General features: G+C 50.5%; 99 protein-coding genes, 1 tRNA gene, 1 other RNA gene, 2 pseudogenes, 1 CRISPR repeat array and 1 riboswitch (1 of these 105 running past the window's edge). Of the genes and pseudogenes, 77 read left to right on the top strand and 26 right to left on the bottom strand.

Going from position 1 to position 115343, the window contains the following annotated elements; translation table 11 throughout:
• The 5 genes and pseudogenes from DWZ56_RS18375 to DWZ56_RS23855 all read left to right on the top strand — a co-directional run.
• Positions 1–1242, top strand: partial view of a glycoside hydrolase family 43 protein gene (locus tag DWZ56_RS18375; RefSeq protein WP_118558064.1) — the 3' portion only. The gene continues 252 nt to the left of window position 1, outside the view; 1242 of the gene's 1494 nt are visible here — the last part of the coding sequence; its start codon lies off the left edge, out of view; its stop codon occupies positions 1240–1242.
• Positions 1243–1581: 339 nt separating this feature from the next.
• Positions 1582–2484 (top strand): 1-phosphofructokinase, encoded by a 903-nt coding sequence (pfkB, locus tag DWZ56_RS18370; RefSeq protein WP_118558063.1) that lies wholly within the window; start codon positions 1582–1584, stop codon positions 2482–2484.
• Between the two features lie 69 nt (positions 2485–2553).
• Positions 2554–4515 carry a PTS fructose transporter subunit IIABC gene (locus DWZ56_RS18365; protein WP_118558062.1) on the top strand — a complete coding sequence of 654 codons (1962 nt, stop codon included), beginning with the start codon at positions 2554–2556 and terminating at the stop codon, positions 4513–4515.
• A 221-nt stretch (positions 4516–4736) separates the two neighbouring features.
• A pseudogene (locus DWZ56_RS23520) lies at positions 4737–5084 on the top strand (glycosyltransferase family 32 protein); the annotation flags it as partial.
• Between the two features lie 75 nt (positions 5085–5159).
• A pseudogene (locus DWZ56_RS23855) lies at positions 5160–5484 on the top strand (ATP-binding cassette domain-containing protein); the annotation flags it as partial.
• Between the two features lie 177 nt (positions 5485–5661).
• Here the strand turns inward: DWZ56_RS23855 and DWZ56_RS18350 are convergent.
• Positions 5662–6843: an iron-containing alcohol dehydrogenase gene (locus DWZ56_RS18350; protein ID WP_118558061.1), complete on the bottom strand. Its 1182-nt coding sequence runs from the start codon at positions 6841–6843 to the stop codon at positions 5662–5664.
• A gap of 84 nt (positions 6844–6927) precedes the next feature.
• Between DWZ56_RS18350 and DWZ56_RS23850 the strand changes: the two genes are divergently transcribed.
• The 4 genes from DWZ56_RS23850 to DWZ56_RS18330 all read left to right on the top strand — a co-directional run bounded on the left by DWZ56_RS23850 (position 6928) and on the right by DWZ56_RS18330 (position 10386).
• Positions 6928–7323: an ATP-binding cassette domain-containing protein gene (locus DWZ56_RS23850; protein WP_118558060.1), complete on the top strand. Its 396-nt coding sequence runs from the start codon at positions 6928–6930 to the stop codon at positions 7321–7323.
• Positions 7324–7390: 67 nt separating this feature from the next.
• A riboswitch (ZMP/ZTP riboswitch) is annotated at positions 7391–7470 on the top strand.
• 47 nt (positions 7471–7517) lie between these two features.
• Entirely contained in the window at positions 7518–8231 is a 714-nt protein-coding gene (locus tag DWZ56_RS18340) for an IMP cyclohydrolase (RefSeq protein WP_118558059.1), read from the top strand.
• Positions 8232–8247: 16 nt separating this feature from the next.
• Positions 8248–9426, top strand: a complete 1179-nt coding sequence (locus tag DWZ56_RS18335; protein WP_118558058.1) for a phosphoribosylaminoimidazolecarboxamide formyltransferase — start codon at positions 8248–8250, stop codon at positions 9424–9426.
• A 45-nt stretch (positions 9427–9471) separates the two neighbouring features.
• Positions 9472–10386, top strand: coding sequence for a TIGR01212 family radical SAM protein (locus tag DWZ56_RS18330; RefSeq protein ID WP_118558057.1), 915 nt, complete (start codon positions 9472–9474; stop codon positions 10384–10386).
• On the opposite strand, the gene DWZ56_RS18325 is transcribed toward DWZ56_RS18330, so the two are convergent.
• From DWZ56_RS18325 to DWZ56_RS18295, 7 genes are all read right to left on the bottom strand, one after another.
• Positions 10365–12182 carry a DUF885 domain-containing protein gene (locus DWZ56_RS18325; RefSeq protein ID WP_118558056.1) on the bottom strand — a complete coding sequence of 606 codons (1818 nt, stop codon included), beginning with the start codon at positions 12180–12182 and terminating at the stop codon, positions 10365–10367. The genes DWZ56_RS18330 and DWZ56_RS18325 overlap by 22 nt on opposite strands.
• 35 nt (positions 12183–12217) lie before the next feature.
• A complete protein-coding gene (locus tag DWZ56_RS18320; RefSeq protein WP_118558055.1) occupies positions 12218–14620 on the bottom strand; it encodes a homocysteine S-methyltransferase family protein in 2403 nt (800 codons plus the stop codon).
• Positions 14617–15264 (bottom strand): vitamin B12 dependent-methionine synthase activation domain-containing protein, encoded by a 648-nt coding sequence (locus DWZ56_RS18315; protein ID WP_118558054.1) that lies wholly within the window; start codon positions 15262–15264, stop codon positions 14617–14619. The genes DWZ56_RS18320 and DWZ56_RS18315 overlap by 4 nt, the downstream gene beginning before the upstream one ends.
• Positions 15248–16123 carry a methylenetetrahydrofolate reductase [NAD(P)H] gene (metF, locus tag DWZ56_RS18310; RefSeq protein WP_118558053.1) on the bottom strand — a complete coding sequence of 292 codons (876 nt, stop codon included), beginning with the start codon at positions 16121–16123 and terminating at the stop codon, positions 15248–15250. The genes DWZ56_RS18315 and metF overlap by 17 nt, the downstream gene beginning before the upstream one ends.
• A 62-nt stretch (positions 16124–16185) precedes the next feature.
• Positions 16186–17100 (bottom strand): RluA family pseudouridine synthase, encoded by a 915-nt coding sequence (locus tag DWZ56_RS18305; RefSeq protein WP_118558052.1) that lies wholly within the window; start codon positions 17098–17100, stop codon positions 16186–16188.
• Between the two features lie 50 nt (positions 17101–17150).
• Positions 17151–18893 carry a rhamnogalacturonan acetylesterase gene (locus DWZ56_RS18300; protein WP_147369451.1) on the bottom strand — a complete coding sequence of 581 codons (1743 nt, stop codon included), beginning with the start codon at positions 18891–18893 and terminating at the stop codon, positions 17151–17153.
• A gap of 38 nt (positions 18894–18931) precedes the next feature.
• A complete protein-coding gene (locus tag DWZ56_RS18295; protein WP_118558050.1) occupies positions 18932–19867 on the bottom strand; it encodes a helix-turn-helix domain-containing protein in 936 nt (311 codons plus the stop codon).
• A 410-nt stretch (positions 19868–20277) separates the two neighbouring features.
• On the opposite strand from DWZ56_RS18295, the gene DWZ56_RS18290 reads away from it, so the two are divergent.
• The 7 genes from DWZ56_RS18290 (at position 20278) to DWZ56_RS18260 (ending at position 26913) form a co-directional block, all read left to right on the top strand.
• Complete coding sequence (locus tag DWZ56_RS18290) at positions 20278–21294, top strand: glycoside hydrolase family 88/105 protein (RefSeq protein ID WP_118558049.1); 1017 nt, start codon at positions 20278–20280, stop codon at positions 21292–21294.
• Positions 21295–21376: 82 nt separating this feature from the next.
• Positions 21377–23542 (top strand): 1,3-beta-galactosyl-N-acetylhexosamine phosphorylase, encoded by a 2166-nt coding sequence (gnpA, locus tag DWZ56_RS18285; protein ID WP_118558048.1) that lies wholly within the window; start codon positions 21377–21379, stop codon positions 23540–23542.
• A 594-nt stretch (positions 23543–24136) separates the two neighbouring features.
• Positions 24137–25120, top strand: coding sequence for a hypothetical protein (locus DWZ56_RS18280; protein WP_147369450.1), 984 nt, complete (start codon positions 24137–24139; stop codon positions 25118–25120).
• Positions 25121–25183: 63 nt separating this feature from the next.
• The gene (locus DWZ56_RS18275; RefSeq protein ID WP_118558046.1) at positions 25184–25876 is read left to right on the top strand and encodes a hypothetical protein; all 693 of its coding nucleotides are present in this window, start codon (positions 25184–25186) and stop codon (positions 25874–25876) included.
• Complete coding sequence (locus DWZ56_RS18270) at positions 25869–26162, top strand: hypothetical protein (RefSeq protein ID WP_118558045.1); 294 nt, start codon at positions 25869–25871, stop codon at positions 26160–26162. Before DWZ56_RS18275 ends, DWZ56_RS18270 begins: the two co-directional genes overlap by 8 nt.
• 28 nt (positions 26163–26190) lie before the next feature.
• The gene (locus DWZ56_RS18265; protein ID WP_118558044.1) at positions 26191–26520 is read left to right on the top strand and encodes a WXG100 family type VII secretion target; all 330 of its coding nucleotides are present in this window, start codon (positions 26191–26193) and stop codon (positions 26518–26520) included.
• A gap of 84 nt (positions 26521–26604) precedes the next feature.
• Positions 26605–26913: a hypothetical protein gene (locus tag DWZ56_RS18260; RefSeq protein ID WP_147369449.1), complete on the top strand. Its 309-nt coding sequence runs from the start codon at positions 26605–26607 to the stop codon at positions 26911–26913.
• Between the two features lie 162 nt (positions 26914–27075).
• Here the strand turns inward: DWZ56_RS18260 and DWZ56_RS18255 are convergent, their stop codons facing one another.
• Both DWZ56_RS18255 and DWZ56_RS18250 read right to left on the bottom strand, forming a co-directional pair.
• Complete coding sequence (locus DWZ56_RS18255) at positions 27076–29364, bottom strand: hydratase (RefSeq protein ID WP_118558042.1); 2289 nt, start codon at positions 29362–29364, stop codon at positions 27076–27078.
• Positions 29365–29426: 62 nt separating this feature from the next.
• Positions 29427–30422, bottom strand: coding sequence for a 2-hydroxyacid dehydrogenase (locus tag DWZ56_RS18250; RefSeq protein WP_118558041.1), 996 nt, complete (start codon positions 30420–30422; stop codon positions 29427–29429).
• A 229-nt stretch (positions 30423–30651) separates the two neighbouring features.
• Here DWZ56_RS18250 and DWZ56_RS18245 point away from each other — a divergent pair, with 229 nt between their 5' ends.
• Complete coding sequence (locus DWZ56_RS18245) at positions 30652–31662, top strand: sugar kinase (RefSeq protein WP_243095359.1); 1011 nt, start codon at positions 30652–30654, stop codon at positions 31660–31662.
• Positions 31663–31773: 111 nt separating this feature from the next.
• On the opposite strand, the gene DWZ56_RS18240 is transcribed toward DWZ56_RS18245, so the two are convergent.
• The gene (locus DWZ56_RS18240) at positions 31774–32520 is read right to left on the bottom strand and encodes a phosphotransferase family protein (protein ID WP_118558091.1); all 747 of its coding nucleotides are present in this window, start codon (positions 32518–32520) and stop codon (positions 31774–31776) included.
• Positions 32521–32949: 429 nt separating this feature from the next.
• Between DWZ56_RS18240 and DWZ56_RS18235 the strand changes: the two genes are divergently transcribed.
• Positions 32950–33957, top strand: a complete 1008-nt coding sequence (locus tag DWZ56_RS18235; protein WP_118558039.1) for an FAD:protein FMN transferase — start codon at positions 32950–32952, stop codon at positions 33955–33957.
• 11 nt (positions 33958–33968) lie between these two features.
• Complete coding sequence (locus tag DWZ56_RS18230) at positions 33969–35012, top strand: M42 family metallopeptidase (RefSeq protein ID WP_118558038.1); 1044 nt, start codon at positions 33969–33971, stop codon at positions 35010–35012.
• Positions 35013–35255: 243 nt separating this feature from the next.
• On the opposite strand, the gene DWZ56_RS18225 is transcribed toward DWZ56_RS18230, so the two are convergent.
• The gene (locus DWZ56_RS18225; protein WP_118558037.1) at positions 35256–36230 is read right to left on the bottom strand and encodes a zinc dependent phospholipase C family protein; all 975 of its coding nucleotides are present in this window, start codon (positions 36228–36230) and stop codon (positions 35256–35258) included.
• 128 nt (positions 36231–36358) lie between these two features.
• A complete protein-coding gene (locus DWZ56_RS18220) occupies positions 36359–36859 on the bottom strand; it encodes a hypothetical protein (protein WP_243095356.1) in 501 nt (166 codons plus the stop codon).
• Positions 36860–37052: 193 nt separating this feature from the next.
• Here DWZ56_RS18220 and DWZ56_RS18215 point away from each other — a divergent pair, with 193 nt between their 5' ends.
• Positions 37053–37778, top strand: a complete 726-nt coding sequence (locus DWZ56_RS18215) for a glycerophosphodiester phosphodiesterase (RefSeq protein WP_118558036.1) — start codon at positions 37053–37055, stop codon at positions 37776–37778.
• Positions 37779–37921: 143 nt separating this feature from the next.
• Here the strand turns inward: DWZ56_RS18215 and DWZ56_RS18210 are convergent.
• Positions 37922–37994, bottom strand: a tRNA-Lys gene (locus DWZ56_RS18210).
• A gap of 144 nt (positions 37995–38138) precedes the next feature.
• Between DWZ56_RS18210 and DWZ56_RS18205 the strand changes: the two genes are divergently transcribed.
• Positions 38139–39371 carry an AI-2E family transporter gene (locus DWZ56_RS18205; protein WP_118558035.1) on the top strand — a complete coding sequence of 411 codons (1233 nt, stop codon included), beginning with the start codon at positions 38139–38141 and terminating at the stop codon, positions 39369–39371.
• Between the two features lie 176 nt (positions 39372–39547).
• On the opposite strand, the gene trxA is transcribed toward DWZ56_RS18205, so the two are convergent.
• The 3 genes from trxA to trmB all read right to left on the bottom strand — a co-directional run bounded on the left by trxA (position 39548) and on the right by trmB (position 40765).
• The gene (trxA, locus tag DWZ56_RS18200) at positions 39548–39865 is read right to left on the bottom strand and encodes a thioredoxin (RefSeq protein ID WP_118558034.1); all 318 of its coding nucleotides are present in this window, start codon (positions 39863–39865) and stop codon (positions 39548–39550) included.
• Positions 39866–39877: 12 nt separating this feature from the next.
• Complete coding sequence (locus DWZ56_RS22790) at positions 39878–40021, bottom strand: hypothetical protein (protein ID WP_158584655.1); 144 nt, start codon at positions 40019–40021, stop codon at positions 39878–39880.
• Positions 40022–40120: 99 nt separating this feature from the next.
• Positions 40121–40765, bottom strand: a complete 645-nt coding sequence (gene trmB / locus DWZ56_RS18195; protein ID WP_118558033.1) for a tRNA (guanosine(46)-N7)-methyltransferase TrmB — start codon at positions 40763–40765, stop codon at positions 40121–40123.
• Between the two features lie 209 nt (positions 40766–40974).
• On the opposite strand from trmB, the gene DWZ56_RS18185 reads away from it, so the two are divergent.
• The 11 genes from DWZ56_RS18185 (at position 40975) to DWZ56_RS18135 (ending at position 52205) form a co-directional block, all read left to right on the top strand.
• Entirely contained in the window at positions 40975–41286 is a 312-nt protein-coding gene (locus DWZ56_RS18185; RefSeq protein WP_118558031.1) for a hypothetical protein, read from the top strand.
• 4 nt (positions 41287–41290) lie between these two features.
• A complete protein-coding gene (locus tag DWZ56_RS18180; RefSeq protein ID WP_118558030.1) occupies positions 41291–42358 on the top strand; it encodes a V0D/AC39 family V-type ATPase subunit in 1068 nt (355 codons plus the stop codon).
• Positions 42355–44277: a V-type ATP synthase subunit I gene (locus DWZ56_RS18175; RefSeq protein ID WP_118558029.1), complete on the top strand. Its 1923-nt coding sequence runs from the start codon at positions 42355–42357 to the stop codon at positions 44275–44277. The genes DWZ56_RS18180 and DWZ56_RS18175 overlap by 4 nt, the downstream gene beginning before the upstream one ends.
• 32 nt (positions 44278–44309) lie before the next feature.
• Positions 44310–44741: an ATP synthase subunit C gene (locus DWZ56_RS18170; protein WP_118558028.1), complete on the top strand. Its 432-nt coding sequence runs from the start codon at positions 44310–44312 to the stop codon at positions 44739–44741.
• Complete coding sequence (locus DWZ56_RS18165) at positions 44741–45046, top strand: V-type ATP synthase subunit F (protein WP_118558027.1); 306 nt, start codon at positions 44741–44743, stop codon at positions 45044–45046. Before DWZ56_RS18170 ends, DWZ56_RS18165 begins: the two co-directional genes overlap by 1 nt.
• 36 nt (positions 45047–45082) lie before the next feature.
• Positions 45083–45670 carry a V-type ATP synthase subunit E gene (locus tag DWZ56_RS18160; protein WP_118558026.1) on the top strand — a complete coding sequence of 196 codons (588 nt, stop codon included), beginning with the start codon at positions 45083–45085 and terminating at the stop codon, positions 45668–45670.
• Positions 45663–47429, top strand: a complete 1767-nt coding sequence (locus tag DWZ56_RS18155; protein ID WP_118558025.1) for a V-type ATP synthase subunit A — start codon at positions 45663–45665, stop codon at positions 47427–47429. The genes DWZ56_RS18160 and DWZ56_RS18155 overlap by 8 nt, the downstream gene beginning before the upstream one ends.
• A 12-nt stretch (positions 47430–47441) precedes the next feature.
• Positions 47442–48818, top strand: a complete 1377-nt coding sequence (locus tag DWZ56_RS18150; RefSeq protein WP_118558024.1) for a V-type ATP synthase subunit B — start codon at positions 47442–47444, stop codon at positions 48816–48818.
• A gap of 16 nt (positions 48819–48834) precedes the next feature.
• Positions 48835–49461: a V-type ATP synthase subunit D gene (locus DWZ56_RS18145; RefSeq protein ID WP_118558023.1), complete on the top strand. Its 627-nt coding sequence runs from the start codon at positions 48835–48837 to the stop codon at positions 49459–49461.
• Between the two features lie 526 nt (positions 49462–49987).
• The gene (locus DWZ56_RS18140) at positions 49988–50713 is read left to right on the top strand and encodes a TIGR01906 family membrane protein (RefSeq protein WP_118558022.1); all 726 of its coding nucleotides are present in this window, start codon (positions 49988–49990) and stop codon (positions 50711–50713) included.
• Positions 50703–52205 carry a D-alanyl-D-alanine carboxypeptidase family protein gene (locus DWZ56_RS18135; protein WP_118558021.1) on the top strand — a complete coding sequence of 501 codons (1503 nt, stop codon included), beginning with the start codon at positions 50703–50705 and terminating at the stop codon, positions 52203–52205. Before DWZ56_RS18140 ends, DWZ56_RS18135 begins: the two co-directional genes overlap by 11 nt.
• A 3-nt stretch (positions 52206–52208) precedes the next feature.
• Here DWZ56_RS18135 and DWZ56_RS18130 read toward each other — a convergent pair whose 3' ends face one another.
• Complete coding sequence (locus tag DWZ56_RS18130) at positions 52209–53162, bottom strand: 3'-5' exonuclease (RefSeq protein WP_176928184.1); 954 nt, start codon at positions 53160–53162, stop codon at positions 52209–52211.
• 538 nt (positions 53163–53700) lie between these two features.
• On the opposite strand from DWZ56_RS18130, the gene DWZ56_RS18120 reads away from it, so the two are divergent.
• The 3 genes from DWZ56_RS18120 to DWZ56_RS18110 all read left to right on the top strand — a co-directional run bounded on the left by DWZ56_RS18120 (position 53701) and on the right by DWZ56_RS18110 (position 56360).
• A complete protein-coding gene (locus DWZ56_RS18120) occupies positions 53701–54336 on the top strand; it encodes an HAD family hydrolase (RefSeq protein ID WP_118558018.1) in 636 nt (211 codons plus the stop codon).
• A gap of 17 nt (positions 54337–54353) precedes the next feature.
• Positions 54354–55481, top strand: coding sequence for a Gfo/Idh/MocA family protein (locus DWZ56_RS18115; RefSeq protein WP_158584654.1), 1128 nt, complete (start codon positions 54354–54356; stop codon positions 55479–55481).
• A gap of 81 nt (positions 55482–55562) precedes the next feature.
• Positions 55563–56360 (top strand): polysaccharide deacetylase family protein, encoded by a 798-nt coding sequence (locus DWZ56_RS18110; RefSeq protein ID WP_118558016.1) that lies wholly within the window; start codon positions 55563–55565, stop codon positions 56358–56360.
• Between the two features lie 197 nt (positions 56361–56557).
• Here the strand turns inward: DWZ56_RS18110 and DWZ56_RS18105 are convergent, their stop codons facing one another.
• A complete protein-coding gene (locus DWZ56_RS18105) occupies positions 56558–58702 on the bottom strand; it encodes a helix-turn-helix transcriptional regulator (RefSeq protein ID WP_118558015.1) in 2145 nt (714 codons plus the stop codon).
• A gap of 285 nt (positions 58703–58987) precedes the next feature.
• On the opposite strand from DWZ56_RS18105, the gene DWZ56_RS18100 reads away from it, so the two are divergent.
• The 19 genes from DWZ56_RS18100 to DWZ56_RS18010 all read left to right on the top strand — a co-directional run bounded on the left by DWZ56_RS18100 (position 58988) and on the right by DWZ56_RS18010 (position 85196).
• Positions 58988–61957 (top strand): extracellular solute-binding protein, encoded by a 2970-nt coding sequence (locus tag DWZ56_RS18100; RefSeq protein ID WP_118558014.1) that lies wholly within the window; start codon positions 58988–58990, stop codon positions 61955–61957.
• Complete coding sequence (locus DWZ56_RS18095; RefSeq protein WP_118558013.1) at positions 61941–62861, top strand: carbohydrate ABC transporter permease; 921 nt, start codon at positions 61941–61943, stop codon at positions 62859–62861. The genes DWZ56_RS18100 and DWZ56_RS18095 overlap by 17 nt, the downstream gene beginning before the upstream one ends.
• Before the next feature lie 34 nt (positions 62862–62895).
• Complete coding sequence (locus tag DWZ56_RS18090; RefSeq protein WP_118558012.1) at positions 62896–63777, top strand: carbohydrate ABC transporter permease; 882 nt, start codon at positions 62896–62898, stop codon at positions 63775–63777.
• An 11-nt stretch (positions 63778–63788) separates the two neighbouring features.
• Entirely contained in the window at positions 63789–65948 is a 2160-nt protein-coding gene (locus tag DWZ56_RS18085; RefSeq protein ID WP_118558011.1) for a hypothetical protein, read from the top strand.
• A gap of 35 nt (positions 65949–65983) precedes the next feature.
• On the top strand, positions 65984–66172 hold the full coding sequence (gene nqrM / locus DWZ56_RS23845; RefSeq protein WP_118558010.1) for a (Na+)-NQR maturation NqrM: 189 nt from the start codon (positions 65984–65986) through the stop codon (positions 66170–66172).
• The gene (locus DWZ56_RS23225; protein ID WP_442911450.1) at positions 66090–68318 is read left to right on the top strand and encodes a DUF5696 domain-containing protein; all 2229 of its coding nucleotides are present in this window, start codon (positions 66090–66092) and stop codon (positions 68316–68318) included. The genes nqrM and DWZ56_RS23225 overlap by 83 nt, the downstream gene beginning before the upstream one ends.
• Positions 68318–69277, top strand: coding sequence for a carbohydrate ABC transporter permease (locus DWZ56_RS18070; protein ID WP_118558008.1), 960 nt, complete (start codon positions 68318–68320; stop codon positions 69275–69277). Before DWZ56_RS23225 ends, DWZ56_RS18070 begins: the two co-directional genes overlap by 1 nt.
• Positions 69219–70250, top strand: coding sequence for a carbohydrate ABC transporter permease (locus DWZ56_RS18065; RefSeq protein ID WP_118558007.1), 1032 nt, complete (start codon positions 69219–69221; stop codon positions 70248–70250). The genes DWZ56_RS18070 and DWZ56_RS18065 overlap by 59 nt, the downstream gene beginning before the upstream one ends.
• A 134-nt stretch (positions 70251–70384) precedes the next feature.
• Complete coding sequence (locus DWZ56_RS18060) at positions 70385–72004, top strand: extracellular solute-binding protein (RefSeq protein WP_158584653.1); 1620 nt, start codon at positions 70385–70387, stop codon at positions 72002–72004.
• A gap of 388 nt (positions 72005–72392) precedes the next feature.
• The gene (locus DWZ56_RS18055; RefSeq protein ID WP_118558005.1) at positions 72393–73244 is read left to right on the top strand and encodes a DegV family protein; all 852 of its coding nucleotides are present in this window, start codon (positions 72393–72395) and stop codon (positions 73242–73244) included.
• A gap of 321 nt (positions 73245–73565) precedes the next feature.
• Positions 73566–75515 carry a methionine--tRNA ligase gene (metG, locus tag DWZ56_RS18050; protein WP_118558004.1) on the top strand — a complete coding sequence of 650 codons (1950 nt, stop codon included), beginning with the start codon at positions 73566–73568 and terminating at the stop codon, positions 75513–75515.
• A 163-nt stretch (positions 75516–75678) separates the two neighbouring features.
• The gene (locus tag DWZ56_RS18045; protein ID WP_118558003.1) at positions 75679–76443 is read left to right on the top strand and encodes a TatD family hydrolase; all 765 of its coding nucleotides are present in this window, start codon (positions 75679–75681) and stop codon (positions 76441–76443) included.
• An 85-nt stretch (positions 76444–76528) separates the two neighbouring features.
• Positions 76529–77416 (top strand): 16S rRNA (adenine(1518)-N(6)/adenine(1519)-N(6))-dimethyltransferase RsmA, encoded by an 888-nt coding sequence (gene rsmA, locus DWZ56_RS18040; RefSeq protein WP_118558002.1) that lies wholly within the window; start codon positions 76529–76531, stop codon positions 77414–77416.
• Positions 77416–78792 (top strand): MATE family efflux transporter, encoded by a 1377-nt coding sequence (locus DWZ56_RS18035; RefSeq protein WP_118558001.1) that lies wholly within the window; start codon positions 77416–77418, stop codon positions 78790–78792. The genes rsmA and DWZ56_RS18035 overlap by 1 nt, the downstream gene beginning before the upstream one ends.
• A 94-nt stretch (positions 78793–78886) precedes the next feature.
• Complete coding sequence (locus tag DWZ56_RS18030) at positions 78887–79615, top strand: MBL fold metallo-hydrolase (RefSeq protein WP_118558000.1); 729 nt, start codon at positions 78887–78889, stop codon at positions 79613–79615.
• Positions 79605–79976 carry a VOC family protein gene (locus DWZ56_RS18025; RefSeq protein WP_118557999.1) on the top strand — a complete coding sequence of 124 codons (372 nt, stop codon included), beginning with the start codon at positions 79605–79607 and terminating at the stop codon, positions 79974–79976. Before DWZ56_RS18030 ends, DWZ56_RS18025 begins: the two co-directional genes overlap by 11 nt.
• A 134-nt stretch (positions 79977–80110) precedes the next feature.
• Entirely contained in the window at positions 80111–82393 is a 2283-nt protein-coding gene (recQ, locus tag DWZ56_RS18020; protein WP_118557998.1) for a DNA helicase RecQ, read from the top strand.
• A gap of 1 nt (position 82394) precedes the next feature.
• Positions 82395–83276 carry a CRISPR system precrRNA processing endoribonuclease RAMP protein Cas6 gene (gene cas6 / locus DWZ56_RS18015; RefSeq protein ID WP_118557997.1) on the top strand — a complete coding sequence of 294 codons (882 nt, stop codon included), beginning with the start codon at positions 82395–82397 and terminating at the stop codon, positions 83274–83276.
• A 336-nt stretch (positions 83277–83612) separates the two neighbouring features.
• Positions 83613–84429: direct repeats of the CRISPR family, unit length 31 nt; unit sequence GTCGCTACCTCGCGGTAGCGTGGATTGAAAT.
• 314 nt (positions 84430–84743) lie between these two features.
• Positions 84744–85196: a MarR family winged helix-turn-helix transcriptional regulator gene (locus DWZ56_RS18010; RefSeq protein WP_118557996.1), complete on the top strand. Its 453-nt coding sequence runs from the start codon at positions 84744–84746 to the stop codon at positions 85194–85196.
• Positions 85197–85290: 94 nt separating this feature from the next.
• Here DWZ56_RS18010 and glgB read toward each other — a convergent pair whose 3' ends face one another.
• The 3 genes from glgB to DWZ56_RS17995 form a co-directional block, all read right to left on the bottom strand.
• The gene (glgB, locus tag DWZ56_RS18005) at positions 85291–87189 is read right to left on the bottom strand and encodes a 1,4-alpha-glucan branching protein GlgB (RefSeq protein WP_118557995.1); all 1899 of its coding nucleotides are present in this window, start codon (positions 87187–87189) and stop codon (positions 85291–85293) included.
• Between the two features lie 14 nt (positions 87190–87203).
• On the bottom strand, positions 87204–88535 hold the full coding sequence (locus tag DWZ56_RS18000; protein WP_118557994.1) for an alpha-amylase family glycosyl hydrolase: 1332 nt from the start codon (positions 88533–88535) through the stop codon (positions 87204–87206).
• Between the two features lie 96 nt (positions 88536–88631).
• Positions 88632–88856, bottom strand: coding sequence for a YaaL family protein (locus DWZ56_RS17995; RefSeq protein ID WP_118557993.1), 225 nt, complete (start codon positions 88854–88856; stop codon positions 88632–88634).
• Positions 88857–89386: 530 nt separating this feature from the next.
• Between DWZ56_RS17995 and DWZ56_RS17990 the strand changes: the two genes are divergently transcribed.
• The 11 genes from DWZ56_RS17990 to DWZ56_RS17940 all read left to right on the top strand — a co-directional run bounded on the left by DWZ56_RS17990 (position 89387) and on the right by DWZ56_RS17940 (position 99238).
• The gene (locus tag DWZ56_RS17990; RefSeq protein ID WP_118557992.1) at positions 89387–90400 is read left to right on the top strand and encodes a hypothetical protein; all 1014 of its coding nucleotides are present in this window, start codon (positions 89387–89389) and stop codon (positions 90398–90400) included.
• On the top strand, positions 90400–91659 hold the full coding sequence (locus DWZ56_RS17985) for a CpaF family protein (RefSeq protein WP_118557991.1): 1260 nt from the start codon (positions 90400–90402) through the stop codon (positions 91657–91659). The genes DWZ56_RS17990 and DWZ56_RS17985 overlap by 1 nt, the downstream gene beginning before the upstream one ends.
• Positions 91649–92359, top strand: coding sequence for a type II secretion system F family protein (locus DWZ56_RS17980; protein WP_118557990.1), 711 nt, complete (start codon positions 91649–91651; stop codon positions 92357–92359). Before DWZ56_RS17985 ends, DWZ56_RS17980 begins: the two co-directional genes overlap by 11 nt.
• Positions 92356–93822, top strand: coding sequence for a hypothetical protein (locus tag DWZ56_RS17975; protein WP_147369448.1), 1467 nt, complete (start codon positions 92356–92358; stop codon positions 93820–93822). The genes DWZ56_RS17980 and DWZ56_RS17975 overlap by 4 nt, the downstream gene beginning before the upstream one ends.
• A gap of 20 nt (positions 93823–93842) precedes the next feature.
• A complete protein-coding gene (locus tag DWZ56_RS17970; protein WP_118557988.1) occupies positions 93843–94013 on the top strand; it encodes a Flp1 family type IVb pilin in 171 nt (56 codons plus the stop codon).
• Positions 94013–95914, top strand: coding sequence for a DUF5702 domain-containing protein (locus DWZ56_RS17965; RefSeq protein WP_118557987.1), 1902 nt, complete (start codon positions 94013–94015; stop codon positions 95912–95914). Before DWZ56_RS17970 ends, DWZ56_RS17965 begins: the two co-directional genes overlap by 1 nt.
• Positions 95915–96076: 162 nt before the next feature.
• The gene (locus DWZ56_RS17960; RefSeq protein ID WP_158584652.1) at positions 96077–96901 is read left to right on the top strand and encodes a TadE/TadG family type IV pilus assembly protein; all 825 of its coding nucleotides are present in this window, start codon (positions 96077–96079) and stop codon (positions 96899–96901) included.
• On the top strand, positions 96898–97338 hold the full coding sequence (locus DWZ56_RS17955) for a prepilin peptidase (RefSeq protein ID WP_118557985.1): 441 nt from the start codon (positions 96898–96900) through the stop codon (positions 97336–97338). Before DWZ56_RS17960 ends, DWZ56_RS17955 begins: the two co-directional genes overlap by 4 nt.
• 15 nt (positions 97339–97353) lie before the next feature.
• Positions 97354–97629: a hypothetical protein gene (locus DWZ56_RS17950; RefSeq protein WP_118557984.1), complete on the top strand. Its 276-nt coding sequence runs from the start codon at positions 97354–97356 to the stop codon at positions 97627–97629.
• Positions 97630–97675: 46 nt separating this feature from the next.
• Positions 97676–98704 carry a DUF6382 domain-containing protein gene (locus DWZ56_RS17945; protein ID WP_158584651.1) on the top strand — a complete coding sequence of 343 codons (1029 nt, stop codon included), beginning with the start codon at positions 97676–97678 and terminating at the stop codon, positions 98702–98704.
• Positions 98705–98812: 108 nt separating this feature from the next.
• Positions 98813–99238 carry an HIT family protein gene (locus DWZ56_RS17940; protein WP_118557982.1) on the top strand — a complete coding sequence of 142 codons (426 nt, stop codon included), beginning with the start codon at positions 98813–98815 and terminating at the stop codon, positions 99236–99238.
• Between the two features lie 62 nt (positions 99239–99300).
• Here the strand turns inward: DWZ56_RS17940 and DWZ56_RS17935 are convergent, their stop codons facing one another.
• Positions 99301–100371, bottom strand: a complete 1071-nt coding sequence (locus DWZ56_RS17935) for an undecaprenyldiphospho-muramoylpentapeptide beta-N-acetylglucosaminyltransferase (RefSeq protein WP_118557981.1) — start codon at positions 100369–100371, stop codon at positions 99301–99303.
• A gap of 13 nt (positions 100372–100384) precedes the next feature.
• Complete coding sequence (locus DWZ56_RS17930; protein ID WP_118558089.1) at positions 100385–100630, bottom strand: TIGR03905 family TSCPD domain-containing protein; 246 nt, start codon at positions 100628–100630, stop codon at positions 100385–100387.
• A 245-nt stretch (positions 100631–100875) separates the two neighbouring features.
• Here DWZ56_RS17930 and DWZ56_RS17925 point away from each other — a divergent pair, with 245 nt between their 5' ends.
• From DWZ56_RS17925 to DWZ56_RS17915, 3 genes are all read left to right on the top strand, one after another.
• A complete protein-coding gene (locus DWZ56_RS17925; protein ID WP_118557980.1) occupies positions 100876–101577 on the top strand; it encodes a 5'-methylthioadenosine/adenosylhomocysteine nucleosidase in 702 nt (233 codons plus the stop codon).
• Positions 101578–101748: 171 nt separating this feature from the next.
• Positions 101749–102477, top strand: a complete 729-nt coding sequence (locus tag DWZ56_RS17920) for a hypothetical protein (RefSeq protein ID WP_118557979.1) — start codon at positions 101749–101751, stop codon at positions 102475–102477.
• A gap of 203 nt (positions 102478–102680) precedes the next feature.
• The gene (locus DWZ56_RS17915) at positions 102681–104030 is read left to right on the top strand and encodes a glucose-6-phosphate isomerase (protein WP_118557978.1); all 1350 of its coding nucleotides are present in this window, start codon (positions 102681–102683) and stop codon (positions 104028–104030) included.
• Positions 104031–104252: 222 nt separating this feature from the next.
• Here DWZ56_RS17915 and DWZ56_RS17910 read toward each other — a convergent pair whose 3' ends face one another.
• A complete protein-coding gene (locus DWZ56_RS17910; protein WP_118557977.1) occupies positions 104253–104522 on the bottom strand; it encodes a hypothetical protein in 270 nt (89 codons plus the stop codon).
• A gap of 216 nt (positions 104523–104738) precedes the next feature.
• On the opposite strand from DWZ56_RS17910, the gene DWZ56_RS17905 reads away from it, so the two are divergent.
• Entirely contained in the window at positions 104739–105425 is a 687-nt protein-coding gene (locus tag DWZ56_RS17905; protein WP_118557976.1) for an anaerobic ribonucleoside-triphosphate reductase activating protein, read from the top strand.
• A gap of 2 nt (positions 105426–105427) precedes the next feature.
• Here DWZ56_RS17905 and DWZ56_RS17900 read toward each other — a convergent pair whose 3' ends face one another.
• Complete coding sequence (locus DWZ56_RS17900; protein ID WP_118557975.1) at positions 105428–106519, bottom strand: hypothetical protein; 1092 nt, start codon at positions 106517–106519, stop codon at positions 105428–105430.
• 193 nt (positions 106520–106712) lie between these two features.
• Here DWZ56_RS17900 and tadA point away from each other — a divergent pair, with 193 nt between their 5' ends.
• The 8 genes from tadA (at position 106713) to DWZ56_RS17860 (ending at position 114858) form a co-directional block, all read left to right on the top strand.
• A complete protein-coding gene (gene tadA, locus DWZ56_RS17895) occupies positions 106713–107231 on the top strand; it encodes a tRNA adenosine(34) deaminase TadA (protein ID WP_118557974.1) in 519 nt (172 codons plus the stop codon).
• A 17-nt stretch (positions 107232–107248) separates the two neighbouring features.
• Positions 107249–107509, top strand: an RNA gene (ffs, locus tag DWZ56_RS17890) — signal recognition particle sRNA large type.
• Positions 107510–107768: 259 nt separating this feature from the next.
• Positions 107769–108845, top strand: a complete 1077-nt coding sequence (locus tag DWZ56_RS17885) for a 6-phosphofructokinase (RefSeq protein WP_118558088.1) — start codon at positions 107769–107771, stop codon at positions 108843–108845.
• Positions 108846–108856: 11 nt separating this feature from the next.
• A complete protein-coding gene (dnaX, locus tag DWZ56_RS17880) occupies positions 108857–110446 on the top strand; it encodes a DNA polymerase III subunit gamma/tau (protein WP_118557973.1) in 1590 nt (529 codons plus the stop codon).
• 27 nt (positions 110447–110473) lie between these two features.
• On the top strand, positions 110474–110839 hold the full coding sequence (locus DWZ56_RS17875; RefSeq protein WP_118557972.1) for a YbaB/EbfC family nucleoid-associated protein: 366 nt from the start codon (positions 110474–110476) through the stop codon (positions 110837–110839).
• Positions 110839–111435, top strand: a complete 597-nt coding sequence (gene recR / locus DWZ56_RS17870; RefSeq protein ID WP_118557971.1) for a recombination mediator RecR — start codon at positions 110839–110841, stop codon at positions 111433–111435. The genes DWZ56_RS17875 and recR overlap by 1 nt, the downstream gene beginning before the upstream one ends.
• Before the next feature lie 769 nt (positions 111436–112204).
• Positions 112205–114046, top strand: coding sequence for a tetratricopeptide repeat protein (locus DWZ56_RS17865; RefSeq protein ID WP_118557970.1), 1842 nt, complete (start codon positions 112205–112207; stop codon positions 114044–114046).
• Between the two features lie 95 nt (positions 114047–114141).
• Positions 114142–114858, top strand: a complete 717-nt coding sequence (locus DWZ56_RS17860) for a CvpA family protein (protein ID WP_118557969.1) — start codon at positions 114142–114144, stop codon at positions 114856–114858.
• Positions 114859–115343: the final 485 nt, after the last annotated feature.

Below are 115343 nucleotides of genomic sequence, written 5' to 3'. Positions count from 1 at the left end.
TATGTGACGGCGTTTATCCTGGGAAAAGGGAATTTTATTATTTCCACAGAAGATATAAACGGAAGCTGGTCCGATCCGGTATGGATCGCCATGGACGGCATCGATCCGTCCATATACTTTGAGGACGGACGGGCGTATTATTGTACCAATGCCAGGGAGCATCCGGACAGAGAGGAAATCTCCATGGCGGAGATCGATATTCGCACCGGCAGACTGAAAAGCGGTATAAAGGCGCTGTGGACCGGAACCGGAGGAGGCTATATGGAGGCTCCTCATGTGTACCGCATAGGAGAGTGGTATTATCTGCTCACGGCCGAAGGGGGCACCGATGTCAACCATACGGCCACTGTTGCGAGAAGCCGTACACTGTGGGGACCTTATGAGGGATGCCCGGATAATCCGATTCTGACCAACCGGAATGACACTTCCAGAAATGTGCAGTGCGCGGGGCACGGCGATCTGTTCCAGGATCAGCGGGGGAACTGGTGGATGGTCCATCTGGGCACCCGCCTGTCCAGAAGAACCATGTCGTATCTGGGCCGAGAAACATTTCTGGCTCCGGTGCGCTGGGAGGACGGCTGGCCCGTTGTATACGAACACGGCCGCGCCCTCATCAGCTGTGACGCTCCGCTTTGGGCAGCGCAGCAGGAGCGTAAGGGCCTGGCCTTTGACTTTGCGGACAAAGAGTGGGAGCCACAGTGGCTGTTTTTAAGGCAGCCTGATCCGTCCATGTACGAAAGGGGCGGGGGAAGGCTGCGGCTGCACCCGGCACCGGTATCCTTTGAGAGCCTTACAAGTCCGGCCATGGCTGTGGTTATACCCCTTGATTTTGAATGCCGCACGGAGACGCGATGCCGGTTTGAGCCAGAAAAAGCCGGGGATGAAGCCGGCATGATTCTGTATCTGCAGTCTGATTTTCACTACCGGATCTGTAAAAGGAGAACGGACAGGGGAGACTTTGTGACGGTGGAAAAGAAAGCGGAGGATTTCATCCAGACCGCGTATGAGGCGGCTGTGGAGAAGGGAGATATCCGGTTCAGAATCGATGCTGATAAAGAGTCGTTTCATTTTTATTATGCGGTGGGTGATGGGCCGTTTCAGTTTGCCTGCAGGGTGTCCACCAGATTTTTGTCCTGTGAAGTTGCCGGCAGGTGCTTTACCGGACTGCTGACGGGAATTTATGCTTTATGTGAAGAGAAAACCGGCGCGGCGGCGGATTTTTACGAATTTTTCATGAATTAAACTAGTACTAGTGTGCTGACACGTTTACGTACACTAGAATCTGACGGCGGTACTGAAATAAAAAATTTCAGGGCCGCCGTCTCCTACTTAACAGGTATATGAGAAAATGGACTGTCAATACAGCTTTGGTTGGACGCATAAATCCGAAGACTGCGTGCATATCTGACGGAAAATGACGCAACCTATATAACAGATGTATTGGCAGGCCGACAGCCATAGAGTGAAAGCACATGACAGGTGTGCAGATCATCAGCCCCGGCTGGTGGCATGAAAAAAGAAAGCATACAAAAGTATGCGTAGGTCATCCAACCGTAGGTTGATGACATGGGAGGCGGCAGAATGATTTATACAGTTACATGTAATCCGGCGCTGGATTATGTAGTGAAATTGGATGCGCTGAAGCTGGGAGAGGTAAACCGAACAAGAGAAGAGGCGCTGTATTATGGCGGGAAGGGAATTAATGTATCCGCTATGCTCGGGAATCTGGGCGTGGACAGCGTGGCTCTGGGATTTGTGGCGGGCTTTACCGGAGAGGCAATCGAAAAAGGCGTAAACAGTCTGGGAATCCGTACTGATTTCGTACATGTGAAACAGGGATTTTCCAGAATTAATGTGAAGCTGAAGGCCGATGAGGAGAGCGAGGTCAACGGCAGAGGGCCGTCCATCGATGAGGCAGAGCGAAGGGAGTTATTTGATAAGCTGGACACACTGCGGGATGGAGACGTGCTGGTGCTGGCCGGCAGCATACCCGGCACTCTTCCGGGCGATTTGTATGAGCAGATAATGGACATGCTGTCCGACCGCAGGGTGGAGGTCATCGTGGATGCCACCCGGGAATTGTTGCAAAACGTGCTGAAACACCGCCCGTTTCTGATTAAGCCCAATCACCATGAGCTGGGTGAGATCTATGGGGTGACTGTGAAAGATGCAGAGGAAGCGGTTGTGTATGCGCACAGGCTGCAGGAAGAGGGCGCGAGAAATGTGCTTGTGTCCATGGCAGGGGACGGAGCGGTGCTTCTGACACAGGAGGGCGCTGTGTATAGGGCTAAAGCGCCGTCAGGAACCGTCCGAAACTCCGTGGGAGCCGGAGATTCCATGGTGGCGGGATTTATCGCGGGATATCTGAAGGAACATGATTTTGAAACTGCGTTAAGGCTGGGAACGGCGGCGGGGAGCGCCAGCGCGTTTTCAGAGGGGCTTGCGGACAGTGAGGAAGTCTATAAGCTGTTAGAACGGATGTAAAAAGCAAAAGCGCACGCAAAGTGCGGAGAGGTCATCAATGGCCGGTGACAGTAAAGGGGTAATATAACGATGAGAATCACGGATCTGTTGAATCAAAACGGAATTGAACTTGGCGTTAAGGCGGATTTCAAGGAAGCGGCCATTGACAGGCTGGTAAATCTGATGGAGAAAGCCGGCAACATCAGCGATAAAGCCGCATATAAAGAGGATATTCTGGCGAGAGAAGAGATGGGGACTACAGGTATCAGCGACGGCATTGCCATCCCCCATGCCAAAAGTGCGGCTGTGATCCGTCCTGGCTTGTCGGCGATGACGGTGCCCGCGGGAGTGGACTATGATTCTATGGACGGACAGCCATCCAGACTTTTTTTTATGATCGCCGCGCCGGAAGCAGGAGGAGATATACATCTGGAAGTGCTGTCCAGACTGTCCACCCTGCTGATGGATGAGACGTTCCGGGAACAGCTAATTGCGGCTTTGAGCAAAAAAGCCTTTTTGGATATCATTGATAAAAAAGAAGCGGAGCGTTTTTGGGAGGAGAACGGAGAACGTGAAGGCGGCACTGTATCGGAAGATGCGGGAAGCGTAGGGAAAAACAGCCGGACAGATGCAGTAAACGCGAAATACCGACTCCTGGCGGTTACCGCCTGTCCCACAGGCATCGCCCATACCTTTATGGCCGCCGAATCATTGGAGAACAAAGGAAAAGAAAAGGGATACCCGCTGAAAGCTGAGACCAACGGTTCGGGCGGCGCAAAAAATGTGCTGACGGCAGAGGAAATCGCTGAGGCCGACTGTATCATCATAGCGGCGGATAAAAATGTGGAGATGGCCCGCTTTGACGGAAAACCGGTGATCATGACCGGGGTCTCAGACGGCATATACAAAGCAGAGGAGCTGATCGATAAAGCGGTCAGCGGCACCGTCCCCATATACCGTCACAGCGGCGGCTCAGCCCCTTTAGATTCGGGCGCAAAGGGCGGTATCGGGCACACGGCGTACAAGCATCTGATGAACGGCGTATCCCATATGCTCCCCTTTGTGATCGGCGGCGGTATACTGATCGCCTTGGCATTTCTCCTTGACAACTATGAACTGGATCCGTCGAATTTCGGTAAGAACACCCCTCTGGCGGCATTCTTAAAGACCCTTGGAGATCAGGCGTTCGGATTCATGATGCCGGTGCTGGCCGGATATATTGCCATGAGCATCGCTGACCGTCCCGGCCTGGCAGTAGGCTTTGTGGGAGGCGCCATCGCCAACATGGGAATGACCTTTGCCAATCCCGCGGGCGGCGTTTTTTCCGCCGGCTTTTTGGGCGCGCTGCTGGCAGGTTTCATTGGCGGATATCTGGTGCTGGGCCTGCGCAGGCTTTGCGACTTGCTGCCGCAGAGCCTGGAAGGAATTAAGCCGGTGCTGATCTATCCGCTGGTGGGAATCCTGCTGATTGGTGTAATCATGTCGGCAGTAAATCCCGCGGTGGGCGCGATCAATGACGGGCTGATCAATGCCTTAAATTCCATGGGAAGCACCAGCAAGATCCTGCTTGGCATTGTGGCCGGAGGCATGATGTCCGTGGATATGGGAGGGCCTGTGAATAAGGCTGCCTATGTGTTCGGCACCGCGCAGCTGGCCGCAGGTAACTTTGATATCATGGCTGCTGTCATGGCAGGTGGCATGGTGCCCCCGCTAGCAATCGCATTATGCAGCACATTTTTTAAAAACCGGTTTACAGTCAGAGAACGGCAGTCCGGGCTTGTGAACTATATCATGGGGCTGTGCTTTATATCGGAGGGAGCAATCCCGTTTGCGGCTGCGGATCCCTTGCGTGTGCTGCCGTCCTGCATCATCGGTTCGGCCGTAGCGGGCGGACTGTCCATGGCGCTGGGATGCCAGCTTAGGGCACCACACGGCGGCCTGTTTGTCGTGCCGGTGATTCAGAACCCTTTTGGATTTATCCTCGCACTGATAGCCGGATCCGTTGTCGGGATGCTGCTGCTGGCGCTGCTGAAAAAACCGGTGAAGGAATAAAAAATAATAGGACGCGTGAAATTGGGAGGCAGGATTCTGCCTCCTTTTATTATTTACGCCCAAATGTGCGCAAAGCGCATTATTGTTCTGAAAAGACATGAGACATTATAAATGAATAGTAAAGACGGCTGTTTTTTGAACGGTATTTTTGCAATAATATCATTTTATTAGCAGTAATATCAATATTGTATATATTGAAAGCGCCGATAAATCATGTTAGCATGATGTTAAATATGTACAAAATATATAAAAAAGTGGCTGGCAACATTGGACAGTTGTTCAATTTTATGATAAAAGGAATGATGATACCCAAAATTATTCATTACTGTTGGTATGGAGGAAAAAGCCTTACAAGACAGGCGCTGAAGTGTATCAGGAGCTGGGAAACAATCTGTCCGGATTATACGGTTATGCGATGGGATGAACATAATACCGATTTCACAGTGAATCAGGTCATGAACAGGGCGTATAAAGAGCGTAGGTGGGCTTTAGTTTCAGATATCATAAGACTGCTGGCAGTCTATCAATATGGCGGCATTTATTTAGATCTGGACGTGGAACTTTTAAAACCTTTAGATTATTTTTTAAGGTGTGCTGCTAATAGGGAGGATTACTTAAACAGACGCAACGCGCTGTCATCATGTGTAGAAATATCAGGGGGAGAGGCACAGAAAATTTGCCTTGGCACGTGCATTGTATAAAAAGGCTCCATTCATAATACTTGATGAGCCTACGGCTGCGCTTGACCCTATCTCTGAAGAAGAAATCTATATGAAATTTAATGAAATTATAAATGATAAAACGGCAGTTTATATCAGCCATAGGCTTTCCTCGTGTCGATTTTGTGATGAAATAGCAGTTTTTCACGAGGGTAAACTTATTCTGCGCGGGAACCACCAAGAACTTATTTCTATGAAGCAGGGTAAATATTATGAGATGTGGGCTGCTCAAGCACAATATTATACTTAAACTTATAAAGGCGGGCTGTACAATGTGTCTTTTGCTAACAAGTACGAGCTGAAAAAAATAATTAATAAGGAGATAATATGAATTTGATAAAAGGCGCGATAAAGGATACCGTCTACCCTTGGTATCCCTTATCATTCCTAAAGCGGGGAAAGTCGCCCATTAACTGCAAATCAGCATTCAGTGATTCGCCATTTTATAGATCGCATACGTATCTTCTGTCTTAAGAGGCCGAAAGCTTCCGACGGTGCGGGCCCCCCCAAAGACACAGCGGTCAGCCAGTTCCCGCAGCACGCATTCCTCCGGTGTGCCGATACCAAGTTCGGAGAAACAGGTGGGCATTCCTAATCCGCGGAAGTAATCCTCTGTGGCCTGAATGCCGGCCAAAGCCGCATCTTCCGGATGCTCTCGCCGGATATCCCACACCTTATCCGCATAGCGGACAAACCGGTCCACGCCGTACTGATAGCTGTATCTGGCCCAGGATCCCCAGATCGCGGACAGGCTGGCCCCATGGGCCACGTCAAACATGGCGCTTAACTCATGCCCCAGCTGATGCGGGGCGAAATCGGTCTGCGCGCCCAACCCAGTAAGGCCGTTATGGGATATGCTGCCGCTCCACATCAGCTCGCTCATGGCCTCATAGTCCGTAGGATGATCAGGCGCGATCCGCCCGAAGTGAATCGTATTGCGCAGCAGGCCTTCGGCAAACTCGTCGGTCAGGTTATTGCCCGTTGTATGGGTAAAATATCGGTCCAGCGTGTGCATCATGATGTCCACTACGCCGCAAGTGATCTGAAACCGCGGCAGCGTATAGGTGAGCTCAGGATTCATACAGGCAAATTTCGGCCGGTTAAACTCAGTGGAAAGCCCTCTCTTGCAGCCGCTTTCCTCATCGGTGATCACGGAAGAATCGCTGGTTTCGCTGCCCGCGGCTGAGATTGTCAGCACAGCGCCCACCGGCAGGCTCTTTTCCACCGGCAGCCTGCGCAGCCAGAAATCCCAGATGTCCGTCCCAGGATTGGCAGCGCCATGGGCGATGGCCTTTGCCGTATCAATTACGCTTCCTCCACCCACTGCCAGCACAAAATCTGCCTGAAACTCCAGCGCCTGTTTCACTCCTTCCCTGGCAAGGGATAGCCTGGGATTTGACTTTACACCGCCCAGAGCAGTATAGGGCATGCCGGCGTTTGACAGGGCATCCTGGATTTTAGGCAGCAGGCCGCTGCGGATTACACTGCCCCCTCCATAGACAATTATGACGCGGTTCCCGCCGAACCCGCGTATTTCTGGAACGGCCTGATCTTCCGCATGCCTGCCGAAGATGACTTTTGTAGGTGAATAAAAAGTGAATTCCTGCATAATACCCTCCTTTTTCAATGAATAACCTTACTGTGATGATTTCAGTATAACCGTTTGGCAAAATCTTTTCAATTAGCACTTCATATGGAAACTGACGGAATAGAATTATCAGGAGGACAACGGCAAAAGCTGGCAGTTTCCCGCGCCGCCATCTGTGATGCGGATATGATTATTCTGGATGAACCTACAGCTTCCATGGATCCAATGTCTGAAAGTGAGATCTTGGATGCGTTTAGCAGGATGTATAGAAACAAAACGCTTCTGATTGTTTCACACAGACTTTCTGCCGCGGTTAAAATGGATCGAGTCATATTCATTGAGCGGGGCCGGGTATCAGGTATAGGTACCCATAAGATCTTATACTTTATAAACTGCGATGTATTATTGTTTTTTCAAGCCGGAGAAAATACATTCGCGGAACGATTTGCCCGTGAACAGTATGTTCACTCACGGCTGCACTTATTTCCCCGCGAAATATAACTAACCTCTTGTCAACTCTTTTCATATAGTCTATACTGTCTTTATAGGGCAAACGCCCGACAATTAAGCGAATGCATACAACTGGCGGATAAGTGGAGTACCACAGGGAGTATGTAGGAGAGAAAGCCGACCGCCTGGGTACCCATCTGTGAGTAACCAGGCGGCTTTTTGATTTCGGCGGAATGGAGGAGACGATGAAAGTATTATCATTGGAAGAAGAACTGAAGAACAATGCCTATCCGGGCAGAGGAATCGTGCTGGGCAGGACGCCCGACGGGAAAAAGGCGGTTGCCGCTTACTTCATTATGGGAAGAAGCGCAAACAGCCGCAACCGCGTGTTTGTGGAGGACGGAGAGGGAATCCGTACCCAGGCCTTTGACGAGTCCAAACTGGAGGATCCGAGCCTGATCATCTATGCGCCGGTGCGGGTGCTGGGCAACAAGACGATTGTCACAAACGGGGATCAGACCAATACGATCTACGAGGGAATGGACAGGCAGATGACCTTTGAGCAGTCCCTTAGATGCCGCGAGTTTGAGCCGGACGGCCCCAACTATACTCCGCGCATTTCCGGCATCATGCACATTGAAAACGGCGGCTATAACTTCGCCATGTCCATATTAAAGAGCGATGACGGATGTCCGGATTCCTGCAGCCGCTTCACCTTTGCTTATGAGAATCCGGCGGCCGGCAAGGGGCGCTTTATCCACACCTATATGCACGACGGTAATCCGCTGCCCAGCTTTGAGGGGGAACCCAAGCCCGTTGTGATTGAGGGGGATATTGACCAATTCACGGCTATGGTCTGGGACAGCCTGAATGAGGACAATAAGGTTTCTCTGTTCGTCAGATACATCAATATCGAAGACGGAAGCTATGAAACAAGGATCATAAATAAAAACAAATAAAGGAGAATGTATCATCATGAATGAGATTCAGCTGAAATACGGATGTAACCCCAATCAGAAGCCTTCACGCATCTATATGGAAAATGGCAGCGAGCTGCCGGTAACCGTGTTAAACGGCAAGCCGGGATATATCAATTTTCTGGATGCGCTGAACGGATGGCAGCTGGTAAAGGAGCTGAAGGAAGCTACCGGCCTGCCTGCCGCCACCTCTTTCAAGCATGTATCCCCCGCTGGCGCGGCTGTAGGGCTGCCCCTTGACGATACGCTGGCAAAGATCTATTGGGTGGATGATCTGGGCAGCCTCTCCCCGCTGGCATGCGCTTATGCCAGAGCCAGAGGCGCCGACAGAATGTCCTCTTTCGGGGATTTCATATCTCTGTCCGATGTCTGCGATGCCGATACGGCCAGACTGATTAAGAGAGAGGTGTCCGACGGCGTGATTGCTCCAGGATATACCCCGGAAGCGCTGGAACTTTTGAAGCAGAAGAAAAAAGGAAATTATAATGTGATTCAGATCGATCCTTCCTATCAGCCCGATCCTCTGGAGAGAAAGCAGGTGTACGGCATCACTTTTGAACAGGGAAGAAATGAGCTCAATATCAATGAGGAGCTGCTTTCCAATATCGTTACGGATCATAAGGATATCCCGGAGCAGGCCCTGATCGATATGAAGATCGCGCTGATCACCCTTAAGTACACACAGTCCAATTCCGTATGCTATGTAAAGGACGGACAGGCTATCGGCATCGGCGCAGGACAGCAGTCCAGGATTCACTGCACCCGCCTGGCCGGAAGCAAGGCGGACAACTGGTTCCTGCGCCAGTCACCCCAGGTGCTGGGGCTGCAGTTTGTGGATAAGCTGGGCCGCGCGGACCGTGACAATGCCATTGACGTGTATATGAGCGATGATTATATGGATGTGCTGGCGGACGGAATCTGGGAGAAGACCTTTAAGGTGAAACCTCCGGTATTTACAAGAGAAGAGCGCAGGGCATGGCTGGATCGGATGGAAAATGTGACGCTTGGCAGCGACGCGTTCTTCCCCTTCTCAGATAACATTGACCGCGCAAAAAAGAGCGGCGTTAAGTATATCGTTCAGCCCGGCGGCTCCGTGCGTGATGATGCTGTAATCGAGGCATGCAACCGCTACGGCATGACGATGGTATTTACAGGAATCCGGTTGTTCCATCACTGACAGTGAATTTTGTCAGTATAGCAGGTGGGGTGAAGCATTCAGAGTATGGGATATTACAGTTTAAATCGGTATTTGAAAGAGACCTTTGGAACCAAAGTCTATAAACTGGCATTAAACGGGGGCATGACCTGTCCCAGCCGGGACGGTACGCTGGGCAGCCGGGGCTGTATTTTCTGCAGCGCCGGCGGATCCGGCGATTTTGCGGCACCGGCCAGAAACAGCATTACCGAACAGATCGAACAGGCCAAGGCGAAAGTGGCGGATAAGATAAAGGATGGCAGGTATATCGCTTATTTTCAGGCCTATACCAACACATATGCACCGGTGGAATATCTGGAGAAGATATTTACGGAAGCTGTGTACCATAAGGAGATTGTTGCGCTTTCTGTGGCGACGCGGCCTGACTGTCTGCCGGAGGACGTTCTGGAGCTTTTAGGCCGCTTGAATCAGGTAAAGCCGGTCTGGGTGGAGCTCGGGCTTCAGACCGTGAAAGCGGAGAGCGCAGCGTATATCCGCAGGGGATATGATTTGGAATGTTTTGAACGGGCGGTCGCGGCCCTGAAGGAGAGAGGCATCAGCGTGATCGTCCACATCATATTGGGGCTGCCGGGGGAAACAAAGGACGACATGCTAAAAACCGTGGAATATGTGGGCCGCCTGCATGTGCAGGGAGTCAAGCTCCAGCTGCTGCATGTGCTTAAAGGCACGGATCTGGCGGAGGATTATAACCTCAGACTGTTCCGGACGCTGACCATGGAAGAGTATATAGAGCTGCTGATAGACTGCATAGAGCACCTCCCCCGGGATGTGGTCATTCACCGCCTGACCGGTGACGGTCCTAAGCGGCTGCTGATCGCTCCGATGTGGAGCGCCGATAAAAAGAAGGTGCTCAATGCCATTAAACAAAGGATGGAAGAACGCGGGTGCGTCCAGGGACGCTACTGCTCTCCGATCCACTGATCCAGATAATCGTTCAGCACCGTAAACGGCGCATCTCCGATATCTAACAGGAATGTATGGAAATCCAGCAGGGAGAATTTATCTCCAAGAGCTTTTTCTGCCTTTTGGCGCAGCTGCAGGATTTCCAGATATCCGACATAATAATTCAGATAGTTGGCCGGCTGCGAGATCATGGCGTTATACACCGTCTGAATCACTTCCTGATCCTCAATCTCATAGAACTGATTGAGAAACTCGCCGGTTTTTGCCAGGTCCCAGCCGTTATAGTTGATGTTCATATCCATCAGCGCATACAGAGCAAGGGACGCGGATGCATTGTGTGACATCAGGCTGGCCAGTTCGGGCTTCTGCCCGCTGTCCAGGGAATAGGAATAAAACTCCACATAGGTGGCCCATCCTTCCGAAAATCCTGTATAGCTTAGGGCTCTCCTTAAGTTGCAGGAGGAAGCGGCGCTGGAGTATACGGTCTGATACAGATGTCCCGGATATCCCTCGTGAGCCAGTGTGGAATAGAGGGAATTTTCATTCTGCGGGCTGCCGTTGTTGATATAGATCACATTATCCTGCAGCCGGTCGATGGGGGGAGTCAAATAAAAGGCCGGGCTTAAGGAATCCTCCATGGATTTATGTACATACTTAACGGTATAGTTTGTATCCTGCAGGGCAGGGAAATCCTTTCCGATTTTGGATTTTAAGTCTTCCAGTATCTCGGTAGGATCGGACAGACTGAACGTAAAGGACGAAACTTCAGCCATCAGATTCTCGTCATTTGTGAGCAGCTGATTCATGGCCAGGGAATCCACGCCCAGCTGGTTGGTGGTCAGGGCCAGCAGCTCTTCCACGGAATGGGGTGAGCCTATATTGGAGGCGATCAGATACTCATAGTACTCCTTGCCCTCGGGAAAATTGCAGAGTCCGCCGCTGTTGGTGCCGCGCCCCAGCAGGGCGGTGAGCCCGTCGATCAGGATCTGATAGGCGTTAATCACATCGCTTAGTACCGTATCCCGGTTTGTCTGTTTATAGGAGGCCCGCGCTTCGTCGGACAGGCCTTCAAAAGCATCCACCTTCTCATCAAATACTTCGATCAGGAAGTTTTCCTCAGGATTTTCAATAAAACTTCTGCAGCCGTCTATGACCTCATTCGCGATTTCATCGCTCATGAACAGGCCTGCATCGGCCTTGTCGTTTTCAAATTTCACCAGATCGGTAAAATAATCGTCCAGCTGTGACAGCAGCACCAGATACTCCTGGATGTCTTTTTCACTGTAAAATGTATATTCGGCCAGAAGCACAGGCAGCTGTGACTGTATCCCTATGGTGGGCATCACCGGATTGTCATACAGGTAATATTTGGCACCGTTAATTGCCGTGGTCAGATAGGTATTGAATATATCATAGGTCAGCTGCTGCTCCTCATTAAGCTTCTCATATGGAAAGGCGAGAAGCTCCTTCTGGTAATTCTTGAGTGTTTCTAAGGATTCGTTCTGCTCTGCGGTGTCATAGGAACCTAAAGTGACTTCATAATCCGTAATGCCATAGGCGGACGGATCGGCCAGCGTGTAGTGCAGATCAATGGTATTGGCTGAAATGCTCTCCCTGAAAATCTTTTCAGTAAATGCATCAAACTCTGCCTGACTTTTGAGTTCTGTCTGCTGGTACTGTTCGTAGCTTGTGGTGGATTCCGCAGCAGTCTGGGCGGTAGTCTCCACAGGGGCCGGCTCTTTCGTACAGGCCGATGAGAACAGCATGACAGCTGCCAGCACCAGGGCCAGCAGACTGCGGTATTTTTTCTGCATAAGAAAAACCTCCTGCTTAATAGTTTGTGAATGCGTTAGTTATTCCCGGAGAACACGGTTTCGGCATAATGCACCGATGCCATGGCATCCTTCGCGTAATAATCGGCGCCGATCATATCCGCGTATTCCTGGGTGAGCACTGCCCCTCCGACCATGACCCTGCACCAGGGAGCGCGCTGCCTGAGCAGACGGATCGTAGCTTCCATGCTGGGGACGGTGGTAGTCATCAGAGCGCTTAAACCGGCAAGCGGCGCGTGAGTGCTGCAGACTGTATCTGCGATCAGCTCAGGCTCCACATCCCTGCCCAGATCGATCACCTGATAGCTGTAATTTTCCAGCAGAATTTTCACAATATTTTTGCCGATATCATGTATATCCCCTTTCACGGTGGCGATTACAACCGTGCCCTTCTTTTCCTCGGAAATACCGGAAGCGGCCAGAGTGGTTTTGATCACCTCAAAGGCGGCCTTGGCAGCCTCCGCGCTCATGAGGAGCTGAGGAAGGAACATAGTTTTTGTTTCAAAGCCTTTGCCGACCACATCCAGTGCGGGAATCAGATGGCTGTTTATGATCTCCAACGGAGGCAGATCCTTAATCATCGTTTCGGTGGCGTGTTTGGATGCCTCTTTAAGCCCGCGGATAATGGCCTCTTTTAATGAAAGATCAGCTGCGCCGGGGCCGGTTTGTGCGGACGCGGCAGGAGATGGCTGGCCGCCGTACTGTTCAATAAAGGCCGCGCACTGCAAATCTCTGCCGGTTAATGCGCGGAAACTGTGATAAGCCTTCATCATATCCTCGGAGCCGGGATTGACGATGGCTGCGTTAAGTCCGTTCTGCAAGGCCATTGCAAAGAAAAAGCTGTTGATGACCGGTCTGGCGGGAAGACCGAAGGATATATTGGAAACGCCAAGTATGGTATGGCCGTGCAGGTCATCCCGTACCCGTCGCAGAGTTTCCAGCGTGGTGAGAGCGGAAGACTGATCGGAGCTGATGGTCATGGCCAGACAGTCCACCAGGATATCCTTTTTGGCGATGCCGTAGGAGGCGGCTGCCGCGTATATTTTTTCAGCGATGGCGATGCGCCCCTCCCAGGTTTCAGGTATACCGCTTTCATCCAGAGTCAGAGCCACCACCACCCCGCCGTATTTTTTGACCAGGGGAAATATCTGCTCCATGCTTTCGGCTTTGCCGTTTACGGAATTGATCAACGCCTTTCCGTTGTAAAGGCGCAGCGCTGCCTCCATGGCTGCGGGGCTGGAGGTGTCGATCTGCAGGGGCAGATCCACAACGCTCTGCAGTTCGGAGATTACCCTGCACATCATTCCTGTTTCATCGATATCCGGGAGCCCCACATTTACATCCAGGACATGAGCCCCTCCGGAAACCTGAGCAAGGCCCTCCTTTAATATATATTCCAGATCCCCGCTTTTTAGAGCTTCTTTCAGCTTTTTCTTGCCGGTAGGATTGATCCGTTCGCCGATAATTACAGGATCCGGACCGATTTCCACGGCTTTGGTGTATGAGGATACCACGGTTATATTTTTCTCTTTTACGGGTACAGGGGAGACCGTACGGCATTTATCGATCATGAGACGGATATGCTCCGGAGTTGTGCCGCAGCATCCGCCCAGCATCCTGGCGCCGTCTTCGGCAATTTCCTTCATGACGGAAGAAAATTCCTCGGGCCCCACGTCAAATACGGTTTTACCGGCTTCTGCTCTGGGAAGCCCGGCGTTGGGATTTACAATGACGGGGATGGAAGCGTACTTGAGAAACTCTCCGGTCAAAGGCTTCATCTGGACGGGGCCCAGCCCGCAGTTTAAGCCCAGGGCGTCCACGCCCAGCCCTTCCAGCAGGGCTACGACTGCGGGGATGCTGCCGCCGGTCAGCAGCGTGCCCTGTTCGTCAAAAGCAGCGGTGACAAACACCGGCAGATCCGATGCCTCCTTCGCCGCAAGGACGGCGGCCTTTATCTCATAAGTATCCCCCATGGTTTCGATCAGGATCAGATCGGCGCCTGCGGCCGCGCCCGCCAGAACCGTCTGCCTGTAGAGGCTCACCGCATCCTCAAAATCCAGGTCCCCCAGGGGCTTTAAGAGCTTTCCGGTGGGGCCCATGTCCAACGCGACATACTTGGACGGGCAGCCGCACTGCGTCACTGCGTTCTTGGCGTTGGCGATAGCCGCGGATACGACCTCTTCAACCGTCGGGGTGTTGTCCCCGGTAAATTTCAGGGCGTTGGCGCCGAAGGTATTGGCGGTGATGATATCGCATCCCGCATTCAGGTAATCCAGGTGCAGATGTGTGACTGTTTCAGGATGGGACAGGTTCCAGAGTTCGGGCAGTTCTCCGGGAGCCAGTCCTGCCTCCTGCAGCAGCGTGCCCATGCCGCCGTCAAAAAACAGCAGCCGTTTCTTCATTTCTTCCAGTATATTCATGAAAACCTCCTGAATTCACAATCTGTTTTACCGCATGCCTCACAGCCGGACAGATGGCAGCGGGTATCGTATTCGCTTAGTCCGATGACGGCTGTGACGGATTTTGCCGGGGCCATGATCAGGCTGTCGGTCAGGGTTAATCCGATTTTCTTAGGAGTATCCAGCACGGTGATCAGCTGTCTCTGATGGGCCAGGTCGAAATCACCGTATCCGGGGCTGAACCGGGGCCTTAAATAAAGCCCTTTTTCCGCCATGACGCTTTTAAGCTTTGTATTGATCCCGTTGCAGTAATCCTCGATGGCGGCCGCGGCGGCAGCCTGCAGGACGACCGCCCTGCTCATCTGAAGGCGGGTGTATTTCCCGATCAGCAGATCCACCCTTGGGCCCAGCGTGGCCGCAAACAGGAGAATGAAGCCGCATCCGGCCAGGTTTTTATTCAGGCTTTTGCTGGTGACCTCCATGCCTGCAAAGCACAGCCGGTTCTCCTCTTTGTGCTGCAGCCTGTAGACGTCCCAGGTACATTTCGGGCTTAACGAGGCGTCCAGTTCCAGCCAGCAGCCCTCGATGAGCGCGCGTATGGCGGCGTCCGGCTCCTGCTTTCCGTATCCGAGATAACGTATGGTTTCTTTATAATTGAGATTCATAGATAGCTCCCAGATTTTCCATGATTTTAGCGGCAACCTCAGGTTTGTTCATAGAATATACATGGATGTTGTTCACACCGTTGGCAATCAGATCGATGATCTGATCGGTCGCATAGGCGATGCCGGCCTGCTTCATGGCCGCGGGATTATCTCCGAACCGGTCCACGACCGCTTTAAAGCGCGCCGGCAGATAGGTGCCGGACAGCTGACAGATCCTGGCGATCTGCCTGCCGTTTGTTACGGGCATGATGCCTGCGCATACCGGCACGGTAATGCCGATCTCACGGATGCGGTACAGAAAATTATACAGTATGTTGTTGTCAAAGAACATCTGCGTGGTCAGAAAATCGCAGCCCTGATCCACCTTTTCCTTCAGATGCAGCAGGTCTTCCTTTTTGTTGGCGGATTCCACATGTCCTTCCGGATAACAGGCGGCGCCGATGCAGAAATCCCCATAAGACCGGATATCCTGTATCAGTTCGGACGCATAGTGATAATGATGGGGCATGGGAAAATCGGAATCTTTCGGGATGTCCCCGCGCAGTGCCAGAATGTTATCAATGCCGTTTGCCTTTAAAGTATCCAGCATCTGGCGGATATTTTCCCGTGTGGAAGACACGCAGGTGAGATGGGCCAGCGTGGGCACACCGCAGTCTCTGTGGATTGCAGAGGCGATATCGACGGTATGGCGGCTGGTGCCTCCACCCGCGCCGTAGGTAACGCTCATAAAATCCGGGGACAGCCGGGCGATCTCGGTGACGGCTTTTTCCACGGAGGCGTATTTATCTGCGGTCTTGGGAGGAAACACCTCAAAGGATAAGGTGATCTCTTTCTGTTTCATTAAATCTCGTATTTTCAAATGTATTCCTCTTTTCTGTGAGAATGTTTCAATAAAGTTATGTTTCCTATTATAGCGGGATTTTATGAAATTGAAAAGCGCAATATGTCAGGAGACAGTATCCGGAGCATGTCTTCAGGCAGCGGGGCGGTAAAGACCATATTGGCGCCGGTAACGGGATGGGTGAAGGTGAGCCGGTACGAGTGCAGAGCCTGGCGGGAGATGTATTCCATATCGGGATTGTAGAGGTAGTCGCCGGACAGGGGGAATCCGAGATGTTTCATATGGATGCGTATCTGATGAGTGCGGCCTGTTTCCAATGTGACCAGGATCAGGCTGTGCCCGTTCTTTTCAGAGAGGACCCGGTAATGGGTGACGGCCGATTCACCATGCTCAAAATCTACAATGCGCAGGATGCCGGGGCCCGGTCTGCGCGACAGCGGCGCGCAGATGGTACCCTCCCGGGGGCTTATATGCCCCCGGGAAATGGCGAGGTAATCCCTTCGAATTTCGCGTCGGGCCGCCATGGAAGAAAGGATTCCGGAGCTGACAAAGTGTTTGGCGACGAGGATTAAGCCGGATGTATCGCGGTCCAGCCGGCCTGCACAGCGAAAACAGAAGGGCTTCCCCTGCGCCTTGTAATACCATGCCAGAGCGTTGGCCAGCGTGTTGTCGGTGTTGGTTTTCGACGGATGGACCGGCATGCCCGCCGGTTTATGAATCACAAGGATATCTTCGTCTTCATAGACAATATCCAAAGGCAGCTGTACGGCCGCAACATGACCGGAAACAGCGGGGTCTATGACGCGGACGGTAAGAACGTCCCCCTCTTTGAGCCGCCGGTTCATCCGGAAGGGCGTTTGATTGACCAGAATACATTCCGGCTCCTTTTTCAGCTGCTTTACGCTTTCCGCCGAATAGCGGAGACGGCGCAGGTACTGCTCCGTCCTAAGGCCGTTTTCGGCTTGTGTTATACAGTAGTAGATTGTTCTGTCCATCCTCGCTCTTTTTGGCGCGGCACATCACATTGCCGCGCGATCCCTTCGTTTTATATATGAAGCGCTTTATACAGCGACAGCAGGACCGGCTGTGCCTCGCCGCAGGTCAGCTCCTGGCTGGGCATGAGGCCATTTACGGTAAGACCAATGCGTGACGCTGCTTCGTAATAAGGGCGCGCCCATGCCGAGAGCCGTCCATCCTCCGGCACGCTGTTTCCGGCTTTGGCATCCGGCAGTGTTTTACGGTTTTTATAGGCATTGACACAGTAGGAGAGAAGCTCCTCAAAGGTAACCTGCCTGCCGGGATAGAAGCAGGTATCCACCAGCGCCGGATCAACGATACCGTTGGACCAGCAGCACTCCACCACGCCGGCATACCACTCGTGTCCTACCACATCCGTAAACCGGTCATTGTAGACATTGGCCGGGAAGTAACCGGAAGCTTTCATCACCAGATTGAGCATATCCGCGCGCAGAGCAGGAGCCTTGGGATCAGCCGCGTGCGTAAACTCTTCCGGTACGGCAGGGCCCGGATCGCCGGCGAGCGGGTCCGCATCGGCGGGCGGCGCGATGGGCGGCACATCCCCTTCCGGTTCCCATGCAGGAGCCGAAAGCGACAAAAAGGCGGAAAGCTCCTGTACAGCCGCGCATTCTTCCGCGACACAGCGCGCCATGAACCATGCGCCGTAATCGTTGGTATGCGTATAATCTCCGGGATAAAAATAACGTTTGGCAGATTCCAGGCCCAGCCCTGTGATCAGATCCATGCTCCGCTTATGCAGGTCTAGGACAGGGACGCCGTATTCCTGCCCCACCTTTCTGCATTCGGCGGCGTACTCCGCCAGCAGATCGTTGTAGGCGCCTTCGCTGCCCTTCCAGGTATTGCGGCATAGGGGGGTAACAATTACCGGAACGGCGCCTTTTTCGCGTACTTCATCGATATAGCGGATCAGGTTGCTGCGGTATCCTCCTGCGGCCGTCAGATGGGCCAGCTTCTGGTCGTTGTGGGCGAACTGCATGAAGTAATAATCGCCGGGCTTTAAAGCCTCCTGCACGATGGCATAATGCCCTTCCTTTCGGAAACTCTCGGTCGTCAGGCCCGAATGCGCATGGTTGGATACGGCCGCTTTACAGTTAATATAGGCAGGAAAGCACTGCCCCCAGCCGCTGTAGCAGTGAAACGGATTGTAGGGATAGCTTCCCGTCTGGTCGGTTACGGTGGAATCCCCCGCGATATAGATCGTGGGCACGTCCGCTTCTTCTATGGTCAGGCCGGTCAGCCGGGAGATATCCGCCAGGACTGCGATATCAACAGACCTGCAGCCGACTCTTTCCAGCATGCCCCTGGGAATGATATCCGTTACGTTGACATTGCAGGAAAAAGTGAAATCCTCTCCGGGAGCGATCTGCGCCTCCTTTTTTGTCAGACGCCTGCGCTGCGTAAAAACGGTGAGGTCATGTATCCCTTCTGCGCCTCCGTTAATATGTAGGGTCACCCTGTAGTTGCCGCAGGCAGGGACATCCGCTTTAAAGATCAGCGGAACCGCTTTCCCGGCGCTGTCTATACGGCAGCCGTACTCATCTGCCGTAAGCTGTGACAGCTGCCGTCCCTTATACCAGCTCCAGATATCAAATCCGCTGTTGATCTCGGGGATTTGCAGATCCCTGTTCTCATCCCTGTTCTTTTCCGTGACAAATCCGTACCCCGCTTCCTTCGTATAAAGACTGTCTGCGGTTACAAAGATGCCTTCGGCATCCGAATTCCTGTTGAAATAATAAGTCTGCTGATACATGACAGATCCTTTCTGATTTTGTGTTTTTTCCTTTTGAATCACTTCCAGCCGCTGTACTCCAGTATGGCCTGCCGTGTGGTGCCGTCTGCGGAGGCGGGCCCGCTGTTGCGGTATGCCCGGGGGGATACCCCCATCACCTTGATGAAGTAGCGGTTAAAGCTGGATATGGAATGATAGCCCACCTGCTCCGATATGGATAGGATGGATTTTTCAGTGCTCTTTAACAGCGTACAGGCTTTTTCGATCCGGGTGCTGTTGATGAAGTCCAGAGGCGATGTGCCCATAATGTCGTGGAACATGCGCCGGAAATGGGTGACGCTGATATGGCACAGGTCGGCAAGCTCCTCAATGGAGAACTGCTGCATATAATTCTGGTGTATGTAGTCCAGGGCGGGGGAGATCATCAGCCGTCCGGAGGGGGTCAGGGCCAGATCGGCCGCGTCCTGCTCCTGCTTCTGGATCCTCCTAAGTTCGATGCACAGCGCCATCAAAAGTCCCTTCACGCAGGTCTGGTAGTTGGCCTTGCGGCACTTCATTTCACGCTCTACGGAAGTGGCCAGAAAATAAATCTGCGGATAATCCGCCTGGCTCATGATATGACAGAAGTTATGCGGGGAGGAAAACGGAATATCCAGCTCCGAGGCCGAATCCTGGAACATATCCTGAAACAGCTCGCAGGGATCGATGAACAGATAGGACCAGAGGCTTCCCATACCTGGGGAACTGTAAGTGGTATGGGTCACATGCCTTGGGACACAGGTAACGTCTCCGGCGCCAAACGGCATGGAGACTCCCTCAAATATCATCGTCCCGCTGTCCGCATGGCAGATCCCTATCTCCAGGCAGTTGTGAAAGTGCAGATGCTCGCTCACTTTATCGGAGATGCGCCAGCGGCTGCCGGTGAGCAGCAGGACCGGAAAATCCGGCGACAAATCGTACTGCCGGTATTCGATCACGGTTTTTTTCTTTGACATAAGCTACATCCTTCATAGACGGCCGTAACTGAACAGTATCTTCACAGCTTCCGGCTTTGAACTACAGGCGGCGAAAAGCGGCCGCGCCCAGGCGCCGCTATGTTGAATTATACTGGATGTTAAGACGAATTTCAACCGAAATATGCGGGCAAAGAAAGACAAAATTGTATAAAATGTATGGAATGCACCGCACATTATTGACATAAACAGCAAAAACCCCGGGTGACAGACATGAAATAAATAAAAACGGTAAATATAAGTGGTCGAAACTGCGCAGTTTTGAAGCAATATTGATTAGATTTTGCTCTATGTATTATATAAAATGATATCAATGAGAGCTTAATAAAACGCCGCTTAAAGTGTGCGCAGGTCATCAGCCTGTGGCCGGTGACAGTGAAAGGAGATCTGAAATGATAAAAGTGGAATATGATAAGGAAACTGTTTTAAATGCGATTGACAGTGTTGTTAAGAAAACCATGGCGATGGACCTCACTTGGGACTGGCCGTGCGGAGTCGCTTACTATGGCATCTGCGAGGCCTACGAAAAGACAAAAAAAGAAGAGTATATAAAGCTTCTGCAGGAACGTGTGGATGAGTACATGGAGCTGGGGCTGCCGGCCTGGACTGTCAATACATGCGCCATGGGCCACTGCCTGATCACTTTGTACGAAGCCACAGGCGACGAGAAATACTGGAATGTTGCTTTGAGCAAAGTGGATTACATAAGAAACAGCGCGCTTAGATTCGGAGATCATGTGCTTCAGCATACGGTATCCGTAAAGAATGATTTTCCGGAGCAGGCCTGGGCCGATACCCTGTTCATGGCCGCTTTTTTCCTGCTTAGAGTCGGTGTGAAGCTGCAGGATAAGGAGATCATCGATGACGCTTTAAATCAGTACTACTGGCATATCAAGTATCTGCAGGACCCTGCGACCAGCCTGTGGTATCACGGCTACAACAACATCAATAAGGACCATATGTCCGGCTTTTACTGGGGAAGGGCCAACGCCTGGGCCGCCTATACCATGTCACAGGTGAAGAGACGCCTGCCCCAGGCATATCTCTACCCGCAGTTTATGGATATTGACTGCGCGCTTCGGGATCAGCTGTCTGCGCTCAAGCAGCTGCAGACTGAGGACGGGCTGTGGCGTACACTGCTGGATGATGAGGAATCCTATGAGGAGGTTTCCGCAAGCTGCGGCATCGCCGCTGCCATGCTGGTAAACGGCAACCCACTGCATACAAAATATGCACAGAAGTCATTAAAGGGTATTCTCGATAATATTTCTCCCGACGGCCGCGTGCTGAATGTCTCCGGGGGAACGGCCGTGATGAAGGACCGCGACGGATACCGCGATATTTCCAGAGACTGGACACAGGGATGGGGACAGGGGCTGGCGCTGGCTTTCCTTAGCGAACTCCTTTGACCTGTGCGGCAGCTAGTTTATGCGGCATAGAGCATGTTTGAATAACAGGAATTTTAAGATATAGCAGGAATGGAGAGAGAATATGAGCGAGACAACGAACAAGACAAAAGGCAGCTTTACCCTTCCCGGAGAATCCGGATATGAGAAGCTGACATTGGAACTGGCGGATAAATGGGGCGCGGATGTGATCCGTGACAGTGACGGCACCGCGCTGTCCGACGAGATACTCAATGCGGGCTACGGCATCTATTCTACGATCTGCATTATCCGTGACCACAACGAATGGGCGAAGCAGAACCCGGACAAACTGCAGCAGACCTTTCTGATCACGCAGCCCAAGGTTGCCGTGGAGGGAGAGGTTTCCTTCCGTCTGCTCGACGATTTCTTTGAAGAGCAGTTCCGGATAAACGATACGGCAGAGGCCATGAAATACTGGCAGGTCTATGACCGGACCACCGGAGAAGAGGCGGACCGCGCGTCCTGGAGCTACTGTGCCGACAGCCAGACCGTGACAGTGACAAACGCTGTGAAATGGCATAAGTACACGGTGAGCTTTCTGGCATACCGCATATGGGAAGAGATTTCCATGTACAACCATACCACCAACAACTGGCAGAAAGAACATCTGATGCAGATCGACCCGGTTTATGAGGAGACACAGCAGTTCATGCTGGAGTGGATGGAAAACTGGTGCAAGGAGCATCCGATGACCACGGTAGTCCGCTTTACCTCCATGTTCTATAATTTCGTATGGATCTGGGGACACAGCGAGAAAAACCGCAGCCTGTTTACGGACTGGGGTTCCTATGATTTCACCGTCAGCACCAGAGCGCTGGACAACTTTGCCGATAAGTACGGATATTCCTTAACGGCGGAAGATTTTGTAAACAAGGGCAAGTACCACGTAACCCACATGCCGGCGGACGGCCACAAGAGGGACTGGATGGAGTTCGTGAATGAATTTGTGGTGGGCTTTGGCAGCAAGCTGGTGGATATCGTGCACAGATACGGCAAACAGGCTTATGTGTTCTACGATGACAGCTGGGTCGGCGTGGAGCCCTATCATGAAAGATTTGCAGAATTTGGATTTGACGGACTGATCAAATGCGTGTTCTCAGGATATGAGGCCAGGCTGTGCGCGGGAGTGAAGGTAAAGACCCATGAGCTGCGCCTGCATCCGTATCTGTTCCCGGTAGGCCTGGGCGGTAGTCCCACCTTCATGGAAGGCGGCGACCCTACGCTGGAGGCGAAAAAATACTGGAACAGCGTGCGCCGCGCATTATTGAGGGCGCCCATCGACAGGATCGGTCTGGGCGGCTACCTGCATCTGGTGGAGGGCTTTCCGGATTTCTGCGATTATATTGAGAAGGTGTCCGATGAGTTCCGCAGGATAAAAGAGCTGCATAAGCAGGGAAATCCCGTGAGTGTTAAGCCCAGGGTTGCAGTGCTCCACTATTGGGGCGGTCTGCGCCCGTGGACGCTTTCCGGCCATTTCCATGAGACTTATATGCATGATTTGATCCATATCAACGAGAGCCTTTCCGGACTGCCGGTGAATGTTTCCTTTATCAACTTTGAGGATGTGAAGAACGGACGCCTGGCGGAGTTTGACGTGGTGATCAATGCCGGCAGGATGGGCAGTGCCTGGAGCGGCGGCGATGTATGGAAGGATACGGGGCTGGTAGACCTGCTGACCGAATGGGTATATAACGGCGGCCTGTTCCTGGGCGTTGGCGAACCGTCTGCGGTGGAAGGCTGCGATACCACATTCCGCATGGCGCATGTGCTGGGCGTGGATGAGGATCTGGGAGACCGTGTGAACCATGGCAGATGGGCGTTTGATGTGGAAACCGTAGACGGTCTGCTGCCGGATGGCGCAGGGGTAGAGGGCAAGGATCATATCTACCTTACGGATGGCAATGCGCAGGTTTTGATGGAATCGGAAGGCCTGCCGGTGATCACAGCCAACCGTTTCGGAAAGGGCGCCGGCATCTATCTGGCTTCCTATCAGAATACGCTGGAAAATACGAGGATGCTGATGAATCTGATCCTGTACGGAGCCGGAGAGGATCTTAAGCAGGAATGCCTGACGGACAATGCGTATACGGAATGCGCTTACTATCCTGCAGGAAAGACGCTGGTTATGATGAACAACAGCGATAAACAGCAGAAGACGGCGGTGACCGTGGAAGGCCAGCGGGTGGAAAAAACCATAGAGCCATATGATACGCTGATTTTGAAACTGTAAAATAGAAAAGTTAAAAGCCGTTCGGCTGCCGGAGTGAAGCAAGAACTTCTATACCGGTGGGCCGGGCGGCTTTTTTTGAATGTCATGTGCAGAGTAACTTACTGCTCACGGCTGCCGATAACGCAGCGCATAGCGGGGCAGGGTCCGGTCCTCATAGGGATACCTCGAAGCCCGCCAGTTCTTTCGCTGCGTAGTTTGCAGCGTTAGAACCGCTGCGCGCTTCACGGAGCGAGAGCGCGTCCCTATGAGGACCGGACCCTGCCCCGCTATGCGCGGGATGTTTACGGCAACTGTGAAAGTTACTGTAGTAACAAACTGTGACATAATGTCCGCTTTTTGCCGTTTTCATATGGCATCTCATGTGCTATAATTCATTGAAACAAACATCAAATGAGCAGTATCTGGTTTGGCCGATCGGCCTTATTTCCCCTTTTTATGTATATGAAGAAAACATTTCAACAGGTCCGCACGATTTATTGCGCCGGCCGTACAAAAGCAGAGCAAAATCTTACGCTGCAGGAGGAGCAGGCCGAATTTTACAGGTGCTGTGCCATATTGCGGCCGATACTGATAATAGGACAGGTGGGATGTACTATGCTGCTTAAAATGGATGCGGCCGTTCTCTGCTCCTGTGAGGAAGAGCTGTGCCGTCTGGAGCGAAGGCTGGCTGCCGCAGCACAGGAGATGCAGCGGATCGGTGAGGAGCTTAGGCGGGAAGGCTCTGCCGGCGCCGGTGCCGGCAGCAGGGTTGTATCGGCCGCAGCGGGACTTCACGGAGTCTGCATGAAGCTTCAGCGGATGACTGCGGTTTTAAATGGAGCGAGGGAGGAGTATGGGCGCGCGGAACAGAGGAATCTTTCGGCCCTGCAGGATTTCGGACCCGGTCTCATAGCGGCTGGCAAAGCCTGCGGGGAGGCGGTGCCCGGACGGATTGCGGCTCCTATGTCGGAAGACTATCTGCAGGTCCTTGATACTCGTTATGAAAACGCTGTGCCCGAGGCTCGCGCACTCTATGACAAGTATAGAGATGAAATCGACATAGCGGATTGCTCTTTAAAAGACACCGCCTATTACAACGGCGTATGCAACCATGTAAAGTACAGCTGGGAAAATGACCTGGTGAGCGCCGACGGACCGGGATCGGTGTACTACCATGAGGTGGGTCATCTGATTGACGACCGGTCCAGGCTGTTTGGTTATTCCTCGAGCCGGGGGGAATTCGGCAGGCTGTTACGGTCGGACTTTGACGCCTATGTCAGCCGGGTGACGGAGGAATATGGATTTTCAGGGCGTGATGAGGCGTATGCCTATATCAGCGGCGCGCTTATGGTGGACCGGGACCGCAAAGCCGCTGTCTCTGATCTGATCGGAGGGTTGACGGGCAATGAATGTATCGGCGCATGGGGGCATTGGGATGACCGGTACTGGAACAATTACAAAGCGCTGGAGAAGGAAGCCTTTGCGGAATTTTTTGAAGCTTCGATGGGAGCGGATGCCATGAAGGTGCAGTATATCCGAGAGGTATTTCCGCGGGCATATGAAGAATTTTTGAAGACAGCCGGGGAGCTTTCACAATGAGCTGCGGTGCAGCAGGGACGGCAGCAGATCGGCCGACGAAACGAGAATGAGGAGGAATCAGGAATGATCATGGAACAGAGGATGTTATGGATGAAAGCGGTTAGAAAGAGGCTGCTGGCCTTTGGCGGCGCAGCGCTGCTTGCTGCAGCACTGGGAGGCTGCGGCTGGAACCGGGACAGGACCGTGCTGGAATTGATTCACGAAGATGCGGAAGGTGACGGAAGAAGCGTCATGTGGGACGGGGAGAAGGCGTGGCTGGGGCCGGATGAGCTGGATGCGCCCGGGCTGCTGGACGGCCGGGCAGGCATGCGCAGCGCCGTATTCTATGATGCGGAAGTGGGAGTGCAGCTGACGCTGGCCGGGGAGGATAATCTGCTCGCGTCTTTGGATACTGTCATATCGGACAGTGCCGAAGCGTTTATCGCAGAAAGCCCCACTCGGTTTCTGTCCGTATGCAGGCAGCAGGAGGGAGCGGCGGCTGAAAAGACGGATGCAGATGAGAGAAGTATGCGGGAGGAGGCGGTAAACGTTCCTGGAATGGAAAAATTGCAGAAACTGGAAACCGGACTTTATCTTACGGAAGGAGAGAGGGTGATGATCGGATTTTCAACTTGCTGCCGGAACAGTAACGGTGAGCTTTGCCGGGTCGTCTATGCGGGAATTGGCAATTATTCGGATATCCGTATGGAAGCCGGGACACTCATGAAACGCCTGAACTCCATCGGGCTGATGAAAAAAGGAGGAGGACATGACTGATATTCTGGAGTGTGAGACAGATGAACTATATGATGGCTGCGAAACAGTTTATGAGGCGTTCTACCGAATAAAAAGGGAGTCAGAGACGCTTCTTGTGCAGATGGAACAGCTGGCCAAGCTTTGGGAAGGCCCGGCTAACCGGCTCTTTCAGAGCTTTTATATGACGGACTGTGACCGCCTTATCCAGCTGTGCGGTTATGTTGAGGATCTGGGGGAATATCTGCAGAGGTGCGGTGAGAGTTATCGGTACTGCGATCAGGTTATTCTCGCCGGAGTGCAGATGTAAGGCGGAGGCGGCATGAAAAGAGGGCTTTATGTACGGCGGTGAACGTATCCGTGTCAACCTGTCTGAACTGAATGACGCTGCGTGGAAGATGGAACGCGCAGCCGTGCAGATCCGCATGGAACTGCTTAAGCTGGGAAGCTGTGTAAAAAGATCGGAAAACTACTGGACCGGTGCGGCTGGCGAAGGCTATCGAAAGAAATACTTGAAAGATGAATGCGCGCTGCGTGCCCAGGCATATAAATTTCAGGAATATGCGCGCCTGCTTCGCAACATGGCACAGATGTATGAGCAGAGGGAGAAAGAACTGGCAGAGCTGGCATCAGCGCTTGGCGCCGTTAAGATACGAACTGCGGATTGAGAAAATAAATAAGGAAACAAAGAAATCAACAAAAAAACAAATAATAAGCGGGATCAGAGAAATAAGCCGAAAGGATGGGCGGAGATGGCAGTTCCAATGACGGGAGAAGAGATTGACAGAGAGTACCAAAGAGCGGCCATGAGAGCGGAAGAACTGGAATCCCTTGCTGCCGGACTGCGCAGGCTGTCCGGAGAGGAGTATGAGAGTGCGTTGTCCGACATTCGCTGCGCCTGGCGCGGGGAAAGCGCACAGCAATACCTAAGGCGCGCAAATGAATTATCACAAGAGATCATGCACTGCAGCGCAGAACTGCTGATGTCCGCGCAGTCCCTGCGGGCGGAGGCAGCTGCCGTCCGGGACGCGAAAAAAAGGGCAGCTGTCCGGGCCAATTGAAATACTGTAAAACGGAAAGATCGGGCAATAGAGCTGGGCCGCAAAGCTGTGATGGAATATGAAATCCTGTATTTATCATCAGACGGAGTGATCACAGCTAAAAATTGCCGCAGCGCAGGCGAGTCCGGTCACCTGCGCTGCGGCATCTGTTATCTGCTGAATTTATCCGCGGTAGAAGTTGATCAGACAGCCTGACAGGATGATTTTCCTCTCATCATCGGTCAGTTCACCCAGTCTAAGATCAAACTCAACCAGCGTATCCTTCACCGCGTAAGCTTTTATTACGGTCTGCTTAGTCTCAACTGCGGTGCGGATTCCGGGAATAAATATAAAATCAAGATTGTCAAACGGAAGCTCTTCTCTGTCATAGAGGAAGGGAAGCATGCCCCAGTTAATCAGATTGGAGCGGTAGCGTTTGGTGGCGTATTCCCTTGCGATGTTCGCCCAGCCGCCCAGCACCTTCTGACAGGAGGCAGCCTGCTCTCTTGCAGAGCCGTCACCCGGCTTTACAGCATAGATGGTGCTGCCGATGCCTGTGGCTCTTGCCTTCAGATCCGGATAGTACTCTTTCACCTTGCGGAATGCGTTTCCGATGGCTTCGCTCTCTTTCATCGGACATGCATCGGTGCGTCGGATTTCTTCAGCTGCGCGGACTTCCTTCGCGCGTCCTACATATTCCGGGTCCTTTCTGGAAAGCGTGAACTCTGCCAGACCGAGCGGATTGGAACGGTAGGAAGAAGTCTCTCCGGAAGGAATCAGTTCGTCCGTAGTGGTTACCGGATCATGGATTACAGATACCACACGCAGCAGCAGGTCTTCTGTCAGGGGAACCATGCCTGGCCAGTCCGTAATGTTCGGGCCAAACTTGATCGGCACGCTGGGGTCTGCCTTGCCGATACCGTTGTATACACGGTTCTCATAGATGGTTTTGTCAAAGAAATAGCGCGGTTTGCCGTAATTGGCATCGATATCGGTAGCGGCGGTCAGATATCCTTTATTTCTGGCGGTAGCTGCGATGGAACGGGCATCCATCAGCGCTACGGAAGCAATCTGGCCGTTGGTAACCTTGGAGCCTTCTCTGTTCGGGAAGTTTCTGGTGGAATGACGGATGCTGAAGCCGTTGTTTGCGGGCACATCGCCTGCGCCGAAGCAGGGGCCGCAGAAGGCTGTCCTTACGGTGGCGCCCGTCTCCATCAGTTTAGCGATTGTGCCGTTTTTCACCAGTTCCATAAAGATCGGCTGGCTGGCCGGATAAACGCTTAGTGAAAATTCGTCGGATCCGATGCTGTAACCGTTTAAGATATCTGCGGCATCGCATATATTTTCAAAACCGCCGCCTGCGCAGCCTGCTATGACTCCCTGATCCACATAGAGCCTTCCGTCCTTTATCTTATCCTGAAGATGAAAGTTCACCTTGCTTCCGAGGCTTACACGGGCTCTTTGCTCCACATCTGCCAGCACATCCTTCAGATTGCGGTTAACATCCTCAATGGTGTATGTATTGCTGGGATGGAACGGCATCGCAATCATGGGTTTTACCTCGCTTAGGTCCACAACGATCATGCCGTCATAGTAAGCTGTGGCTTTCGGATTAAGTTCTGCGTATTCTTCCGCCCGGCCGTGCAGTTCAAGATAATCCTTTACCTGGCTGTCGGTACGCCAGATAGAGGAGAGGCAGGTGGTCTCGGTCGTCATCACATCGATGCCGATGCGGTAATCCATTGTGAGATTGGAAATTCCCGGGCCCACAAATTCCATCACCTTATTGTTGACGTATCCGTTTTCAAAAACGGCCCCGATAATAGCCAGCGCGATATCCTGGGGCCCAACGCCGGGCTGCGGTTTCCCGGTCATATATACGCCCACAACCTTCGGCATGTTGATGTCATAGGTCTTTTCCAGCAGCTGCTTTACCAGCTCCGGGCCGCCCTCGCCGATCGCCATGGTGCCCAGGGCGCCGTAGCGGGTGTGGCTGTCGGAGCCCAGGACCATTTTGCCGCATCCCGCCAGCATTTCGCGGGCATACTGATGGATAACGGCCTGGTGGGGCGGAACGTAGACTCCGCCGTACTTTTTAGCACAGGATAAACCGAACATATGGTCATCCTCGTTTATCGTTCCGCCCACCGCGCAGAGGCTGTTGTGGCAGTTGGTAAGCACATAAGGAACCGGAAACTTCTCCAGTCCGCTGGCCCTTGCGGTCTGAATAATTCCTACAAAGGTGATATCATGGGAAGTCAGACAGTCAAATTTGATGCGAAGCTTTTCCATACTGCCGGTCGTGTTGTGATTTTTCAGAATCGAATAGGCCATGGTAGCTTTGGCAGCTTCACTCTTATCGGGAACATTGCCGCCGAGCCTGGATTTTAAGACGGCGCCGGCTTCAGCGTTATCTTCAATCAATTCGGTCCCATTTAACAGATAGGCACCGTTATCAAAAAGTTGAATCATTGCTTTTCCCTCCTGTATATTAATAGAATACCATATATTATCAACGATAACAGGGGGAAAAGTCAAGCATCAAATCCGTACACCACTTCGTTTGCCAGGATTTCACCCTTTTCCAGGGCGGAAGCGTTATCGAGAGTCACACGTGCGATGGCTTCCATGGCCTCTTTTGTAAAAAATCCCTGATGTGAGGTGATCAGCACATTGGGGAATGAAATCAGCCTGGCGAGGATGTCATCGGTCACGATCTCGTTGGAATTATCCTCATAAAAGATGCCGTCCTCCTCTTCGTAGACGTCCAGGCCGACTCCGGCAAAACGGTCGCCGTCCCGCAGAGCGTCCAGCAGCGCCGCCGAATCTATCAGAGCGCCTCTGGAAGTATTGATCAGATATACGCCTTTTTTCATCAGCGCGATGGTATCCGGGTTGACGATATAATGTGTATCCTTTGTTAGAGGGCAGTGCAGGGATATGATATCGCTTTTCTGCATCAGTTCTTCCAGAGAGACATAATCCACATCCAGCGTATGATCCGGATACGGATCGTACGCCAGTATGCTGACTCCGAATCCGGAAAGAATCCGGATCATGGCCCTGCCGATCTTTCCGGTGCCGATCACGCCGGCTGTCTTTCCGTAAATGTCGCTTCCCATCAGGCCCTGTATTGTCATATTAAAGTCCCTGGTTCTCGCATAAGCGCGATGCGTTTTGCGGTTGACAGTCAGAAGCAGCGCCATGGCAAACTCCGCTACGGCCTCCGGCGAGTAACTCGGCACTCTGAGGATGTGTATCCTCCCCCGGGCGGCCTTTATGTCCACATGGTTATAGCCCGCCGATCTTAGAAGGATTGCTTTTATCCCCATTTGGCATAAAGTGTCGATGAGCGGTTTGTCCACCTTGTCATTGACAAACACGCATACCGCATCATATCCGTTGGCCAGCGTAATCGTATCCTCGTTAAGAAGCCCTTCAATAAACTTTATCCTGTGCCCGTATTCACGGCTCAATGGTTCAAACCAGAGCCTGTCATAAGGTTTTGTTCCGTAAAATGCAATTTTCATGTTATTGTACCTGCCTTTCCGTTTCTGTTAGCCTGTTATGCAGCGGCAGAAGCAGCTGCCCATACATTACTTTCAGGATATGCTGTTCATAGCTGCCATGCGCTGCTTTATTGGCAGCCGTAAATGGTAACTCTGGTTTAGTATGTGCGGCAGCGCCGGAAGATATCCGATTGCATTTTAGAATGAAATAGTTTATGCTGAAGATAATAAAGCGGGAATGGAGGAGACTATGAAATTCATAACGATAGGTGAACTTCTGATGCGGTTATCTCCGCCGAATTACGAAAAGATACGTACGACCAATTCTTTTGTACTAAATTACGGCGGTGCTGAGGCAAATGTTGCGGTATCCCTGGCGAATCTGGGCGTGGACAGCACCGTATTCTCTGTGGTGCCGGACAATGATATCGGTAAATCCTGTATCCGTTATTTAAAGGCCAATGACGTGCATACCTCGCCGATCCTTTTTTCGGGAGAGCGTCTGGGGCTGTATTTTCTTGAGGAAGGCATCTCCGTGCGCGCCTCCCAGGTGATTTATGACCGGAGGTATTCGGCCTTTGCGGAATACGACTATGCGGATACGGATATGGAAGCGGTGCTTAGAGGGTATGACTGGCTGCATCTTAGCGGGATAACTCCCGCGCTGTCCTTAAACTGCAGGGTTCTGATGGAGAAAGCATTAAAGGCGGCGAAAAAGCTGGGAATGACCGTCAGCTTTGATCTGAATTTCCGTTCCAAGCTTTGGAAGTTTGACGAAGCGAGGGATGTTCTTAGCACCTATATGCCGTATGTGGATGTACTAATCGGAATTGAACCCCTGCATCTGTATAATAAGGAGGGCGGGGATGTCAAGGACGGCCTGTCCATGCAGCCGGGATATGAGGATATGGACCGGGTATTCAAGGCTCTGGACGAACGGTTCCATTTCAAGGCCATCGGCCGCCATGTGAGGTTCGTGCATTCCAGCAATGAGAATTCTCTCATGGCTTATCTTTATAAAGATGGAAAAACATATGAGAGCAATCTCATGCGCTTTAATATCCTGGACCGTGTGGGAGGCGGCGACGCCTTTTCCAGCGGCATGATATTTGCACTCATGGAGGATATGGAAGGAGCGGAAGCCGTAAATTTCGCCGTGGCGTCTTCTGTTATGAAGCATTCCATACACGGAGATACCAACATTACGGACAAGGAAAGCATCATGAGACTGATGAACAATACCTTTGAAATACAGAGATAGAAAGATGAGACAGACAGAGCAGCAGAGTGAAAGCTCACAGGGGGCCAATAGGAAATTCCTCCGTAATTTCCTATTGGCCCCCTGTGAGCTTATTTGCGGACGGGATTCTCTTTATTCGTAGTCGCAGACATTGATCCATGTCTGCAGTAATTCTCTTTCCTCAGGACGGTTCTTGGTCATCTGAGCCGCGGCAACCAGCGGGAGCCATCCCTGTACATATCCCTTGGGGGTATTGGTCTTTTCACAGAACAGATTCAGATATTTGTATGCCATATCCAGGTCTTCCAGGGCCAGCAGCAGGTAAGTTCTCGCCACATCGGCGCTGGCGTTGCCCTGAGTTGCGTGTACCCAGTCGATGATATACCAGTCATCCCCGTCCACTATGATATTGTGGGGGCTGAAGTCTCCATGGCACAGCTTGTTATGCTTCGGCATGCCGTCCAGACGGGTCAGCAGATCATATCTGGTGATTTCGTTGATGGAATCCAGGCTCTGGATCTGGCGCACCATTTTTTCTTTTAATTTGTTGAGCAGAGGGCATCTCTTGGAATGCACTTCCAGATGAAGGTCCACCATTTTATCCAGATACTCATCAATTTTATCCGGATTTTCCTGCATCAGCTGGTGCAGCGTTTTGCCGTTTACAAACTCCTTGGTGATGGCCCAGCGCCCGTCTTCCACTACCGAAACTGCCAGGATTCTGGGAATATGAAGTCCCAGGTCCTCCACTCTGGCTGTGTTGAGCGCTTCGTTTAAAACTTCGGCTTTTGGGAAATCTTTCGCGAATACCTTGACTGCGGTGTCGTCAACTTTGTATACTTCGTGCTGTCCTGCTGATATTAATTTTCTTTCTCCCATGATATTCTCCATTTCTGTGCCTGCACATGGCGGCATCCGTTTCATCCTGTGAACTGCGGTTTCGTGCGCTCTCACAGGTTTTATATGTTTTCGATTACTATGACTGAATTATACCACCAAAATGCACAATAATCATTGGGCATTTTAACGAAAGAAAAACAGGTTTGCCAACAATATTGCCGATGAGATTGACTTTTAATTCACAATAATAAAAAATAATACACAAATTGCATTGTATATTATGTATAAAATGACGAAAGGAGGGAATATGATGAGTTCAGCGCGAAATACTAAGACCATCGGTGCGGAAATTTCCAGACTTCCTGTTACCCAATGTATTGACAGGCAGAAACGATTTTTCTACAATAGAGAGGATCGAACGGAAAGAGGGACAAACATGAAAGGATTCAATACGAAACGGAGACATTGATGAAAAAACTTTTACTCGTATCAGTTCTCATGCTGTTATCACTGACCTCGGCCGGCTGCGGTAAAAGCGGCGAACCTATACGGAAAACAGCGTTGAAACTCAACACGGTAGTTCAGGTCACCATATATGATTCACAGGATGAATCGCTTCTGGACGGCTGCATGGAGGTATGTGACCGTTACGAGCAGCTGCTTAGCAGGACCGTTGATACGAGCGAGATCTCCCGCCTCAACAGCGGTGAAACGGATTTGGTATCGGAGGAAACTGCAGGGCTGATACGCCGGGGGCTTTATTACGGCGATTTATCGGAGGGAGCATTTGACATCGCTATTGAACCGGTGTCCAGGCTATGGGATTTCACTGCGGAAACACCGAGCCTCCCGGACAGGGAGGATCTGGAGAAAGCCCTACCCCTGGTGGATTACCGGGGTGTTCATGTGGACGGATGCCGCGTGACATTTGATCAGGCGGGGATGGGAATTGAGCTGGGTGCGATCGCCAAAGGCTATATTGCGGACCGGCTCAAAGAGTATCTGCTGGCAAACGGGGTGAAGAGCGCGGTGATCAATCTGGGGGGCAATGTGCTCTGCGTGGGCAGCAGGCCTGACGGCAAGCCATTTCAGATTGGGATACAGAAGCCGTACGCGGGGTATCAAGAGATCACTGCGGTAGCCGAAATTACAGATCTGTCCGTCGTATCCTCGGGCATATATGAGAGATATATCACTGTGGATAATAAACAGTATCATCATATATTGGATCCTAAAACCGGCATGCCCTTTGATAACGGGCTGGTAGCTGTTACGGTATTCACAAAGGATTCTACGGACGGGGACGCGCTGTCCACCGCCTGCTTTGCCCTGGGAATGGAAAAGGGCATGGAACTGCTTGAAAATCTGGACGGTGTGTACGGGGGTATATTCATTACAAAGGACTATGAGCTGCATTATACGGAGGGACTTAAAGGCCGGATAAAAATAACAGAAACGCCTAACAGCGGGAAATGAGGGGAAAAGAAATGGCAGAAGAACTGACAGAAGAACTGAAATATGTGGTGGATGTGCTGGAGAAGCTGGTGAACACACCCAGCCCGTCCGGCTATACCGCAGAGGTGCTGGGATTTGTGGAGTCGGAAGCTCGCAGAATGGGATTTGAGACGGCGCGCAACCGCAAGGGCGGGGTGATTGTCTCGGTGCAGGGAAAAACGGAAGAGGTGCTGGGGCTGTCCGCCCATGTGGACACCCTCGGAGCAATGGTGCGTTCGATAAACAGCGACGGCAGCCTTAGGATGGAGCCCATCGGAGGTTATATGATGGAAACCGTGGAGGGAAGCTACTGCAAGATACATACCCGCTGCGGCAGAGTTTATACCGGCACCATACTGACCGTTCAGCCTTCCGTCCACACCTATGACGATGCCAGGAAACTGGAGCGCAAAGCTTCCAATATGGCGGTGCGCATAGATGAAGAGGTAAAGAGCAAGGAAGAAACAGAAGCGCTGGGCATTGCTCCGGGAGATTTTATCAGCCTGGACCCCTGCTTCGTACATACGCAAAGCGGCTTCATAAAGTCCAGGCATCTGGATGACAAGGCATCCGTGGCCGTGCTCATGGGACTTCTTAAAGCAGTCGCGGATTCAGGAAATCGGCCGGAACAGTGTCTGCGCATCCTTATAAGCAATTATGAGGAAATCGGACATGGGGCAAGCTATATCCCCCAGGAGATCACCGAATTCCTTGCGGTGGATATGGGGGCGCTGGGAGAGGACCTTTCAGGCGATGAATACAGGGTATCCATCTGCGCGATGGATTCATCCGGCCCTTATGACTATGAGATGACCGGACGTCTGATTGAAATTGCGAAGGAAAAGGAAATCGGTTATGCGGTGGATATATTCCCGCATTATGGTTCTGATGTATCGGCCGCGTTAAGCGCAGGCAACAATATAAGAGGGGCGCTGATCGGACAGGGTGTACACGCTTCGCACAGCATGGAGCGGACGCATGAGAAAGGGCTGCTGCAGACACTTAGACTTTTGAAGGGATATATAGGCATTGAATGAACCGTGGGGCTGTGAAATAATGGAGCTGCTTTGACTCCGTTTTTACATAGGAAAGTTCCCTGAACTCTCCTATGTAATAAAAAAGCCCTCCGGGCAGGAACGCACTGCGGCGGAATGGAATGATGTCGCTGAAGCGACCCGCCGCAGGCGGAGAATCCCGCGAGCGGGATTCTTATTTATAGCCTCATGGTCGGTAGATGAAAATGGTCAGTATATGAAAGAATGTCAGTATATCAAAAAATATTACACAGAAAGCCCGCTGTGATAGGAGAGATTTCCGACCAGATCTAAAAACTGCTCCTTTTCTTTCTCCGTCAGCGTCCGGTTAAGGATATGTGCATAAGGAATGGCCGTAAAAAGCTTATGCACAAACAGCATGGCCTTTCTGTACTCATCGGTAAACGAAGCGCAGGAAACCTGGCCGGTATCCCAAGGATTGCTCCAGGCTGTGTGAGACAGATTGAGCGGGTCCCTGATAGGAATTTCCACATCTGTGATAAATTTGGAAGAAAGCAGCGGATAGGGAAGCACAAAGCGTTCCACGCCTCTTACAAGCCGCTTGCGTTTGGCCTTGGGATCCGTCAGCAGGGCTATGATCAGGCGCGATTCGGTCAGGATATAGCGGATGAATGCGGGCGTGACGAAATACCGGCTTTTGCCAAAAAGGTCTTTGAGCGTATCGTATAGGCTGCGGCTTAAAAAAGTGGTTACGGTCAGAAGCTCCCGCGGAGCGAACTGAAACGTTTTTTTAACGTTGAAGCGGGACAGCGGTATATGCTTATAATGATCCAGGATTTTGGCATCGATCACCATTTCCAGATCGGCATGTCCGGCAATGCTGGCGTTCTCCCCGCTTCCTGCACGGTAGCCTGCGCGCGCATATACATAGGGATGACAGCGGGAGTCCAGCGCGTAATGGCACAGGAAACCGCATAGATAGGCCAGCGCGGTTTCACGTTCTTCCAGCGTATGGTAGCTGCCTATCTGCCCGATGGCGCTTGAAAAAAACTCGCGGGTTCTGTGCCCATGCAGGTAAGAACCAATATTTTTATGGTTATGGTGCCTGAGCAGAGGCAGATGATAAAAGAAGATGTCGGGGCCCTGCAGGCCCAGAAGATAAGCGGTGCGGTTGCTTCTTATGGCGTGCTTCAGCTCCTCTGACGGTATATGACGGTAACAGCTTAAGCCGAAAAAGTAGTGTGTAACGAATCCTGGCATAAATCGCAAGCCTCCTTTGTCTTTTGCCGGCGCTGCGGCAGATCAGCCGCAGCGGGAAGATATTATGCCTCCGGGGCGGCCCGCCGCAGGCGGAGAATCCCGCTTACGGGATTCTCTTTATTCCGCTGTCAGCACAGTACAATGATTTGATCCGGAGTTGTCTGTGCCGGGATGCTTCTGGTAGCAGCGCCGTACAGTACGATCAGCGTGTGGTCGCTGACGCCGCATAGAAAATCCTGTCCGGTTTTGGTTATGATATCTGTGCTGTCCGAAATATTCAGCCGTAAGGTCCTGTCGGAACTGACCAGATTTCTGTCGAAAAAGTCCACTTTGATGTTCTGCCAGGAAGTCGCCTCGCCGATCACAAGGGCATTGTACTGCGGCGGATAGATCAGGGGCATCGGCGCATTGCCGTCATAAAAGCCGATGATCTGCATACCGGGAATGATTCTTGCCTGACGGACAAAGTAGGTATCCGGCCCGGCGATCAGATTGGCGATGCCGGCTTCAGGGGTGCTGATTTCGATCACCTGATAGCAGCAGTTTTCGGTATGGGGATAAACCGCCAGCACAACACCGGTTATGGAGAGATATTCCACAGGGTTAATATTGTTATTCCAGTTCATCATATTATTCAGAAATCCTTTCGCGGAGGGTTCTGATGTATCATATGCCCCAACAATATAGTTTGCTTCTATATTATCATATTATTCTGTACAGTAAAGGAGAAAAAATGATATACTGTCTGGTAAGAGGAAGCACACTAAAGGTGTGCACATGCCATCAACCTCCGGCTGATGGCATAGAAAGAAGGGATGCGCTATGACACTGAATATTGCTCACAGAGGTTTCTCCGGCAGGTATCCGGAAAACACGATGCTGGCGTTTGAAAAAGCTCTGGAAGCGGGAGCCGACGGCATTGAACTGGATGTACAGCTGACGGGAGACGGACAGCTGGTGATTCTTCATGACGAACGGCTGGACCGCACCACCGACGGCAGCGGGTTTGTAAAGGATTTCACATATGAGGAGCTTATAAAACTGGACGCCTGCGGCGAATTTAAAGGAAAATTTGAAAAGCAGAGGCTGCCGCTTCTGCGGGAATACTTTGAGTGGGTAAAGGATACCGGGCTCATAACCAACATCGAGCTGAAAAACGGGCTTTACTATTATTCCGGTATGGAAAAGATGGTCTGCGGAATGGCAGAAGAATACGGCCTGGAGGACCGCATTATCATATCCTCCTTCAACCCCGCTTCCATTGTGCTCTGCAAGCAGTTTGCCCCTCATATAAAGATGGGCTTTTTATGCGAGAGGCCGATTGGCAATGCTGAGGCTTTTATCCGCGACTGCGGCGTGGATTATATGCATTCTGAGGTGCACTATACGCCCGACTCCCTGATCTTAAGCTGTAAGGCGTCAGGAATCGGCGCGAACCTGTGGACCGTGAATGAAGAGGATCAGATGGACCGGCTGCTGGCGCTGGATATCAACGGAATTATTACCAATTACCCGGATGTGCTGGCTGAGAAAAAAGCGCAGCTGTAAGAACAGATGCCGGGAGCTGCTTTTGGATATCGATCCTATTGAACAAATAAATAAGGGATCGCGTTTGCGATCCCTTATTTGTGTCCGGCCAGAAAAAAACACCGACCCCGCAGCTCATATGTCTGCAAAATCAGTGCTTTAAGTGCGCCTTCAGGGGCTCGAACCCTGGACACCCTGATTAAGAGTCAGGTGCTCTACCAACTGAGCTAAAAGCGCATCTCTTATCTTCTGTAATAGCTTGTCCGTAAGACGAAGACTATTATAGCGCATTGATTTTATAATTGCAAGTGTTTTTTTAGAAAAATTTTATTGCTTCCTGCTCTTTCAGCGACTATAATCAAATGAGGAGGGCTGTGAGACATGAATTCTATGCAAAATAACAAATTTGAATCGAATAAAAAGTATTTTACAATCAGCGTTTATGCCATTGGAGTGGTTTTGGTATCCGCACTTATTGTGCGGGCCATTTTTATGTGGGAGCAGACTTCCGCTACCTTACGCGGGATTATTTCCGTGCTGTCTCCTTTTATGGCGGGGGCATTTATTGCATTTGTGCTGAATCCCCTGGTGAAAACTCTGAATAAGAATTTTTTTGAGAAAGTGTGTAAGGTCAAATCAGCCCGGGTCAGAAACGGACTGTCCATCCTGATATCGTATATTCTGGGAGTCGGTCTGGTGGTGGTGGCGTTTCTCTTTATCCTGCCGCAGGTGTTTAAAAGCCTGGGGGATCTTGCGGTGATGATACCGGGATGGTATGAGAAGCTTCTGCAGCTGATCATGGATCTGGAGGAACGGTTTCCGGAGCTGGATTTCGCGCAGATTAATAAGGAAGTGGATAATCTGGGGCAGACTATTTTTTCTTATGACAGCGTAAAAGCCGCCCTGACCAATATTATGCCGGTAGTGTTTAACACGTCGATCTCGTTGGTGAAGATGATCGTAAACGCGCTGATCGCGCTCATGGTTTCCTGCTATCTTCTGATTGATAAGAAAATCATTTCGGCGAACTTCAAAAAGCTGATCTATGCACTGTTCCAGAGGGACAGCGCCGCGCTGATATGCAAGAGCACCAGGGAGTGCGGGGATATCCTAAGCAGCTTTATTTCCGGAAAGTCACTGGATTCGCTGATCATCGGCATCCTCTGCTTTGTAGTGATGAATATCTTAAAGCTGCCCTATGCGCTGATCATCAGCGTAATTGTGGGCATCACCAACATGATCCCGTATTTCGGACCGTATATCGGAGCCGTGCCCGGAGCGATCATACTGGTCATGATTTCACCGGTGAAGATGGTGATCTATCTGCTGATGATACTGGTTATCCAGCAGTTTGACGGGCTGTACCTGGGGCCTAAGATCCTTGGAGATTCTACGGGACTGCGCCCCGTATGGATCATCTTTGCGGTGTCGGTAGGCGGTGCCGCCGCAGGCGTGGTGGGCATGTTTCTGGGAGTTCCGGTGGTGGCGGCCGTGGCACATCTTACAAACCAATGGCTGGATTACCGCATCCGCAAAAGACAGGAGGCACAGCTGCAGGACGGGGATGAAAGGGATAAAGAGGCGGAAAGCGCCGGGGATAACGCGGATAAATGAGAAAGCAGTGCATAAAAATACGTCCTATTGAATATAAACGCTTCGCTTAGGATCGCACTGCGGCGGGAAAGTATTCTGCCGCTAATGCGGCCCGCCGCAGGCGGAGAATCCCGCAAGCGGGATTCTTATTTTATTTTAGACATCCTGTCCGGCCGGACAGGATGTCTCCGTATCTGTCAGAGCACAGAATCCAAAATCTGTGTCAGAGCCGCCTTGGACTGGAGTCCTACAACGGTCTTAACAGCTTCTCCGCCCTTAAACAGGATCAGGGTCGGTATGGACTGCACACCGTATTTTGCGGCAGTTTCCATGTTTTGATCCACATTCAGCTTGCCGATCTTTATCCTGTCTGCGTATTCCGCCGCAAGATCCTCTACGATCGGCGCCAGCATTTTGCAGGGGCCGCACCAGTCCGCGTAGAAATCCACCAGCACCGGCTGGCCGGATTCCAGCACTTCCTGTTTGAAACTGCTGTCTTGAAATTGTAAAGCCATGTCTCTTTCCTCCTATTTGTTTTTCTTTCCTGTGGAATCCAGGACTTTATTCACCTCGTCAATAGAGCGCTTCAGGTTCAGCGCGGTTTTATTTAAGGACTGCTTATCATAAGTTGCCTTTGAGATCTTTTGCTGCAGGGTCATTTTCCTTGGCAAGAGATGTCACCGCCGCTTTTTTAATTTGCCTTAGTATATGCAGCCGGGCACTTTAATATGCCGATATTACATCATGTCAGCATGTCTGCCGACATTATATCATAACAGCACCGGCCTTGCAATCAGCTTGCAGATGGGGTTTCCCATGGCGGAAAAGCGTTCCTCGTACTCGGTCATTATGTTTCCGGCATTCATCCCGCTGTGGTGCAGATCGAAGGTATACTCCGCCAGCTCCCAGCCGGCCTCTGTTACGGAGCGGAGGGAGAATTCGAACAGCTCCCTGTTGTCCGTTTTAAATTCTACCTGTCCTTCCGGCATCAGTATGTGCCTGTACCGTTCAAAGAACTGCGGCGAGGTCAGCCTGCGTTTGGCATGCCGGTCCTTGGGCCAGGGATCGGAAAAATTCAGGTATATGCGGGATACTTCGTTTTCGGAAAAGACATCTGTAATATCTTCCGCATCCAGCCGCAAAAAGTACAGGTTCGGGGTATCGTTTTCGTCTTTCTTTTCCAAAGCGCGTATGAGGACGCTGGAATATTTTTCAATACCGATGTAGTGGATGTCCCTGTGCGCGAGCGCCAGTTCAGTTAAAAATTTACCCTTGCCCATGCCGATTTCAATATGCAGAGGGGCGGTATTTTTGTAAAATTCATTCCATTTTCCGCGCCATTCCTGTGGGCTTGTGACAGTGTACGGGCTTTCCTTAATGGCCTCGCGGGCGCCGGGAATATTTCGCAGTCTCATTGTATTTTCTCCATTTTTTCATATTGAATTTTGCGCAGTACATTTTATTTTATACTAAAACAGATAAAAATGGAATGATATCAGGCGAAAAAAGTAATAAATTAGCTATGGCTTTTTTTAAAAAAAGGTGTATGATATTTATCATGATAAGAGTGAAAATGGATGACCCCCTGCATGCCTGCGGGGAATAAATTGAAGGGAGGATTTTCATGAACCAGATCATCGAAAAGATATCGGAGATTGAATCTGCCGCGTCTGCCCTGATGGATGATGCAAATGAGAAGAAAAAGGCATACGCGGAAGAGATGAAGGAAAAGACGAAGGCGTTTGATGACAATCTAGACCGGACTACCAAGGCAAAGCTTGAAGAGATCCGCAGTGAGATGCATGAAAAGATAGAGAAAGAGATAGCACTGATGAAACAGGATACGGAGAAGCAGATCGCAGATCTCCAGAGCGCCTATGATGCACAGCATGAAAAGCTGGCTGCGCAAGTGCTGAAATCTCTGCTGGAGGAGTGATCGTATGGGAAGCTTGCTCACGTACAGTGGAGTTACCACTAAAGTGAAAGCGATGAGAAGCCGGCTGCTTACGGATGAGGATTACAGGGAACTGGCCTCGTTTAAAAGCGTTCCGGAATGTGCGGCGTTTTTAAGACGGCATGAAGGTTATGCCGATCTGCTGGACGCGGCGGGAGATATGCCTCTTCACAGAAATGATCTGGAGAATCTTCTGACCTATTCTTTATATCGTGACTACTATAAAATCTACAAGTTCTGTGACATGAAACTTAGAAAATTCCTGGGTATATACTTTATACGTTACGAAGTGGCACTGCTTAAGACCTGTCTTAGAGCCATATTCGGACATAAGGATCTGTTTTTCGATCCGTCGCTTTTGATGGAATTTTTCAGCAGGCATTCCTTCCTGGATATGGAAGCCCTGTCTAAAGTTTCAACCATACAGGAATTAAAGGACTGCCTTAAGGATACTCCTTACAGCGCAGTTTTTGCACGCCTGGACCCCTCACAGGCCAAACTGCTGGACTATGAGAATCAGCTGGATCTGTACTGCTATAAGCAGCTTTGGATGGGGCTGCAGAAATATACGCGCAAGGGTGAACAGAAGCTGATTTCGGCCAGCTTTGGCAGCAGTATGGATCTTATGAATATCCAGTGGATCTACCGCTCCAAGAAGTATTACAGACTGGCCGGCCCGGTTATATATTCGATTCTGATACCGGTGAAATACAAGCTTAAGCCGGAACAGATCAAGAAACTTGTGGACGCGGAGTCGATGGAAGAGTTTTCGGCCGTGCTCAAGACAACGCCGTATGCGATTGTGGAAGGCGAGTTTAAGGAGCGGGGGATGACGCTGGAGGATTCCAGCCGTGCCATTGAGGATAAACTCCATCTTGCTGCTGGAAGGAAGGACCCGTATTCCATCGCTACCATCATATCCTATCTTTATTTTAAGGGTGAGGAAATAAGGAAACTGGTGACCGCCATAGAGGGCGTGCGCTATGGCCTGGATTCCAACACCATTTATCGATATATCATGAATTTAAAGGGAACCGGAGGTACTGTTTCGTGATTGAAAAAATGAAATTTTTAAGCATCACAGGTCCGAAGGCCGATATTGATCGCATGATGGATAAATATTTGTCCAAATATGAAATCCATCTGGAAAACGCGCTCTCAGAGCTGAAGACAGTCCGTGAGCTGACGCCGTATATTGAGCAAGATCCCTACAAACAGGCGCTGGATAAGGCGGCCGGATTTTGCCGCCAGCTGGGAAAGAAAGCTGGCATAACCGGCAGAAAGATCAGTATCGACGAGGCGAGATCCGTCGTCAATGACATTGACGGCAAGCTTTCCTCTCTTCTGGCCAAACGCGAGGAACTTGCAAAACGTCAAAAAGAAGATAAGGATGAGCTGGAAAAAGTGGCGCCGTTTAAGGGGCTGGATTTTGATCTGGATAAAATCCTGAAATTTAAGTTTATCAAGTTCCGGTTCGGCAAACTGACGAAGGAGGACTACCAGACCTTTGAGAAGTATGTATCGGCGGATATGGAAACGATTTTCTATCCGTGTAATTCGGATAAGGATCATGTGTGGGGCATTTTTTTTGTGCCCGCGTCGGAGTTTGACAAGACCGATACGATCTACTCGTCCCTTCATTTTGAGAGCACATTTCTGCCGGGTGATCTGACCGGAAGCCCTCTGGAGGTCTGTACGGCTTTGGGAAGGACGATTGCTGCCAGGGAGCAGGAGATCGCGGACTGTGATAAACAGATGCAGAAGATTCTCACAGACAATGCGGAGAATGTGATGGCTGCCTATGAAACCCTTCAGGCGGCTGAGGATAATTTCAATGTGCGCAAGCTGGCCGCCTGCACCAGGGAAGGGCATAACATGTTCTATATCCTGTGCGGATGGATGAGTAAAAAAGACGCCGCCCGCTTCCAGAAGGATATCGACAATGACGATACTATTTTCTGTATTGTGGAAGAAGATCACAGCAAGATCTTCAGCACACCGCCTACTAAGCTGAAAAACCCTAAGATTTTCCGGCCTTTTGAGATGTTCGTCAGAATGTACGGACTGCCGGCATATAATGAATTTGATCCGACGATCTTCGTCGCGCTGACCTATACCTTTATCTTCGGCTGTATGTTCGGCGATGCCGGACAGGGAATCTGCCTGCTGGTCGGAGGTGCGCTGCTGTATAAGCTTAAGAAGATGGACCTTGCGGCGATCATCTCCATGGCAGGAATCTTTTCCACCATATTCGGAGTGCTGTACGGCAGTTTCTTCGGCTTTGAGAATGTGATTCCGGCCTTGTGGCTCAAACCTATGGAGGCGACGGTGACACTTCCTCTTGTCGGAACACTCAATACGGTGCTGGTAATCAGCGTTGCCTTTGGTATGGGCCTGATTCTGCTTTCCATGTGCTTCAACATATTCAACGGCATCCGGGAAAAAGATATCGGAAAGATCGTATTTGATACCAACGGACTGCTGGGCGTTATCTTCTATGGCTCAGCGGTGGCGGTTATTGTACTGTTTATGACGGGCCATGCCCTTCCCGCAGGGATACTGCTCTTCTGCGCGTTCGGCATTCCGCTCATACTGCTTTTATTAAAGGAGCCCATTGTCAATGCTCTGGAGAAGAAACAGGAGAAATTAAGCGGCATCGGCATGTATCTGGTGCAGTCCGTATTTGAACTTTTTGAGGTGGTCTTAAGCTATCTGACCAATACCATCTCCTTTGTCCGTATCGGCGCGTTTGCGCTGAGCCATGCCGGCATGATGCAGGTGGTGCTGATGCTGGCGGGTGCGGAAAACGGCGGATCGCCGTCGTGGCCTGTCATCGTGATCGGCAACATATTTGTGGCCGGTATGGAAGGTCTTATTGTTGGCATCCATGTCCTGCGTCTGGAATATTATGAGATGTTTTCAAGATTCTTCCAGGGGTCCGGGCGTGAGTTTAAACCATATAAACAGAAATAAAGTTAATTATATTATTCAAGGAGGTCATGATCATGACGATGTTAGTGAAATTGCTTATTATTGCAGCTCTGGTTTTGAGTATTATTCTTCCTTTTGGTGTATATCTTCTGGGAGAGAAGAAAAAGGGACGTTTTAAAGCGGCGCTCGCCTGCAATGTATTTTTCTTTTTCGGCACTCTGGTAATTGCCAGCGTTATGCTGTTTGGCGGCACCGCGATGGCGGCCGGCGAATCTGTCGCCGCGGCATCCACCGGCATGGGCATGGGTTACATCGCTGCGGCGCTTTCTACCGGACTTTCATGTATCGGTGCAGGTATTGCCGTAGCCAGCGCGGCCAGCGCAGCCTTGGGTGCAATCAGTGAAGACTCTTCCGTACTCGGTAAATCCCTTATCTTCGTTGCTCTGGCAGAAGGTGTTGCTCTGTACGGCCTGATCGTTTCCATCATGATTTTAGGTAAGCTTTAATGCGGATGTTTCTGATCAGTGACAACCGTGATACCTGTACCGGCATGCGTCTGGCCGGCGTGGAAGGTGTGGTTGTTCATGAAAAGCAGGAGTTTAAAGATGTGGTGGATAAGGTAACGGCCGAAAAGGACATAGGGATTGTCCTGATCACCGAATATTTCGGCCGGAAGTTTCCGGAGCTTGTGGAGGATCTCAAGATGAGCCGGCTTCCGCTCTTCCTTGAGATTCCCGACAGACACGGCACCGGCAGAAAACCGGACTTTATCACGTCTTATGTAAACGAAGCCATCGGGTTAAAATTGTAGGCTATGTATCTAATTTTGAATAGAAGGTGAGAACAAGTGACAACCGAGGAAAAACTGCAGAAATTTTTGGAAACATCCATGGAAGACGCCAGAAGCAGGAGTATGGCGCTGTTCCATGAGTATAAGGACGCGTTAGATCAGATGTATGAACAGCATGTGGAAAATGAAACAGCCCAGGCGCAGCTGCGTCTGAAGCTGGAGGTGCAGCGGTTCGAACGCGATATGAACAAGGAACTGTCCAAGGAGCAAATCATGATCCGCCAGCGGATGAGCCGCAAGGTGGCTGATCTGGAGGATAAGCTGTTTGTTGAGGTTGAGAATCTGCTTGCTGAGTTCATGGAAACTCCGGATTATGAGGCATATCTGAAAAAGAAAATAAAAGAAGCTAAGGATTTTGCCGCGGGCCAGGAATTAATCGTCTATATCGATCCCGCCGATGAGGAGAGACGCCGCGGTCTTGAAATTGCTGCGGGCATCCGGCTGACGGTCAGTGAGTATTCTTTCCGCGGGGGTATACGGGCGGTAATCCCCGGCAAACATATCCTGATAGACAATTCCTTTGCTGCGAAACTGGCGGAAGCACGGGAAAACTTTACATTGGACGGAGGTAGGCTGCATGCTTAAGACCGGAACAATATATGGCATTAACGGCCCTGTCGTATATCTCAAGGGAAACACGGGATTTCGCATGTCTGAGATGGTATACGTGGGTAAAGAAAGACTGGTCGGAGAAGTCATCGGCCTGACTTCGGACACCACAACGATACAGGTGTTTGAGGAAACCACCGGATTAAAGCCAGGAGAAGAGGTAACCGCTACCGGTTCCGCGCTGTCCGTAATTCTGGCTCCGGGCATACTGAACAATATCTTTGACGGGATTGAGCGCCCGCTAAGCGAGATCGCAAAGAGCGGGGGCGCCTATATATCAAGAGGTATTAACGTTGATTCGCTGGATACCGGCAAGCTGTGGGATACCCACATGGTTATTGAGCCGGGGCAGACTGTTTACGGCGGTACGATCATTGCGGAGGTACCCGAGACTTCTGCGATTGTGCATAAGGTTATGGTCAGCCCGGATCTGGAGGGAACCATTCTCTCCGTTGTGCCGGACGGCAGCTATACGATAAACGATACGCTGGCAGTGCTTCAGACACCCAGCGGGGATGAGGTCAACCTGACAATGACACAGAAGTGGCCGATTCGTGTGCCCAGGCCTGTGAACAAGCGTTTTCCGGCCAGCAAGCCTCTGCTGACCGGCCAGAGAATCCTGGATACGCTGTTTCCCATCGCCAAGGGCGGAACCGCAGCTATTCCCGGCGGTTTCGGCACCGGAAAGACGATGACACAGCATCAGATCGCCAAGTGGTCCGATGCGGATATTATTATCTACATCGGATGCGGCGAGCGTGGTAATGAGATGACCCAGGTGCTGGAGGACTTTACAAAACTGGTGGATCCCAAGACCGGCAACGCGCTGATGGCGCGCACCACGCTGATCGCTAACACCTCCAACATGCCTGTTGCCGCCCGTGAGGCCAGCATATATACGGGAGTGACGCTGGCGGAATACTACAGAGATATGGGATATCATGTGGCAATCATGGCGGATTCCACCTCAAGATGGGCAGAGGCGCTTAGAGAGCTGTCCGGCCGCCTGGAGGAAATGCCTGCGGAGGAAGGCTTCCCCGCGTATCTGGCCTCCCGCCTGTCCGCTTTTTATGAGAGAGCCGGTATGATGCAGAATTTAAACGGCACGGAGGGCAGCGTGTCCATCATCGGCGCGGTATCGCCCCAGGGCGGTGATTTCTCCGAGCCGGTAACACAGAATACAAAACGTTTCGTGCGTTGCTTCTGGGGGCTGGATAAATCCCTGGCCTACTCCCGGCATTTCCCGGCCATTCACTGGCTGACCAGCTACAGCGAGTATATCAACGATCTGGCGCCCTGGTACGCTGAAAATGTGGATAAGAATTTCATCGATTACCGCAACCGCCTGATCGCCATATTAAACCAGGAGAGCAGCCTGATGGAGATCGTCAAGCTGATCGGAAGCGACGTGCTGCCCGATGACCAGAAGCTCACGCTGGAGATAGCCAGAGTGATCCGACTGGGATTTCTGCAGCAGAACGCGTTCCATCCGGAGGACACCTGTGTGCCGATGAGCAAGCAGATGAAGATGATGGACATCATCCTGTATCTGAACAAGAAGGCGAAATCCTTGGTATCCCTTGGGATGCCCATCTCCGTGCTGAAATCCGAACCGATTTTCGAGCATATCATTTCGATTAAGTACGACGTGGGAAATGATGAGCTGGAGAAATTTGACGATTATAAGAAAGAGATCGACGATTTTTATGACAGAGTTCTTGAGAAAAATGCATAGGAGGGATGAGATATGTCAATTGAATATTTAGGCTTAAGCAGTATCAGCGGTCCCCTGATTGCATTGGAAGGTGTGAGCGGCGCTGCCTATGAGGAAATCGTGGAGATTACAGTGGGCGGCAATGAGCGGAAGCTGGGCCGTATCATAGAAGTATATGAGGACAAGGCGATCATACAGGTTTTTGAAGGCACCGGCAACATGTCCTTACAGAATACCCATACAAAGCTGACAGGCCATCCTATGGAAATCGGCCTGTCCCCCGACATGCTGGGACGAACCTTTGACGGGATCGGCAGGCCGGTGGACGGTCTTGGCGAGATCGCGCCGGAGATGAAGCGCAATGTAAACGGCCTGCCGTTAAACCCAGTGACTCGTGAGTATCCGCGTAACTATATCCGTACCGGCATTTCCGCCATCGACGGCCTGACCACGCTGATCCGGGGTCAGAAATTGCCGATCTTTTCCGGAAACGGCCTGCCCCATGACCGCCTGGCCGCACAGATTGTAAAACAGGCTTCCCTGGGAAGCAATTCCGATGAGGAATTCGCAATCGTGTTCGCGGCTATGGGCGTAAAGAACGACGTAGCGGACTTCTTTAAGCGCACTTTTGAAGAGGCCGGCGTATCCTCCCATGTGGCGATGTTCATCAATCTGGCAAATGACCCGGTGGTTGAGCGTCTGATCACCCCGAAGGTGGCGCTGACAGTGGCGGAGTATCTGGCATTTGACTGCGGCAAGCATATCCTGGTTATCCTGACGGATATGACCTCGTATGCTGAGGCACTGCGTGAGGTTTCCTCCTCCAAGGGGGAGATCCCTTCCAGAAAAGGCTTCCCGGGCTACCTGTATTCGGATTTCGCCTCGTTGTACGAACGCGCCGGTATCGTGGAAGGGGTGAACGGATCGGTTACACAGATCCCGATCCTGACTATGCCCAACGACGACATCACACATCCGATTCCGGACCTGACAGGCTATATTACCGAAGGACAGATCGTTTTGGACCGCACACTAAACGGCCAGTCGGTCTATCCGCCCATCAGTGTGCTGCCGTCCCTGTCCCGTCTGATGAAGGACGGCATCGGCGAGGGCTACACGAGAGAGGACCATCAGGATCTGGCGAACCAGCTCTTCTCTTCCTATGCCAAGGTGGAGGATGCCAGAGCGCTGGCATCGGTAATCGGCGAGGATGAGCTGTCCGCTATCGATAAGAAATACCTGGAGTTCGGCAAGGCGTTCGAGGAACGATATATCGGACAGGGTGAGACAGAAAACCGGAGCATCGAGGAAACTCTGGATCTTGGATGGGAGCTGCTTAGCGTGCTTCCCAGAGAAGAGCTGGACCGTATCGATACCAAGGTGCTTGACAAGTATTATAAAGAGCGGTAAAAAGTGAGGGAAACAGATGAATCCAAACACATTTGCCACAAAAGGTAATTTAATCGCTTTGAAAAATTCCCTCGTGCTGGCCAGACAGGGCTACGAACTGATGGATAAGAAGAGGAATATCCTGATCCGCGAGATGATGCAGCTGATTCAGGAGGCCTCCAATGTCCAGACAGAGATCGACAGGACCTTTACAGAGGCTTATCAGGCTCTGCAGACGGCCAGCATGGAGCACGGCATGAGGTATCTGGAAGAGGTGGGATTTTCCGTACCGGTGGAGGATTCTGTCAGCATCAAGCTGCGCAGTATCATGGGGACGGAGATCCCGCTGGTTTCCTGTGAGACAAAAGATCTGGAACTGGTGTACGGTTACAATTCCACCAGCGAGTCCCTGGATATTGCCAGGCTGCAGTTTGAAAAGGTGAAGGAACTGACCGTAAAGCTGTCCACCATAGAGATATCGGCATACCGGCTGGCCGCCAGCATCAAAAAGACTCAGAAGCGGGCCAACGCGCTGAAGAACATCACGATCCCGCGCTATGAAAGCCTTGTTCATTCCATTACCAATGAGCTGGAAGAAAAGGAAAGGGAAGAATTCACCCGGTTAAAAGTGATTAAGAGAATGAAGGACAAAAACGCAGGCTGACAGAGCTGTTCTGTACCGGATCCGCCCGCGTTATAGCAGTAAACAGGAGTGCCGCAAAGGAACTTAAGATCAATTCCCTTGCGGCACTCCCTGGATATGGAGTATATATGGGGACTGTACCATATATACGAGACTATAAGGCGCAGGCTGTACCTGTGCCTCGCTACAATTATAACTCATATGAATAATATAATCAAGTGCCAATGAACCGCAAAATGCGATTTTATGAACATCCGATGCTTCTTGACCGGTTTCTTCGGTCAAGAAGATGAGCCGTCTGAACTGTTACAAAAGTGCTGCTGCGGCTAATTTTTTTTCATCTACTTGTTTAGATAGCGGGGTTCATGCTATAATGTCGACAGACATTCTCACTTTATTACATAGGAAAGTACTCCTATATAATAAAAACGCTCCGCGTGGATCGCGCTGCGGCGCAGCGGAATCATGTCGCTAAAGCGACCCGCCGCAGGCGGAGAATTTCGCGAGCGGGATTCTTTTTACATATCTTCTCCAGAAAGGCATAAATATGAAATTTCTTGATAAACTAACAGGTGTTTTATGCGCTGTTTCCATAATACTGATTTTGCTCATCACCTCTGTGGAAGCGGTGGTCTATTTCATACCCGGATACTTTCAGCGCGAATACGAAAAATACAGTGTGCCGGCGGCCATCAATGTTGAGATGGATGAACTTCTGCGGGTGACGGACGAGATGATGGACTATTTAAAGGATAAACGGGACGATCTGCATATCAACAGCATTGTGGGCGGGCAGCCGCGGGAATTTTTTAACCAGCGTGAGATTTCACATATGGAAGATGTAAAATCTCTGTTTATGGGAGCTATCTGGATACGGCGGATCTGTGCGGCTGTACTGGTTCTGGGTATCGCAGCGCTGCTGCTTAGGAAACGCCGCACCCTTAGAGTGCTTGCCAGCTCTTGCCTGGGCGTATCCGCTGTGATCGCCGCAGTGACGGCAGTCATAGCCGTATATATGTCCTCCAACTTCACTGCCGCTTTTAACCGGTTCCATGAAATTTTTTTTGACAATGACCTGTGGATTCTGGATCCTGCCACGGATTTGCTGATAAATATCGTTCCGGAGGGCTTTTTTGTGGACACAGCGCTGCGCATCGGGCTGCTGTTTGGCGGCAGCATGCTGGTCCTGCTTGCGGCCTCGCTTATCATTACCGTCAGAGGGGCCTGGAGCAGAAAAGGAAAACCAGGAAAGGAGTCCTCTGATGAAGTATAAGTTTTCCAGAACGCTGTGCTGTCTGATGGCAGCCGTCCTTATATGCGGACTGATCGGCCGCCCTGTCCATGCCACAGGCGCGGATGCCCCACCGGCCGGGGAAAACGGCCAGGAATCACAGGAAGACCAGCAGCCGGAGGCGCCGGCGGGCGGCGGTTACGTCACCGCACAGAACTGGCCCGAGCCGCCGGAGGTTGGCGCCGACGGGGTGATTTTGATGGACGCGGTGAACGGCACGGTCTTATATGCGAAAAATGCGGATCAGACTTTTTATCCGGCCAGCATCACTAAGATACTGACCGCTTTGCTGGTGATTGAAAACTGTTCTCTGGATGAAACCGTCACCTATTCCAAAGAAGCTATCTACAGCCTGATTTCCGGAGCAGCCGCCATCGGCATAGTGCCGGGAGAGGAAATGTCGGTGGAGGATTCCCTCTATGCGCTGCTTCTGCATTCAGCCAATGATGCCGCCAACGGCCTGGCGGAGCATGTGGCCGGCTCAATGAGCGCCTTTGCGGATCTGATGAATGAAAAGGCGGCCGAACTGGGCGCGAAGAATACGCATTTCAGCAATCCAAGCGGCCTGCATGCGGAAGACCATTATACCACGGCTTATGATATGGCCATGATCATGAAGGGCTGTATACAGAATGAGACATTCCTGCGGATCTGCAGTTCTTACAGCCACGATATGGCCCCCACCAATAAGATGGAGAGAAATCCGGTCTATACCAAGCACCGCATGCTGTTAAACGAATACCGGTATGAATACTATGTGGCGGGAAAGACAGGCTATACGACTCCGGCCGGCAACACGCTTGTCACCTATGCGGAAAAAGGCGATATGAAGCTGATCTGCGTGGTGCTGCACTGTCCCGGAAATGGCGTCGCCTATACCTCCACCCGCGCGCTGTTTGATTATGGGTTCGATCATTTTCAGATGTACCGCGTAGCGGATTATGATACCAGGTATACGCTGGACAGAAACAGCTTTTTTGAATCCGGCAATACGGCTTTTGGTGACGGGACGGTTTCTATCAATTTTGACGATAACGGATGGGTGATCCTGCCCTCCGGAACCAATTTCTTCGATACGGAAGCCAGTCTCACCTATATTGAGGACGAAAACAACAAAACTTCGGATTTTGCAACGGTAAATTATACCTACCAGGGCATGCACGTGGGATCTGCGAATCTTAAGATCACCACTGCCCAGGAGAATAAATTTGATTTCAGTTCCCATCCGGCCACACTGCCGGAGCAGGAGACTTTGGCCCCGGTGCCGGAAAAAACTGTGATCCGGATCAACCTCTGGTACGTCTTCGGGACGGTATTCCTTGTGGTTCTGGCCTTTATGCTGCTGATATTGGGACTGAAGATCCGCCGGAAGATGCACCGCAGAAGAAAATTAAGCAGCAGGCAGATTGACAGACTGAAATTCGGCTCTAAGAAACGCATAAAAATGAGAATGAGAAAGAAAAAGCGCAGATGATCATCATCTGTGCTTTTTCTTTCTCCGCGAAGCTCTTACCGCATCCTGTTTTTCCATGATCACGGCAGCTTCCTCTTCATTTACAAGCTTTAATGTCCGAACAGCAAAAACGCAGTTGTCCGCACCTTTTTTCAGCCGTATCTTGCCTTTGAGATAGCCGTGGCTGGGGCAGATGCACAGGCAGTAGTATACCTTGGAATTGCTGTTTCCGGCAAACCAGCGGATTTTTTTGCGAAGCATCTTCCCACACTGGTAACAGCGGGTTGCTGTTACCACTTTATCCGCCATGACCTCCTCTTTGGAGGTAAAAGGCATGGATACAAATTTGGAGTAACGGGGAAACTGCATGTAGATTTCCTCTTCCCTGCTCCGGGGCGGCCGGTAATAATCCACAGAAGCATAGTCCTTTACCAGCTCCAGGTTCATCTTCTGCATGATCAGCGCCGTGTACCAGGTATCGTCAAAAGCGCGGTGAAATACGCGGGGTTTTTCCAGCTTCAGATACTCTACGGCGTATTCCAGGGATTTGCGGCTCTTGCCGTCTTCGTACAGGAGGCTGAACAGCTTCTGCACATCAAAGAAAAACAGTGGCAGAGGCAGGGGATTTTCTATATGGTGATAGTCGATATTGCGCTGCAGTTCCGTCAGATCCATGGATCCCCATGTGCAGAAGCGATAATCCTCACCGCACCAGGCGATGAAGTCGGCAAAGACTTCCGGAAATAAACGCGATCTGTTTAGCTCGGCGGCCGGGATATGGAGCATTTCCTGAGTGCGGAAATGCAGTCTGGTATAAAGGGTGGGGCGTATGAGTTCGCTGAAATGACCGATATCTTCCCGGGCATCGTTCAGCTTTATGGCGCCGATCTCGACAATTTCAAAGGGGAGGGCGGGATTTTCATCCTGTTTGCCCGTGGGACACTGGTTCCATTCCAGGTCCAATAGGATGTAGTTCATTGGCTGTCTTCCTTTCGGAATGGTTTGGGGGGCGTTATTCCTACAGTATAGCATTATTATGGCGGGTCAGCAAGCATGGACTGGAGCGGGGACATGCAGAATGCAGGAATGGAGTTACTGTCTGTTCACGGTTGTCGTAAACCTACCGCGAATGACAGGGCAGAGTATGGTCCTCATAGGGACGCGCTCTCGCTCCGTGAAGCGCGCAGCGGTTCTAACGCTGCAAACTACGCAGCGAAAGAACCGGCGGGCTTCAAGGGATCCCTATGAGGACCATACTCTGCCCTGTCATTCGCTGCTTTATCGGCAGCGTGTGAACAGACAGTAACTAGGAATGCATTCGCGCCCGAACCAAAAACTAGATGCGGTATTATTGCTGGCATGATATAATATCGACAGATATTATATCGCGCTGATTTTCGTCTGCGAAGCAGACAATTACCGTAGAAAATCATGCGCATCCCCCCGGAGGGTCATGCCGTCTTGCCGGCATGACATAATATCGACAGATATTACGCCGGTATAAAGATAGAAGGAGATGGAAGAAGTGAAAACGGACGGGATTATTTTCGATTTGGACGGTACACTGTGGGATTCGAGGCAGCAGGTGGCGGATGCGTGGAATATTACATTAAAGAGGCTGGGCGAGGACTTTAGGACGGTTACGGTGGAGGACCTGACCAGGACGATGGGGATGCTGATGGAAGATATCTTTTTGAAGCTGTTTCCTCACCTGCCCAGGGAGAGGGTGCTGGAGGCAGGCAGGATCTGCTGCGACGAAGAGGTGGAGTATGTGGCGGCACATGCTGGCCTGCTTTACGATGGGGTGCGGGAGACACTGGAGGAACTGTCCGGGCGGTTCCCGCTGGCGGTGGTGAGCAACTGCCAGGCAGGATATATTGAGGCGTTTTATACGTCCTGCGGGATGGGGGGCTATTTTAAAGATCTGGAAAATCCGGGGCGCACCGGGCTGCCTAAGGCGGATAATATACGGCTGGTGGCGGAGCGCAACGGCATGAAGAACCCTGTGTATGTGGGTGACACCGCGGGGGATGCGGATGCCGCTAAAAAAGCAGGCGTCCCGTTTATTTATGCCTCTTACGGGTTTGGCAGTGTAAAGGAGTATGCAGCCAGGATAGATTCTTTCAGGGAGCTTGCAGGGCTTTTTAATTAATGGGAGGCAGGACAATCATGAAAGAGCTAAGAACAGTCATTGTCGCTTTTGGAAATATGGGGCGCGGCTATGCACGGTATCTGTGGGACGGGCAGATCAAAGGGCTTAAGCTGGCCGGCATTTGCTGCAGGAACCGGGAGGGTCAGGAGTATATCCGGGAGCATTATGAGGGCGTGCGCATCTATCAGAATGACACGGAGATGCTGGCCCATCCGGAGGAGTACGACGCGATGATCATTACGACGCCCCACAAAGAGCATGTGCGGGTGGCAGGACAGGCTTTAAAGCAGGGCACCCATGTGCTCTGTGAGAAGCCGGCGGGCATCTGCGCGGGTGAGGTGAGAATGCTAGCAGAAGAGGCCGGACGCCTGGACGCGGCTTATGCATTGATTTTTAACTGGAGGGCCCGCCCTTTGTTTCGCAGGATGAAGGAACTCCTGGAAGAAGGGGTGCCGGGACATATAACCAGAATTGTATGGATCTCCAACATATGGTACCGCACTCCCGCCTACCACAACGCCGCTTTATGGAGAAGCAGCTGGAACGGGGAAGGGGGCGGCGTGCTGATCAATCAGGGACAGCATCTGCTGGATATGTGGCAGTGGCTGTTCGGCGAGCCGGATGCGGTGCGGGCCTTTATTGATTTCGGGAAGTTTAACGATATTACGGTGGATGACAATGCGGATCTGTTCTTTGAGTATAAGGACGGAAGGAAGGGAACTTTTATCACCTCTACCGGTGAGGCTCCCGGCAGCAACCATCTGGAGGTTCACGGCAGCAGGGGCAGGTTGGTGCTGGACAGAGATACGCTGGTATTTGAAGAAAATGAGATGTCCACGGACGAATTCGCTGCCATAAACAGGGAGCCTTTCGGAAATCTGCCATGGCAGGCCAGAAAGATTGAGGTTGAGAAACCGGAAGGGACCGATCCGGAATATATCGAAATACTTCAGAATTTTGCGGATCATATACTCCGTGGAGTGCAGCTGATTGCGCCCGGATCTTGTGGTGTGATCCCGTTGGAGATGGCCAACGGAGCATATCTGTCCGCCTGGCTGGATCAAAAGATCAGCTTCCCCATCGACGACGGTCTGTACGGTGAAATGCTCAAGCGCAGGCAGGAAGAGGAACTGGCAAAGAATTGATTATTGCAAAATCGGCAATCGGAGTTATGATATTAATGGAATGGCTGTAGAAATATTTCAAACAATGAGCAGGAGGAAAATATGAAAACGATCTATACCTGCTTTCCGGGTGGAAAGCATAAAGTTCTGACCATGAGTTATGACGATGGGCGGGAAGAAGATTACCGTCTGGTGGAGATGTTCAACAAATACGGCATTAAGGGAACCTTTAACCTAAATGCAGGGATTGACTGGGATCCGAAGAGAATTCCGCTTTCCGAATACCGTAAAGTATATGAGGGGCATGAAGTGGCCTGCCACACCTATACACATCCTACGATTGAGCGCTGTCCGCTGGAGCAGGTGGCCGCACAGGTCTTGGAGGACCGCAAATCGCTGGAATCACTGATGGGATATACGGTGCGTGGGCTGGCTTACCCCAACGGTTCCTACAGTGAGGATATCAAAAAGCTGCTTCCGGCGCTGGGCATCCGTTATGCCAGAGTGGTGGGCAATCGAGACGACTTCGCCATGCCCAGGGATCCCTACGAATGGAAGGCGACCTGCCACCACAATCACAGGCTGCAGGAGCTGGGTGAGCAGTTCGTTGGGCTGTTCAAGACACAGTATCTGTACCAGATGTATGTGTGGGGCCACAGCTATGAATTTACCGACAGGAATAACTGGGACGTGATGGAAGACTTCTGTAAGCTGGTTGGCGGCCGCGATGATATCTGGTATGCCACCAATATCCAGATTATAGACTACATGGAGGCGGCCGGCCGCATGCAGTACGCCGCGGACGGAAGCTTTGCTTATAATCCCAGCGCATGCCCGGTTTGGGTAAGCGTAAACAATGAGATCGTGGAGGTTCCTGCGGGGACTCAGGTAAATCTGTAATCGGCAGCTTTTGGAGACATCAGGGTGAGGCAGAAGAGTAAAAATGCATTGGCACAGACGGTGCCGTACGGTAACCGGCATATGGATCAGCCCATACATATCAGTCAGAATATATGGCGGGCACGCAGATGGGAAGCAGCAGCTTCTCTTTTGCGTGCCCGCCTTTCTTTTGGGACTCGGTAAATCGCCCGGGGCTTTTAGGCCCCTTCCTCTGTTTTCTCTGCATTAGTCCGGCCGGCGAAATAGTTTTTACGGTAGGCGCTTGGGGTTACCCCGTAGCGCTCCTTAAACTTGGTCAGAAAATAGGCAGGAGTGTTATAGCCGAGCATTTTTGAAATTTCATTGATGTTCAGGCCGGAATCACTTTCCAGCAGCTGCATCGCCTGCTGGAGCTTCTTTTCCGATATATAATCCGAAAAGTTAATGTCCGCCCCTTTCTTGAACAGACGGCTTAAATGTGCGGGTGTCACATGGAAATGCTCCGCCATAGAATTTAAAGTTACTGTAGAGAGATGGCTGTCCACATACTGATAGATCGCTTCCAGATACTTCTGCTCGTGAGGGGTGGAGCTGCTTTCCGCCATCTCGCGGTAACTGGCCGCGCATTCCAGAAGGTAGTCTAAAAAAGGTTCCGCTCCGGCGCCCTGACCTATGACGGAGGCACTTGTCTTTGCAGTCAGCGGATGGGAAAAAGACCGGTCAATAAAAAAGCTTTTCATGGTATAAAAAGCAGCTTCCATAAAATCGTGTACGGCGTTATAGGAGTAAAAACCCGATTTTATCGCTTCCTTTTTTTCGGTGATGTAGGCATTCAGCTCATCGAAATGTTTTTCCTGCAGCATTTTGCGGATTGTGCAGATCGCGTTAGGATCCACCTGGTCCGGATTTTCTTCGCATTTTTCCAGATAGTCCTGGGACACGGTCCTGGCATAGCCCAGGATAAAGGTATAATGCAGCAGCCTGCGTATACAGCGCACGTCGCGGTCCAAACTGCTGTAGCTGTCGGCAGCGCTGGTATAATACAGATTAAAATCGCAGGTCTCAATGGTGGTATAGAGAAGCTGAATCAGCGCCTTGACCAGCACTTTCATATTGTAATCGCTGTAATTGAGGAAGCAGCAGATATAATCCTGCTGAATGATGACTGTGTGGGTCAGCTTACATACTGTGAGATAATCCTCGGAGGAAGCGCGGATCAGCTCTTTTAGTTCGGATGCGTCCCTGTCCGGTGCATTATCGTGGTACTGGATCAGCACACAGGAAAACAGAGGAAGCGGTGTGTCGGTAAAGCTGTCCTTGAGTGTGCGCGAGAGCGCGGCGGCGCTTGAGGCATAGAAAAGCCTTGCAGGCGCCGGATCCGCGCTGCCTGCTTTTTCCGCCTTGTGCACGAAGAACATGCTGATGGTAAAAAATATCAGGACACAGAGGATGGAAAACAGCAGGGGATACATCCATCCCTGCTCAGCAAGCGTACTGATACTGAACAAATAGGGCGCCTTGGGCTCATAGTAGACATAAACCAGCTTGGAAACGCCTGACGGAACATAATAAAAGGTATAAGGGGCGGGCAGGTCGGAAGCTGTGCTGGAGTAGAGCGTCATGGCGGATTTGCCATGGATGGCCTCGTTAATCGTGACGGTTGAAAGCACATCATTGCCTTCCACCGAAAGCACGTCTCCCTGGTTGAGCACCACAAAGGTACCCTTTTCGTTGAGCTCATTTATATCTACCCCGAAGAAATCCACGGGGGAGCGAAGCTGTGCCAGCGCGAACCCCACAGAGGAAAACCCCTCTTCTACGTTCTGATAGGATTTTATCGGATAGTAATAATAGGACTCTCCGGAAACCGGAGAAATGAAATCCGGATGGTCCGGCAGGTCCGTATTCAGTACAGAACGCACATAGTCAAAGCTTGTATTGACGCCGGAAAGGCTGAATCCGGAGTTCATGGCGGAGATCACCGCGTTGTCAGAATACCTGTAGAGTGTGATATCTTTGATCTGCTGATGGAACCTTAAACTGTCCACCATGGAGATTCTCATCTGAGTGAAGAAATCCACTTCAAAATCCGTATCCCTTTCAAAAAAGAGAGAAAAGGTGCTCTGCCGCATATAGCGGTCCAGATTGGATTCCATAAAACTGTACAGATATCCTTCGATTCTTTCGTCCAGCTCGGCGGCCGCGCGGTCCGTATACGCCTCAATTCTTGCCTTGCGTTCCTTGCGGATTGTGACGGAGGAGATGAGCAGTATGCAGAGCAGGAAAATGACTGCCAGTAATAAAAGTCCATAATAAATAAATTTCTGATTTTTTCTGATCTTGGTAATAATGCCGGGATTCATAATATTTGGTCATCTCCTTTTGTGTATGTCAAATATATATCATGGATATCATAAAATTACAAGTTTCAAAAAATAGCGGCTTACAGAGCGTTTAAGTAGAGAATAAGAAACATCAAAAAAAGAAAACTATATCAAAATTTTAGTAATTGTGAAAACGCCGCATTGATGATATTCATAGTTTACAGCGATAAACATATTGAACAATTTGCCCGCGCATTTTAATTCGATACCTTGTAATTGCGCACAATGGACAAAGCGGTTTGGCTGTAAGGAAGGAGAAAATTTATGAAGGACAGAAAGCGTAATGTACTGTCCCGGCGCTTCACCAGGGTGCTGGCGGTCCTGATGGCAGCGGCACTGCTTGGCGGCAGTCTGCCTTTCGTTTCTCTGGGGGCCGGAGACGGTGAGGATACGGAGGGCGTCCCTCTAAGGGATAAGTATTCCGGGTTCGAGGGACAGGATATTGACTGGGAATATGGAAGCTCTTCGGATATACCCGGTTATAAACAATATTCCAAAGAATATGAGAGCGTTCTTCCCGGAACATACGAACAGGAGATTCCTCTTGAAAGCCTCAGAGGAAAGGACCAAAGCGCGCTGGCGCTGACGGAATATGAAGGACGCAGCGCGGTGCTTTCGGATCAGGAGGGGCAGTACATAGAATTTGAGGCGGATATCCCGCAGGACGGCCTGTACCGGATAGAGATGGATTACTATCTGGAGACCGGAAGCTCCAATTCCGGCAAACGCGCTCTGTATATAGACGGTGAATATCCGTTTACGGAGAGCGGAGATATCGTATTTTACCGGTATTTTCAGGATAAAGGAGAGCCTGCGCTCAACAGTCTGGGCGATGAGACAAGGCCCGCTCAGGCTGAGGTTCCGGGCTGGAGGACGACACAGCTGTCTGACACCTCCGGACTGCATGACCAGCCTTTTTCACTGTACCTGACGGCGGGGAAACATACTGTAAGGTTTCAGTATATGAGGATGGATATGTATATCGCCGGTATCCGTCTTGTGACGCCGGATGAAATTTCAAGCTACGAACAGCTTAAACAGCAATATGAGGCAAAGGGATATAAGCCCGCCCAGGGAGAGACTGTCAATTTTCAGGCGGAGCTCACCGCTGTGGAAAAAAATGACCCCACTCTTAGGAGAGAAAATGACGGCGACCCGCTGGTGCAGCCTGCGTCGGGAACGACACGGCGCTTAAACGTCATGGGAGCGTACCGGTGGCGCCAGGGAAACCAGAGCATCACCTGGGAATTCGAGGTGCCAGAGGATGGGCTGTATAAGATAGGGCTCTGCGAAAAGCAGTCCTGGAATGACGGACTTCCTTCTTACCGGCAGATTGCGATAGACGGACAGGTCCCTTTCCGGGAAATGCTGGAGTATAAGTTCGAGTACACAACGAAGTGGGAGCTGAAGGAGCTGTCCGGCGAGGATGGAATTCCCTATGAATTTTATCTCACCAAGGGAACCCATCAGCTGACCATGACTGTCAAATTCGGCGATATCGGCGAGGTAATTGAATCCATCAACGAGGATAACCAGATACTTTCCGATATCCTGCTCAACATCACCCTGATCGCGGGCAGTGATCCGGATCCCAACTACGACTACGGATTTTTTGATAAGATCCCCGGTCTTAAATCCCAGATGGAATACCTGATTGCCAGCATGCAGAAAAAGTATGAACTGGTCAAGGGGTTATCGGATAAGGTGCCCGCGATGGCCAACAACTTCCTGACCATAAAATCCCAGCTGGAAGGAATGGTGGAGAACCCTTACAGTATTGCGAGAAAAGTGGGGGATCTGACCAGCTCCCAGGAGAGCTTAAGCAACTGGTACCTCTCCCTTCAGAGCGCTCCGCTGGTGATCGACTATTTTAAAGTGGGCCGGCCGGAGGAAACCTGGGAAAGTAAAACGTCCAATATACTGCAGCGCCTGGGTGTGACAGCCCAGCTGTTTCTATCCTCTTTCCGGAAGGATTATGACAATGTGGGAAGCATCTTAGACGACAGTGTGGAGATTAAAGAGACCATCAATGTCTGGATCGCCAGAGGTACGGAATGGGCCGAGGTCATTAAAGAGATGGCGGATGAGGATTTCACTCCCAGGACGGGCATTGCCATCAATGTGAATGTGCTGCCCGCGTCGCAGCTGACCGCCGGCAACGTCAACGCTCTGATGCTCTCCATCACATCGGGAAAGGCGCCGGATGTGGCTCTCGGGGTGGATGTTACCTCCCCGGTGGAATTCGCGATCCGCGATGCTGTATATGATCTGTCCAAGATGGAAGGCTTTGCCGAAGTAAAGGACCGTTTCGTGGAAGCCACACTGACACCTTATGAATATAACGGCGGTGTATTTGCGATTCCGGAGACCATGGATTTCAACGTTCTGTTTTACCGCAAGGATATACTCTCACAGTACGGGATACAGCTCCCGCAGACACGGCAGCAACTCTACGATTATGTGATGCCCGCCCTGTATCAGAACGGTATGGAATACTATTTCGCAAGGGATTTCACACAGTTTCTGTTTCAGAACGGCGGAGAGTTTTATACGGAAGACGGGTTGAAATCCGCTCTGGATACACCGGAGGCTTTCCGCGCGTTTAAAGAATATACAGAGCTGTTTACCAATTACGGCGTGCCCGAGGTGGCTAACTTTTATCAGTATATGAGATCAGGCATCATGCCTCTTGGTGTGGGCAACTTCAACATGTATATGCAGCTGTCGGTGGCAGCGCCTGAAATCGCTGGCAAATGGGGCATTGCGCCCCTCCCCGGAGTGATGAGGGAGGACGGAACCATCGACCGCACCGCAGGCGCCATCACGGCCCAGGGCGATGTGATCATGAAACAGAGCCAGCATCCTAAGGAGAGCTGGGAGTTTCTGAAATGGTGGTCCAGCACCGACGTGCAGACGCGGTTTGCCAGAGAGGTGGAGGCGCTGATGGGCGCGGAGGCCCGCTGGAATACGGCGAACAAAGAGGCTTTCCTGAACCTATCCTGGAGTGAAGCCGATATTGAAGTGATTGAGGAACAGTGGGAGTGGGCAGAAGAGACGCCTGTGGTTTTGGGCGGATATTTCACCTCCCGTCATCTGACCAATGCATGGACCTCAGTGGTAATCAGTGGCATGGATGTAAGAGAAGCCCTGGAGCAGGCGGTGAAAGACATCAACCGTGAGCTTCGGATGAAACAGGAAGAATATGGGGTAATAAAACATGATGACGAAGAGTAATAAGACGGGACTTGCGTCGGCTAAACGTTTTATCCGCAAGAATTGGATGGGGTATCTGTTTCTGCTTCCGTTCGTAGTTCTGTTTTCCATATTTGTCGTGGCGCCGGTCCTCTATGCGGTGGGCTTAAGCTTCACGGACTACAACATGATGCAGCCTGCGAAATTTGTGGGGCTGAACAACTATAAACTGCTGTTTTTGGATGATGAGGTATTCTTAACAGCCATCTCCAACACGCTGACCTTTGCGGTGATCACGGGCCCCATCGGCTATCTTCTGTCCTTTTTTGCGGCATGGGTCATCAATCAGCTGAAATTTAAGAGGGGATTTGCCCTGGCCTTTTATGCGCCGTCCATCACCAGCGGCATCGCCATGTCCACGGTGTGGCTGGTCATCTTTTCCAGCGACCGTTACGGCTATCTGAATAATATCCTGCTGAATCTGGGGATGATCGATTCCCCGATTCTGTGGAATACGGACCCGCAGTATATCATGAAGGTCATTATGATCATATCCCTGTGGATGAGCATGGGCACCGGCTTCCTGGTTTTCCTGGCAGGCCTTCAGAATGTTTCCAGTTCCTATTATGAGGCGGCTGCCATAGACGGTGTAAAGAACAAATTTCAGGAACTGTTTTATATCACGCTGCCGTTAATGAAGCCGCAGCTGCTGTTCGGCGCGATCAACGCCATCGTATCCTCATTCGGCGTTTTTGATATCGCGGTATCCGTAGCGGGCATGCCGAGCCCCAACTATGCCGGACACACCATAGTGGCGCATCTGTATGATTATGCGTTCATCCGGTTCCAGATGGGATACGCTTCTGCCGTGGCGGTAGTGCTGTTTGTGATGACCTTCCTGCTTGGAAAAGTGGTAATGCGCCTTCTGTCCTCCAAGGACGAATAGGCTGCCTAAATGAAATAGAAAGAGAGGGACAGCTATGATTAAGATCAGATGGTTTAAAGGCCAGTGGCTGCATTTCACATTTTCACAGCTGGTAATCTACGCGCTGATGCTCATATTGGTGGCTTTTACGGCGCTGCCGCTCATATATCTGGTATGCACGGCATTTAAACCGATGGACGAATTGTTTGTATATCCGCCCAGATTTTTTGTTAAAAATCCTACCTTTAAGAATTTTTCGGATCTTTTGGTATCGCTTGGGAGCTCTGCGGTTCCGTTTACAAGATACGCGTTTAACAGCATTCTTGTGACCGTTACAATCGTATTTCTGACGGTTATCGTATCCGCGCTGGGAGCATATTCCCTGGTAAAGTTTCATCCTCCGGGCGCCAAACCGCTGTTTAATATCATCATTATGGCATTGATGTTTTCCCCCCATGTGACGAAGATCCCCAGCTATATGGTCGTAAACAGCCTCGGGCTCATCAATACCTATGGGGCGCTGATCCTGCCCAATATCGCGGTGGCCTACAATATCTTCCTGATGAAGCAGTTCATCGAGCAGTATCCCGATGAACTTTTGGAGGCCGCCCGCATCGACGGCGCCGGAGAATTCCGCATATTCATGAAGCTGGTCATGCCGGCGTTAAAGCCCGCATGGTCCACGCTGATTGTGTTCTCCTTTGTAAACAACTGGAATGACTACTTTTCGCCGTTAATTTATATCACGAGCCAGGCCATGAAGACGCTGCCGCTGGCGCTGCAGACGATCTCCGGTGGTGCGGCGGGAATGAGCGTCGGACGTGCGGGAGCCGTCGCTGCGGCCACCTTTGTTATGACTGTGCCTACGGTTATCATATTCACTGTCATGCAGGGAAAGGTGATGGAGACCATGGTGTATTCGGGCATCAAGGAATAAGGGAGGAGACTATGAAAAAGTTACAGAGAGTTACGGCGCTTTTGCTGGCGTTTCTGTTCCTGGTGCTGTGTTTTCCGGATACGGCAGAGGCCTCTTCGGAAACGGACTATGTGACGGGAAACAGCAGTTACCGGCTGCCCGTTCCGAAAGCCTATAATGTGACCGGAAGCATCAACAACATCGGCGAATATGAATCCGAAAGCCCGTTTTTAAAAGATCCGCAGGATATCTTTATCGACAGCAAAGACAATATCTACATAGTGGACACAGGAAACAGCCGGGTGGTCAGGATGACCCCCGATCTTAAGACGGCCGGAATCTATCACGGGCCGGCCGATCAGCCCTTCAATATGCCGGAAGGAATATTTGTGGATGAGGACGGGGACATGTATGTGGCCGACACGGGCAACAGCCGTATCGTCCACCTTTCCCCGGAAGGAGAGTTGGTGGAGGTTTTTACAAATCCTGAATCCGGACTTACCGGTTCTGCGCCTTTTACTCCGTCCAAGCTGGTGGTCAGTCCGACGGGTTATATCTATGTGGTCCGCGGGGAAAACATCATGGCCATCGACGGCAACAACGGCTTTCGGGGGCTGTACGGCCAGACGAATATCGGCTACAGCCTGGCAGAGGCAATGACACGAATCTTTGCCTCGGAAAGCCAGCGCAAGTTTATGACCAAACGTCTCGCATCCTCTTATATCAATCTGACGCTGGGTACGGACGGCATGATCTATGCCACCAGCCTTGAGAGGGAGGAAGGCGAGATCAAAAAGCTGAACTCCATCGGCAACAATACATACCGCAAGTATAAAACCATCGGAAATTCCATTAAAAACCCAATTACGGAATTCATCGAGAAAAAGGTGCTGAAAGCGGTGGTTGCCGGAAGCAAGTTCAAGTTCGGCGAGTATTTTGACGACAACGGAAACTATATGGAGCCTATATTCCGCGATATCGCTGTGGACGGAAAAGGGATTGTGACAGTGATTGAGGAGCTGAACGGCAAGGTTTACCAGTATGACCAGGACGGCAATATGCTGGTGGCATTCGGAGGCCTGGGTGAACAGAACGGAAAATTCGCAAGACCCAGCGCCATAGCGGTAAACAGTGAAGGCCAGCTCTATATTGTGGACCGGCTCAACAACAACGTGCAGATCTTTGAACCGACCCAGTTTATAGAGCTGGTACATCAGGCTACGACCGCCTACGGAGAAGGGGATTATGAGAAATCCTACGAGCTGTGGGAACAGGTGCTGGCCATTGATGAGAATTATGAGCTGGCTCATGCCGGCATCGCCAAAACCTTCTATAAACAGGGGCGCTGGAAGGAATCCATGGAAGAGAGCATGCTCGTGGGCAACCGGGATATCTATACACAGTCCTTTGATGAGTACAAATACGAAGTGCTAAGAAAAAATTTCGTATGGATTATATTGATCGCCGCGGTCATTATCGCCGCAGTGTGCTGGTTTCTCGTGGCATCCGGCAGAGGCGCCAAGAAGGCCTACTGGGCCTTTGTACACGATAAATCAAAGAAAATGGGCGTCGTAAGCGGCATCAAATATTCCTACAATGTTCTGCTGCATCCTCTGGATACCATAGAAGGCGTACGGTACAAAAAGACAAAGATCAATCTGAAGGCCGCGCTGATCATCATGGCCGCCGCCTACTTGGTAAGGATCGCCTATATCTATATTGTCCATTATCCGCTGGCGTCCATAGAAGTTGCGGATGCCAATCCGATATTTGAAGCGGTGAAGCTCTTTATAGTGCCGCTTACCTGGGTGCCGGCTGCATTTGCGGCGACCAGTATATCGGAAGGCGAGAGCAAGTTTGGGGAGATATTTTTCACCTCCATGCTGGCGCTGCTGCCGTTTATCGTGATCAATGTGCCGCTGATGTTTGTGTCGAATATCCTGTCAAAATCACAGCAGTCCTGGTACGGTATTTTCTCCGCCGCCGCTTACCTGTGGATGTTCCTGATACTGGTTTTCAGTATGAAGATTTTGAATAACTATTCGCTGGGCAAGACCATACGCATGGTGATCGTCACCATATTTATGATGCTTGTGATCTGGCTGGTGCTGGGACTTTTCTATATCCTGTTTGCGCGCCTTGTGCAGTTTGTGCTGGAGGTAATGAAGGAGTTTCAGGTCAGCATGTTGTAATACCGCCAGAAGCGGATTGAAAATCAAGCGCACTGATGTGCGCGCAGGTCATCAACCTTACGGTTGGTGACAGCGAAAGGAGCGGATCAGGCTTTTATGTTGAAAAAAGTGTTGAAAGAAAGGCTGGGACTTATCCTGTTCATGCTGGTTGTGGCGGTACTGGTGATTTGGGGCGCAGTGAGCGTTGCCAATGCACAGAAAAATGCCGTGAGAACAGAGTATGAATATGTGCCGGTTGAGGGAAATGTAGATTTTGAGGATGAGGGCAGTTACCGGCGGGCAGCCGGTAACGATAAGATGGAGCTCTATTATAACGAAGCAAAAGGAACCGTCCAGCTGAAAGATCTGGAAAGCGGTTATGTATGGAAAAGCGTTGTGGACGATGAGGTGTATGACACTGAAAAGGTCAATAAACAGTGGGCCTCTTATTTAAAGTCCGTGCTGACGGTGAGCTATAACGACCTGCAGCAGAGGGATGCGCCGCCGACCAAGGTGTTCAGTTCCTCGGACTGTGATTACCTGGAGACGGAGTACCTGGATAACGGAGTCAGGGTGCGTTACGGATTTACCCAGCCGGGCATCTTCTTAAGCGTTGAGTACCTGCTTGAGGACGGACAGTTTGTGGTCCGGATCCCTGCGGACAGGATTGAAGAGCAGTCACAGTTTGTGATTACAACGCTGGAGATACTGCCGTTTTTAGGAAGTGCCGGTGATGAGGTGGACGGATATTTTGTTTATCCGGACGGCAGCGGTGCGGTTACGGATTATGCCAATGCCGATCATCGCCCTGCCAGCATTAAGGCGGGCATGTGGAGGACTTATTCCAATAAAACGCTTACCGTAGAGGAATTTATGAATGAAAGCCTGTACGAGAGATATACCGCAACCCTTCCCGTATTCGGCATCAAAAACGGAAGCAGCGCGCTGCTGGCGGCCTTTACACAGGGAGCGGAGAACAGCGGAGTGGTGGGATATCCTTCCGGATATGTGGTAAATCTCAACCACATCGGATTTGAGATTTATACAAGAAATGTATTTAACGTAAATATGTTCAATGTTTCCAGCGGTGTGGGAGAAACGGCTAACGGCAAGGAAATTCAGCGGGTGGATAAGGCGCTGAATGCGGAGGACCGGGAGATCCGGTACTTTTTGTTAAACGGAGAGGACGCGGACTACAGCGGTATGGCAGATGTCTATCGGGAATATCTTCTCGCGACGGGACAGCTTAAGGGTGTCATCGATGAAGGGGACGCAATGCCTCTGTCTCTGGAAGTGATCATGGGCATCACAAAGCCTCAGATGATACTGGACGAATATGTTAAGATGACAAGCATCTCCGAGCTGATGGCCATCATGGAGGATCTGAAGGAGCGGGGGATAAACGATACGGAGATACTTCTGCGCTCCTGGCAGAAAGACGGAGAGAATTATCCGGACTACTGGCCCATAGCCAGCCAGCTCGGCGGCAGAAAAGGGCTTGAAGAGCTGGATGAATATCTTCAGAAAAACAGCGGCGGCAGAGTATATCTGGAGAATAACTTCATCTTTGCCATGCAGAAAAACGGAGGTTTTTCCACTACAGGCGATGTGGTGTACGACGGCTTGAACCTGCCGGTATCCGCTTCCGGATATGATACCAACTGGTATCTGTTAAACCCGCAGGCCGCATTTGAAAGAAGTGAGGATTTCCTGGATAAGCTCTCCTCCTGGAGCAGTCTGGGCGCGGCATACCAGTATATGGGAAGAATTATTTATCCCGACTATAATAAATCGGCGCCCTTTACAAGAAATCAGACGGTGGAAAAGTGGAAAGAGATATTTGCGCAGGTGAAGGAGCAAAAGCGCCCTCTGGCCTGTGAGGGCATGAACCAGTATGTCTATGAGAGTGCGGACTATCTGTATCATGTGCGGGACAGCGCCTTTGGGCTTTCCATCACGGATGCCTCGATCCCGTTTGTGCAGATGGTTCTGTCGGGACTGATCCCCTACTCCACAGATCCGGGAAACCTTTCCTATGATATGGACATACAGAAGCTCAAATGGATTGAATACGGCGCGCTGCCTAATTTTATCATAACCAATGAAGATGCGATCAACCTTAGGGAAAGCGATTTCGATTATGTATTCACTTCAACCTATGATGTCTGGAAGGACCGGATTACAGAAACCTATCAGGAATTTGCGAGAAATTTCCAGCAGATCTACGGCAGGCAGATGATCCGGCACGAGAGGCTGGAAGACGGCGTGGTCGGTATTACATATGACAACGGGGTGCAGGTGCTGATCAATTATAATGATGCCGACAGGGAAATAAAAGGCGCTGCCGTGCCGGCCAAAGGCTATGTCATAACAGAAGGGGAGGTGCGCTGATGAGCAAACAGAAAAGAAAAAGAAAACAGCTGTCCATGCGTACCAAGGACCGGATGAAAGGGCTTGTGTTTGTCAGTCCGTTTATCATCGGCGTGCTGGCATTCTTTGTTTATCCGGTTTTCCTGTCACTTAGGTTAAGTTTCGGAAAAATAGACAATATCATCGGGCTGAAAATATCATGGGCCGGGCTGACCAACTACCTTAGGGCGTTTCTGATCGATGTGAATTTCGTACCGATCTTTCTGCAGGTAGTTAAGGACACCATCGTTAAATTTCCCCTTACCATCGTCCTGTCGCTGATCATTGCGATTATGGTCAACCGGGACATTAAAGGAAAGGGAATGTTCCGCGTGATCTTCTTTATCCCGTTTCTGCTCGGTACCGGTGAGGTGATGAAACAGCTGCTCAACCAGGGCGTGGATACGCAGGTGCTCTCCATCACCGACGGCAGGATCATCCCTTACAATGTGCTGAATTATTTCGGAGGAACGGTGGTGGAAGCGGTACAGAATGTGCTGGGTGTGATTGTGCTGGTGCTCTGGGGATGCGGCGTGCAGATCCTGTTGTTTCTGGCAGGGCTGCAGAGCATATCCCCGGCGCTGTATGAAGCGGCAAAGATTGACGGGGCCACGGAATGGGAGGTCTTCTGGAAAGTTACAATTCCGATGATCTCGCCGATGCTCCTGTTAAATCTGATCTATACAATTGTGGATTCCTTTACGAATGTAACGAATCCGATGCTGGAATATATCCAGAGCTATGGCTTTACAAAAGCTCAGTTTGAATACGGAGCCGCAATGGGGTGGATCTATTTCCTGTTTGTAGGCCTGGTGGTGGCGGCTGTATTTGCGCTGATGAAAAATTATATGCACACCAATGAGGTGGAGGAGGTGAAAAAGCATGGCAGAGAAAGAAAACACAGAGTATTTACAATCCAGGGAAGCAAAAAAAAGCATTAAGCCGCTCCTTAACGGCAGGCCGGCCATCTGGCTGCGCCAGTTAAAGCACAGCGTAACCACAGCTTCAGGCGTGAAGAAAATCATTGTAAAAATCGCGATGTATATGCTGCTTCTGGGCCTGGCCTTTGTATTTCTCTATCCGTTTTTATATATGATCATCACATCGCTGAAATCCAATTCCGACCTGAATAATCTGGCGGTGCAGTGGATTCCGACGGAACTGAAATTTGAAAATTACTTTATCGCGGCGGATCTTCTGAAGGTGGGAAGATACGCGCGCAATTCGGTCATTGTGACCGTGTGCGCATCCCTGGGGCATGTGCTCTCCTGTTCCTTCATCGGCTACGGGTTTGCGAGGTATAATTTCCCGTTTAAGAAGTTTTTGTTCGCCTGCGTAATACTGGCTTTTATTGTACCGGTGCAGACGATCATTATACCGCTTTACCTGACGTATTCCAGGCTCGGCTGGCTGGATACCTATATTCCGCTCATCATTCCGACCTTTTTTGGGTTTGGACTCAAAGGAGCGCTGTATATCTTTATCTTCCGCCAGTTCTACCTGACACTTCCAAGAGATCTGGAAAATGCTGCCCGTATTGACGGATGCGGATTCTTTAAGACGTACTGGAAGATTGTGTTTCCGCTGGCCCAGTCCACGCTGGTTGTGGCGCTGGTGCTTTCCGTGGTGTGGCATTGGAATGACTTTTATGAGCCTGCGATCTACATCAATAAAGCACAGCTGGGATTTCTGCCCCCGCGCATCAAGAGCATTGTCTCCATCGTAAATGCACCTCCGGAATCGCTGTTTGAGATGCTTGCAAACCTGGGACTGCAGGAGGGGGAAGACACGCTCAACAACTCGGTGATCATGGCCGGCGCGGCAATTATCTGCGCCCCCATACTGATCTTTTTCGCGTTTGCGCAGCGCAAGTTTATGCAGGGAATTGAGAGAACCGGTATCACCGGTGAATAATACCTGCATGATCATCACGGAAACAACGCCGTCCGCATACGGGCGGCGGGGTTATCATAAAGCAATAAATACGCACACGGATGTGTGTGCAGGTCATCAGCCTCTGGCATGGTGACAGGAAAGGAGGAATTTCTATGAAAAGGAAAACAAGAACGAGATGGATTGCCGGCCTGCTGGCAGCGTTTATGCTGCTTACAGCCGCCGGGTGCAGCGGCCAGGATACCCAGGCCACCGATCCGGAAAAGACCACGGCAGCCGTAACCACAGGGGGTGAGACTACAACGGCTCCTACTGGCGAAGAGACAAGCGCGGAGGAAAATCTCCCGCCGCTGAAGCTTAGCATTATGCTTCCTTATGGCTCCAGCGAGTACGACAACGAGGAAATTGTTAAAAAATTCCACAAGGATCTTGAAACGTATACCAACACTGAGATCGAATGGATCTGGTATGACCTGGATATGTACTATGAGAAGCTGACGCTTCTGTTCGCATCCGGCGATCTGCCCAGCATTCTGATCACAGGCAAGTCCGCAGAGTTTCTTAACGCGGTTCAGAATGACGCGTTCTGGGATGTGACAGATTACTATAAAGACTATAAGAATCTGAATGAGATCACAGAAACCGTATTTTTAAACGCGTCGATTAACGGAAGGCTCTACGGTATCCCTCGCTCCAGAACACTGGCGCGTAACGGCGTTGGTTACCGTCTGGACTGGCTGAACAATCTGGGCCTTAAGGAACCGGAAACCATCGATGAATTCTACGACATGCTGGTGGCGTTTACCAACGGTGATCCTGACGGAAACGGCAAGAACGATACTTATGGCCTGGGCGTATCCAGCTATGCAGGAACCTGGGATATTATGCAGACCTGGTTTGGAGTTCCCAACAAGTGGGGCGTTGATGACAACGGAGATCTGGTTCCGGACTTCCTGACGGAAGAATATGACAATGCGCTGAAGTGGTTCCGCAAGATCTATTCAGAGGGCCTGGTGAATCCGGATTTCGCCACTTATCCGGCAGGTGACTGGGATGTTATGCTGCGCGGCGGACAGGCAGGAGCCAGTGCGGACGTGCTGGACCGTTTCCGCAGAAACCAGGGATATTTTGATACAGAAGGAATCCCTGCAGAGACCATGCTGGTGGGCGCCATCGATGCCGGATACGGCAAACGCTGTCTCCCTACCCTGGGTTATGCCGATATGGTGGTAATCTCCAAATCAAAGGTGAAAACAGAGGAAGAGTTAAAGAGAGTGCTTCAGTTCCTGGACGATTTAGGCGATGCCGAAATGCTGGACTTAATCGAGCGCGGATATGAAAACGTAACATACCGTATGGCCGATGAAGGCTATTATGTAATGCTCAACGAGGAAGAAAAGACGGCTCTCGGCGTGCTGACCGGCGATTTCCGCAAGGGCTACAACCAGCTGCTGCCTTATTGGTCCACCCCGGATGAAACTGAAAAGAGAATCCCTGCAGAGCCTGTTACCGACCCTGTAAAGCTGTTAGAGCAGCAGCTGTATGAGGAAGACAAGGAGTATGTAGTACCCAACTACGGTGCTCCCTATACCTCCCCGACCTATGTTGCGTCAGGTACAGAGCTGGATACAATCATCAGTGAGGCCAGATTAAACTACATCCAGGGAATCATTGACGATGTGGGACTGCAGGAAGCAAAGGAACAGTGGAAACGCAGCGGCGGCAACGACGTGATCAAGGAGATGAATGATCTATATCATGCAGCAGGCAACTGATTCTGCTTCTCACACATTGGCTAAATGACTGAAACAGGCCATTAAGTGTAAGTGTACACAGCAAAAAATATGAAGCTAAAGGGTCTGTATGAGCGGGAGCATCCGTTCATACAGACCCTTTGTTTTGACTGACTGTCAATTTTATATATTTTGTCCATGGTGATCTTATGGAAAGTCAATACGTATCATCTATAATATGGAAATTCAGGAAATGTCCAGGAATATTTTGGCGTCAGGGCCTGTTCGCCACGGATTTTTATGGTATAATATCGATAGATATTATACCTGCGCTGATTTTCGTCTGCGAAGCAGACAATTACCGTAGAAAATCATGCGCATCCCCCGGAGGGGCCGTGTCAGCTAAAATTATAACGGAGGACAGAGCAATATGAGTACGGTTATCTTAAGTGCAGACAGCACCTGTGATCTTGGCAGAAAGCTGCAGCAGCGGTATCAGGTGAACTTTTATCCGCTGCACATCCTGCTGGAAGGCAGAGACTATCTGGACAATGTAAATATCTCGACCGAGGAGATCTACCAGGCCTTTTATGACAGAAAGGTACTGCCCAAAACAGCGGCCATAAATGTAGAGGAATACCGGCAGTATTTCGAGAAGCTCACGGCGGACGGGTCGCAGGTAGTGCATATAAACCTGGGCAGCGCCATCTCCAGCAGCTACCAGAACTGCGTGCTGGCTGCCAAAGAGACAGGCAATGTGGAGGTGGTGGACTCCTGTAACCTGTCCACCGGGACTGGGCTGCTTGTGTTGGAAGCGGGCCGGCTTAGAGAGCAGGGACTCAATGCATCGGAGATTGCAGCCCGGCTTAGAGAGGATACGGCCAAATGCCATGCGAGCTTTATACTGGACACGCTCACATTTATGCATGCGGGCGGCAGATGCTCCGCGGTCACGGCATTAGGGGCCGGTATACTGAATCTGAAGCCCTGCATAGAAGTGGACAACCGAAGCGGCGCAATGCATGTGGGAAAGAAATACCGCGGCGGCCTGGAACACGTTCTTGTGAAATATACGAAAGACCAGCTGACCCGTTATCCGAATATCGATACCAGGCATATATTTATCACCCATTCCGGGATCGATCAGGGGCTGATCGACCTGGTTAAAGAAACCATCGGCCAGGTTATGGACTTTGATGAGATCCATATCACCAAAGCCAGCTGCACCATCTCCTCCCACTGCGGTCCTAATACTTTAGGCGTTTTGTTCATGACCTTATAACAACCGTGTTACTGTTCTCAGTTACCGAAAAATTCCCGCGTATGAGAGGGCAGGGTATGGTCCTCATTGGGACCCGCTCTCGCTCCGTGAAGCGCGCAGCGGTACTAATGCTGTAAAATACACAGCAATAAGTACCGGCGGGCTTCAAGGGATCCCTATGAGGACCATACCCTGCCCTCTCATACACTGCTTTATCGGCAGCGTGTGAGCAGTAACACAACCGTCAAACAACCGCCGAAATTAATTCGGATTGTTTTGACTAAAGGCGTAAAATATACTATAATTATGGGAATCATACTTAATATATGGAGGAAATAGAAAATGTCAAAGAAACCTTATTACATTACCACGGCTATCGCCTATACTTCCGGCAAACCGCACATCGGGAATACGTATGAGATCGTGCTGGCCGACAGCATTGCCAGGTATAAACGAATGCAGGGTTATGATGTTTTCTTCCAGACAGGTACGGACGAGCATGGCCAGAAGATCGAGGACAAGGCCAATGAAGCGGGTGTGACGCCGAAGGAATTCGTGGATCAGACAGCGGGTGAGATCAGGAGAATCTGGGATCTGATGAACACCTCCTATGATAAATTTATACGCACTACCGATGATTACCATGAGAAGCAGGTGCAGAAGATATTCCGGAAGCTCTATGAACAGGGCGATATTTATAAAGGATATTACGAGGGCATGTACTGCAAGCCCTGCGAATCCTTCTTCACCGCTTCCCAGCTGGTGGATGGCAGATGCCCCGACTGCGGAGCAGAGGTACAGCCTGCCAGGGAAGAAGCATATTTCTTAAAGCTGGGCAATTATACCCAGAGGCTGATTGACCACATCAACAGCCATCCGGAATTCATTCAGCCGGAATCCAGAAAAAATGAAATGATGAACAATTTCCTTCTGCCGGGCCTGCAGGATCTGTGCGTATCCAGGACCTCGTTCAAATGGGGCGTGCCGGTGGATTTTGATGATAAGCATGTGGTATATGTGTGGATTGACGCACTTTCCAACTATATCACGGGCCTTGGATATGATCTGGACGGCGAAAACGGCAGCCTGTTTGAGAAATACTGGCCCGCTGACCTGCACTTGATCGGCAAGGATATCTTAAGATTCCATACCATATACTGGCCGATCATGCTGATGGCGCTGGGACTGCCACTGCCCAAGCAGATCTTCGGACATCCCTGGCTGCTGATGAATGGCGGCAAGATGAGCAAATCCAAAGGTAATGTGATGTATGCCGATGACCTGACGGATATGTTCGGCGTGGACGCTGTGCGCTATTTCGTGCTCCATGAGATGCCCTTTGATAACGATGGCATGATCACCTGGGAGCTTCTGGTGGAGAGGATTAATTCCGACCTGGCCAACACCCTGGGCAATCTGGTGAACCGGACGATCTCCATGTCCAATAAATATTTCAGCGGCAGTGTGACCTGCACCGGCGCAAGCGAACCGGTGGATGAGGAACTGAAAGCATTCGCCCTTTCCACGGTAAAAAATGTGGAGAAGAAGATGGAGGATCTGCGCGTGGCCGATGCCATCACCGAGATTTTCAATCTCTTCAAGCGCTGCAACAAGTATATCGATGAGACCATGCCGTGGGTGCTCGCGAAGGATGAGACAAAGAAAGACCGCCTGGCCGAGGTGCTGTATAATCTGGTGGAAGGCATATTGATCGGCGCCAGCCTGCTTAAGCCTTATATGCCCGAGACCGCTGACCGAATCGCGGATCAGCTGAACGGGAAGCTGCGGGATATGGAAGAGCTGGATGCGTTCGGTAAATACGAAAGCGGCAGGAAAGTGACCGAAAAGCCTGAAATCCTGTTTGCCCGTATGGATTTAGAGGAAGTGCTGGCAAAGGCGGAAACCGCCAAACCGGCAGCGGAACCTGTTAAAGAGGAAGAACCCGTGATAGATATCGAAGCTAAGCCGGAGATCACGTATGATGATTTCGCAAAACTCCAGTTCCAGGTGGGCGAGATCATTAAATGCGAAGCTGTTCCGAAATCCAAGAAGCTTTTGTGCTCGCAGGTGAAGATCGGCAGCCAGGTGAAGCAGATCGTATCCGGCATCAAGGCATATTATACGCCGGAAGAGATGGTCGGCAAGAAGGTAATGGTGGTTGTGAACCTAAAGCCGGCGAAGCTGGCAGGAGTGCTTTCCGAAGGGATGCTGCTGTGCGCAGAGGACGATAAAGGCAATCTGGCGCTGATGACTCCGGAGAAAGACATGCCTGCAGGGGCGGAGATCTGCTGATATATGGTAACAGTTCGGGCAGCCTTTATGCGCAGCTTTGATGTGCATCGGGCTGTCCGTATTATTTTTCAATAGGAACATACGGCTTAATGATTAAAATCGCTCCGCTTGGGATCGCACTGCGGCAGTCATGGGTGACGGCGGCAATTAGGAGGACTGAGAGATGATATTTGATACACATGCTCATTATGATGATAAAGCCTTTGACAGTGACAGAGACAGCCTGATGAGTCAGCTGCCCGGCGTGGGGATCGGATATGTGGTGAATGTGAGTGCCAGCCTGGCAAGTGTTAAAAGTACCGTCGCGCTGACGGAACAATATCCCTATGTATACGGGGCGGTGGGGATTCATCCCAACGAAACGGAAGAATTGAAGGAGAGCGATATCAGGGATCTGAAGGAAGCCCTGCAGCTGCCCAAGATTGTGGCCGTAGGGGAAATCGGCCTGGACTATTACTGGGACACCCCGGGCCGGGACGTGCAGAAATACTGGTTTGAGCGCCAGCTGGATCTGGCCCGGGAACTGGATAAGCCGGTGATCATCCATTCCAGAGATGCGGCAGAGGATACGCTGAATATAATCAAAGCAAAAGGCGGGGCGGATCACAGGATGGTGATTCACTGCTACTCTTATTCTGTGGAAATGGCGAGAGAATATCTGAATATGGGATATTATCTGGGAATTGGCGGAGTGGTGACCTTTCAAAACGCGAAAAAGCTTAAGGAAGTGGTCAAATACGCTCCACTTGACAGGCTGCTTTTGGAAACCGACTGCCCCTATCTCGCGCCTGTTCCCAACAGAGGCAAGCGGAATTCTTCTTTAAATCTGCCGTTGGTGGCCAGGGCTATTGCCGAATTAAAGGAGATCGATTATGATAGTGTTATCGATGCCGCTTATGGGAATGCGAGAAGATTTTACGGCATATAGGCGATTGCAGCACAGCCGTGCTGCTGCATAAACTGGCGGCGCGGAGGAATACAGTAAGCGGAGGAATACATGAGCGGAGGAATACATGGCGGAACTGGGAAATCCCAAAAAAACAATTGAAATCATACAGAAATACGAGTTTGACTTCCAGAAGCGGTTCGGGCAGAATTTTCTGATCGACACCCATGTGCTGGAGAAGATCGTGCGGGCGGCGGACATCTCAAAAGAAGACTTTGTCCTGGAGATCGGTCCCGGCATCGGCACCATGACCCAATATCTGGCGGAAGCGGCCAAAAGAGTGACTGCGGTTGAGATCGACGACAACCTGATCCCGATTCTGGAGGAAACTCTGAAGGATTATGACAATGTCAGCGTGATACACGGAGATATCCTGAAGCTGGATTTAAACCGGCTGGTGCAGGAGCAGAATGATGGAAAACCCATCAAGGTGGTGGCCAACCTTCCATATTATATTACGACACCGATCATAATGGGGCTGTTTGAGAGCCGGGTGCCGCTGATCAATATCACCGTAATGGTGCAGAAGGAGGTGGCTGACCGCATGCAGGCCGGTCCGGGTACCAAAGACTACGGCGCGCTCTCCCTGGCGGTGCAGTACTATGCTTCGCCCTATATAGCGGCCAATGTGCCTCCCAACTGCTTTATCCCCAGACCCAAGGTGGGCTCATCGGTGATACGGTTGACAAAGCATGAAAAAAAACCGGTGAATGTGGATAACGAAGAGCTTTTCTGGAAGCTGATCAGGGCTTCCTTTAACCAGCGGCGGAAAACCCTCCAGAACGGACTGAACAATTCGCCGGAAATCACCTTGACCAAAGAAACAATTGCACAGGCCATCGAAAGCCTCGGCTGGTCTCCCACTGTGCGCGGTGAGACACTGACATTGGAACAGTTCGCGCAGCTTGCCAACTGCTTAAGCGGTATGGGAGGAAACGATGGCGGAGAGAAATAATGCGTAAGAACAGAAATCTGCTTGAAGGAAATATTATGACGGCGCTGGCAGGACTGGCGCTGCCGATCATGGGCACATCGCTCATGCAGATGGCGTACAACCTGACCGATATGATCTGGATCGGAAGGATCAGCAGCAACGCGGTTGCCGCAGTGGGGGCTTCCGGCATGTATCTCTGGCTGTCCAGCGGTTTTGCGGTGCTTGCCAGGATGGGAGGCCAGGTGCTGGTCGGCCAGTCACTGGGGGCGGACAAGCCGGAACGTGCCATATCCTATGCGAGGGCATCCTTGTGGATGGGAATCATCTGCGGCATGATCTACGGTATTATTGCCGTCATATTTAACGGCCCTCTGATCGGCTTTTTCCGCCTCAACAGCCAGGATGTGATCCGTGATGCGAGAATCTATCTGGTGATCACCTGCGGAGGCGTCGTATTTACGTTTTTAAATCAGATACTGACGGGATTGCTGACCGCCATGGGCAACAGCGGAGTGACTTTCCGCGCCACCTGCATCGGGCTGCTGATCAATGTGGTGCTGGATCCCGTACTGATATTCGGCCCCGGTCCGCTGCCCGCGCTTGGGGTGGCCGGTGCGGCGATAGCGACCGTGCTGGCACAGGTGATCGTGTTTGTTGTCTATCTGCTGATTGTCAGAAAAGATCCGGTCATTTTTTCCAGGCTTCATCTGCTGCGCAGAACAGAGGCGTCCTGCTATCGGGAGATACTTGGCATCGGATTTCCAGTCGCGGTACAGAGCCTGCTGTTTACCGGCATCTCTATGATCATTGCCCGGCTGATTGCGGGATGGGGGGATGCCGCCGTGGCGGTTCAGAAGGTGGGCAGTCAGATTGAGTCCATTTCCTGGATGACAGCGGACGGGTTTGGCAGCGCGGTGAATGCATTTACAGCTCAGAACTACGGGGCAGGCAGGTTAAAGAGAGTAAAAAGAGGATATGCTTCCGCCATGGGCGTTATGATGGCCTGGGGCATTGTCACATCCGCCGTGCTGATCCTGTTTCCGGAGGTTCTATTCCGCATCTTTATCACGGAAAGTGATGTGATCCCTATGGGAATCGATTATCTTAGGATATTGGGAGTGTCCCAGCTGTTTATGTGCACTGAGGCCGCCTCCGCCGGCACTTTCCAGGGGCTGGGGAGGACGGTACCTCCTTCTCTGGTAGGAATCGTGTTTACAGGACTTAGGATCCCTTTGGCCATGGTTCTGGCCCAAACGTCTTTGGGCTTAAACGGCATCTGGTGGAGCATCAGCATCTCCAGCATATTAAAGGGCCTGATCCTGCCCGCATGGCTTTTCGTGTTTCTGCTTTTAAGATTCGGCAGGTCATCCTGTGCAGGAGTATCGGCGAAGGAATAGGGTTAAGCGCGCAGGCAGTGTTCGGTGAAAGAGGAAGCACGCTGAAGTGTATGCAGGTCATCAATCTGCAGTTGGAACATGAAAAGGAGGCCGTATGAAGATCACATATATTCACCACAGCAGTTTTTCGGTGGAACTGGAAAGATCCGTCCTTCTGTTTGATTATTTTGAGGGGGAAATACCGGAATTTGATCCGGAAAAATCGGTTTATGTCTTTGCCAGCCACAAGCATCATGATCACTATGATAAGAAAATATTTGAATTGGCAGAGAGATATCCGCATATCCTTTTTATACTGTCCGGCGATATCTGTATGAACAGTAAATATATGGACCGGATCGGCATCCCCAATCCCGCGCGGGATCGGATCCGATACATCGGGAAAAATGTATCCTGCGAGTACAGAGAAGGACAATCTTCTATTTCCGTGGAGACGCTGGCCTCCACAGATGAGGGGGTCGCCTTTATAGTGAGCTGTGAAGGCAGAAGTATCTACCATGCAGGCGATCTGAACTGGTGGAAGTGGTGGGAAGAAGGGGATGATTGGAACCGCAGCATGGAAAGGGATTTCCTGCGCGAAATGGATAAGATAAAGGGCAGGCATTTTGAACTTGCCTTTCTTCCTCTGGATCCCAGACAGGAAGAGGATTATTACCTGGGCTTTGATTGTTTTATGAAAACAGCACATGCGGACCGCGCATTTCCGATGCACTGCTGGGGCGATTTTTCGGTCATTGACAGATTAAAGAAGGATAGATGTTCTCTGGAATACAGGGACAAAATCATAGAAATCAAAAAGGACGGTGACAGCTATGAGATTTAAATTCGCACACAATAACCTGAACGTACGGGATCTGGATAAATCCCTGGCTTTTTATGAAGAGGCGCTGGGACTTAGGGAAACGCGCCGTATTGAGCCGCAGAGCGGTGAGTTCATCATCGTTTACCTGGGGGACGGGCAGTCGGAACACCTGCTGGAACTGACGTGGCTTAGAGATTTTGACCGGGCGTATGACCTGGGAGACAATGAATTTCACCTGGCGTTTACCGTGGATGACTTTGACGCCGCGCTTGTAAAACACAAGGAGATGAACTGTGTCTGCTTTGAAAATCCGGCCATGGGCATATACTTTATCAATGATCCGGATGGGTACTGGCTGGAGGTGCTGCCTGTAAAAGGCTGACAGCGTTACTGTTCACGGCTGCCATAAACGTCCCGCGCATAGCGGGGCAGCCGTGAACAGTAATCTGACGGCGGCAGCACACAGAAGTGTGCACAGGCCTTAGACCGGTGACAGACCGTATACGGAGAGAAAAAATGGATAAATATGAAATATTAAAACAGTACTTTGGCTATGATTCCTTCCGCGAAGGTCAGGAGGCATTGATCGACAGCCTCCTGGCCGGGAGGGATGTGCTGGGCGTTATGCCCACGGGGGCCGGCAAGTCCCTTTGTTATCAGATTCCCGCTCTGCTCATGAATGGCATCACTCTTGTAATCTCGCCCCTGATCTCTCTGATGAAGGATCAGGTGAGCTCTTTAAACCAGGCCGGCGTTCATGCCGCCTATCTGAACAGTTCCCTCACCGCAAGCCAATACTATAAAGCGCTGGAATATGCAAGGGACGGACGGTATCCGATCATCTATGTGGCACCGGAGCGCCTGGAAACTGCGGAATTTATGGATTTTGCGCTGAATGCCGAGATCTCCATGGTGGCGGTGGATGAGGCGCACTGTGTTTCACAGTGGGGACAGGATTTTCGGCCCAGCTATTTAAAAATCGTGGAATTTATCGAAAAGCTTCCCAGAAGGCCCATCGTATGCGCCTTCACCGCAACCGCCACAAAGGAGGTGCGGGATGATATCATCGATATCCTGATGCTGCAGGACCCGCTGGTTATGACGACGGGCTTTGACCGTCCGAACTTGTACTTCTGTGTTCAGTCCCCCAGGGATAAGTATGCGGTGCTCAAGAACTATCTGGACTGCCATCCCGGCGACTGCGGTATTATTTACTGTCTGACCAGGAAGGGCGTGGAGGAAGTCTGCGACCGTCTGACGGATGACGGATTTTCTGTTACCAGATATCATGCGGGGCTAAGCGATTCAGAGCGGCGTAAGAACCAGGACGATTTTATTTTTGACCGCCGTTTGATCATTGTGGCCACCAATGCCTTCGGTATGGGAATTGACAAGTCTAACGTCCGGTTCGTTGTCCATTATAATATGCCGAAAAATATGGAGAGCTATTATCAGGAAGCCGGCCGCGCGGGCAGGGACGGTGAGCCTTCGGAATGTATACTTCTCTACGGCGGACAGGATGTGATCACCAATCAGCTGTTTATCGATCATAATCAGGAGAATCAGGAACTGGATCCGGTGACCAGAGCGATGGTCCAGGAGCGGGACCGGGAGAGGTTAAGGAAGATGACCTATTACTGCTTTACCAACGAGTGTCTCCGCGATTATATTTTGAGGTACTTCGGTGAGTATGGCAGCAACTACTGCGGCAATTGCTCCAACTGTTTAAGCCAGTTCGAAACGGTGGATGTGACCGATATTGCAAGAAGCCTGATCGGCTGTGTGGAGAGCAGCCATCAGCGGTACGGCACCACAGTGATCATCGACACCGTCCATGGCGCCAACACGGCTAAAATCCGGCAGTATCGGATGGATGGCAACCCGTATTATGCAAAGCTTGCGGATGTGCCCGTATTTAAACTGCGGCAGGTGTTGAATTATCTCCTGCTAAGTGACTATCTGGCAATCACCAATGATGAGTATGCGGTTGTGAAACTCGCACAGAAAGCCCGTCTGGTCACGGAAGAATCGGAGCAGGTCCTGATGAAGATGGCCAAGGAGCAGGAACATCCCGCCAAAGTCAAATCCGAAAAGAAGTCCAGGAAAAGCCTGCCGTCCGGAACACAGTTTACAGAGTCAGAAAATGCGCTGTTTGAGAGACTGCGCGGCTTGCGTACGGACATCGCCCGAGAAGAGAACCTTCCGCCTTACATCGTATTTTCAGACAAAACGCTGGTACATATGTGTGTTGTAAAACCGCTTACAAAAGCTCAGATGCTGACCGTGTCCGGCGTAGGTGAATTTAAATATGAAAAATACGGATTGAGATTTGTGGAGTGCATCCGCAAGGCGTTGGATGATCTGGGGATTGACACGGAGGCAGGAACAGAGCAGGAAGCTGATATTAAAAATCCGGGAGCCGAAGGGGCCATGGTGAGGCCGGCAAAGAAAGGAAAAACAGATTTTTCTATCACGGAGGAAATCTTATCGCAGATCCATTATTCCGATCTTACTTCCCTAAGTGATTTTGTGGGCCAGCTCAATGATCTGCGGGACGATCAGTCCATGAAACGCCTGACGATAAAATCCGTGGAGCAGCAGCTTATTGATGAGGGATACCTGGAGCTGTATTTTGTGAATCAAAGGCCGGCAAAACGGGCTTCGAAAAAGGGAAAGGAATCCGGTATCGTATCCGAAACGAGAGTCAGTGAAAAGGGGAACGAATATGATGTTCTCTTCTATAAGGAAGAGGCCCAGAGAATGCTGATAAAGATGCTTACGGATAAAGGAAAACAGTGAAATGGACAGAAACATGCACTTTTCAATACCGTATCTGCCGCTGCGCCTCCGGCTGGAATGCTGTGAGGCTGCCAGCCTGCCACAATATCTCGGCTCTGCGCTGCACGGCGTGCTGGGATGGACGCTGCTCTCTCACAGACAGGCTTATCAGTACATCTATGAGAACCGGCGCCTGGGAGGCGCCGCCCAGGATATTGTAAATCCCTATATCATAGATCCTCCTGGCTTTCACGGACAGTATAAACCGGGAGATGAACTCTGCTTCCAGATCATACTGATCGGGGAGGCGATGAAGTATTCCGGCGAACTGATACGGGCGTTGATTGAGGGCGGAACCTTCGGTCTGGGCGCTGAGCGAAAGAAGTTCGTGCTGACTGAAATTATGCAGGGAAAGCAGATGACAGATATATGGAAGAAAGGGCAGATGAGTCTGCCGGAGAGAGCGCAGCCGGAGACACTGACGGAAGATGAGACTTTGCCTGAATGCAGCCATTGTTCTATAGCGCTGCGAACTCCGCTCCGCATACGGCGGAAAGGCGCGCTGGTCATGGATTTGGATTTCCCTGCGATCATACGCAACATCACGCGCAGGATGTCGGAACTGACCGCCAGATACGGCGGATTTGTGAATCAGGAAGAGATTCAGCGGCTGCAGGAGCTGACCTTAAAAGTGCAGCGGACATCTTCCGGGTTATATCTGTGTAAAATCGACCGGTATTCCAGCCGCCACGAAGAAAAAATGGACTGGAGCGGCCTGATGGGCGCTATGACCTTTGAAGGTGATCTGGTCCCATTTATTCCCTGGCTGAACGCGGCAGAGGTGCTGCATATTGGCAGAAATGTTACGCTGGGATATGGGAAAATCGATGTGATATTTTGTTGAATCCAGGGGGTGGATGCATTTAAGGTGTATTATAGTGAAAATTTACAGCAAAATTACTAATAATTGTTGATATTTACTTAATTTTGCAGTAATATAAGGATAGATTGCAGAAAGTGTGATTGGGTTGTGGACATAAAAAGTTGATAGAAATTTTGTATGGCGTTTGGTGCGAACCTTAAGTGAACATAAAATTGCCGGGAGGTTCGCACCAAAATAGTTTGTGTGGGGTGGGCAGTTGACTTGGAAAAGTCGGATTTATTTGTTGAAACTGGATAATTGTATGTTTGAATTATGGATTGGGCGAAAATGATGTGTGTAATATTGCGAATTTTTGCAGTCGCTACCTCGCGGTAGCGTGGATTGAAATCGGTTGGCGGGTTGCTCGATTGGGCGGTGGATGGTCGCTACCTCGCGGTAGCGTGGATTGAAATCTAGCCATGCGCTATTATTATACATTTTTATACCGTCGCTACCTCGCGGTAGCGTGGATTGAAATCGTTTACGCTGATTCCGCCATCATGGATCACCGTAGTCGCTACCTCGCGGTAGCGTGGATTGAAATATCCGCACCAAGCTGTAAAACCTGATCCAAAGCAGTCGCTACCTCGCGGTAGCGTGGATTGAAATACCTGCATCATTAAGACGATAAACGCCCCCCGAACGGTCGCTACCTCGCGGTAGCGTGGATTGAAATAGATGTTCAGGCGGCGATCCTGGAGGCAATGCAGTCGTCGCTACCTCGCGGTAGCGTGGATTGAAATGATACCAAGAAACGAACAAACAAAAGAACTTAAGTCGCTACCTCGCGGTAGCGTGGATTGAAATATGCAGTTTACAAGCATATTCCCATGCTACCTCTGTCGCTACCTCGCGGTAGCGTGGATTGAAATTCCCGGTTGATGATATAAATGTCGGCCGGCGTGTGTCGCTACCTCGCGGTAGCGTGGATTGAAATTGCGTTCCACATCTACATATATGACCGGGCATGTGTCGCTACCTCGCGGTAGCGTGGATTGAAATAGAAAACCGTACAAATACAAGAAAGGAGGATGATTGTCGCTACCTCGCGGTAGCGTGGATTGAAATACACATAGCAAACGGCAACAGCATTTCCAAGGGAGTGTCGCTACCTCGCGGTAGCGTGGATCGAAACCTAGCTAGCAGTGGCGGGTGTACGATATTATTAATCGTCGCTATTTCGTGGCAACGCAGACTGAAATGTCACAGGCGTATCACGCCAAATTACAATATGTAATTTCTAAAATTACACATACGCTGCCTATACACCAGAAATATATTTGCCATACGAAAGCTACACAATCCATATCTCTCCACACTAAATTTTACCCAGCCCAGCAAAGAAAAAAGAGCACAAAGAAACCTTGTCTGAACCAGCTATTTCATGTATACTGTATTCTATCAGCACATAACGCCGCAATCATTTCGGCAAATAGGAGGTGACCGCAGATGGACAGCTATGCTACTTTTAATGATGTTCTTGTCAGGCTATTCAATGAGATCATGGACATAGAAGAAAGAGCGATTATCACAGAAGAGTTTAAAGACATAACGAATAACGATATGCATGTGATCGAAGCGATTGGAATCAGTACGATGAAAAATATGTCGACGATAGCCAGGGCGCTGTCCGTTACGGTAGGAACGCTGACCATATCTATGAACAGCCTGGTAAAAAAGGGCTATGTTGTCAGAAACCGAAGTGAAAAGGACCGGAGGGTGGTATATATTTCCCTCACAGAAAAAGGACGAAAAGCATACAGACACCATGAGGAATTCCATAAAAAAATGATTGATGCGATGACAAAGGACTTAAGCCAGGAGGAAACCCAGGTTCTTGTCAAAGCATTGACAAATCTGCGGGTATTTTTCCGCGGCTATCCCATAGAAGAAACACCGTAATGAATACCGTTTATTACAATAAAAGAAAAGCAGGTGCGTGACTGATCCGTCATCAGTTTATGCACCTGCTTTTAACATTTCATAATAGGTTCTGTCAGAATTTAAATACGGCGGTCCCATATCCAGGCAGAGGATAAGCGATGGAATACTGTTTTCCGTCACAATCCCTCTTTTGGGCGGTATACACATCCTTAGGATCACTTTTCTCATGCAGCCCCCGGGTTTCATCCAGCAGAAGTGTGTATTTCCCCCTCCTGGGAACACCCACACGGTAATTGGGGCGGGCAACCGGAGTGAAATTGCAGATAAACAGGAGATTGTTTTTCCCGTTTTTACTCTTGCGGATAAAACTGAATATGCTCCGTTCCGAGTCATTGCAGTTCATCCATTCAAAACCGTTCCAGTCACTGTCCATCACATAGCAGGCAGAGTACTTCCTGTACAGATGCAGCAGGCCCCTCACATATTTTTGGAGATCCGCATTTTTCTCCTCCTTGATCAGATACCATTCCAGTTCTGTTTCCTCGTTCCACTCTTTCCACTGACCGAAATCCTGTCCCATAAACAGCAGTTTTTTGCCGGGATGGCCGATCATAAAGGTGTATCCTGCTTTCAGACAGGCGAATTTCTCATCATATTCTCCGGGCATCTTACCCAGCATGGAGCGTTTTAGATGGACAACCTCATCATGTGACAGTACCAGAACAAAGTTCTCGCTGGTGAAATAGGTGAGGCCAAAAGTCATTTGATGGTGGTGCCCCTTGCGGAAAAGCGGATCCAGCTTCATATACTCCAGGAAATCGTGCATCCAGCCCATATTCCATTTAAAAGTGAAGCCAAGACCGCCGTCTTCCGGTGCGTCGGTGACCTTCGGCCATGCGGTGGATTCCTCGGCGATAACCATGACACCGGGAGAACGGCGTTTCATAACACTGTTTAAATGGCGGAAAAATTCAATGGCCTCCAGATTTTCATGGCCGCCGAATTTGTTGGGGACCCACTGCCCCGCCTCTTTGCCATAGTCGAGATACAGCATGGAGGCAACGGCGTCGACACGCAGCCCGTCGATATGGTACTTGTCCGCCCAATACAAAGCGTTTGCGATCAGAAAGTTGGATACCTCATGCTTGCCATAGTCAAATATTTTAGTTCCCCAGTCCGGATGCTCTCCCTTGCGGGGATCGGCATATTCATAGGTGGGAGTTCCGTCGAAATCGGCCAGACCGTGAGCGTCTCTCGGAAAATGGGCAGGAACCCAGTCCAGTATGACCCCTATACCATTTTTGTGCAGGTGATTTACAAAATACATGAAATCGTCAGGGGTGCCGTAGCGTGAGGTAGGCGCATAATAGCCGGTTACCTGATACCCCCAGGATCCGTCAAAGGGGTGCTCGGCGATACCGATCAGTTCCACATGGGTGTAGCCCATATTTTTTACATAGACAGCCAGCTCTTTGGCAGCTTCCCTGTAGTTATAGTAAGCATTCTCATTCTCCGCGTTGAGATGGCGTTTCCAGGAACCGAGATGCACTTCGTAAATGGACATCGGAGATTCCTGACGGTTTTCACGCAGCCTCTTTTCCATCCATTTATCGTCGCTCCATTTAAATCCTGACAGATCCGCAGTAATGGAGGCTGTTCCGGGGCGGTATTCTGCATGAAAAGCATAAGGATCTGCCTTGTAAAGCAATTTCCCATCCTGTGTTGTGATAGCGTATTTATACATCCCACCTAACGGAAAATCCGGAAGAAAAGTCTCAAATACGCCGGACTCCTGCACAGAGACCATCGGCGATGCATCGGTGTCCCAATGATTGTAATCGCCTACCACATGTACCGCCGCAGCATGGGGAGCCCAGACGGAAAAATACATCCCCTTTTTTCCGTCAAGTTCTTTAGGATGAGCGCCCAGCTTTTCATATATTTCGTAATGCGTCCCCTCTCCGAACAGATAACAGTCCAGATCCGAAAAAAAACCTGTGTTTTTTCCCATAAGAATTCTCCCCGCTATAATTTTATAATAAAACTCTGATAAGGCTCCATGTGGAGTTTGAGTTTTCCGTTTTCCACCGGAACAGTCTGGCCCGTCAGCAGATCCATAGGCTGTGCCTCACCGGACAGCGGAACGAAGATATCTGCCGGCGCTTCATCGATATTGACCGCGGTAACAACCCGGCTGTCATTTCTGGCCCGTTCATAGGCATACTGCCGGTTGGTGAGCAGCAGTTCCCTGTAATTTCCACCGTGAAACGCAGTTTCCTCACGGTGGATTGCCGCGAGCTTCCGTATATAATCCGTCAGTTCACTGCGGGATTTCTGCGCCTGCCCGGATGTCAGCGCCGGACGCAGCGAGTCATCGCTGGTGCTGCTTCGCATCCCTTCCATCCCCCATTCCGATCCGTAATAAACCGACGGAATTCCGGGTAAAGTGAACAGCATGGTATAAGCTGTGTAAATGTGGTGCCTGTTTTTAAGTTTGCTCATGATCCGGTCCTCATCATGGTTATCCAGAAAGGTGTAAAGATCCAGACCGCGGCTGGTTTCATTCACCTGCCGGCGGATGGTATGGGCAATCTCAAAACAGTTATAGTCGTTGTGTCCGCTGTACAGCCCTTTGTGAAGTTCATAATTCGTGACGGAATGCAGCATCTGCGGGTTGGCCCAGTTAGAATAAATGCCGTGGATCACTTCCCCCATCAGCCAGAAATCCTCCCTGACGGAGTCACAGTGTAAACGAAGCGACTTCATAAAGTCGAAGTCCAGTACATTTGCACAGTCTAAGCGTATCCCGTCAATATCGAATTCCCTGATCCAGTAAGATACCGTATCCAGCAGATAGCGGACCACTTCGGGATTTTTAAGGTTGAGGACCGGCAGAACATAATGACCCTGCCATGCCTCATAAGTGAAAGGATCACCCATAGGGCTTGCACAGTCAAAACGGATCCCGCGATACCAGTCTTTATATCCGGAATCCCATTTATGCTCCTGAATGTCCCGGAAAGCAAAAAACCCCCTGCCGGTGTGGTTAAAAACTCCGTCCACCACCACGCGTATGCCGGACTGGTGGCAGAGAGATACAAATTGACGAAAATCTCCGTTATCGCCCAGACGCCTGTCAACAGACCGATAATCCCTTGTGTCATAACCGTGAGTGGAGGATTCAAACAACGGACCGATATAAACTGCGCTGCATCCCAGCTCTTTAATATAGGGAATCCAGCTGATTAACTCATTGAACCTGTGAACGGTTTCCAAAGAGGTGTTATCCTTTGGAGCCCCGCATAATCCCAGCGGATATATATGATAAAACACACTTTGCTGATACCATCTGCACATAAAAAATCTCCCCTGATGTTGTTATGGTAAAGACAATGTTACTGCCTTTATCATAACAACATCGGGGGAGGGTGTCAATAAAAATATGACCAACGGTCAGGTGTTCAGCTGCTTTACCCTGCGCAGCAGAAACTGGTATTTCAGCTGGGCGGCCTTGATTTCATAGATATAACTGTCCACCAGCGCCGGATCGCAGGCCTCCGAAAAATTCACCTGTGAGGATTCCAGTATGGACTTTGTACGTTCGATTTCGGACAGCAGCAGGCTCTTTTCGTCCAGGGATGGCTTTTTCTCTTTTTTCGAATGATTTTTAAGCAGCATATAGAATCTCTCCCAAAATTATCTATCTGATATCATTATAGTCACCAAAATAAGATTCTATACAATTATGGATGGAAATAGCAAAAAATTATTAATAAATATTTTGTATACGAAACGAATAAAAGCGGCGTCAGACAGGGTGCTGTTTGTGTAACAAAGACAAATGTACTAAGTAAGCACATGCTGTTGTGACTTGTGCGGTAAAACATCGGCTGAAATTATGAAATGTCACCTGGCGCGCCGGATAGCCGCGGCTTGACAAAGCAGAAGTTTTATAAGATAATAATCAGCACCCGATGAGAAAAAGCAGTGATTGATTTCTTTATTCACCTGATGCAGTCGGGGGCAGTCATGGCCTGATCAGGCAATTATCCCATATATAATAACATAAATTCATCGGCAATGTGGAAGCATACGGATGAATGCGCAGGTCATCAGCTTTTGGCTGGCGGCATGAAAGAGGACGCACATGAAAAGTGTGCGCAGGTCATCAGTCTCGGCTGGTGACATAAGAAAGGAGGAGTGCAGGCATGCGCTTTATCGCTGTTCTCGATCAGGAGCCGGAGTATTCGGTCCGGCTGGCCGACTACATCGGAAGAAAGCAAAATTCCGCGTTCACTGTATGTGCGTTCACGGATGCCGCACTGTTGGAGGAACGCGCAGATAAGCAGGAGATCGATCTGCTCCTGGTATCGGAAAACGTGCTGACTGACCGGATACGTGAACTGAAAAACATACGGCGGATCGTGATCCTGACAGAGGAACGCACGGGCGCCGTAAAGGCGGAGTTCCCTGTTGTCTATAAATACCAGTCCTCCGACGGGGTGGTGAAGGAGGCGCTGGCCTGCTATGCAGCACAGAACCAGGAAGCGCTTTTGGGTCTGCATGTGATGAAACATGCTGCCGGGCTGACAGGCGTATATTCGCCGGTCAAGCGCTGTCTGAAAACAACCTTTGCAGTAATCTGCGGATGGATACAGGCCAGAAAAGGGCGGACACTTCTGATAAGCTTTGACACATTTTCCGATTTTAGCAGGCTGTTTCAGAGAAGCTTCAGCTATGATCTAGCGGATATCTTATATTATTACCGCAATGACAGCTGCTGGTATGAACAGGCGGCACACATGCTGGAAAGCATAGACGGCCTGGATATCATTGCTCCGTGTGCCTGTCCGGAGGATATATGGGAGTTAAAGGCGGAAGATATCGGCGAGTTTGTCCGGCAGATGGCGGTTTACGGAGGCTATGAGTCGGTCGTGCTGGATATCGGAGAAGATTTCAGGGAACCGGTCAGGCTGCTGGAACAGTGCGACCGCATTTATATGCCGGAAAGAGAGGATGAGGTATCGGCTGCAAAGATGCAGTCCTACCAGTCCTATCTGGCCGCCAGAAAGCTGACGGCCCTGGAGGAGCGTACGGTGCGCCTTAGATTTCCCAGACTAAAGAGATCAGAGGGACGGGGCTGCTGGTTTGAACAGGTTATGTGGAGCAATGTCGGCGGATACATCAGGGACGTCTTACAGGACGGCGGAGGAAGCGGCTGATGGAGGAACTGGTAGCCGGACTCAAGGAGGCAGTCATGCGTTCCGCCGATATTTCCCGGGAATTGCCGGACGACCTTCTCTATAAAAATATCGACAAAGCAATACTGGATGCGGGCAGGGAAAATATGCTGACCTTAAGCGAGCGGACCGAACTGCGCCGGCGGCTGTATGCGGCCATACGGGGACTGGATGTGATTCAGGACCTGGTGGATGACTGTGAGATAACGGAAATTATGATCAACGGGCCGGAGGATATCTTTATAGAAAAACACGGCCGGATCGCGCGCTGCCCCTGCCGCTTTAGTTCTCCGGAGAAGCTGGAGGATGTGATACAGCATATTGTATCCGGCGTGAACCGGGTCGTCAACGAGGCTTCACCCATCGTAGATGCGCGGCTTACCGACGGATCCAGGGTGCATGTGGTGCTGCCGCCGATCGCTTTGAACGGACCTGTGGTGACGATCCGCAAATTCCCCAAGTCCCCCATTACAATGAAACAGCTGGTGGAGTGGGGGGCGATCACATATGAAGCCGCCGCCTTTTTAGAGCTGCTTGTAAGGTCTGGCTACAACATATTCATAAGCGGCGGCACCGGATCGGGCAAAACCACTTTTTTAAATGCACTGTCTGGATTCATACCGGAAGATGAACGGGTAATCACCATCGAGGACTCTGCGGAACTGCAGCTTTCGGGTATTCCTGATCTGGTGAGGCTGGAAGCAAGAAATGCCAGCCTGCAGGGATCCGGCCAGGTTTCGATCCGCGACCTGATCCGGGCCAGCCTGCGCATGAGGCCGAACCGGATCATCGTAGGAGAGGTCCGATCGGGAGAGGCGCTGGATATGCTTTCTGCGATGAATACGGGACATGACGGTTCCCTCTCCACCGGACATGGAAACAGCCCTGCCGATATGTTGAACCGTCTGGAAATGATGGCATTGATGGGCGCGGATCTGCCGCTGGAGGCGATCCGGGGGCAGATAGGCTCTGCCATAGATATTTTGATTCATCTGGGGAGACTTAGGGACCGGAGCAGGAGAGTCCTTTCCATAACGGAGGTAACTGGTTACGAAAACGGAAAAGTCAACATGCATCCGCTCTATGAGTTCAAGGAGTGCGGGGAAGAGGAAAACGGCAGGGTCAGAGGTGAACTCAAAGCGACGGGCAATAAGCTTGAAAACACCCAAAAAGCAGAGGCCGCGGGCCTGTGGAAGCAGGGGCAGGAAAGGCTTCCGGAGAACGGGCAGAATGCTGGCTGACCTGATAAGAGGGTATGTGATCTCCGCATGTTTTCTGTATGTATTTTATGGAAGTACGGTTCTGATCCTCGCGGCGGCTCTGCTGCCGGCGGTATTTCTCGCGAAAGAAATGAAACGGCGGAGGAAAGAAAAAGACGGAGAGGAACTGCTCCTGCAGTTTAAAGACTGCATCATGGCGGTATCAGCCTCCCTGGAGACCGGTTATTCCATGGAAAATGCGATGCGGGAAGCGGAGAAGGAGATGAAAAGGCTTTACGGAGCGGAATCATCCATGGCTCTGGAACTGTCGCGCATGGTCAGGCAGCTGGAACTGAACAGACCTGTGGATGAGGTATGGCGGGAATTCGCTGACCGCAATCCAAGGGAGGATATCGTCGTCTTTGCACAGATTTTTTATATCGCGAGAAGGATGGGAGGAGACCTGACTGCGGTGATCCGCCGAACTTCAGATACGATAGGGGATAAGCTCGGCGTACGGGAAGAAATAGTTACGCTGACAGCGTCGGTAAAACTGCAAAACAGGATAATGAGCCTGATGCCGTTAGGAATCATCCTCTATATGAATGCAGGGGCGGGTGGTTTTCTGGATATCCTCTATACCACGGCCCTTGGGAGGGTGATCATGACAGTCTGCCTCGGCCTTTACCTGGCGGCACTGTATCTGGCGGATAAGATATCGGGAATCGAGGTGGGACTGTGATTTGGATAATCTCGTTGGCGCTGGCGGCCATGCTTCTGTTTATACTTCTTACCTGCCGGCACGACAGACAACTTTTCTGCATGCTGGACCGGCACGCACACCCGCTGCGCTGTTTATACCCCTGTGGCTGGTATCTGGCACAGCATCTGCCGGTAAAAACGGCTTTTAATAAGAAACGCTCACGGCTGCAGAGCCTGCTTTATAAGCAGGACGTGGAGTGGGAACTGAAGGTGTATGAGGGAAAACGCATGGCACTGTCCATTGCGGCGGTGGTATTATCCCTGGTTTTATCCCTGGCGTATGCCTGCAATTTGGCCGCCGCGGCCCGGCCGGATCCGGCAGACGGGCTGGACAGGCCGGGGTACGGAGAGGCGGACCGGGAATATCTGCTGGAAGTGGAAGGATTGGGATCAGAGCCTGCAAAGCTGACAGTTGAAATTCCGGCAATGCAGTATGCAGGTTCACAAATCGGTGAAATCATGCGTCAGGCAGGCGATGCGCTAAGAAATCTGATGCTGGGAGAAAATCCGTCTGCGGATGAGGTGCGTACGGATTTGATCCTTCCGGCCACGGTGAAAGGAACCGGCATACAGGTGGAATGGTCGGTGGAATATACGGACTGCCTGGATGCGCTGGGACATGTGAACAACGGCCAGTGTCCTGAGGAAGGGCAGCTTGTGTGGCTGGAGGCTGTATTAAAATATCAGGAATATGAGTATACGGAGAGGATTTATGTGAGGGTGATGCCGCCTGTCAGGTCAGAGGAGGAGAAAGCTGCGGCAAAGCTTAAGGCAAAACTGGAACAGCAGGCGGAAAAAGCTGCGGATGAGCCGCTTGTCAGGCTCCCTGACAGCTTTGAGGGAAAACGGTTAAAATACAGCTTTCCTAAGGACCGTACGGGGTGGGAGACGCTGCTGGTACTTGGTATAGCCTGTGTGGTGCTGCCTGCCGTATCCAGCGACCAAAAATTAAAGCGGCAGCAGGATGAGAAGCAGAAGCAGCTGCTGGAGGATTATCCTTCTCTGGTGGCGAAGCTGACCGTACTGATCGGGGCCGGAATGACGGTGCGCAGGGCATGGGAACGTATATGGGCGGATTACACCGGTACGGAGGCGGCGTCAGACAGGGGAAAACGGCCGGCCTATGAGGAGATGGGGTATGCGCTTCACTGTATGGAGGGCGGCATGTATGAAAACAGTGCGTACAGGGCATTTGGACAGCGCTGTGGGCTGTACTGCTATATTAAGCTTGGAAACTTGCTGGAACAAAATCTGAAAAAGGGCAGCAGGGATTTGCTTCTGCTGCTTAGACAGGAATCCGAAGCGGCGTTCCGGGAGCAGAAGGATCATGCCAGGCGGCTGGGGCAGGAAGCGTCCACCAAACTGATGCTGCCCATGTTTATGATGTTTGGAATCGTAGTAGCAATTGTAATCGTGCCGGTGTTTTTATCTTTTCAGTTTTAGTATGCAGAAGGAGGATTTATATGGGCAGAATGAAGCGGTTATGGAAGGACAGAAGAGGAGCCGGTGTGGTAGAAGTCCTTCTGATATTGGTCGTCATCCTGGCGTTGGTAATGATCTTCAGAACGCAGCTGATAGCGTTAATCACCAGGATATTCGAAAGTGTTAACGCAAAGGCGGGGGCGCTGTACTGATGGATACAGGACGTAAAGAGGTCCCCGTGTTTCAGGGTCAAATCACGATATTTTTAAGCCTTATACTGGTATTGCTTGTATCCGTGCTCTGCGGTATATTGGAGACCGCCCGCAGCCATGTTCTGAAGTTACAGATGGAGATCGCGATGGATTCGGCAATGGAATCTGTTACGGCGGAATACAGCACGGAACTGTTTCGGCGGTTCGGGCTTCTGTACTGCTATGATGACGGCAATCTGCCCGGCCGGATACAAAATTATCTGGATCGGTATGGGGAATGCGGCAGCTGGACCCCTTTTACGGTGGACAGCGTACAGGTTACATACAGAAGATGCGCTGCTGATGACGGCGGCGCGGTCTTTATACAGTCTGCGGCGGATTACATGCGCTATGGGATTGTGGAGGAACTTTTGGAAGAAACAGATTTTTATAAGCGCATTGCCGAACAGAGCCAGTGGGTTTCACAATTCATGAACCGAATCGGCAGCTGGTCGGAGGAACTGTTTGGACTTGAGACACTGACGGCAAAACTTAGTGACGGACTTTCCGCCCTTAAAAGAGAAACAGAGGGGCTGCACAGCCTTGTGAACGGCTGGTCCGATGGGATGGACGCGAAAGGTATCCAAAATCAGGCAGCCACCATATTAAAGCTGCTTCAGGATGGGATAGGACGGACACAGCAGTACCAGAGTCTTTCGGAATCACTGAAGCGCGGTTTTTCCTCCATTACGGATGAGTTTGCAGTGCAGAGGGAACAGCTGGAGGAAGACTTCCGGCAGATGGTGGATCAGCAGATCACTTCTGTAAATTCTTATATAGAGGAATCGGGAGAACGGTATCTTCAGGTGATGCAGGTGGACAGTGCGCTGAAGGAAAAGCTGGACATACTGGAGCAGCTGGCCGGATGGGCTCCGCCTGCACAAGTGGAGACTTCACAGGAACAGCCGCAGGAGCAGCCGCAGAAACAGTCGCTTGAGCAGCTGACAGGACTCCTGGGAAATTTGGATTTTACACAGATGTTCCCTGTTTCAGAGAACATATCGGGAGAATCGGGGGGAGCCCGTTTTCTTCGCACAGTAAAGGAGTTGAAAACAAAGGGGATCCTTGCGCTGGTGCTGGATGGAGATGAAAAACTCTCTGAAAGAAACATGACAGATGACATCCCGTCAAAACGCCTGACCGCGGCCATGGGACCAAAGAGCCTAAAACAGATAACAATCCGTGATGCAGCCTTGTTTAACGAATATCTGGCAGCTCAGTTTGACTGCTTTACCGATGAGAAAGACGATAATGTGTATGATCTGGAGTATATGATCGGCGGTTCGGATTCCGACAGGGAGAACCTGGCGGAGGCGGCCGGACAGCTGCTGCTTATGAGGGAGGGGCTCAATCTCATCTATCTGTATACGGATCGGGCAAAGCGGCAGCAGGCGGAGGCTCTGGCTGTAGGGCTTGTGGGGTTTACGGGAATAGGGCCGCTGATCGCTGTGGTGACATTTCTGATACTGTCCGCCTGGGCCTTTGCCGAGTCGGTCTATGATGTACGGCTGCTTCTGGCCGGTGAGAAAGTCGGGTTAATAAAAACCGCAAAGGACTGGCATATGACAGTTGAGCAGATTTTCCGGCTGCGGGAAATGAAAATAGAGGAAGGCACGGGCGGCCTTACATATAAATGGTATCTTAGGATACTGCTTCTTTTGAAGAATCGGGAGCAAAAAGCTTTTCGAGCCATGGATGCGGTGGAGTATCATATGAGAAAAAGTATCCCTGGGTTTTGCATAGAACAATGCTGTGCCGGGTTTACTGCACAAATAGCCCTGTCAGGAAGACGGATATTCAAAAGCCCGTTTCTGGAGACGGACAGGTTCTGCATAACAAATGACCTGACAGCCGCGTATTGAAGGGAGGAGTGTCTGCAGATGCCCTTTTCAGCAATTGCCTCATTAAAAAAACAAACAAAGACCTCTCCAGGTACAAAGGCGCATAGTGAAAGCTGCAAATGGATACGCTGCGGTAATTGCGTGAAAAGGGTGTCTGCAGACATTCCTCCCCGGCGGCCGGCTGTGCGGGGCAGCCTTACCGTAGAAGCGGCTGTCACGCTCCCTGTCTTTCTTATAATGATGTGTTGTCTTCTGTACCCGCTGCTGATGCTGTGCGATTATATGTATATCCAGCAGGCGCTGGAGAACACATCCCGAAAATTGGCCAGATACGCGTATGCGGAACAAATGCTCGGACAGGCGGCAGCCACGGATTCAAGGTTTATGGAATGGGTGGGAGAGAGCGCAGTCTATGTATTATCGCTTGCGGGTGCGAAGAATGCGGTGCTGAAAGAGGCGGGGCGGGAACGGCTCGATCATTCCTGTATCGTAAACGGAGCTTCGGGTCTCTCCTTTTACAGCAGCCGCCTGCCGGATGAAGACAACAATATTGATCTGGTGGTGACTTATGAAGCGGCTTTTCCCACACCCTCACTTCCGCTGGTCAGAGTGCCGATGATGCAGAGAAGTTACCGTCACGCCTGGGTGGGGGATGAAAGGCCCGGAGAAGAATCCGCTGCAAAAGAGATGGTATATATAACAGAAACTGGGACGGTATACCATACCTTTGCGGACTGTACGCATTTAAATCTGTCTGTCCGGCAGGCTGCGTATGCGGGGATTGAGCGGGAAAGAAATCAGTATGGCGCCCGCTACCACCCATGTGAACTCTGCGTCAAAGCAGGGAAGATTCCTGATACCGTTTATATAACGGGTGAAGGTACCCGTTTTCACATAAGTCTTGCCTGCAGCGGTATTAAAAGAGGCGTGACAGCCATACCGCTGTCACAGGTTGGAGACCGCCCGCTGTGCAGCCGCTGCAGCAAGCGGGGAGGAAAACAGAAATGATAGTGAACTTATTGCTGACAGCAGTGTTAGCCATCTGCGCTCTGTGCGATATAAAACGCCGGCAGCTGCCGCTTACGGTACTTTTAGCCGGTCTGCTGACAGGGGCAGGGGTCATGATTATGCAGACCGGTCTGCAGCCTGCGCTTTTGGCCAGACTGTTTCTAGGGGCTTTGCCGGGCGCAGTGCTGCTGTCTGTCTCTCTAGGCACCGGAGGGGCAGTCGGACTGGGAGACGCGGCATTGTTTATGGTGAGCGGCGTATATCTGGGTTTTTGGGAAAACCTTTTTTTGCTGCTGATGTCCCTGCTGCTTGCCGGACTGTGGGGAACCGGTATGCTGGTCACAAAGATGGGAGGCAGAAAGACAACGCTGCCGCTGGCTCCATTCGTGCTGGTCTCGTTTGCAGCATTGGAAGTGCTGAAAGTAGTGTGCAGGTGAAGGGAGGAGAACAGGATGAGATCCATAAAAAAAGCCCCCCGCATGACAGGAGGGAGACAGGGGAGGACATACCATACGGCTGTCTGGCTGCCCGGCAGTTATACGATAGAAGCATCTATCCTGGTACCTATGACAGTGATGCTGGTTATGGCGGTATTGTGGCTGGCCCTGAATCTCTATAATAATGTAACGATCCAGTACGATACCTGCCGGGAACTGCTGCTTAATGTGCAGAAAACAGAAGATCCGGTACGATTTATTAGGCTCTGCAGGATCTTTGAGCTGCGCTGAGCTATATGCGTGATGTGCCGAAGCCATGACCTGCAGGAGAGGAGATGTGAACAGCACGATGCCGTATCGGTATGAGCATAACCGCAACACCCATTATCTGGTGGTGGATGTGGAAGATGAAGAAACGGTATTTGGATTCGAGATGAAGATGCTTCAGGAACTGGACTGTAAAGGAGTACTGCGCGCAGTGGTCCGGCACCGGGACGAAGGTGCTGAGCTTCTCTATGAAATCTCATGCAAGAATACGCTGGATACCGTTCTGAAGGATAAGAAAACAGGAATAGATGAAGTTAAGAATCTGTTTATACAGCTTAACGGTGCGGCTGCAGAGCTGGAGAACTATTTACTCAAAGCAGACCATCTGTTGTTGAATCCGATGTACATTTACTGCGATGATGATGGCCGGATTTACTTCTGTTATCTTCCGGCCAAAGGCAATTCGCTGCAGAATTCATTGAAAGAACTGGTGGAATTTCTGCTTAAACGCATTGATCACAAGGATGCGGAAGCTGTAAAGACGGTTTATGGAATGCATCAGATATGCCAGAATGAATACTTCGGGCTGGGAGATCTGATGGACCTGTTTTGCAGTTTCGAAGAGGATACTTTACCCGAAGAGGAAACTGCTCCTATGATCTACCCGGAGGCAGGGGCGGACCAGAGGGGTGCCGGCTCGGTATGGGAATCTATCCGATATCAGGTGGCAAAGGTATTTAGGGGGGCGACCGACGCAGAGCTTGCGCCGCACAGCGGCAAAAGGATGGTGCAGGCGCGCCTTCTTAGCAAAGATCCCAAGCAATATCCGGATATATATATGGAAGAGTTTCCTTTCAGGATAGGCAAAGCACAGGATGCGGGAGGAGAAAACCCAGACTTCTTTCAAAGATTTCCGACGGTAAGCAGGCATCATGCGGAAATCAGCTATGAGTATGGGGAATTCTGCCTGCATGAGCTGGGATCCACTAACGGGACAAAAGTAAATGGCAAGAGGCTTGCCAATGGGGATACGGTGAGACTGCGGGACGGAGACTGTATTGTTGTGGCTGAGTTGGAATTCATCTTTGAAGAAATATAGCATACCGCAGCCCAGACTGTTAAGAAATTGCCGGATGAAAGATTGACAGCCGGTCAATTATTGCGTATATTTAACAGAATAAATAAGAAATAGTAGGAGGTTTATGCCATGAGGGACAGCGGATGTATTTTTTGCAAGATTGCGGACGGGCAAATACCGTCTTCAACGGTTTATGAGGACGAAATGTTTCGTGTTATTTTGGATCTGGGGCCGGCATCCAAAGGACATGCACTGATATTGCCGAAGGAGCATTATGCAGATATACTGGAACTGGATGAAGCTGTTGCGGCGCGCGCGCTGCCTTTGGCTGCCAGGGTGGGAAAGGCCATGATAAAGGCGCTGGGATGTGCCGGCTTTAACGTGGTACAGAATAACGGTGAGGCCGCGGGACAGACGGTGAGGCATTTTCATATTCACATCATTCCCAGATATGAAGGCGGTCCGTCGATTGTGTCATGGGAGCCCCAGGAAGCGGCTCCGGAAGAACTAAAGGAGACGGCAGGCAGGATCAAGGAAGCGATCGCCAGCCTTTAAGCGGAAAGAAGGCGCCTCCTGCCTTAAGACTGACAGGAGGCGCCCTCGAAACAAAGGCGGGATTATGAACCGCTTACCAGACCGGTCAGAAGATCGACAATCATGTCAACAGCACTGCTCTGGCGGCTTTTTTCCATCGCTTCTATATAAGATGCTCTGTTACTGTACAGCTCCTTAATCTGTTCAAGAAGACGTTCGTCTGTAAGCTCCTCTTCCTCCATCAGCTTGGCAAAGCCCTGTTTGGCAAACGACTTCGCGTTAAGAATCTGATCCCCCCTGCTTGCCTGAGCGGACAGCGGGATCAGCAGAGCCGGTTTTTTCAAAGCGAGAAGTTCACAGATCGCATTGGCACCCGCCCGAGATATAACTATATCCGCCATTGCAAACAGATCCTTCAGAGGTTCACCTACATATTCATACTGAACATACCCGGCGGTATTCTTAAGGCTTTCATCCAGATTTCCCCTGCCGCATAAGTGGACGATCTGAAAGTCCTTTAACAGGCGCGGGAGGATTTGCCGGACGGCCGTATTAACCTTAACGGAGCCCAGGCTGCCGCCGATGATGAGCAATACGGGTTTGTCTGGAGAGAGACCGCTTAGTCGCAGCCCTGCCAGCCTGTTTCCGGACAGAAGTTCCGCTCGGATCGGACAACCGGTGAGCACTGCCTTGTCCTTCGGCAGATACTGCAGCGTTTCCGGGAAATTACAGCAGATTTTGGACGCAGCCTTCATACAAAGCTTATTGGCCAGGCCGGGTGTCATATCGGATTCGTGGATGATAACCGGTATTTTATGCTTTTTTGCGGCGAGCACCACAGGCACAGCCACAAATCCTCCCTTCGAAAATACCGCATCCGGTCTTTGCTTTTTTATCAGGGCGGATGCTTCGGAGAAACCCTTTATGACCCTGAAGGGATCTGTAAAATTCTTTATATCAAAGTATCTGCGCAATTTCCCGGAGGAGATCCCCTGATAAGGGATTCCGGCCTTTTCCACAAGTTCTTTCTCAATCCCTTGATAGGATCCTACATAAGATATACTAAAACCAGCTTCTTTCAATTTGGGGACCAGTGCCAGATTCGGCGTAACATGGCCGGCTGTACCGCCTCCGGTTAACAGAACTTTTTTCATAAGAGCCTCCGAATTATTTCGCCTGTTTAAATTTTTTCAGCGCACATGCGAGCTGATCGGGGCATGATGTTCCCTTCATGCCGCAGCGGATGCCTTCCATACGGGAAATGGCGTCATCGATATCCATTCCCTCCACGAGTTTGGCGATACCCTGTGTGTTGCCTGAACAGCCTCCGATAAAATGCACATTCACTACTTTATTGTCCTTTACGTCAAAGGTAATCTGACTGGAACATACTCCGCTTGTCTTATAGTTCATCTTTTCCTCCATTCCTGCGCTTTATTCCGCGCATTGCTATTCTGTCTCCTTACCCCGGTCATCTTGCCGTATCCTTTCTTTTATATCACAAATTTGCTTTTTGCGCAATTGTTGTATATAATAAGGTATGTATTGCCGGACTGTAACAGTTACTGTTTACGGCAGCCGTGAACGGTAACCTGTAACCTAAGGTTTTGGCTGAAAGCTCTACATAATTAATGTATGCGATATCAGGAGGAAATGTTATGCTGGGAATAATAGGAGCTATGGATCAGGAAGTTGCGGGAATTAAGGCGCACATGACAGGGGTGACTGTCACTTCCAGAGCCGGTATGGATTTTTATCAGGGACAGCTGTGCGGGAAACCGACGGTGGTTGTGAAAAGCGGCATAGGTAAGGTGAACGCTGCTGTCTGTACGCAGATACTGGCGGACGTGTTTCGGGTGAACGCGATTATTAATACCGGAATTGCAGGTTCCCTGCAGGCAAAGATCGATATTGGAGATATTGTTCTCTCTAAAGATGCCCTGCAGCATGATATGGATGCGACAGGTTTTGGTTACGAACCGGGCATCATACCGCAGATGGATGTCTCAGTTTTTCCGGCAGATGAAAAGCTGATAAGGACGGCTAAGGAAGCCTGTGAAACAGTCAATCCCGATATACACGTATTTGTAGGCAGGGTGGTCAGCGGTGATCAGTTCATCTCGGATAAGGCGAAGAAGGAGTGGCTGGCAGAACATTTCGGCGGCTACTGTACCGAGATGGAGGGCGCAGCTATAGCACAGGCCGCCTATTTAAACCACATACCATATCTGGTGGTCAGAGCGATATCGGACAAAGCGGACGACAGTGCCAATATGGATTATGAGACATTTGAAGCCAAGGCGATTGAGCACAGCATCCGCCTGATAATCGGAATCGCAGAGCGGGCGTTTTTCTCCTGACAGTGTCTATCCTGCGAAGCAACGGAACAAGCGGATCCGCCTGGATAAAATCCGGGCGGACAAAATACGACAAACGTGTCGAACGATTTTACTCTCTTCTCTCTTTCCAAATCCGGACAATGAGTATATAATGTCTGTAAAAATCTGGAAACAACAGGAGGGAGTATTTTTATGTTAGAATTTTTGGAAAATGGATGGGCACTTTATGGTTTGGCAGCAGTGAGTATATTGGGAATCCTGGCAGCGCTGATCGGAGCGCATGGCTATCGGAAACTGTTTCGGCAATGCAGATCAATGCCGGATACGAGAAATAAATTTCTGCTGCAGTTAAAAGTAAAATTTGAAAATACATACAGAGTAAGCGGAGGTATACAAAATATCAGGGCCTTTTTGGAAAGGCAGGTGTACCAAAGCCGAACATTTGGAATAAGTCTGTACCGATGGGAGCGGGCATGCGGACAAGCCGCGATGCTGTGCTTCCTGGCAGGCTCGGTTCTTGCGGCCGCGGGGTTTTTCTCTGGAATCAGTCCCGAAATGACCGCCTTATATGTTGCAGCAGGATTACTGTCAAGCTTCGCGCCGGCATGGTTTTATTTATTAACCGGTGTAAGGGGGAAAAAGCGGCAGTTTCTTGTTTCTATAGAGGATTATTTTGAAAACACGGTGGTAGCCCGGCTGCAGACGGGCAATCAGGAAAATGCCGTGTTGGAGACAGAGGAAGAGAAGGAGAAAACAGATCCGGCGGCTGAAGAGCGCAAGAAGGAGATTGAATATCTAAAGCAGAGTCTGGACCGGATTGCTGCTGGCAGGGAGCGGGAAGAGAGCCGGAGAGCCGAACTGAAATTCACGCCGGAGGAGGAAAAACTGATTGGGGATATCATAAAAGAATATCTGTCGTAAAGCGGCAGGATATTGCCGTAGATTTGCATCTGTATGACTGACAGCCGGCTGATCGGCATGTCCGGTATATATGCGGATTTGCATCGTAAATAAGCTTGATTATGGCGGCCGGATTCGCTATAATAAAACCAGAATCGATGTATTGACGGGCATTTTTGCCGGAGTATGGCGTGCCATAAAATCATGAGAAAAGGAGATAAATCATGGGACAAGTTGTCAGATTTGATTATTCCAAAACAAAACCGTTCATTTCAGAGGCGGAAATTGGCTATATGGAGAAGCTGGTAGCAGATGCAAAGGAAACGCTGGTATCGAAACAGGGCGCGGGAAATGATTTTCTGGGCTGGATCGATCTTCCTGTGAACTATGACAAAGAAGAGTTTGACAGGATTAAAAAAGCGGCGGACAGAATTAAAGAGGATTCAGATGTGCTGCTGGTAATTGGTATCGGCGGTTCCTATCTTGGCGCCAGGGCCGCGATTGAGTTTTTAAACCACAGCTTTTACAACTGTGTATCCAAAGAAGTCCGCAAAACACCTGAGATTTATTTTGTAGGCAACAGCATCAGCAGTACGTATATCACTCATTTGAAAGATGTTTTAAAAGATAAAGATTTTTCTGTAAATGTAATTTCCAAATCCGGCACCACCACAGAGCCGGCGATCGCGTTCCGTGTTTTTAAGAAGATGCTGATCGAAAAGTATGGAAAGGAAGAGGCCGCAAAGAGAATCTATGCAACTACCGACAAGGCGCGCGGAGCCTTGAAGAAGCTTGCAACGGAAGAGGGTTATGAGACATTCGTAGTGCCGGATGACGTAGGAGGACGCTTCTCCGTACTGACGGCCGTAGGTTTGCTGCCCATCGCAGTCAGCGGTGCAGACATCGATGCGCTGATGGAAGGTGCGGCAGCCGCCAGAAAGACAGCCCTGGAGGCCCCTTTTGCGGATAATGATGCGCTGAAGTATGCAGCCATCCGCAATATTCTTCTTAGAAAAGGAAAATCTGTGGAAATCGTAGCGAACTATGAACCCAGTCTGCACTATGTGTCGGAATGGTGGAAGCAGTTATACGGTGAGAGCGAGGGAAAAGACAAAAAAGGTATTCTCCCGGCGGCCGTAGACCTCACTACGGATCTGCATTCCATGGGACAGTTTATCCAGGACGGCGCCAGAATCATGTTTGAAACCGTTCTGAATGTGGAGAAGTCCTCTTGCGAATTAATTCTCGAAGAGGAAGAGGTGGATCTGGACGGATTAAATTATCTGGCCGGCAAATCAGTTGATTTTGTTAATAAGAGCGCAATGAACGGGACGATCCTGGCACATACGGACGGCCAGGTTCCGAACCTGATGGTACATATACCGGAGCAGAATGCGTTCTGCTTGGGACAGCTGTTTTATTTCTTTGAGTTTGCCTGCGGCGTCAGCGGCTACCTGCTGGGAGTAAATCCCTTTGACCAGCCAGGTGTGGAAAGCTACAAGAAGAACATGTTCGCCCTGCTTGGCAAACCCGGATATGAGAAGGAACGGGAAGAGCTGTTAAAGAGATTATAAAACTGAATATCGGGTTGACTGCGGGACAGAGGTTCCTGTGAGATCAGCTCCTGCAAGAACAAAGGTGTGCTTTGCACGCATTTAGGTGAATCCTGCCGCCAAGCGCAGCGCAGGGAACCATTATTGAATAAAAAAACGCCCTCTCATACCAGTCCTGTGAGAGGGCGTTTACCGTACGTACATGGGAAGTGCCTGGAAAATGCTTTCCCGCCATTTAACGGCCTAATCTTCTTCGATCACATGAATTTCCAGAAAGTCAAAATCAACGGATTCAATAAAGCTGTCCTGATAAAAACGTGTCTTGGACTGGCGTTTGAATTCATCGATGTTCTTATCCAGCCAAATCGGATTTCCCAAATCGAATTCATGGCAGATCTGCTCCAGCCCGGCGAACACTTTACGGGTCCGGTTCAGCTTTGTGCTGCCGTCATATATAACGGTATCCTTTATCAGATGATTATCTTTAAAAATTTTTCCCCATAAACGAAACATATTATCAAATATCCTTTCAAATGCAAATTCCTTTTGTACATGCCGATTATATCATTGCGGCCCGGGACAGGCAAGCGTAATCGGTTTCCATTTTATGATCCCCATTTTATGATCCATTTTGTTTACACTTTGTGCTATAATAATACTGTTTGCATAGCTGTCGCCAGACAGTGAACCGTTATATGATACGATCCATATATGAAAAGGGGAAAACAAATGAAATTTTGCGGACTGCAGAAAACCACGCTGCTGGATTATCCCGGGCACGTGGCGGCCACTGTATTCACCGGCGGATGCAATTTTCGATGTCCATTTTGCCATAACAGCGATTTGATCCAGCCAAAAGTGTTTATGCTGGAGGATGAGATACTGACATTCTTGAGAAAACGTTCCAGGATTCTGGAAGGCGTCTGCATCACCGGAGGGGAGCCCACTTTGCAGTCCGGACTGAAAGAATTTATTATGGCTGTAAAGGATATGGGACTGGAAGTAAAACTGGATACAAACGGTTACCGTCCGGATGTGCTCGCCGAGCTCTGCAGCGAAAGGCTGGTGGACTATGTGGCTATGGATATAAAATCCTCCAGGGAAAATTATGCGAAGGCCTGCGGGCTCGTTCACTTGGATTTAGACAAGATCGAAGAGAGCGTGGAGCTGCTTAAAGCCGGAGATACCGCTTATGAATTCCGAACCACGGTGGTGAAGGGGCTGCATGAAAAAGAAGACTTTCCGGCGATCGGGAAATGGCTGGAAGGTTGCAGCGCCTACTACCTGCAGGCATTTAAAGACTCAGAACAGGTGCCAAACCACTATTTCGAAACGCCGTCCAAGCTGGAGATGCAGCTGTACGCCAAATACGTAAAGCCATATGTGCCCCACGTAAAATTAAGGGGAATAGATTAGCTCTATTCCCTGGTGCTGCGGGCGACCTCCAATGCTTCCGTCATATTGGCGGCCTGACCGTTTTCAAATATGCGGGTCAGGCGGTCCAGACCGTCAAAGGTCATAAATTCTTTGCCGATATAGGATTCATAGTCATCCGCTATCGTGATGGTGAGGGTTTTGATCATACTGTCGGTATCCCTGCCCTCCGCCGCTGCTTCGTTCAGCCTCTGCTTCAGGCTGGTCAGCCTTGCTTCGTTGTTGCCGCGTATCTCATCGGCGATCCTTAGCCGGGTGTCATTTTCAAATGTATACAGCGCTTCTTTCTTGCGGCTGGCGATATCGTCCAGCTCCTGCTGGATCTGTGCGATACCGCGGTCATATTTATCCAGATTGTAAAAGTCCTCGTTTCGGTCTGACTGGATAGAACTTGTTATGGATTTGATTTTCTTATTGTTCAGGCGGATCAGCGTGCGGTTTTTGCGCCCTTCTTTAAGGATGGATAGATAGCGCATCTTGGTTTTGTTGGAGATCATCAGGTAACCGCCGCCAAAGAGCACAATTGTGGCAAAGTATATGACAATCAGGTACCAGGGCTGGCGCTGGGGAATCACATAGTAAACGCCGCAGGGAATGCCCAGAAAACAGATCAGAGCGGCAATGAACAGGGTCAGGAATTCCCGCGCAGTTTTGGTGAAAAACAGGGCATAGTAAAGATAGGTATTGCAGAAAGACGGAACCTTGTTCTTGCGGAACAGGGTCTTGGTCTCAACCATGAGCCTGCGGTTTTCTTCATGCAGGTCGGCTGTCTCATCTTCTATGCGTCCGCGGATTCCTCTCGCTTTCGCTTTTTCCCGTTTGGCGTTAAGCTTTCGGAGCTTTTCCTGGTCGCCGCGTATTTCTTTATCATAAGTGCTGCTGATCTGCTCCTTGCGCTCACGGACGGTCAGCTCGATGTTGTCATCCACAGCCTTTTTTTCGGCCAGCAGAGTCTTCTCCAGCCGTTTTTCCGTGATCTCCAGTTCGTGATGCCGGTTTTTTAACTCTTCAAGCTCTGTTAAGGCGGCTTTCGCTTCCTGAAGAAAGGCCACAGTATCGTTTGTAATCGGGGCCATTGGTATCCTCCTTTAGTTCCTCTATAATAGTGATGCCCTTGGGCAATCACAGGGTTTGACACAGCTTCAATAATTTTATGATCAGGCAGATTGCATCTGCGCAGTTAATTATAGATTACAACAAAATCTACCCAGGCACAAGATGTTTTTCGCATAGCTGCGCTGCTGGGAGATCGGTGAAAGGGGTATATGCATGACAGATCAGGAAAAATATATGCGGGAGGCGCTGAAACAGGCCAAAAAGGCCGCCGCGCTGGGAGAGGTTCCGATCGGATGTGTGATCGTATATCAGGGCAGGATTATCGGGAGAGGATATAACAGGAGGAATACCGATAAAAGCACATTTTCCCATGCTGAGATTGCGGCTATGAAAAAGGCGGGCAAAGTGATCGGAGACTGGAGGCTGGAGGGCTGTGTCATGTACGTGACCCTGGAACCCTGCCAGATGTGCTCCGGAGCCATCGTCCAGGCCAGGATACCGGAGGTGGTGATCGGCTGCATGAATCCCAAAGCCGGATGCGCGGGCTCCATACTCAATCTGCTGGAAATGCCGGAATTCAACCACCGGGTCAAGGTAACCAGAGGCGTGCTGGAACAGGAGTGCTCCGAGATGCTCAAGACATTTTTCCGTGAGCTTCGTGTCCGCGTTAAAAGGGAGAAAATTGCGGTTGACAAACCCACCAAAACCGGAGTATACTATGAGCACCCATAACTATTGTCATAAAATTTCCGCGCAGCCGGGGAGGCAGCGGTGCCCTGTACCTGCAATCCGCTACAGCAGGGGTGATGTCCTGCCCAGGGGACAGATTGTAGGGCTGCCCTGTATAAGTGGCGTTGATGCTTGGGTCTTGCGCAACAGGAATTCACGAACCGTGTCAGGTCAGGAATGAAGCAGCACTAAGTGAAACCTCCTGTGTGCCGTAAGACAGCCTGAGCTGAGCTAACTGTACAGGTAACGCTTATGGTCTGTTTTCAAAGCAGGGCGCGCGGATTAAAATATAAATCATATTGAGACGAAAAGAGTCTGCTGCGGCAGGTTCTTTTTTCTGTTTTATATGAAAACATACGAAAGCGTGCGCACTCTTTTTTGCTTGCCCGCCAAAGCCATTTATTATATAATAAGATGTACAGCGTCAATCCCGGACGGCGGTATGCCCGGGGACAGTGTGCGGTAACGTAGACGGATACGCACAAAGCTCCGGGCAGGAGCGGCCGTGTGTCTGATAATAAAAGAAGGGAAGTGCTGTCATTGAAACGAGTTGGAATTTTGACCAGCGGCGGAGACTGCCAGAGCCTCAATGCGACGATGCGGGGTGTTGCCAAGGCTTTGTACCAGATGTATGACGATGTAGAAATCATTGGATTCGAAGAGGGGTACAAGGGCCTGATTTATGCGGATTACCATATGATGCAGCCCTCGGATTTTTCTGGAATACTCACGCAGGGAGGAACCATACTGGGAACGTCCAGACAGCCTTTTAAACTGATGCGGGTACCGGATGAAAACAGTCTGGATAAGGTGGAAGCAATGAAACACACCTACCGCAAACTCAAACTGGAATGTCTTGTTGTGCTGGGCGGCAATGGCAGTCAGAAGACTGCGAATCTTCTGCGGGAAGAAGGGCTCAATATTATCGGTCTGCCCAAAACCATCGACAACGATCTCTGGGGAACGGATATGACATTTGGTTTTCAGAGCGCGGTAAATATCGCCACCAATGCCATTGACTGCATTCACACCACAGCTGCATCTCATGGCAGAGTCTTTATTGTGGAGGTGATGGGCCACAAAGTGGGGTGGCTGACTCTGCATGCCGGAATCGCAGGCGGAGCGGATGTCATCCTGATTCCCGAGATTCCTTATGATATCAACCACGTGGTGGATGCCGTGCAGAAGCGGGCCAGAGCCGGCAAGCGGTTTACAATTATCGCTGTGGCAGAAGGCGCGATCTCCAAGGAAGATGCTGCGCTCACCAAGAAAGAACTGAAAGAGAAAAAGAAAAACGGCGAGAAATATCCTTCCGTAGCTTATGAAATAGCGGCGCAGATCCAGGATATCTGCGGTATGGAAGTGCGGGTTACCGTGCCCGGCCATATGCAGAGAGGCGGGGAACCGTGTCCGTATGACCGCGTGCTTTCTACCAGGCTGGGCGCACATGCGGCGCAGCTGATATCGGAAGGCCGGTATGGCTGCCTCGTCGCGGTTAAAAATAACGAAATTACGGAGGTCCCGCTGGAGGAAGTGGCTGGAAAGCTGAAAACAGTGGATCCGGAATGCTCCTTTATAAAAGAAGCGAAGCTTGTGGGGATTAAATTTGGAGATTGATGGAGAGATAAATGTCTTATACAGCGTTATACCGCAAATGGAGGCCGGATTCCTTTGATGATGTGAAAGGCCAGGATCATATTGTAACTACTTTGAAAAATCAGATCATATCCGGGAGAGTGGGACACGCTTACCTTTTCTGCGGAACCAGAGGTACGGGTAAGACTACCATAGCGAAGATTTTTGCGAAAGCGGTCAACTGTGAACATCCGGTGGACGGCAGTCCCTGCAATGAATGCGCCTCCTGCCGGGCGATCCAGGCCGGCGCCAATGTGAATGTGGTTGAGATCGATGCCGCATCCAACAACGGCGTGGACAACATCCGGGAGATCCGTGATGAGGTGCAGTATTCCCCTGCGGAGGGCAGATACCGAGTTTATATCATAGACGAGGTGCATATGCTTTCTACAGGTGCCTTTAACGCGCTATTAAAAACATTGGAGGAACCGCCATCATACGTAATATTTATATTGGCGACTACCGAGGCCCACAAGATACCGATCACCGTACTGTCGCGGTGTCAGAGATACGATTTCAGGAGAATCTCTCTGGACACCATCGCTGCGAGACTGCGCGAGCTCACCGATGGGGAGAATATTCAGATAGAGGAAAAGGCGTTAAGATATGTGGCCAAGAAGGGGGACGGTTCCTTGCGTGATGCGATCAGCCTTCTGGACCAATGCATAGCGTTTTATTACGGACAGAAACTGGATTATGCAAAGGTGCTGGATGTCCTTGGCGCAGTGGATCATGAGATGCTGGGACAGCTGCTTTTACTGGCGCTCGCGGGCAGGACAGCGGAAGTTATTTACAAATTGGAAGAGATTGTCATGCAGGGAAGGGAACTGTCACAGCTGGTGACAGACTTTATCTGGTATCTGCGCAATCTTCTGCTCCTGAAATCCTCCGATATGGATGCGGATGCTCTGGACGTATCCGAAGAGGACTTAAAGCAGCTGGCGGATATCGCTGCCAGCGTCAGCGAGGAAACGTTGATGCGTTATATACGCGTCTTTTCTGAATTGTCCAATCAGATCCGCTACGGCACGGATAAGAGGGTGCCTGTAGAGATCGCTTTTATAAAATTAACAAGGCCGTCCATGGAGCAAAACCTGGATTCCGTGCTCCAGAGACTGGAACAGCTGGAAAAACGGGTCCAGGAAGGCGCAGCGGTTTCCTATCCTGCCGCAGCGGTTACGGTATCTGCACAGGATGCGGCGCAGAGCGCAGAGCCGGAGGAAAAGAAGGAAATTGTTCTTCCGAAGGCGCAGCTGGACGATCTGAATCTGGTGCGCAGCGAATGGAACAGGATTACCGGACAGCTGGGCGGCGCGGCGCGGGTTGCGCTGGCCGGCAGCCAGGTGGAACCGGTACAGGACGGGGTGATGTGCATCGTATTCCAGGATGCCGGTACCTATCTGATTGGAGCAAGACCTTCTGTGCTGGAGCAGGTCAGGGATTATGTGAATGAAACGTATCAGAAATCCTTTGAGTTTAAAGCGAGACAAAAGGGCGCAAATGAGGCCGCCGGCACAGTTTATGTGAGCAGGGATGAGCTCGAAGAGGCGTTTCATATGGAGATATCCATGCCGGAAGAATAAGATTAATTATGAAAATGGAGGAAGAACATGGCTAAGAGAGGTGGATTTCCCGGAGGTATGCCGGGCAATATGAATAATCTGATGAAGCAGGCGCAGAGAATGCAGCGTCAGATGGAGGATGCGACAAAGGAAATGGAGGAGAAAGTCTTTACTGCTGCTGCCGGCGGCGGTGCGGTGGAGGTGTCTGTTTCCGGTAAGAAAGAAGTGGTGGCTGTGAAGCTTTCAGAGGAAGTGGTGGATCCGGACGACATTGAAATGCTCCAGGATCTGATCATTGCTGCTACTAATGAAGCCTTTCGCATGATGGAAGAAGAGAACGCAAAACTGATGAACAATATCACGGGCGGTCTCGGCGGCGGATTAGGCGGTTTAGGGGGAGGATTTCCTTTCTGATGGATTACTATAGCAGCCAGATCAGTGCGCTGATAGAGGAGCTGTCCAAGCTGCCGGGCATAGGCTCCAAATCGGCGCAGCGCCTGGCGTTTCATATAATCAATATGCCAAAGGAACAGGTGGAGCGCCTTTCAAAAATCATGATAGATGCGAAGCAGAACGTGCGTTATTGCAGCCGGTGCCTGACACTGACGGACGGCGAACTGTGCCCGATCTGCAGCAGCCCCAGGCGTGACCAGCATGTGATCATGGTGGTAGAAAACAGCAGGGACCTGGCGGCCTATGAGAAAACCGGCAAATATGAAGGAGTCTACCATGTGCTGCACGGGGCTATTTCCCCGGCCCTGGGCATCGGCCCTAATGACATTAAACTTAAGGAACTGATGCAGCGCCTTCAGGGAGATGTGGAAGAGGTGATCATCGCCACAAACTCCAGTCTGGAAGGCGAAACAACGGCGATGTATATCAGCAAGCTGATTAAGCCGACGGGCATAAAGGTTACAAGGATTGCCAGCGGAGTTCCGGTGGGGGGCGACCTGGAATATATTGATGAGGTTACATTGCTGCGGGCTTTGGAGGGTCGTATAGAATTATAAAGAATTGTGTGAAAATAATATAAAAATCAATTAATTCGAAAAATATATACAAAATACGCAATCAAAAACAAATTAATTGATAAAATATTAAAAAGAAGTGTTGACAATTCTTGGCTCCTATGCTATTATAATGTTAGTAAAAAACTCAAGTCAATAGAAGCTGACGAGAAAGGCTTTAGTTGATGGATTGAATAGGAGGTTGATTCCACTGGACATTTCAGAGCAGTCTATGGCAGTACAGTATCATACAGAAAAGATGAAGAAGTCTTGTGTAAGCAGCCTTCATCAAAATAAATAGTAAGTATCCGGAAGATATCGTTATCAAATAATCGGAGGTATGAAAATACCGGATCAAATGTGATACAGTTCCTTTTCTGGATATATTGTACAGGTGCCATAGCAAAAAGACCGGTACGGAAGAGACTGGTCTTATAGCGAATACGGAATTACAGGCTATTTTAATATAAAGTCTCAGATTTGGTTTTATTTGTATTGATATAAAAATCCCATTAGAGTAAGGATTGATCAGAAAAATAAACTATATGATTGATGATTTTATAAAGAAGGCATACAAGACGTAGATCACAGAGATAAACTCCGATTTATATATTAAACTACAACTAAATAAAATTCATTTATAGAGAGCGGCATTTGCTGCTCTCTATTTTCATATTCTTTTGACAAGCGATATGAGCTGTGCTAAACTATAGGCAAGTTTCAAGTGGCTAGAGCGTGTTTGAAAATTCAGTCTAAAATTGAGGTGGAATCGTTGGACAAGTACGAGTACAATATCAAAATGCAGAAGATGAAGAAACTTGTGGACCAGAAGGATTATGAAACGGCTGCCAAAATCGCGGATACCGTGGACTGGCGCCGTGAGAAGAATCTTAGGATACTTTCTACGGTTTCGTTAATATATGAAAAAAATGAACGCTATCAGGATGCCAAGGATGTGCTGCTTCTGGCATATGAGCGCGCCCCGGTGGGCCGCAGGCTGTTGTATAAGCTGGTAGAGATTTCCGCTAAAGAGGGTAATTTTCAGGATGCGGAGCTTTTTTATAAAGAGTACCTGGATGAGGCCCCTCAGGATCAGGGTAAATACATATTGAAGTATATAATTTTATCGGCGAAGAAAGAGCCTCTGGATAAGCAGATCGCAGTGCTGGAGGCTTATAAAGAGCGCGAATTCGACGAAAAGTGGGCGTATGAACTGGCCAAGCTCTATCATAAGGCCGGTAAAAAAGATGAATGTGTCAGACTCTGTGATGAGATTATCCTGTGGTTCAGCGTGGGCACGTATGTGGAACGCGCGATGGAGCTGAAGCAGATTTACGAACCTCTGACGCCGGATCAGCTTGAGAAGGCGGAGCATAAGGAAAAGTATGTGGAAAATCTGAACAAGGTCGCCAGGGAGTTTGGGTCGGTGGGAGAGGAAACATCTGCCTTAATGGAAGCGGGCATGGGTGAAAACGCCGTATCAGAAATGCCTGAGACAGAAAAATTACAGCAGGCATCTGCTCCGGAAACGGAAGCAGGACCGGCGGATATAGATATGGGGATGAGGTCTGAATTAGAGGATGCCCTGGCGGCCGTAGTAAAAGAGATGGCCGCTACTTTGAGCGCAGAGCCTTGCGAAGGCGGTCAGACTGTGCAGGAAGATGTCATGGAGATCGAGGAACTCTTAGAAGAGGATGAAGAGCCGGAACCAGCAACTGAACCGGTGCAGGAGCTGGAAGTGCAGATTCCCGACAGACTCCTTCTATCAGTGGTGGCGGAGCCGGATAAGGCGGTAACAGAGACTGTAGCTTCTATCAGACAGCTGCATGACAGTCTCTCTATACCTGTGTCAAAAGTTGCTAAGGTAACCGGCGCTAAGCTCAATAAAATGGGTATGCAGACAGCGCTTGGCAAGCTGGATGGCGCGGATATGATCGTGATAGGTGCTTCAGAGCTGGAAGATGGCGTGCTGGAGGATTGTGTACAGGCAGTGCGGGAAGGTTCCGATTCCATGGTGATTGCGCTTTGTGGCAGCACCGAAGAGATATCGGTATTGGACGGACGCATAAGGGGTATACTTAAAACGGAGTTACCGGAATTGCACAATGCAATTGCAAAGGGAGAGGCTGCGGCTGTTTCTCCTGCAGCGGAACCAACCCCTAAGGTGATCAAGCTGCAGGTGCATCAGGAGATACCGGAGCCCTTGGCCGAGGAAGAACCGGAGTTGGAAAAGAAGGCGGAATCGCAGGCAGTTCCGGAACCGCTGGGAGAAGAAATGCATATGGATATTCCGGAGGTAAAACCGCCTGCAAAGGCTGTGTCTTCAGCGGAAGCCGGCGCTGCGGGCAATCTCACGGCAGATGCGTTTGTGGATTATGTAAAGGCATATGCCAACGAATTGGAATGTATATTTGAGGATCTGGCAGAGCTGGAGCTCTATGCGATCGCTGAAAAGTATCTGGAGGACAATGTGGCTCTTACCAAAGAACTTGCAATCCAGCTGACGGATGAAGCGGTGGATCGTGCGGAGCACAGGGGATTAAAGGGCCTGTTCTCTTCAAAATATGATAAAGAAGGACGGCTGATCATCAGGGAGCGCAATCTGAAATCATAGGAATGGAACCGGCACAGCATTTCGAGGGAACAATCGGAACGCCGTGCCGTTTTTTGACAATCTTACTGGGAAAGGCATAGAAAACAGAGGTAGATATGGAAGGGATAAATATCGTATTTATAATTGTGGCGGCGGTTCTGCTGTTGTTTACTCTGGATGGGTACCGGAAAGGGTTTTTAAGAATCGCAATGGAAATGGCGGCTTATATTCTGACGATACTTTTGGGGATCTGGCTGACACCCGTGGTGGGAAATGTGATCCGTGACCATACATCGGTGGAACAGGCACTGCAGAAACGGTTTTCAGAGTCTGTCGCAGAGAGCATTGATCAGACTGCGGAGGGAGCTTTCGGAGAGGTGGAGGAGTACCTTAAAAGCGTTCCCCTGCCTGAATCGTGGAAGAAGTCGCTGATGGAACACAATAATGATGAAAACTATGAGCGCCTGGGAGTGGACACACTGGAAGAATACGTGGGCGGGTACATGACAAATATTGTCCTGAATGTAGCTGCATTTTTGATCGCCATGCTTGTAATCTCCATGGTGCTGCATCTGCTCATGGGGCTGCTGGATATTATTGGACGCATTCCTGTGATACACGGCATCAATAAGGTGGCTGGCCTGGGGGTGGGGCTGCTTAAGGGGATGGTCATTGTCTGGATCTGCTGCCTGATTCTCTCTGTTTTTTCCGGAACGCAATGGGGGGCCGGCATATTGGGTATGGTTGAAGAGAACGAATTCCTTAGATTTCTGTACAATCATAACCTGCTGGCCAGGCTCGTGCTGGGGATCGCATCGGGCATATTTGCCTAGTACTAGTACCTCGTATGCTGACACGCTTACATTTAAACTAGTTAAAAGCGGTTAAAAACATAGGCTGCGAAAAACCTGCGAAAAACTCGAAAAAAATACAAAATAGTAGTTGACAAATTGCTTGCATAATGATAGACTATTTTTCGCTGGCCAAAACGGGTCAGCAAAGAAATAAAAAAAATTAAAAAAGTTGTTGACAACAAAAACCATTTATGGTAGGATATAGAAGTTGTCGCTAAAACAACAAGAACAGAACCTTGATAACTGAACAGTATATTCCAACCCTGAAAATTCTTCAAAAAAAGAGTTTTTAGAACGAACAAGGAAGCGCACTGATGTGCGCACAGGTCATCAACCTGTCGGTTGGTGACATGAAAAACCAAGTAATAACGGAATCAAAAAAAATTAGCCATAGTTTCTTTTGATCCAGAGCAAACTATAATTCGAGAGTTTGATCCTGGCTCAGGATGAACGCTGGCGGCGTG

It is taken from the genome of Lachnotalea sp. AF33-28, assembly GCF_003477885.1.
In the GTDB taxonomy this organism is placed as follows: domain Bacteria; phylum Bacillota; class Clostridia; order Lachnospirales; family Lachnospiraceae; genus AF33-28.
Note: the sequence above shows the minus strand (reverse complement) of the source record. Positions and strands in the feature narration are given on the sequence as shown.

What these genes read in the sequence shown, in the direction of transcription:
- pfkB (WP_118558063.1), top strand. Translation starts at nt 1,582, where the DNA reads ATGATTTATACAGTTACATGTAATCCGGCGCTGGATTATGTAGTGAAA.
- DWZ56_RS18365 (WP_118558062.1), top strand. Translation starts at nt 2,554, where the DNA reads ATGAGAATCACGGATCTGTTGAATCAAAACGGAATTGAACTTGGCGTT.
- DWZ56_RS18350 (WP_118558061.1), bottom strand. Translation starts at nt 6,843, where the DNA reads ATGCAGGAATTCACTTTTTATTCACCTACAAAAGTCATCTTCGGCAGG.
- DWZ56_RS23850 (WP_118558060.1), top strand. Translation starts at nt 6,928, where the DNA reads ATGGAAACTGACGGAATAGAATTATCAGGAGGACAACGGCAAAAGCTG.
- DWZ56_RS18340 (WP_118558059.1), top strand. Translation starts at nt 7,518, where the DNA reads ATGAAAGTATTATCATTGGAAGAAGAACTGAAGAACAATGCCTATCCG.
- DWZ56_RS18335 (WP_118558058.1), top strand. Translation starts at nt 8,248, where the DNA reads ATGAATGAGATTCAGCTGAAATACGGATGTAACCCCAATCAGAAGCCT.
- DWZ56_RS18330 (WP_118558057.1), top strand. Translation starts at nt 9,472, where the DNA reads ATGGGATATTACAGTTTAAATCGGTATTTGAAAGAGACCTTTGGAACC.
- DWZ56_RS18325 (WP_118558056.1), bottom strand. Translation starts at nt 12,182, where the DNA reads ATGCAGAAAAAATACCGCAGTCTGCTGGCCCTGGTGCTGGCAGCTGTC.
- DWZ56_RS18320 (WP_118558055.1), bottom strand. Translation starts at nt 14,620, where the DNA reads ATGAATATACTGGAAGAAATGAAGAAACGGCTGCTGTTTTTTGACGGC.
- DWZ56_RS18315 (WP_118558054.1), bottom strand. Translation starts at nt 15,264, where the DNA reads ATGAATCTCAATTATAAAGAAACCATACGTTATCTCGGATACGGAAAG.
- DWZ56_RS18305 (WP_118558052.1), bottom strand. Translation starts at nt 17,100, where the DNA reads ATGGACAGAACAATCTACTACTGTATAACACAAGCCGAAAACGGCCTT.
- DWZ56_RS18300 (WP_147369451.1), bottom strand. Translation starts at nt 18,893, where the DNA reads ATGTATCAGCAGACTTATTATTTCAACAGGAATTCGGATGCCGAAGGC.
- DWZ56_RS18295 (WP_118558050.1), bottom strand. Translation starts at nt 19,867, where the DNA reads ATGTCAAAGAAAAAAACCGTGATCGAATACCGGCAGTACGATTTGTCG.
- DWZ56_RS18290 (WP_118558049.1), top strand. Translation starts at nt 20,278, where the DNA reads ATGATAAAAGTGGAATATGATAAGGAAACTGTTTTAAATGCGATTGAC.
- gnpA (WP_118558048.1), top strand. Translation starts at nt 21,377, where the DNA reads ATGAGCGAGACAACGAACAAGACAAAAGGCAGCTTTACCCTTCCCGGA.
- DWZ56_RS18280 (WP_147369450.1), top strand. Translation starts at nt 24,137, where the DNA reads ATGCTGCTTAAAATGGATGCGGCCGTTCTCTGCTCCTGTGAGGAAGAG.
- DWZ56_RS18275 (WP_118558046.1), top strand. Translation starts at nt 25,184, where the DNA reads ATGATCATGGAACAGAGGATGTTATGGATGAAAGCGGTTAGAAAGAGG.
- DWZ56_RS18270 (WP_118558045.1), top strand. Translation starts at nt 25,869, where the DNA reads ATGACTGATATTCTGGAGTGTGAGACAGATGAACTATATGATGGCTGC.
- DWZ56_RS18265 (WP_118558044.1), top strand. Translation starts at nt 26,191, where the DNA reads ATGTACGGCGGTGAACGTATCCGTGTCAACCTGTCTGAACTGAATGAC.
- DWZ56_RS18260 (WP_147369449.1), top strand. Translation starts at nt 26,605, where the DNA reads ATGGCAGTTCCAATGACGGGAGAAGAGATTGACAGAGAGTACCAAAGA.
- DWZ56_RS18255 (WP_118558042.1), bottom strand. Translation starts at nt 29,364, where the DNA reads ATGATTCAACTTTTTGATAACGGTGCCTATCTGTTAAATGGGACCGAA.
- DWZ56_RS18250 (WP_118558041.1), bottom strand. Translation starts at nt 30,422, where the DNA reads ATGAAAATTGCATTTTACGGAACAAAACCTTATGACAGGCTCTGGTTT.
- DWZ56_RS18245 (WP_243095359.1), top strand. Translation starts at nt 30,652, where the DNA reads ATGAAATTCATAACGATAGGTGAACTTCTGATGCGGTTATCTCCGCCG.
- DWZ56_RS18240 (WP_118558091.1), bottom strand. Translation starts at nt 32,520, where the DNA reads ATGGGAGAAAGAAAATTAATATCAGCAGGACAGCACGAAGTATACAAA.
- DWZ56_RS18235 (WP_118558039.1), top strand. Translation starts at nt 32,950, where the DNA reads ATGAAAAAACTTTTACTCGTATCAGTTCTCATGCTGTTATCACTGACC.
- DWZ56_RS18230 (WP_118558038.1), top strand. Translation starts at nt 33,969, where the DNA reads ATGGCAGAAGAACTGACAGAAGAACTGAAATATGTGGTGGATGTGCTG.
- DWZ56_RS18225 (WP_118558037.1), bottom strand. Translation starts at nt 36,230, where the DNA reads ATGCCAGGATTCGTTACACACTACTTTTTCGGCTTAAGCTGTTACCGT.
- DWZ56_RS18220 (WP_243095356.1), bottom strand. Translation starts at nt 36,859, where the DNA reads ATGATGAACTGGAATAACAATATTAACCCTGTGGAATATCTCTCCATA.
- DWZ56_RS18215 (WP_118558036.1), top strand. Translation starts at nt 37,053, where the DNA reads ATGACACTGAATATTGCTCACAGAGGTTTCTCCGGCAGGTATCCGGAA.
- DWZ56_RS18205 (WP_118558035.1), top strand. Translation starts at nt 38,139, where the DNA reads ATGAATTCTATGCAAAATAACAAATTTGAATCGAATAAAAAGTATTTT.
- trxA (WP_118558034.1), bottom strand. Translation starts at nt 39,865, where the DNA reads ATGGCTTTACAATTTCAAGACAGCAGTTTCAAACAGGAAGTGCTGGAA.
- trmB (WP_118558033.1), bottom strand. Translation starts at nt 40,765, where the DNA reads ATGAGACTGCGAAATATTCCCGGCGCCCGCGAGGCCATTAAGGAAAGC.
- DWZ56_RS18185 (WP_118558031.1), top strand. Translation starts at nt 40,975, where the DNA reads ATGAACCAGATCATCGAAAAGATATCGGAGATTGAATCTGCCGCGTCT.
- DWZ56_RS18180 (WP_118558030.1), top strand. Translation starts at nt 41,291, where the DNA reads ATGGGAAGCTTGCTCACGTACAGTGGAGTTACCACTAAAGTGAAAGCG.
- DWZ56_RS18170 (WP_118558028.1), top strand. Translation starts at nt 44,310, where the DNA reads ATGACGATGTTAGTGAAATTGCTTATTATTGCAGCTCTGGTTTTGAGT.
- DWZ56_RS18165 (WP_118558027.1), top strand. Translation starts at nt 44,741, where the DNA reads ATGCGGATGTTTCTGATCAGTGACAACCGTGATACCTGTACCGGCATG.
- DWZ56_RS18155 (WP_118558025.1), top strand. Translation starts at nt 45,663, where the DNA reads ATGCTTAAGACCGGAACAATATATGGCATTAACGGCCCTGTCGTATAT.
- DWZ56_RS18150 (WP_118558024.1), top strand. Translation starts at nt 47,442, where the DNA reads ATGTCAATTGAATATTTAGGCTTAAGCAGTATCAGCGGTCCCCTGATT.
- DWZ56_RS18145 (WP_118558023.1), top strand. Translation starts at nt 48,835, where the DNA reads ATGAATCCAAACACATTTGCCACAAAAGGTAATTTAATCGCTTTGAAA.
- DWZ56_RS18140 (WP_118558022.1), top strand. Translation starts at nt 49,988, where the DNA reads ATGAAATTTCTTGATAAACTAACAGGTGTTTTATGCGCTGTTTCCATA.
- DWZ56_RS18135 (WP_118558021.1), top strand. Translation starts at nt 50,703, where the DNA reads ATGAAGTATAAGTTTTCCAGAACGCTGTGCTGTCTGATGGCAGCCGTC.
- DWZ56_RS18130 (WP_176928184.1), bottom strand. Translation starts at nt 53,162, where the DNA reads ATGAACTACATCCTATTGGACCTGGAATGGAACCAGTGTCCCACGGGC.
- DWZ56_RS18120 (WP_118558018.1), top strand. Translation starts at nt 53,701, where the DNA reads ATGGAAGAAGTGAAAACGGACGGGATTATTTTCGATTTGGACGGTACA.
- DWZ56_RS18115 (WP_158584654.1), top strand. Translation starts at nt 54,354, where the DNA reads ATGAAAGAGCTAAGAACAGTCATTGTCGCTTTTGGAAATATGGGGCGC.
- DWZ56_RS18110 (WP_118558016.1), top strand. Translation starts at nt 55,563, where the DNA reads ATGAAAACGATCTATACCTGCTTTCCGGGTGGAAAGCATAAAGTTCTG.
- DWZ56_RS18105 (WP_118558015.1), bottom strand. Translation starts at nt 58,702, where the DNA reads ATGAATCCCGGCATTATTACCAAGATCAGAAAAAATCAGAAATTTATT.
- DWZ56_RS18100 (WP_118558014.1), top strand. Translation starts at nt 58,988, where the DNA reads ATGAAGGACAGAAAGCGTAATGTACTGTCCCGGCGCTTCACCAGGGTG.
- DWZ56_RS18095 (WP_118558013.1), top strand. Translation starts at nt 61,941, where the DNA reads ATGATGACGAAGAGTAATAAGACGGGACTTGCGTCGGCTAAACGTTTT.
- DWZ56_RS18090 (WP_118558012.1), top strand. Translation starts at nt 62,896, where the DNA reads ATGATTAAGATCAGATGGTTTAAAGGCCAGTGGCTGCATTTCACATTT.
- DWZ56_RS18085 (WP_118558011.1), top strand. Translation starts at nt 63,789, where the DNA reads ATGAAAAAGTTACAGAGAGTTACGGCGCTTTTGCTGGCGTTTCTGTTC.
- nqrM (WP_118558010.1), top strand. Translation starts at nt 65,984, where the DNA reads ATGTGCGCGCAGGTCATCAACCTTACGGTTGGTGACAGCGAAAGGAGC.
- DWZ56_RS23225 (WP_442911450.1), top strand. Translation starts at nt 66,090, where the DNA reads ATGCTGGTTGTGGCGGTACTGGTGATTTGGGGCGCAGTGAGCGTTGCC.
- DWZ56_RS18070 (WP_118558008.1), top strand. Translation starts at nt 68,318, where the DNA reads ATGAGCAAACAGAAAAGAAAAAGAAAACAGCTGTCCATGCGTACCAAG.
- DWZ56_RS18065 (WP_118558007.1), top strand. Translation starts at nt 69,219, where the DNA reads ATGGCAGAGAAAGAAAACACAGAGTATTTACAATCCAGGGAAGCAAAA.
- DWZ56_RS18060 (WP_158584653.1), top strand. Translation starts at nt 70,385, where the DNA reads ATGAAAAGGAAAACAAGAACGAGATGGATTGCCGGCCTGCTGGCAGCG.
- DWZ56_RS18055 (WP_118558005.1), top strand. Translation starts at nt 72,393, where the DNA reads ATGAGTACGGTTATCTTAAGTGCAGACAGCACCTGTGATCTTGGCAGA.
- metG (WP_118558004.1), top strand. Translation starts at nt 73,566, where the DNA reads ATGTCAAAGAAACCTTATTACATTACCACGGCTATCGCCTATACTTCC.
- DWZ56_RS18045 (WP_118558003.1), top strand. Translation starts at nt 75,679, where the DNA reads ATGATATTTGATACACATGCTCATTATGATGATAAAGCCTTTGACAGT.
- rsmA (WP_118558002.1), top strand. Translation starts at nt 76,529, where the DNA reads ATGGCGGAACTGGGAAATCCCAAAAAAACAATTGAAATCATACAGAAA.
- DWZ56_RS18035 (WP_118558001.1), top strand. Translation starts at nt 77,416, where the DNA reads ATGCGTAAGAACAGAAATCTGCTTGAAGGAAATATTATGACGGCGCTG.
- DWZ56_RS18030 (WP_118558000.1), top strand. Translation starts at nt 78,887, where the DNA reads ATGAAGATCACATATATTCACCACAGCAGTTTTTCGGTGGAACTGGAA.
- DWZ56_RS18025 (WP_118557999.1), top strand. Translation starts at nt 79,605, where the DNA reads ATGAGATTTAAATTCGCACACAATAACCTGAACGTACGGGATCTGGAT.
- recQ (WP_118557998.1), top strand. Translation starts at nt 80,111, where the DNA reads ATGGATAAATATGAAATATTAAAACAGTACTTTGGCTATGATTCCTTC.
- cas6 (WP_118557997.1), top strand. Translation starts at nt 82,395, where the DNA reads ATGGACAGAAACATGCACTTTTCAATACCGTATCTGCCGCTGCGCCTC.
- DWZ56_RS18010 (WP_118557996.1), top strand. Translation starts at nt 84,744, where the DNA reads ATGGACAGCTATGCTACTTTTAATGATGTTCTTGTCAGGCTATTCAAT.
- glgB (WP_118557995.1), bottom strand. Translation starts at nt 87,189, where the DNA reads ATGGGAAAAAACACAGGTTTTTTTTCGGATCTGGACTGTTATCTGTTC.
- DWZ56_RS18000 (WP_118557994.1), bottom strand. Translation starts at nt 88,535, where the DNA reads ATGTGCAGATGGTATCAGCAAAGTGTGTTTTATCATATATATCCGCTG.
- DWZ56_RS17995 (WP_118557993.1), bottom strand. Translation starts at nt 88,856, where the DNA reads ATGCTGCTTAAAAATCATTCGAAAAAAGAGAAAAAGCCATCCCTGGAC.
- DWZ56_RS17990 (WP_118557992.1), top strand. Translation starts at nt 89,387, where the DNA reads ATGCGCTTTATCGCTGTTCTCGATCAGGAGCCGGAGTATTCGGTCCGG.
- DWZ56_RS17985 (WP_118557991.1), top strand. Translation starts at nt 90,400, where the DNA reads ATGGAGGAACTGGTAGCCGGACTCAAGGAGGCAGTCATGCGTTCCGCC.
- DWZ56_RS17980 (WP_118557990.1), top strand. Translation starts at nt 91,649, where the DNA reads ATGCTGGCTGACCTGATAAGAGGGTATGTGATCTCCGCATGTTTTCTG.
- DWZ56_RS17970 (WP_118557988.1), top strand. Translation starts at nt 93,843, where the DNA reads ATGGGCAGAATGAAGCGGTTATGGAAGGACAGAAGAGGAGCCGGTGTG.
- DWZ56_RS17965 (WP_118557987.1), top strand. Translation starts at nt 94,013, where the DNA reads ATGGATACAGGACGTAAAGAGGTCCCCGTGTTTCAGGGTCAAATCACG.
- DWZ56_RS17955 (WP_118557985.1), top strand. Translation starts at nt 96,898, where the DNA reads ATGATAGTGAACTTATTGCTGACAGCAGTGTTAGCCATCTGCGCTCTG.
- DWZ56_RS17950 (WP_118557984.1), top strand. Translation starts at nt 97,354, where the DNA reads ATGAGATCCATAAAAAAAGCCCCCCGCATGACAGGAGGGAGACAGGGG.
- DWZ56_RS17940 (WP_118557982.1), top strand. Translation starts at nt 98,813, where the DNA reads ATGAGGGACAGCGGATGTATTTTTTGCAAGATTGCGGACGGGCAAATA.
- DWZ56_RS17935 (WP_118557981.1), bottom strand. Translation starts at nt 100,371, where the DNA reads ATGAAAAAAGTTCTGTTAACCGGAGGCGGTACAGCCGGCCATGTTACG.
- DWZ56_RS17930 (WP_118558089.1), bottom strand. Translation starts at nt 100,630, where the DNA reads ATGAACTATAAGACAAGCGGAGTATGTTCCAGTCAGATTACCTTTGAC.
- DWZ56_RS17925 (WP_118557980.1), top strand. Translation starts at nt 100,876, where the DNA reads ATGCTGGGAATAATAGGAGCTATGGATCAGGAAGTTGCGGGAATTAAG.
- DWZ56_RS17920 (WP_118557979.1), top strand. Translation starts at nt 101,749, where the DNA reads ATGTTAGAATTTTTGGAAAATGGATGGGCACTTTATGGTTTGGCAGCA.
- DWZ56_RS17915 (WP_118557978.1), top strand. Translation starts at nt 102,681, where the DNA reads ATGGGACAAGTTGTCAGATTTGATTATTCCAAAACAAAACCGTTCATT.
- DWZ56_RS17910 (WP_118557977.1), bottom strand. Translation starts at nt 104,522, where the DNA reads ATGTTTCGTTTATGGGGAAAAATTTTTAAAGATAATCATCTGATAAAG.
- DWZ56_RS17905 (WP_118557976.1), top strand. Translation starts at nt 104,739, where the DNA reads ATGAAATTTTGCGGACTGCAGAAAACCACGCTGCTGGATTATCCCGGG.
- DWZ56_RS17900 (WP_118557975.1), bottom strand. Translation starts at nt 106,519, where the DNA reads ATGGCCCCGATTACAAACGATACTGTGGCCTTTCTTCAGGAAGCGAAA.
- tadA (WP_118557974.1), top strand. Translation starts at nt 106,713, where the DNA reads ATGACAGATCAGGAAAAATATATGCGGGAGGCGCTGAAACAGGCCAAA.
- dnaX (WP_118557973.1), top strand. Translation starts at nt 108,857, where the DNA reads ATGTCTTATACAGCGTTATACCGCAAATGGAGGCCGGATTCCTTTGAT.
- DWZ56_RS17875 (WP_118557972.1), top strand. Translation starts at nt 110,474, where the DNA reads ATGGCTAAGAGAGGTGGATTTCCCGGAGGTATGCCGGGCAATATGAAT.
- recR (WP_118557971.1), top strand. Translation starts at nt 110,839, where the DNA reads ATGGATTACTATAGCAGCCAGATCAGTGCGCTGATAGAGGAGCTGTCC.
- DWZ56_RS17860 (WP_118557969.1), top strand. Translation starts at nt 114,142, where the DNA reads ATGGAAGGGATAAATATCGTATTTATAATTGTGGCGGCGGTTCTGCTG.